The organism is Methanomicrobia archaeon, from assembly GCA_011049045.1.
Lineage (GTDB): Archaea > Halobacteriota > Syntropharchaeia > Alkanophagales > Methanospirareceae > JACGMN01.
In genome coordinates, this window is the sequence record DSCO01000060.1 from 1 (window position 1) to 83,478 (window position 83,478).

76 protein-coding genes, 2 tRNA genes and 2 pseudogenes are annotated in these 83,478 nt (G+C 55.6%); 58 read left to right on the top strand and 22 right to left on the bottom strand.

Annotated features, from left to right (window positions below; translation table 11 throughout):
* The first annotated feature begins 676 nt into the window (after positions 1–676).
* A pseudogene (locus ENN68_08355) lies at positions 677–859 on the top strand (endoglucanase).
* Positions 860–1,426: 567 nt separating this feature from the next.
* On the opposite strand, the gene ENN68_08360 reads toward ENN68_08355, so the two are convergent.
* The 4 genes from ENN68_08360 to ENN68_08375 all read right to left on the bottom strand — a co-directional run bounded on the left by ENN68_08360 (position 1,427) and on the right by ENN68_08375 (position 6,719).
* Positions 1,427–2,728 (bottom strand): amino acid permease, encoded by a 1,302-nt coding sequence (locus tag ENN68_08360; GenBank protein ID HDS46078.1) that lies wholly within the window; start codon positions 2,726–2,728, stop codon positions 1,427–1,429.
* Positions 2,729–2,870: 142 nt separating this feature from the next.
* A complete protein-coding gene (locus tag ENN68_08365) occupies positions 2,871–3,923 on the bottom strand; it encodes a radical SAM protein (GenBank protein ID HDS46079.1) in 1,053 nt (350 codons plus the stop codon).
* A 59-nt stretch (positions 3,924–3,982) separates the two neighbouring features.
* A complete protein-coding gene (gene pscS / locus ENN68_08370; protein HDS46080.1) occupies positions 3,983–5,338 on the bottom strand; it encodes an O-phospho-L-seryl-tRNA:Cys-tRNA synthase in 1,356 nt (451 codons plus the stop codon).
* 109 nt (positions 5,339–5,447) lie between these two features.
* Positions 5,448–6,719: a GntP family permease gene (locus ENN68_08375; GenBank protein ID HDS46081.1), complete on the bottom strand. Its 1,272-nt coding sequence runs from the start codon at positions 6,717–6,719 to the stop codon at positions 5,448–5,450.
* A gap of 135 nt (positions 6,720–6,854) precedes the next feature.
* Here ENN68_08375 and ENN68_08380 point away from each other — a divergent pair, with 135 nt between their 5' ends.
* The gene (locus ENN68_08380; GenBank protein ID HDS46082.1) at positions 6,855–7,139 is read left to right on the top strand and encodes a DUF3795 domain-containing protein; all 285 of its coding nucleotides are present in this window, start codon (positions 6,855–6,857) and stop codon (positions 7,137–7,139) included.
* A 117-nt stretch (positions 7,140–7,256) separates the two neighbouring features.
* Here ENN68_08380 and ENN68_08385 read toward each other — a convergent pair whose 3' ends face one another.
* Together ENN68_08385 and rnhC are read right to left on the bottom strand one after the other, a co-directional pair.
* On the bottom strand, positions 7,257–7,445 hold the full coding sequence (locus ENN68_08385; protein HDS46083.1) for a hypothetical protein: 189 nt from the start codon (positions 7,443–7,445) through the stop codon (positions 7,257–7,259).
* A gap of 445 nt (positions 7,446–7,890) precedes the next feature.
* Complete coding sequence (gene rnhC / locus ENN68_08390) at positions 7,891–8,829, bottom strand: ribonuclease HIII (GenBank protein ID HDS46084.1); 939 nt, start codon at positions 8,827–8,829, stop codon at positions 7,891–7,893.
* 420 nt (positions 8,830–9,249) lie between these two features.
* Between rnhC and ilvB the strand changes: the two genes are divergently transcribed.
* The 4 genes from ilvB (at position 9,250) to ENN68_08410 (ending at position 13,345) form a co-directional block, all read left to right on the top strand.
* Positions 9,250–11,043, top strand: coding sequence for a biosynthetic-type acetolactate synthase large subunit (gene ilvB, locus ENN68_08395; GenBank protein ID HDS46085.1), 1,794 nt, complete (start codon positions 9,250–9,252; stop codon positions 11,041–11,043).
* Entirely contained in the window at positions 11,040–11,534 is a 495-nt protein-coding gene (gene ilvN, locus ENN68_08400) for an acetolactate synthase small subunit (protein HDS46086.1), read from the top strand. The genes ilvB and ilvN overlap by 4 nt, the downstream gene beginning before the upstream one ends.
* Positions 11,535–11,703: 169 nt before the next feature.
* Positions 11,704–12,708, top strand: coding sequence for a ketol-acid reductoisomerase (ilvC, locus tag ENN68_08405; protein HDS46087.1), 1,005 nt, complete (start codon positions 11,704–11,706; stop codon positions 12,706–12,708).
* 13 nt (positions 12,709–12,721) lie between these two features.
* Entirely contained in the window at positions 12,722–13,345 is a 624-nt protein-coding gene (locus tag ENN68_08410) for an FAA hydrolase family protein (GenBank protein HDS46088.1), read from the top strand.
* Positions 13,346–13,757: 412 nt separating this feature from the next.
* On the opposite strand, the pseudogene ENN68_08415 reads toward ENN68_08410, so the two are convergent.
* The 3 genes and pseudogenes from ENN68_08415 to ENN68_08425 all read right to left on the bottom strand — a co-directional run bounded on the left by ENN68_08415 (position 13,758) and on the right by ENN68_08425 (position 16,852).
* A pseudogene (locus ENN68_08415) lies at positions 13,758–15,272 on the bottom strand (IS1182 family transposase).
* A 438-nt stretch (positions 15,273–15,710) separates the two neighbouring features.
* The gene (locus ENN68_08420) at positions 15,711–16,145 is read right to left on the bottom strand and encodes a hypothetical protein (GenBank protein HDS46089.1); all 435 of its coding nucleotides are present in this window, start codon (positions 16,143–16,145) and stop codon (positions 15,711–15,713) included.
* Positions 16,142–16,852 (bottom strand): hypothetical protein, encoded by a 711-nt coding sequence (locus tag ENN68_08425; protein ID HDS46090.1) that lies wholly within the window; start codon positions 16,850–16,852, stop codon positions 16,142–16,144. Before ENN68_08425 ends, ENN68_08420 begins: the two co-directional genes overlap by 4 nt.
* Before the next feature lie 366 nt (positions 16,853–17,218).
* On the opposite strand from ENN68_08425, the gene ENN68_08430 reads away from it, so the two are divergent.
* The 6 genes from ENN68_08430 to ENN68_08455 all read left to right on the top strand — a co-directional run bounded on the left by ENN68_08430 (position 17,219) and on the right by ENN68_08455 (position 21,910).
* The gene (locus tag ENN68_08430) at positions 17,219–18,001 is read left to right on the top strand and encodes an alpha/beta hydrolase (GenBank protein ID HDS46091.1); all 783 of its coding nucleotides are present in this window, start codon (positions 17,219–17,221) and stop codon (positions 17,999–18,001) included.
* 137 nt (positions 18,002–18,138) lie between these two features.
* Positions 18,139–18,639, top strand: coding sequence for a GyrI-like domain-containing protein (locus ENN68_08435; protein HDS46092.1), 501 nt, complete (start codon positions 18,139–18,141; stop codon positions 18,637–18,639).
* 22 nt (positions 18,640–18,661) lie between these two features.
* Positions 18,662–19,612: a hypothetical protein gene (locus ENN68_08440; GenBank protein HDS46093.1), complete on the top strand. Its 951-nt coding sequence runs from the start codon at positions 18,662–18,664 to the stop codon at positions 19,610–19,612.
* An 880-nt stretch (positions 19,613–20,492) separates the two neighbouring features.
* Positions 20,493–20,957 (top strand): hypothetical protein, encoded by a 465-nt coding sequence (locus ENN68_08445; protein ID HDS46094.1) that lies wholly within the window; start codon positions 20,493–20,495, stop codon positions 20,955–20,957.
* Positions 20,954–21,367, top strand: a complete 414-nt coding sequence (locus ENN68_08450; GenBank protein HDS46095.1) for a hypothetical protein — start codon at positions 20,954–20,956, stop codon at positions 21,365–21,367. The genes ENN68_08445 and ENN68_08450 overlap by 4 nt, the downstream gene beginning before the upstream one ends.
* Before the next feature lie 66 nt (positions 21,368–21,433).
* The gene (locus ENN68_08455) at positions 21,434–21,910 is read left to right on the top strand and encodes a pyridoxamine 5'-phosphate oxidase family protein (protein HDS46096.1); all 477 of its coding nucleotides are present in this window, start codon (positions 21,434–21,436) and stop codon (positions 21,908–21,910) included.
* A 112-nt stretch (positions 21,911–22,022) separates the two neighbouring features.
* Here ENN68_08455 and ENN68_08460 read toward each other — a convergent pair whose 3' ends face one another.
* On the bottom strand, positions 22,023–22,355 hold the full coding sequence (locus ENN68_08460) for a hypothetical protein (GenBank protein ID HDS46097.1): 333 nt from the start codon (positions 22,353–22,355) through the stop codon (positions 22,023–22,025).
* An 88-nt stretch (positions 22,356–22,443) separates the two neighbouring features.
* Here ENN68_08460 and lysA point away from each other — a divergent pair, with 88 nt between their 5' ends.
* Positions 22,444–23,721, top strand: a complete 1,278-nt coding sequence (gene lysA / locus ENN68_08465) for a diaminopimelate decarboxylase (GenBank protein HDS46098.1) — start codon at positions 22,444–22,446, stop codon at positions 23,719–23,721.
* Positions 23,722–24,042: 321 nt separating this feature from the next.
* On the opposite strand, the gene ENN68_08470 is transcribed toward lysA, so the two are convergent.
* The 5 genes from ENN68_08470 to ENN68_08490 all read right to left on the bottom strand — a co-directional run bounded on the left by ENN68_08470 (position 24,043) and on the right by ENN68_08490 (position 28,829).
* Complete coding sequence (locus ENN68_08470) at positions 24,043–25,272, bottom strand: methanogenesis marker 15 protein (protein ID HDS46099.1); 1,230 nt, start codon at positions 25,270–25,272, stop codon at positions 24,043–24,045.
* A gap of 6 nt (positions 25,273–25,278) precedes the next feature.
* Positions 25,279–25,737, bottom strand: coding sequence for a methanogenesis marker 5 protein (locus tag ENN68_08475; GenBank protein ID HDS46100.1), 459 nt, complete (start codon positions 25,735–25,737; stop codon positions 25,279–25,281).
* A 154-nt stretch (positions 25,738–25,891) separates the two neighbouring features.
* Positions 25,892–26,632 carry a DNA repair and recombination protein RadB gene (radB, locus tag ENN68_08480; protein HDS46101.1) on the bottom strand — a complete coding sequence of 247 codons (741 nt, stop codon included), beginning with the start codon at positions 26,630–26,632 and terminating at the stop codon, positions 25,892–25,894.
* 58 nt (positions 26,633–26,690) lie between these two features.
* Positions 26,691–27,953: a hypothetical protein gene (locus ENN68_08485; protein ID HDS46102.1), complete on the bottom strand. Its 1,263-nt coding sequence runs from the start codon at positions 27,951–27,953 to the stop codon at positions 26,691–26,693.
* Between the two features lie 18 nt (positions 27,954–27,971).
* Positions 27,972–28,829: an aspartate dehydrogenase gene (locus ENN68_08490; GenBank protein ID HDS46103.1), complete on the bottom strand. Its 858-nt coding sequence runs from the start codon at positions 28,827–28,829 to the stop codon at positions 27,972–27,974.
* A 93-nt stretch (positions 28,830–28,922) separates the two neighbouring features.
* Here ENN68_08490 and nadC point away from each other — a divergent pair, with 93 nt between their 5' ends.
* Positions 28,923–29,786: a carboxylating nicotinate-nucleotide diphosphorylase gene (gene nadC / locus ENN68_08495; GenBank protein HDS46104.1), complete on the top strand. Its 864-nt coding sequence runs from the start codon at positions 28,923–28,925 to the stop codon at positions 29,784–29,786.
* Here nadC and ENN68_08500 read toward each other — a convergent pair.
* Complete coding sequence (locus ENN68_08500) at positions 29,773–30,138, bottom strand: Hsp20/alpha crystallin family protein (GenBank protein HDS46105.1); 366 nt, start codon at positions 30,136–30,138, stop codon at positions 29,773–29,775. The genes nadC and ENN68_08500 overlap by 14 nt on opposite strands.
* Positions 30,139–30,162: 24 nt before the next feature.
* Entirely contained in the window at positions 30,163–30,924 is a 762-nt protein-coding gene (locus ENN68_08505; GenBank protein ID HDS46106.1) for a proteasome assembly chaperone family protein, read from the bottom strand.
* Positions 30,925–31,263: 339 nt separating this feature from the next.
* Between ENN68_08505 and ENN68_08510 the strand changes: the two genes are divergently transcribed.
* From ENN68_08510 to ENN68_08555, 10 genes are all read left to right on the top strand, one after another.
* Positions 31,264–32,799 (top strand): methanogenesis marker 3 protein, encoded by a 1,536-nt coding sequence (locus ENN68_08510; protein HDS46107.1) that lies wholly within the window; start codon positions 31,264–31,266, stop codon positions 32,797–32,799.
* A gap of 92 nt (positions 32,800–32,891) precedes the next feature.
* The gene (locus ENN68_08515; GenBank protein HDS46108.1) at positions 32,892–34,673 is read left to right on the top strand and encodes an adenosylcobalamin-dependent ribonucleoside-diphosphate reductase; all 1,782 of its coding nucleotides are present in this window, start codon (positions 32,892–32,894) and stop codon (positions 34,671–34,673) included.
* Positions 34,674–34,818: 145 nt separating this feature from the next.
* Complete coding sequence (locus ENN68_08520) at positions 34,819–36,336, top strand: preprotein translocase subunit SecD (GenBank protein HDS46109.1); 1,518 nt, start codon at positions 34,819–34,821, stop codon at positions 36,334–36,336.
* A gap of 243 nt (positions 36,337–36,579) precedes the next feature.
* The gene (locus tag ENN68_08525) at positions 36,580–37,485 is read left to right on the top strand and encodes a hypothetical protein (protein HDS46110.1); all 906 of its coding nucleotides are present in this window, start codon (positions 36,580–36,582) and stop codon (positions 37,483–37,485) included.
* A 37-nt stretch (positions 37,486–37,522) separates the two neighbouring features.
* On the top strand, positions 37,523–38,212 hold the full coding sequence (locus ENN68_08530) for a PRC-barrel domain containing protein (GenBank protein ID HDS46111.1): 690 nt from the start codon (positions 37,523–37,525) through the stop codon (positions 38,210–38,212).
* A 79-nt stretch (positions 38,213–38,291) separates the two neighbouring features.
* A complete protein-coding gene (locus ENN68_08535; protein HDS46112.1) occupies positions 38,292–39,446 on the top strand; it encodes a cell division protein in 1,155 nt (384 codons plus the stop codon).
* Positions 39,447–39,453: 7 nt separating this feature from the next.
* Positions 39,454–40,299 (top strand): hypothetical protein, encoded by an 846-nt coding sequence (locus ENN68_08540; GenBank protein ID HDS46113.1) that lies wholly within the window; start codon positions 39,454–39,456, stop codon positions 40,297–40,299.
* Between the two features lie 157 nt (positions 40,300–40,456).
* Positions 40,457–40,636 (top strand): hypothetical protein, encoded by a 180-nt coding sequence (locus ENN68_08545; protein ID HDS46114.1) that lies wholly within the window; start codon positions 40,457–40,459, stop codon positions 40,634–40,636.
* A 128-nt stretch (positions 40,637–40,764) separates the two neighbouring features.
* Positions 40,765–40,850 (top strand) — tRNA-Ser (locus ENN68_08550).
* 3 nt (positions 40,851–40,853) lie between these two features.
* The gene (locus tag ENN68_08555; GenBank protein ID HDS46115.1) at positions 40,854–41,552 is read left to right on the top strand and encodes a UDP diphosphate synthase; all 699 of its coding nucleotides are present in this window, start codon (positions 40,854–40,856) and stop codon (positions 41,550–41,552) included.
* 8 nt (positions 41,553–41,560) lie between these two features.
* Here ENN68_08555 and ENN68_08560 read toward each other — a convergent pair whose 3' ends face one another.
* Together ENN68_08560 and ENN68_08565 are read right to left on the bottom strand one after the other, a co-directional pair.
* Positions 41,561–42,352 carry a hypothetical protein gene (locus tag ENN68_08560; protein ID HDS46116.1) on the bottom strand — a complete coding sequence of 264 codons (792 nt, stop codon included), beginning with the start codon at positions 42,350–42,352 and terminating at the stop codon, positions 41,561–41,563.
* Positions 42,349–42,714 carry a ribonuclease P gene (locus tag ENN68_08565; GenBank protein ID HDS46117.1) on the bottom strand — a complete coding sequence of 122 codons (366 nt, stop codon included), beginning with the start codon at positions 42,712–42,714 and terminating at the stop codon, positions 42,349–42,351. Before ENN68_08565 ends, ENN68_08560 begins: the two co-directional genes overlap by 4 nt.
* Before the next feature lie 155 nt (positions 42,715–42,869).
* Here ENN68_08565 and ENN68_08570 point away from each other — a divergent pair, with 155 nt between their 5' ends.
* From ENN68_08570 to ENN68_08705, 28 genes are all read left to right on the top strand, one after another.
* On the top strand, positions 42,870–43,346 hold the full coding sequence (locus ENN68_08570) for a pseudouridine synthase (protein ID HDS46118.1): 477 nt from the start codon (positions 42,870–42,872) through the stop codon (positions 43,344–43,346).
* Positions 43,347–43,425: 79 nt separating this feature from the next.
* Positions 43,426–43,905, top strand: coding sequence for a CinA family protein (locus tag ENN68_08575; GenBank protein ID HDS46119.1), 480 nt, complete (start codon positions 43,426–43,428; stop codon positions 43,903–43,905).
* Between the two features lie 21 nt (positions 43,906–43,926).
* Positions 43,927–44,000: transfer RNA gene (locus ENN68_08580), tRNA-Lys, on the top strand.
* Between the two features lie 28 nt (positions 44,001–44,028).
* On the top strand, positions 44,029–44,274 hold the full coding sequence (locus tag ENN68_08585; protein ID HDS46120.1) for a DNA-directed RNA polymerase subunit H: 246 nt from the start codon (positions 44,029–44,031) through the stop codon (positions 44,272–44,274).
* Between the two features lie 24 nt (positions 44,275–44,298).
* Complete coding sequence (locus ENN68_08590) at positions 44,299–47,697, top strand: DNA-directed RNA polymerase subunit B (protein HDS46121.1); 3,399 nt, start codon at positions 44,299–44,301, stop codon at positions 47,695–47,697.
* A gap of 1 nt (position 47,698) precedes the next feature.
* Positions 47,699–50,341, top strand: coding sequence for a DNA-directed RNA polymerase subunit A' (locus tag ENN68_08595; GenBank protein HDS46122.1), 2,643 nt, complete (start codon positions 47,699–47,701; stop codon positions 50,339–50,341).
* 206 nt (positions 50,342–50,547) lie between these two features.
* Positions 50,548–51,726: a DNA-directed RNA polymerase subunit A'' gene (rpoA2, locus tag ENN68_08600; GenBank protein ID HDS46123.1), complete on the top strand. Its 1,179-nt coding sequence runs from the start codon at positions 50,548–50,550 to the stop codon at positions 51,724–51,726.
* A gap of 79 nt (positions 51,727–51,805) precedes the next feature.
* On the top strand, positions 51,806–52,198 hold the full coding sequence (locus ENN68_08605) for a 50S ribosomal protein L30e (GenBank protein HDS46124.1): 393 nt from the start codon (positions 51,806–51,808) through the stop codon (positions 52,196–52,198).
* A 31-nt stretch (positions 52,199–52,229) separates the two neighbouring features.
* Positions 52,230–52,658 carry a NusA-like transcription termination signal-binding factor gene (locus ENN68_08610; GenBank protein ID HDS46125.1) on the top strand — a complete coding sequence of 143 codons (429 nt, stop codon included), beginning with the start codon at positions 52,230–52,232 and terminating at the stop codon, positions 52,656–52,658.
* Between the two features lie 77 nt (positions 52,659–52,735).
* The gene (locus tag ENN68_08615; protein HDS46126.1) at positions 52,736–53,164 is read left to right on the top strand and encodes a 30S ribosomal protein S12; all 429 of its coding nucleotides are present in this window, start codon (positions 52,736–52,738) and stop codon (positions 53,162–53,164) included.
* Between the two features lie 5 nt (positions 53,165–53,169).
* The gene (locus tag ENN68_08620) at positions 53,170–53,745 is read left to right on the top strand and encodes a 30S ribosomal protein S7 (GenBank protein ID HDS46127.1); all 576 of its coding nucleotides are present in this window, start codon (positions 53,170–53,172) and stop codon (positions 53,743–53,745) included.
* 258 nt (positions 53,746–54,003) lie between these two features.
* Positions 54,004–54,222, top strand: a complete 219-nt coding sequence (locus ENN68_08625; GenBank protein ID HDS46128.1) for a TRAM domain-containing protein — start codon at positions 54,004–54,006, stop codon at positions 54,220–54,222.
* Between the two features lie 410 nt (positions 54,223–54,632).
* Complete coding sequence (locus tag ENN68_08630) at positions 54,633–56,132, top strand: MFS transporter (protein ID HDS46129.1); 1,500 nt, start codon at positions 54,633–54,635, stop codon at positions 56,130–56,132.
* A 98-nt stretch (positions 56,133–56,230) separates the two neighbouring features.
* On the top strand, positions 56,231–57,760 hold the full coding sequence (locus ENN68_08635; protein ID HDS46130.1) for an MFS transporter: 1,530 nt from the start codon (positions 56,231–56,233) through the stop codon (positions 57,758–57,760).
* Positions 57,761–57,841: 81 nt separating this feature from the next.
* Positions 57,842–58,483, top strand: a complete 642-nt coding sequence (locus ENN68_08640; protein ID HDS46131.1) for an NAAT family transporter — start codon at positions 57,842–57,844, stop codon at positions 58,481–58,483.
* Positions 58,484–58,930: 447 nt separating this feature from the next.
* Positions 58,931–60,925, top strand: a complete 1,995-nt coding sequence (locus tag ENN68_08645) for a methyltransferase domain-containing protein (GenBank protein HDS46132.1) — start codon at positions 58,931–58,933, stop codon at positions 60,923–60,925.
* 109 nt (positions 60,926–61,034) lie between these two features.
* Complete coding sequence (locus ENN68_08650) at positions 61,035–61,253, top strand: hypothetical protein (protein HDS46133.1); 219 nt, start codon at positions 61,035–61,037, stop codon at positions 61,251–61,253.
* A 28-nt stretch (positions 61,254–61,281) separates the two neighbouring features.
* Complete coding sequence (locus ENN68_08655) at positions 61,282–62,070, top strand: class I SAM-dependent methyltransferase (protein HDS46134.1); 789 nt, start codon at positions 61,282–61,284, stop codon at positions 62,068–62,070.
* A 19-nt stretch (positions 62,071–62,089) separates the two neighbouring features.
* Entirely contained in the window at positions 62,090–63,313 is a 1,224-nt protein-coding gene (locus tag ENN68_08660; GenBank protein ID HDS46135.1) for an anion transporter, read from the top strand.
* 273 nt (positions 63,314–63,586) lie between these two features.
* Positions 63,587–65,308: an alpha-glucan family phosphorylase gene (gene glgP / locus ENN68_08665; protein HDS46136.1), complete on the top strand. Its 1,722-nt coding sequence runs from the start codon at positions 63,587–63,589 to the stop codon at positions 65,306–65,308.
* A 121-nt stretch (positions 65,309–65,429) separates the two neighbouring features.
* Positions 65,430–66,452 (top strand): hypothetical protein, encoded by a 1,023-nt coding sequence (locus tag ENN68_08670; GenBank protein ID HDS46137.1) that lies wholly within the window; start codon positions 65,430–65,432, stop codon positions 66,450–66,452.
* 1 nt (position 66,453) lies between these two features.
* Entirely contained in the window at positions 66,454–67,299 is an 846-nt protein-coding gene (locus tag ENN68_08675) for a mechanosensitive ion channel (protein HDS46138.1), read from the top strand.
* Between the two features lie 41 nt (positions 67,300–67,340).
* A complete protein-coding gene (locus tag ENN68_08680) occupies positions 67,341–68,288 on the top strand; it encodes a mechanosensitive ion channel (protein HDS46139.1) in 948 nt (315 codons plus the stop codon).
* A gap of 42 nt (positions 68,289–68,330) precedes the next feature.
* On the top strand, positions 68,331–69,077 hold the full coding sequence (locus tag ENN68_08685; protein ID HDS46140.1) for a glucose-6-phosphate isomerase: 747 nt from the start codon (positions 68,331–68,333) through the stop codon (positions 69,075–69,077).
* A gap of 12 nt (positions 69,078–69,089) precedes the next feature.
* Positions 69,090–71,165 (top strand): hypothetical protein, encoded by a 2,076-nt coding sequence (locus tag ENN68_08690; protein ID HDS46141.1) that lies wholly within the window; start codon positions 69,090–69,092, stop codon positions 71,163–71,165.
* Positions 71,166–71,291 carry a hypothetical protein gene (locus ENN68_08695; GenBank protein HDS46142.1) on the top strand — a complete coding sequence of 42 codons (126 nt, stop codon included), beginning with the start codon at positions 71,166–71,168 and terminating at the stop codon, positions 71,289–71,291.
* Positions 71,292–71,308: 17 nt separating this feature from the next.
* Positions 71,309–72,292 (top strand): aminoglycoside phosphotransferase family protein, encoded by a 984-nt coding sequence (locus ENN68_08700; GenBank protein ID HDS46143.1) that lies wholly within the window; start codon positions 71,309–71,311, stop codon positions 72,290–72,292.
* A complete protein-coding gene (locus ENN68_08705) occupies positions 72,271–72,984 on the top strand; it encodes an HAD family hydrolase (protein HDS46144.1) in 714 nt (237 codons plus the stop codon). Before ENN68_08700 ends, ENN68_08705 begins: the two co-directional genes overlap by 22 nt.
* Before the next feature lie 86 nt (positions 72,985–73,070).
* On the opposite strand, the gene ENN68_08710 is transcribed toward ENN68_08705, so the two are convergent.
* Positions 73,071–73,508, bottom strand: a complete 438-nt coding sequence (locus ENN68_08710) for a universal stress protein (GenBank protein HDS46145.1) — start codon at positions 73,506–73,508, stop codon at positions 73,071–73,073.
* A 108-nt stretch (positions 73,509–73,616) separates the two neighbouring features.
* Positions 73,617–74,783 carry a glycosyltransferase family 1 protein gene (locus tag ENN68_08715; protein ID HDS46146.1) on the bottom strand — a complete coding sequence of 389 codons (1,167 nt, stop codon included), beginning with the start codon at positions 74,781–74,783 and terminating at the stop codon, positions 73,617–73,619.
* A 117-nt stretch (positions 74,784–74,900) separates the two neighbouring features.
* Between ENN68_08715 and ENN68_08720 the strand changes: the two genes are divergently transcribed.
* Both ENN68_08720 and ENN68_08725 read left to right on the top strand, forming a co-directional pair.
* On the top strand, positions 74,901–76,865 hold the full coding sequence (locus tag ENN68_08720; protein HDS46147.1) for a glycosyltransferase: 1,965 nt from the start codon (positions 74,901–74,903) through the stop codon (positions 76,863–76,865).
* The gene (locus ENN68_08725) at positions 76,783–78,159 is read left to right on the top strand and encodes an NDP-sugar synthase (protein HDS46148.1); all 1,377 of its coding nucleotides are present in this window, start codon (positions 76,783–76,785) and stop codon (positions 78,157–78,159) included. Before ENN68_08720 ends, ENN68_08725 begins: the two co-directional genes overlap by 83 nt.
* A gap of 19 nt (positions 78,160–78,178) precedes the next feature.
* Here the strand turns inward: ENN68_08725 and ENN68_08730 are convergent, their stop codons facing one another.
* Complete coding sequence (locus tag ENN68_08730; GenBank protein HDS46149.1) at positions 78,179–79,216, bottom strand: hypothetical protein; 1,038 nt, start codon at positions 79,214–79,216, stop codon at positions 78,179–78,181.
* Positions 79,217–79,304: 88 nt separating this feature from the next.
* On the opposite strand from ENN68_08730, the gene ENN68_08735 reads away from it, so the two are divergent.
* The 4 genes from ENN68_08735 (at position 79,305) to ENN68_08750 (ending at position 83,134) form a co-directional block, all read left to right on the top strand.
* The gene (locus ENN68_08735) at positions 79,305–80,816 is read left to right on the top strand and encodes an alpha-amlyase (GenBank protein ID HDS46150.1); all 1,512 of its coding nucleotides are present in this window, start codon (positions 79,305–79,307) and stop codon (positions 80,814–80,816) included.
* Between the two features lie 97 nt (positions 80,817–80,913).
* Entirely contained in the window at positions 80,914–81,132 is a 219-nt protein-coding gene (locus tag ENN68_08740) for a hypothetical protein (GenBank protein ID HDS46151.1), read from the top strand.
* A 97-nt stretch (positions 81,133–81,229) separates the two neighbouring features.
* On the top strand, positions 81,230–82,489 hold the full coding sequence (locus ENN68_08745) for a glycosyltransferase family 1 protein (GenBank protein ID HDS46152.1): 1,260 nt from the start codon (positions 81,230–81,232) through the stop codon (positions 82,487–82,489).
* A 15-nt stretch (positions 82,490–82,504) separates the two neighbouring features.
* Positions 82,505–83,134 (top strand): hypothetical protein, encoded by a 630-nt coding sequence (locus ENN68_08750; protein ID HDS46153.1) that lies wholly within the window; start codon positions 82,505–82,507, stop codon positions 83,132–83,134.
* Positions 83,135–83,478: the final 344 nt, after the last annotated feature.

Below are 83,478 nucleotides of genomic sequence, written 5' to 3' on the forward strand. Positions count from 1 at the left end.
AAACGTTGTATTTAAATAAGCTTCTTTTCCACTCCAGTTTTGTGGGAAAAGAGAGGGGGGGGGCATTTTATGGGTATCGAAAAGCTCCAGAAAGCTTATAGGAAGGGGGAACTAAACAAATACCCGAAAGTTATATATAGCCCCTTGCCATAGAAAACTCATCGTCTAAATGTAAAAATTAGGAGGAAAAAAAGCGATGTTAAAGAAGAAGATGCTGCTACTCAGCTTTGCGCTCTTACTCGTTATTCTTGCGATAGCAGGAGCATCAGCACAGAATTCAGTGTATCTCGTCCCTCAGACCAGCAATGCCTCGTACTGCAATACCACCAGCGTGCAGATATGGGCTAATACTACCGATGCATTTGGTGGTGGGCAAATAAATTTGACCTATGACAGCAGTTGCGCAAACGTTACCAATTTCGAGTGGGGTCCGCTTTTTTCAATGTTGGCGACGTGGGATTCGAGCGTTGCGGGAAAGGAATGGCTGGTCTTCCTGACAAGCCCCCAAGTCAACGGCACGGTACTCATCGGCACGCTCACCATTCATTGCTGCAATACTGGTGATTGTGTAACCCCGTTGACCTTCTCGCCACCCAGCAAGTTGAACAATCCCGATTCCGCTATCGGCGATCTCACCGTTACCTGGATAAACGGTAGTTTCAGCTGTCTCCAGCCGCCAACACCAACACCAACGCCAACACCAACACCAACGCCAACACCAACACCAACACCAACACCAACGCCAACACCAACACCAACACCAACACCAACGCCAACGCCAACACCAACACCAACACCAACACCAACGCCAACGCCAACACCAACACCAACACCAACACCAACGCCAACACCAACACCCGCTACACCAGATCTATGCACCACTCCTGATATACCGTCACACAACTTCGGGAATGTGCCCGCGAATAAAACAAGAACCTGGGTGTTCTCTATTAAAAACTGTGGCGGCGAGACGTTGAGCTGGCACATAACAACCACTCAGCCCTGGCTAACGGTGAACCCCACAAGCGGTACCACCACGACCGAGAGTGACCCGGTGACCGTGACGATTAACACGACGGGCTTGCCCTGTGATGCTAGTTACACTGGTACAATAAACATCGATTCTAACGGCGGCGTCGCACAGGGAACGATTAGTGTCTTTGTGCCCTGCGCAGTTCCTATGGCAGTGCCTGTCGTAACGTCCCTTGGACTGGTAGCACTTCTTGGCTTGCTAGGAGTTGTAGCCGTACGGCACCTGAAAAGAAGGTCTCATTAGGACCTTCTTCCTCTTTTTTTTTCTCTCTCTCCCTCTCGTTGCTCGAAAAGATATTACAGTACCGCAGGCAACGGGTTAGAAATGTGCTCATGCGCGGATAGCATGTTCTTCAAGCAGGGTTAACAACACCTCCCGCTGGTGTCCAGCCGGTTATCTAGATCGTCCAAACGCCGCGTCCTCATTAACGTGGTATTCCAGAGCGAGGTGAACAAGTACGCCCAGAATAACGAGCACAAACCCCAGGCTGAGCACCTCGGTCGGTAAGTAGATCAGCATGAAGAGCGCGGTGAGCAGACCCAGAAACGGTAAAACCGGGAATCGGCCGATGGTGAGTGGCGTTTTGAAGCCGGTTTCCACCGGTTGCCGGTACCTGAAATAAATGACCGAGGCATTGACCATGATGAAAATGATAAAGATCGTGAAGTTCGCGAGATTGGCGATCGTCGCCAGATCACCAAGAAATACGAAGGGGATAGAAACACCGACGACTGCTATGATCGCGATCCACGGTGTCTGCAGTTTCTCCGAGGTCGAGAGGAAGATCCCGGGCAGGGCCCGGTATGCTGCGATGCCGTAGACAAGCCGCGAGCTACTGAGGAGCGTTACCAGCACGGTATTGAAGGTCGAAAAAAGGGCAATAACCGATAACACGAGTGCGAGACGATCGCCGTACACACGCTGTGCGATAAGTGCAAGTGGCGCCTCCGCCTGTGCTAATTCCTGCCATGAAACAACGCTCAACGCGGCAATCACCACAAGGACATAAATCACGGTGGTCATACTGATGGCGAGCAGAATAGCCCGCGGCATATTCTTCTCCGGCTCTTTCGTTTCTTCTGCCAGCCGCGCAATGTTCTCAAAGCCGATATAACTGAAGAAAATCAATACACCCGCTTCTATAACGCCGTTCAGACCCCGTGCCAGCTCGAGATAGTCGATTGTGTTGAGATACGGCACGCCGATGAAGATGATAATGAGCAAACCGCTCGCTTCGATCAGGGTGAAGAGAATGGTGATGAACGCCGTCTCTTTTATTCCCGCAATGAGAATGACACCGCAGACGAGCAGCGTCGCGACCGCGATCACCGGAATGGTGGTCTGAAAAAGGGCGGAGAAGTACTTCGCGAAACCAACCGCAACGGTCGCAGCCGCAATGATGCTGCCCACGATGATCAACCAGCCGGTAAGCCCTGCTAAGGTATCACCAAAGGATCTCTCGATATACACGTATTCCGCTCCTGCTTCGGGGAACCGGGAAGACAGCTCGGCATAGCTTAATCCGGTTAATGCAGCAACGATACCAGCAAGCAGTACCGAGAGCCACAAACCATTACCACTGAGCCCTGCCGCCGCCCCGATAATCACATAGATACCGGCGCCGAGAATGACCCCGATACCCATCACCGTTATCTGCCAGAGCCCCAGAGCACGTTTCAACACGTCTCTTCTCACTCCTCGCTGTTACCTGTGGTTGCGGTGAATCATAATGGTTTCTGGTAAATGAGCATTTCTTCACGGAGCTGTTGTCCACATGCTGAAACGGCGAAAAGCTCACGGGCCCGCGGTCTGCTACCGGCAGGGTCTGGTGAGCAGATTACAGCACCCCGAGCAACTGCTGGTTTCCGATATTCACGTTATTCAGGTATCGTTTGGCCGTCTCGTAGCAGCGTTTCACCTGCTCACGCGGCGTGATCGGCAGATCGCGCATACAGAAATCGGGATGGAAGACGAGTAACGAATACGGTATCTCAGGGTTCAGGTCCGCAATGAACTTCGCGATCTGCTCTATCTCCTGCTCGTCGACATAAAAGGGTACGAGCAGCGTCGTCGCGGTAAGCACCGGGGGTTCGGAATGCTCGAAATACCGGTGTGCGATCCGCTCGAAGTTCTCGTACGCGCGCTGGTTGGAAACGCCGCACAGTGCTAGGCCCAGATGCGGGTTAAAGGCTTTGAGGTCGAACTTGACGATCCCGCCGCTGGTGACTGAGAGCTCAGCCGCACGTTTCACTAACGTTCTATTGCCGCAACCGTTCCATTCCCAGCAGATTCGCACGGTTCGCTTCGCCAGAACAGCCTCAGAAGCGCGCAGTGCAAACGGGAGCTGCGGCTCGGGACTGCCACCGAAATAACAGATGCAGTGGACATCGTCACGCCGGGTCACGCCGGCAACGAACTGATTGACACTCACAGGCTTGATCGCCTGGAACTCCTTGTGCGATGCGTTCTGACAGAAGAGGCAGTTGAAGTTGCACCCGTAGCTGAAGACTGCCACGTTCACCTTATCGTATTGCGCGGAGCCGGGGCAGAACCATGCCGCGCAGCAGTTCGTTGGCAACGGATCGATATACGAATACAGGATCGCATGGTCGTGGGGCGCTGCGGATCTCAGTTTACCGTCCACGTTCGTTCGCAGCCCGCAGTAGCCCCACGCACCCTCTGGTATCACGCACTCGTTCGCGCAGGTGGTGCAGCGTATCCCACCTTCGCTTCGCGGTGGCTCAACCGGAAGGCGGTACTGCGCTCTGATGCGCGCATGTACGCTCCTGACGAGCTCTAACGCTTCTGCTCGGCCGCTGCGAAGGCAGTCGACGCAGACCTGCAACGCGGCTGATACATGCTCCTTACCGCAGAGGATGCAGTTTCGCATTGCTGATCCTTTTCAGTGTCGGCTTTACCAAACGTAAGTCTTACGTCAGATCGTCTCGATCAGTGTATTTTCAGCCCGTAATTTTCCGCGATCTCCAGAAACGCCGCGCTCAGGTACTTCACACGCGCCCAGCTCAGCCCGTACGTGTTCAGTTTCCACACGCGTGTCGAGCCCGCGAACTCGCCCACGATCTTCCGCTTCTTTAAGTCCTCACTGAGGAAGTAGCCCCGGCGTTTATGCGTCTTCGCGATCTGATCGAAGCTCGCACGCGTGTCCACCCGCGAGAGTGTGTGCCTGCGCGGGTATTCACTCATGATCCTGTTCCCGTCGATGCGGAGGAACTCGCGAGCAAAGTAATTCGACTTCGCCACTTCATCGTCCCAGTGCTGCACCCGCTCCTTCACGGCCGGGAATGAGGCCATCATTGAGAGAACCGTCGCGCCCATCAAGGTGCACCCGAGCAGCTCAGGCTCCTTGTGCTCGAAGCGCCTCCCGGTGCGGTCGCCCATGATACCGCTGCCTCTGAACACTCTGGACGACCATGCCGCGGTCGTCGCGAGGATGCCGGAGGGCGCAACGGCAGCCATGCCCTTGTGCCCCGAACCGACGAGGAAATCTGCGCCGATCTCCTTACCGTTAACGGGCATCATCCCCACGGCATACGCGCCGTTACAGAGGAACGGGATGCCGTAATCCTGTGCTACCGTGCCAACGCCCGCGACATCGTGCACGTTACCGTAACTGTAATCCACGAGCTCGATGATAATCAGCTTTGGCAGCTTCCCCGTCTCGCTCTTCACCACGTCGATCGCTTCCGCGACCGCCTCGCCGGTGATAACGTGCTCCTCACCGGACGTAGCCTCGCGTATAACGCCACCGGCGAGTTCAACAGCCAGGAATTCCGTGTAGTGCGCCAGATCCGAGACGATGACGACGTCGCCACGCGCCACCAGTGAGGACGTAACAGCCTGAAAGCCGCGACGCGCACCAGGCAGTACGCGCACCTCGTCCATGCCCACGAACTCAGCCAATTCGGCGTGAAATTCCGCGATCGGCGGCTGCGTTATCTCATCCAGTCGGCCCGTCAGGCACCGGTCACAGACCGAATAGCCATCACCATAGGCAATGAGCGCCTTGCGCGCGTCCACCGTCAACCGTCCACCGGCCTGGATGGGATTGATATTGATGTATTCCTCTTCCCGTGTCCGCAATTCGAGATCGGGCGTAACCTGCTTGATCGGAATGCCGTTGCCCGCCTTCAACTCCTGTATGAGCTGCTCGAGGTGCGCAATGCGGGCTGAAACGTGCGCTTCCTCCTGCTCGTCAAGGCCAGCCGGTACGGTGTGCCGGTAAAGCTCACGCAACTCTTCAAGCGCGAACAACGCCTCATAGATCTTTCGTACTCGGATATCCATTCCACCGACACTCTGTGTGTGAACTTTTCCTCAGTGTCCTTAATTAGCTTCTTAGGAGCAGAGCTAGGTAAAGATTCTTACGATCAGCGCTGATGGCACGTTCATAACGTTACACCGCAAACATGCCCGAGAAATGCAGGAGCAGCGTTATGCCCAGAGCGATCACCCCGAGCACCATCCCGCCCAACGTATAGCACCGATAGCCAGCCGCTGGCGTGAGCTCCGCAAGCTCCACCACCGTCCAGAAGTACGCGTCATTCGCGTGCGAGATCATGAACGTGCCTGAGGCCAGAGCGAATAGCACGAGCAGAGGGTGCAGGCCCAGGGACGGTAAAATCGGCGCCAGAAGGCCAGGGACAACGATGAACGTGACGAGCCGCGAGCCCTGCACGGTCTGGATCGCGACGGCGAGCAGGAAGGGGATGAAGAGCGCGGGCAGTCCTGACTTGATAACCACCGCGCTGAGCTCCAGACCAACGCCGGTCATTCCCAGGACCGCGCCAAGCGCACCGCCTGCGCAGAGCACCATGAGGATCCCGCCACCCCGTCGTACCGCTTCCCCGGTCCAGAGGTTGCGGTTCTCCTGCCCCAAACGGCTCGTGGTAAGAAAGGCGAGTGCAACGCCGATCAAGAGCGCGATGTTCGGATCACCCACGTAGTCCAGCACGGGGCGGGGCACGAGAAGCTGCGCGAAGATGAGCACTACGGGCACGAGGATGGGCGGATAGGCGCGTAATCTGCTCGCGCGCGCTCTGACCGTGCCAACCGTGCTCACGGGAATCGCTCCGACCCTGCAGAACCGCTGCGCGTACCAGTAGCCGACCAGTGATGTGGGAATCGCGATCATGACACCGAGCAGCACGATCTCCGGGCCAACCACCCCAAGTTCGGTCGCGGCAGAATACACGCCTGGTGCGGGATAGATGAGCTCGTAGGAGGCGAGTGTGCCCAGGCTCAGCGAGGTCGCGACCACGCCCACGGGTATCTTCTGCCTGAGGGCTATTTCACGTGCGATGGGAATCAGGATAATATAGGCGAGGATGCAGCACATCACCGGCAATGCCACGAGGAACCCGAGCATATTCAGGGCAAGGACCGGTCTCTTCGTGAGCCGGATGATATCATCGGCAATCACCGTTGTTCCGCCGATACCCTCCAAAATCGTGCCGATGATGCTGCCGCAGACGATGATGATCCCCAGCTGATAGAGCACCCGGCTCATGCCCGTCAAGAGCGATTCCAGGCCCGCAAACGGCCGCCCTGCCGCGATCGCCACGAAGATCGAGACGCCCAGCAAACTCAGAAAGGGATGGATACGCAATATCGTGGTGAGCACCAGGATCAGAGCCAGGGCGAGCAGGAAAATGATGAGCGGGGACATACTCGTTCGATACGGTATCTTCAGCCGTTGCGCTATTCTGCATTTAGGTACGCGCCCTGCGTTAATAACGTTCACCCTCGGGTGTCCTTTAATAGTTCTCGTTTTGATAGTAGAAGTACAGGAGGTGAGTGGCAAATGCCAAGTGCATGCGGGTTAGCGTGCGAAGTTTGCGGCCTGCGGGAGCAAGGATTCTGCCCCCTCGACGGCTGTGTACCGGGGACCGATCACGCAGCTCAGGAGAAGCTGGAAAAGTTCACCGTCGCGGTTGGCCATCCCTGCTTCATTCTTGAGTGCGCGATCAAGAACCATGTGGATCATTGCACGCGCTGCCCCGAATTCCCCTGCCCGATCCATTACCAGCAGGGGCTCTACAGCGAGAAACTCCTCGACATGATTAAAGGCATACGCGGGAAGAAGTAGTTCGCTCTTCGCGAATAGATGCGCCCGTCAATACCTTCCGGGTTTGAGTGAGAGCAGCTTGTCTGCTGGTAGTGATATGCCCTGCTCATGGGCGATCATCCGATTGCCCGATCGAGACTACATCCCTATGTAGTTGAGCAATCCATAGACCAGAAAGGCGGGCCATACGATCGCCTTCAAAAATCCGAGCACGCCCATCCAGAACGTTGTTGCCGTTCCGATAAAATGCACTGCCGCTCCGATAAACCCGAGGAAATAGAAAGCACCTGCCGGACCACTTCCCTGCATTTTTTGTTCTTTGTGCATGTGTTAGAGTGAATAGGAACCTGTAATTAAGCTTTTCGGTCATTGATTGCCGGTGCGAGCAGTCTTACTACTCAGTGCCGTTTGCACCTGACGGAACTCTGCGGGCGGACATTTTCGGGTCATAGTTCACAACGAGTACTATTTTTCTATCCTCCAAACCCGATTTGCTTGTTCGCTCTTGTCTTCACAATGAAATGTTCCAGTCTCTTTTTAAATTACTCAGGCCGTTTTCGGGCTCGTCGATATAAGCAAGCAATGCCTATCCTTCTGTAAGCATGCGAAAAAGGGTGGTAATTTTCCCCTGCCACCTCATCGTCTTTTGGTGCTTCTATACTATCAGGCGGGGAAACAAACGGTTCTTTGAGGATTTTTTTAGCACTTCGTGCAGTGAAGTGAAGGATGCAGCAGGTTCTCGGTGAGCAGCCGGTCTTGAGGTTGTTCATGTTCACCAATCGGTCTTGAGATCTTCGCTCACGCGGGGGACCAATCCACCGGTAATTTCTCGCGTTATGGAGAAATGAACTTTAGCGACATCCAGCAGGGCATCCACACCGTATTCTTTTACAAACTGCGTGCCAAATGTCACGACATTCGAGGACCCTTTCGGAAATAACGTGTCATACCGCTCACCCAGCTCACGTAATTTACCAACAAATGTATCGCGTGCCAGTATAGAAGCGGCAGCAACAGCTCGATCACGCTCGGCTTTTGGCAGTTGAACCAACTCTATTTCTCTTCCGTTCCTCATCAACGCAGTTTCAATGTAACGTTTATCTCCAAACTGGTCAGCGATTGCCACTTTGCAGTCCGTTCCGGCACGCAATATATTTTCTATCGCCCTTGCATGTGCCCATCCCAGAATCTTGTTTAAATTACCCACTTTTTGGTATAAGATATTGTACTTTGCGGGGCTGATCCAGATGACTGCATAGTCCTCTTTGCTTAGCAATCGCTTGATTTCAAAAGCGAGATTCGAAATGGTTGTCTCAGCAAGCGTTTTAGAATCTCTGACCCCGCGTATTGATAACTCCTTTTCCGTTTCTGCTGTGATCAGAACACCTGCGACCACTAACGGCCCAAAGTAATCACCTTTTCCCGCTTCATCGGTGCCTATTCTGGTACCTGAAACAGGTATAGGCGGATATTCCTTCTCTTTTTCCGCCCGGTCAACAGAGCCTATTGATAACAGGAACTCCGTTAGTTCCTGGATCCCCGCTTTGTTGCTGCCGCCGAATACGATTTTACCGCTACTATACAGGTTAACGACAAGGGTATCGTTTCGTGCCAAAAAGTCCTGATTGGGTCGCGGTTCGAATGAGAACCCGGCGGTCTCTAAATACTGCCGCAGTTTATGCTTCTGTTCTTCGGTCACGTGGAAGGTCATAGGACCACCCTTTAGACAGAGTTAGCCGTTTAAATAGCCGTTGTCGTCGCTTATGCTTTGTGCACACCGTCTTAGATTAGATAGACTCTTCTGGACGGATCGCTTGTCTCCTCGATTTCCCGTCCCGTCATTCGGGGATATCCCCTGCTCGCCTTATCCCACAACCGGCCCAGCAGACGTTACCAACACGGTCCTTGATACAACTACTCTCTTTTGGATCGCAATGACCTTATGAACTCGTTCATTTTCCTTCCGTACGTAGGTGGGAGAATGCAGCGGACAGTAGCGGCCGCTTTGAAGAATTCCTCGCGCGAGTTCGCCGCGTAGGTTGTCTGCTTTTATAATGGGCACCGACATACTATTACTAGCTCCATCACCAATAATTCTCACAGCAGAGAATCCCGGGAGTGAAAAGTGACAATGACAAAAGAGAAGCTGAGCGGTGCGGAGATCGTCGTGGCAGAATTGAAGACTGAGGGTGTTGAGGTCGCCTTTGGAATCCCGGGCGGCGTTCTCCTGGACTTATACGAGGTACTGTATTCAGAGGACTCGATACGGCACATTCTCATGCGGCACGAGCAGTGCGCAGCCCACGCGGCTGACGGCTATGCACGTGTCTCCGGCAAGACCGGTGTCTGCATCGCGACCTCAGGTCCAGGCGCCACGAACCTGGTAACGGGACTGGCGAACGCGAGTATGGACTCTGCACCGGTCGTGGCCCTCACCGGCCAGGTGCCGACCGCAGCGATCGGCAGCAACGCCTTCCAGGAGGCCAGCACCTTCACCATCACCATGCCGGTGACGAAGCATAACTTCCTCGTGAAACGCACGGCTGATCTCCCGAAAGTCATCCATAACGCCTTTCATATCGCCAATACCGGTCGAAAAGGCGTCGTCCTGATCGATCTCCCCAAGGACGTGCTGGCAACAAGAATCGAGACCGTGCTGCACCCGAAAGAGACGTTCGCGGGCTATAAGCCGAATATCAAGCCGAATCGGGTGCAGATAAAGAAAGCGGTCGAGGCGTTGCTCAATGCAGAACGCCCGCTCATCCTGGCTGGTGGCGGGGTTATCAGCGCGGATGCAAGCGAAGAGCTCAGGTACCTCGCGGAATTCCTCGGGGCTCCGGTGGTCACCACGCTCCTCGGCAAAGGCGCTTTCCCCGAGTCGCACCCGTTCTCTCTGGGGATGGCCGGCATGCACGGTCGCATCTACGCCAATCGCGCCATCAACGAATGCGACGCGCTGCTCGCCGTTGGCACTCGGTTCAGCGACCGGTTAACCGGCTGGCTCCTGGACCAATTCGCGCCCGAAGCGACCTTGATCCACGTGGACATCGACGCTGCCGAGATCAACAAGAATATCCCGGTTGATATCCCGATCCAGGGCGATGCGAAGCTCGCACTTACCGAGCTCATGCTCTGGTTGGAGCGCCGTAAAAACGCGTCTGCGAGCGATACCGTCTGGACGCAGCGGATAAAGGAGATGCACGCGGCCTGTGAGGATTGCATCAATGACGTCTGGCGGGAAGGCACCTCGCTCTCTGATCGGTTCATCAAGGAGCTGAATCGCATCCTCGATGACGATGTCATCGTCACGACCGAGGTGGGACAGTGCCAGATGTATGCGGCACATTATTACATGACCCAAAAGCCGCGCATGTTCATCTCATCAGGCGGGCTGGGCACGATGGGATTCGGATTCCCTGCGGCGATCGGGGCAAAGGTCGCGGCACCGGACACCAGGGTCGTGGATATCGCGGGTGATGGCAGTTTTCTCATGACCTGTCAGGATCTGGCCACCTGCGTCGAGAACGATATACCCGTCGTGGTCTGCATCTTCCACAACCGGTATCTCGGTATGGTACGCCAGTGGCAGGAGCTCTTCTTCAGGAAGAAATATTCACATACCGGGCTGGGCATCACGCCCGATTTCGTGAAGCTGGCCGAGGCGTTTGGTGCCTACGGCGAGCGGGTGGAGAAGCCGGAAGATCTACGGAACGCCCTCCACAACGCCTTCGAATCGGGTAAGCCCGCAGTGATCGACATGATCGTGGGGAACGAGGACAAGGTACTGCCGATGATCCCGCCCGGTGGCGGGTTGATCGGTATGATCGGCACGGAGCACTGCACCCCGCTCCCAACACCGGTACGACGGTCCGCCGAGGTGACCAGAGCGGCAGGACTCGTGGAACTGGCAGGAGCAGAAGAATGACCACACACATCATTTCGCTACTGGTTGAGGATCACCCGGGCGTGCTCACCCGGATGTCCGGCATGTTCACCATGCGCGGCATCAATATCATCTCGCTCACCGTCTCGCCCTGCGAGAAGGAAGGGCAGTCACGAATGACCGTCGTCATTGACGGGTCAGAAAGCGTTCTGGAGCAGGTGCGGAAGCAGCTCAGCAATCTGATCGAGGTGATTAAGGTCGCGGATCTTGTCAGGGCCAGGGCGATCATCCGGGATCTGTGCCTCATGAAGGTCCACATCAAGGACCCCACTGCGCGATCAGAGGTCATGCAGCTCGCGGAATCCTATGGCGCGAAGATCGCCGATGCGACCCTGGATTCCGTGATCCTTGAGCTGACTGAGGAGCCGGGCACGATCGACCGGTTTGTGGAGCTGATGCGGCATTTCGGGGTCAAACAGCTCTTCAGGACCGGGGTCACGGCTATTGGCCTGGGCTCGAGTGCGGAACGGTAGGCACACTCGTGGGAAGGACGGGAACACCAGGAGACCTGGAGTGCAATGCGACCGGAGTGATCAGGTGCACTAGGTTTCCGCTATCAACGGTAGGTAACGGAACCGGAAAGCTATATATGCGATAAGTTCGGTTTCTTTCTGTAACCACTACATGGAGGAGGAAGAGTGCATGACATTGAACGTATTACATGACGAGGACGTTGACGATAGCATCTTGAGGGATAAGACCGTTGCGGTTATCGGGTATGGTTCACAGGGCGATGCGCAGGCGAACTGCCTGCGGGATTCCGGTGTGAACGTGATTATCGGTGAGACAGAGGTATTGGGCGGTCAGCCGAACCGGAGCTGGCAGAAGGCAAAGGCTGATGGGTTTGCGGTCATGCCGATCGACGCGGCGGCGACAAAGGCCGACATCGTCCATATTCTGCTGCCGGACGAGGTGCAGCCGATGGTCTATGAGCACCAGATCGCGCCGCAATTGCAGGCCGGTAAGGCGCTTTGCTTCTCACACGGGTTCAATATCTGCTTCAAACGCATCGTTCCGCCTGAAAACGTGGACGTGATCATGGTCGCCCCGAAGGCGCCGGGTACTGAGGAGCGCGTGGCGTACCTGGCGGGCTTCGGCGTTCCCGGGCTCGTGGCCGTGAAGCAAAACCCTTCGGGCCAGGCACGCGAGCTAGCGCTTGCCATGACGAAGGCGATGCACTGGACCAAGGCGGGTATCTTGGAGTGCACCTTCGAGCAGGAAACTTACGAAGATCTCTTCGGCGAGCAGTGCGTTCTCTGCGGCGGTCTGGTAGAGCTGATGAAGAACGGCTTCGAGGTCCTGGTGGAAGCGGGCTATCCACCGGAGATGGCGTATTTCGAATGCGTGCACGAGATGAAGTTAATCGTTGATCTGGTCTGGCAGGGTGGTATCAAGCGCATGGCCGAGGTCATCTCGAACACCGCGGAATACGGCATGTGGGCTGTCGGACACACGATCATTGGGCCCGAAGTAAAGGCGAAGATGCAGGAGGCCCTGAAGCGGGTCGAGAACGGCGAGTTCGCTCAGGAATGGGTGGAGGAGTATAAGAGAGGTATTCCTTTCCTGAAGGCGAGCCGTGAGAACATCGGGAAGCACCAGATAGAGACCGTGGGCGAGGAGATCAGGCAACTGTTCAAGAAGCCGTAAGCTCCGCCTTCAGATGCCCCTCGCCTTCTTGCCGCATCAGCCGACGAAGGTCGTGCTGGTCGGGCTCAATTACCGGGATCACGCACGGGAGCTGAAGATGCCGATCCCGGACGAGCCAATAATATTCTTGAAGCCGCCAACAGCACTGATCGGACCCGAGGAGTTCATCGTCTACCCGGCGCAGTCAACGCGGGTGGATTACGAGGCTGAGCTGGCAGTAGTGATGAAGAGCACGTGCAGGAACGTCGAGCCTGATGCGGTGATGGACTTCGTCGAGGGGTTCACCTGCTTGAACGACGTCACGGCGCGTGACCTGCAGCGTAAGGACGTGCAGTGGACACGGGCGAAGAGCTTCGATACCTTCTGCCCCGTGGGCCCGCGGGTCAGTAGCAACATCGATCCGAACAACCTTCGGATACAGAGCTACCTGAATGGCGAGCTGAGGCAGGATTCCACTACCACAAATTTCATCTTTACCACCGAGGAGCTGGTCTCGTTCATCTCCAACGTGATGACGCTACAAAAAGGGGACCTCATAGCAACCGGAACGCCGAGCGGGATCGGGGCACTGCAGCGTGGAGATACGATTGAGATTGTACTAGAGGGCGTGGGAACGCTGCGGAATTACGTGCGATGAGATAACCTTGGAGAACCTATACCTGACGATCCTGAACAATAGTTGCTGTAAGCCAACGAACTTAGGTCGAAGCGGCTCAGACCGTTTCACACTGAGATAGATAGATAGATATAACGCCATCCTCTTTGGTTCGGTTAATACGTTCATCAGAGGTCTTTGCCGGGGTATGACAGCCGGGAAGCTCAATCACGTCGGAAATGAGGTAGCCATGCCATCTTCGCCCCCTTCAACAATCACCGTAAATTTTTCGGCCATAAACAGGCTGTCCCGCAACTTACTCTTGAGAACACACTCGCAATTTACGGGCACACGATAATCCTATGAATCCACACACCTTAGATGACCAAGTGACGATTGACGCACCGATGTTTTTTACCGACACTGAAACACACCTCATTTTTCCCAGGTCTGGTATGCTCTTCCCTAATCTACCCCACAGCACCTTCAGGTTATGGGCCGTGCACACCAGATTATACTCGATTCGCACACCTCCGGTGCCCCTTGTCAGGAACCCGCGGAACTTCATATTGTGCTTGATATTACCGAACGGCCACTCGACCGTCTCTTTTCGTTTCCCGTACTCCTCTTTACCTTCGGCCGTACGCATCTTCGCGGCCATACGCCGCCGTTCCGCCTCGTACTCATCGCTCAAGATGACTCGGTGCTGGTTTTTCCTCGCACAGTCCCGCCTGAACGGGCAGTCGCGGCAGTTCGCGCCGTAATACACGTACACCCGTTTGCCCTTATACTCGTACTCGCCCGTTCTGCTGAGGAACTCGCCATTGGGACAGCGAAACTGGTCTTTCTCCACATCATAGGCGAATTTATCCTTCGCATACGGACCTCCCTCAACCTTCTTGCGCTTCTGCTCCTGCGCCTGCTTGCTGTCGGGAATATAGCCATTCAGCCCCCGTTGCTCCAGATACCGGAGGTTCTCGCCGCTGAAGTAGCCGTTGTCCGAGCTCACCTTCGTCCCTTCAGGCAAGCTACCCAGATTCTTTTCCGTCAGCTCGATCTGCGGCTGCAGCTGGTGACGGTCGGTGCAATCCGGCGTGACGTCATTGGCGAGGATTATGCCCGAATCGTGGTCCACGGTGCTCGGTCCATTGTAGGCGAGCTCCGTTCGTTGCCCGCTCTTCATAAACCGCGCCTCGGGGTCACTTAGACTGACGGCACGCTGTTCACTCTTCGTGATCTCTTCCTCTGCCTTATCGAGCTTCTCAAGGATCTTTTCCTTCTGGCGCTCATCGCCGAGCTCGTACTGCTCGATCAGCTGCTTCGCTGCACGCTTCAAGCTCTTGCCCGAAGCTTCTTTATACTCCTCGATCTTCCTCCGGATCTTCTCCCGTGTATCGAGCTCGGGCGGAAGTTCATCGCCACGCTTATCACCATAAAGCTGATCCTCCTCTTCATCGACCGCAATCCCGCGTTCGAGCATCTTCCTGATCTCTTCGAGCTCAGCCTTACTCAGCGTAAACTTCTTCGAGGCGTTGGCTTTGAGCTTCGTCCCGTCCGTCGAGATATGCCCCCGGGTCACGATGCCCGCAGCTTTGGCGACCACGACGGTCTTCTTAAAGGTCTCTTCAAGCAGCCCTTTGCATTCCCTTTTAAAATTGCAGATCGTCCTGAAATCAGGCTTATCATTACCTGCAAGATACATATAGACGACATTCTCTCGAGCAAGCTTTGCTAAGTTCCGCGAAGACCAGACGGCAATAACAGAAGCCATGATCACTAATCTCAGCAATACCCGGCGTGAATATGCTGGATTGCCAGGTGTGAATTTGTACCTCTCTTCCGTTTCACTCATATCCATGCTATTCACAACGTCAGCAACAAAATGACAGATATGGTCTTCAGGTATGAGCTCTAGCAATGACACTGGCAGTAGCCATGTCTGCCCCATTTTATCATCTCGCACCGTCATTTCTATCAATAATCCGATCGTATACTACTATTATTAAAATCTCTATAAAAGCTTTTCGGTTGATGTTATATTATATTTGAACTGCTCTACACTATTCTATACTATTGTCTCTCAATTCAGAATAGATGAGCAAAAAAGAGCTGGGAACTCAGAGAAAGGATTATTTTGACTGGGCGCGATGGCCTTTTTGAGGAAAACAATCACTTTAGGGGTGATGAAGAATTGTTGGACCGCCTGTAAAAAGTACTGGACGAGCGAGACAGAGATAAAGATCACTCTAACGCTCTAACGTGGAATGGATGCTCAGGGTCATCGAACGCCTTCGCTACTTTGAAGAGCTAGTTCGCCCGTGCAATCGTCATGCTCGATCACAGCAGGCACCGTACCCGCATGTGCGTGCTTGCTATCGGGAAGTTGGCCCGGTCCCGCAAGCCTGATCTACGATAGATTCGCCGGTACAATCCCGTAACAAGACCATAGCACCACTTTCATGAGCGCGCCGATCAGGATCGAGTACGTTACATTGACCATCGTGCCCGCGAGATAAAAGAGGGTATTCGTACTTATGTCCTCTCTCCGGACGACCGTTTTGGCCGCAAAAATCAGGGCTAGAGCGGTGTACGCATCCAGGAGCATGAAGGTAAGGATTAAGAAGTTCTCGCATTTGCCCACGACCGCGCCGGTATCGAGCGCCTTCTGAGAGACACCGAATTTGCCTGCTGCCGCACTGGCAGAGTCAGATCCACCGGCTCTGGACTCGTCCCTTGTGATCAGCGATAAAACAACCCACACCACACGACCACTGGTTAACAGCAGAACCAGATAACCGGTAACAAGGATCAGTGCTAACCAGAGCATGTTACTACTGGTCATGGTGAGTGCTCCGCGAATTCTGAGTGCCGCATCCGAGCCGCATAGTGCTTGAGTGCGTAATCCAATTTCTCTTCAATAATTTCCAGCTCTTTCCACATGGTTCGGGCAAGCGTTTTAGAAACAGCCTGTTGTGATATCCCCAGATCTGCTGCTATCTCTGCTTGCAGTTTGTGTTTCCTGTATTCTTCAACTATCTGGAACTGCCGCGGGCTCCAGGTGTTCTTCGTTATCAAAATGAGATTAATCAAGCCAAATAGCGAAGCGTCAAGTACCTCGTCCTGTACGGACATATCAAACAGAAGCTTTGACTTTTTCAGTGAAAGTAACATCTCAGATGCTTTATGGAAAGCAGGGCCATCCATTATAGAGACATCCCGGGTTTTAAGCCCAGTATCAACGTAGTCATACACGAGCACAAATCGCGCTGCGTTCGGATATAATCGCGCTAATAGGGTGGTAATTAGTCTGTAGCTATCCGTGATAGTGGCCAGTGCACAACCAAATTCATCCACTCCTTTCAAAATCTTGAATCCCGCGTATATATCCGGATACCTCTCATTAACCTCCCGACCCGCTTCCAATAAGGTCCGCTGAAAGGCCGCTCTGTTCGTGATCGTTCGTGAGGCGACCACGTCACCGAGCAGCACAACCAGCTTCCGCCTGCCCGTATTCGCGCCCGGGCCCCTCTCCGCCATGGTAACAACCATGTATGTTGTAACTATATAAAACAATTGTATACGTTTGTACCATCGCGGGGTTGTTGTGGCGCTCTACCGCGGTGCTTGTCCGAATGAGAGTACCGGCGCAGAAGGCTTTTTTTAAAAAAAAAGCATCATGTCGCTTATTGCGGTTAATGCCGCGATAACCCGTTACGCACGCACGGCTGCTATTAGCGCTTTGATCGTCTTACCACAGTCTCATATCGCCGGATTCTCGCATCCGCTCAGGTTTGGCGATGCTTACTCGAATTAACTAACGCTCAGCGCGGTAACAGGTTAACTTGTGAGTTTTAAGCTAGTGGAACGGTGAGATCAGTGAGTATCGCACCAAAATGCCACTCAGGAGAAACACCCATGGATAATACCCGTACTTATGGTGCGCCGCCCTTCACGGTTGCGGTCGTTCATGGCGGGCCCGGCGCACCGGGTGAGATGGCCCCGGTCGCGCGCACACTTGCGCCCCACGTGGGAGTGCTCGAGCCGCTGCAAACGGCATGCACACTCGACGGGCAAGTCCAGGAATTACAGGCGAGCCTGCAGCATACCGCTGACCTGCCCGTCACCCTGATCGGCTGGTCCTGGGGCGCGTGGCTCAGCTTCATGCTCGCCGCGCGTCATCCCGAATCGGTGAAGAAGCTCATACTCGTTGGTTGCGGGCCCTTTGAAACGGGGTATGCCGCACATATCACAGGCGTCCGGTTACGCCGGCTCAGTGCAGCAGAACGCGCGGACGTGCTCGCGCTCTCCGCAGCTCTGGGCGATCCTGCCGTCGCGGATAAGAGTATGATCATGGCTCGAGTGGGCACCATACTGGCAAAGGCGGACGCTTATGACCCGTTGCTCCATGAACGCGAGTATCTCGAATGCCAGTACCGGATTCACCAGCGCGTCTGGGCTGAGGCTGACGCGTTCAGACGTAGCGGGGAGCTGCTCGCACTCGGCACGAGAATCACCTGCCCGGTCGTTGCTCTACACGGCGACTTTGATCCCCATCCGGCCGAAGGGGTCAAGGAGCCACTTGCGCGGGTGCTCGCCGATTTCCAGTTCGTGCTGCTGCAGCATTGCGGGCATTGCCCCTGGATCGAGCGGCGCGCAAAAGATCGGTTCTTCCAGATCATCAAGGAAGAGCTGGAATGAAGTCGTGCCACCAAAGCGTGCGTGCACGAACGTTTTTTCTCAGGTACCGTACGGAGCGCAGAAAAGAGTGCACCCCAACGCTTTTATAGCTGGCCTCTGTATCAATTCGTACAGTACAGGTGTGGTGCTCCTGCAAAATGGTATCAAAAGATTCATTCACCGTGGATATAAAACTGGTTCCGGAACTGCAGGTAGCGTATATCCCCCACGGTGGCCCGTACAAGGGCGATACTGGGCTCTTCGAACGGCTCTTCGAACGGCTCTTCGCCTGGGCTGGTGCACGCAACCTCCTTCAACCCGAGACGAAGGCACTGGCGGTCTATTACGCTGATCCGGAGGTCACCGATGAGAGCCAGCTCAGCATGAGCGTCTGCATAACCGTGCCTGAGGGCACGGAAGCCGGAGACAGCGTGGACGTGATGACCCTGCCGGACGGGACATACGCTATTGCTCATTTCGAGATCGATCAAGACGAATACGAAGCTGCGTGGAACGCGCTTTACGGTCTTTGGCTGCCAGAAAGTGGCTATCAGCCCGATAATTACCGCGCTCCATTTGAGCTGTATCTCAACGATCCCCGTGAACATCCGCAACACAAGCACATCGTTGATATCTACCTGCCGCTGGAATCGCGCTAGCTCGTCCTGATAGGGGCTCAAGTTGCCCTACCATGATCTGGCTGGCAGCGCTGACGGCCTGGTACTCTTGAGACGCCATGATGAGCTGATCAAAAGTTTTAAATACCTCTACTTCTACCCCTTACATACCCGAAAGGGATGGTTTCGTGCTGAAATAATGAAGCCGCTGTGTGTGGTTGGCCGGCGTGTAGCGAAGTTATCCTGGCTGCTGAAGGCAGCGAGCGACGATTCTCGTTTCAGGTTCGGGGCACTTATTTATATACCTGATAGTACCAGCACAAAGGAGCTGGATGGAAGGAAAGAAAAAATGAACGGAAAAAGAACGCCTAAAAAAGTGGGTGGTTTGATCTCAATGGCGATTGTACTGCTGTCCATCCTTACAGCAACCGTATGGATAACGCCAGTCGGCGCGGCGACGGTGACCAGGCATCTTCCGATTTCGGTGGCGCCAAATGAGCAGTTCACGGTGACCTTGACTCAGACCGGATTTCTGTTTGATACTGGTTTGGTCTGGGAAGTGCTCCCCGAGGGGTTCGAGTACATTAACGGCACTTACACCGGTAATGCTTTGGATTGGGTTGTTACCTACGATCCCACAACGCGAACGCTCCGAGTGGGGTTTCGTGGGGAAAACTATATCTCATATGGTGCCAAAGCAAGTCCGTATGCACAAACTGCGGTGTTTGGTGGGACCTATAGCTATTTTGATAATGGGACAGTGGAAGGTAATGTTACCGGAAAAGCGACGGTAACTGTAACAGGAACACCAACACCGACTCCAACTCCTGGAGTTCCTCGATGGGATATTAACGAAGACTGTACGGTAAACTACATAGATTTAGCTATCTTATCAGCGCATTGGAATGAGACAACAACAGCATTATATCCCAGGTACGATATCAATGCGGACGGAATGGTAAACTACATAGATCTAACAATCCTTTCGGCGCATTGGAACGAGTCAACTTGTTAGGTATGAGGACAGAAACCGGAGCAGGCAAGGTATACCCGAAATATAATAATCGCCGTAGTTAGTGGGGTCTATCCTTCTATTCTCGATGCTATTTTATGCAATAACGACACTAGTGTTAGCAATTCACCACCAATCGCCCGTGTTTCACCCGCTTTTACAGTGCGTGTGATGATCATGATCTAACTGCTTATAGTCCCCGGTAGTCAGATCGCAGGATGCACGGATGAGTCCTGAAACGATCCGTTGCGGCTGTCGAGCCTGTTGGGAGGATAAAAAAGCCCCGGCCTGCACTATGAGCTTTAGGTATCTTTCTCCCAGGCCCCGCCTTCTTCCGTCGCTTCTTCTACCCCCGGCTGCGGGCGGCAACACCGCCGTAAGGGTAGATTGGAAGAAATGGGTATTTAAAACTTTCGGTTGCGCGCGGCTGTAAAGTTAATGGGTGCTGCGCGTGAATTTACAAAATTGTGCCAGCAGTGAGCTTCGTTAGGGTAACCAGACCGAAAATGATTAGTATATTGAGAGCGGATAAGTTATTATGGTCCAATCATTCTTATCCGCCCTCAAAAACAGTATACGTCTCATCCAACTTAAACTTACCGATTTTGGGGATGAACCTCCGAACGTCGATAAAGTGCTCACTAAGCAATTTATAAAGCGGGATCAATCGCGTCATGTCACGAATGAGCTGGTTCTCCTCGCAGATAACCATTTCGAACTGCTTCATCCTGTCTGCCCCCTTTGTGGCACAGATCGAGTGACAAAGCAGGAGTTCCGACGGCGAACGCCGATATTGGGGCCCTTTGGGCTTCAAAAGCTTTATTTAAGGCGCTATTGGTGCGCCGTTTGCGATAAGAAGTTCACTACTCCGCTCTCTGCTGTGGTGGCCCCGTCTCATCGGTACGCATCAGTGTTCAAGGACGCTGCTATAAAGATGGTACAGACGGGCTATCGCCCGCTCCGAAAGCTGCGGGATGATCTCCGCACCGCTTTTGGCATCGCGCCCTCGCACCAGTCGATCCTGAAGTGGCTGGCAGTGGACGAAGAAAAGGGGATTAAAAATGCTTCATTTCAGTACTCGGGCTATTATTGCTACGATGAGCAGCATATTGAGCTGGCAGCTCGGAAGCGGTATCGCTTGACGCTCTTCGATTCGAGCTTGAATATCCCGGTCGCTGAGGAAATAGCCGCGGATTGTGGCTATAAAACGGTTTACAACTTCTTAAAGGGTTCCTTGCAGGGAAGACCCCTCTTGCGATTACAACGGACCATAAACGGGAGTACAAGGGCGTACTTGATGAACTGGGCGCTCCGCACCAGTTGTGCCTCTTCCATCTCTTCAAGATGATCGGGGACAGGGTCTACAGGGCACTTCAGTCTAAACGATACTCGTACCGGGAAAAAATCAAGCTTTGCATCTATTTCACGGCGATCAAGGACATATTCCGAACGGACGATCCGCAGGTCGCGCAAGAACGGCTAGAACGGCTCCTGGATGATTATAACAACGTCCCTCGTGTCCTACGGGGCTTTGTCACGGGCAAGCTACTGCCCGATTTTGAACGGCTTACGCTCTTCATGCGAGACGGTTTCGTCTCGAAGACGACTAATCCTGTCGAGAACTATTACCGCCAGACTGATCCTGAGAGCACGAAAAGGCGGTACAAAACGAATCGCGGCGTACTCTCCTATCTCGCACAGAAAATGGCGTACTGGACGGCTAAATTCGGGCAGCTACCGCAACCCCCAACATGTTGACAGCCCCAACAAAGCGGAAAATATATGTGTCCGGGTATCATACCTTATGCTCGGTGGTCCCGGTCCATGAAGCTCGTTAAGATACCGCGCATGGAAAAGGAGGAGTATGATCAGCTCATAGCCGAGAGCTACGTCAGCCGTATCGCCTTCTTCGGTGAGCAGTACCCGTATATCGCCCCCTTCCTCTACGTCTTCGACGGCCGCTACATGTATTTCCTCTCCACGAAATATGGCTACAAGATCCGGCATTTTCAGCGTGATCCGCACGTATCGGTCGAAGTGGAGCGCTACAGCCCCGACCTCTCTTCGTACACCTTCGTGACGCTCTCCGGCAGGCTCGTGGAGGTCGTGGCGGCAGACGAAAAGGTGGCCGTTCGCCAGAGGTTCGTGCGGTTGATCAAAGATAAAAAGCTCTCGAACCGTGTCCTCGCCGCGCTCGGGCATTCGCCCGACGAACCGCTCGAGAACCTCATTACAGAGGAGCGGAGCCTTGTCTGGAAACTCACGGACGTTAACGAGATCGTTGCGCTGAAGAACGTCTGATTGCCCGTCTTCACTACTCACGCTACTTGCTGCTCATTCCGCTCGATCCGCCGTCAGAGGTGCTCACCGGACGGAGGTGGATGCGTAGTAGTGCGAGAAAATCGTTATCGCGTCACTTCTCGATGAACGTCTTCCTCACCAGCGTTTCCAGATCTTCCATACGATTAAGCTGCAGGCTCTTCTCCGTGCCGTCGCGCCTGACCGTGAGATGCAGCCCGGTAATCTCGCCCGTGATGCCGAACAAACCTTTTATAATGCCCGCAAATACGTTTTGAAGACGCTCATCGCTCATCGAGACGTAGCCCATGTTCTTCGGTCGAACCACGATCGCGGTCTCGCCTTTCCGTACCGTGATCTTCCGTATCTCCACACCCCACCATAATTTGATGTTGATCTCTATCTCCTCTTCATCCTTGTATCTGCATTCCTCGCGCATTTTTGCCATCTCGATCACCCTGTTTAATGTTCCGCGCGGATTAAAGAGAAACGTTTTATCCGAGAACCAGCTACCTAAGTTCGGTGGGTGAGCACGCATGGCGGTACTCCAGGAAGGAACGGAGCACTTGAGCTTCGGCGGCGCGGACGTTGTGGAGCTGGCACAGCGCTACGGCACGCCGCTGTACGTCACGGATGAATCGGTAATAAGGGCCAATTTCCGTCAGTATAAAGAAGCGTTTGCGACGGTCGATACCGCTATATATTTCGCGGTAAAGGCCAACGGAAACCTGACGATCCTGCGTATCCTGGCGCAGGAGGGCGCGGGGGCTGATGTCTTCTCAGGTGGCGAGCTCGAGCTGGTCAAAGCTGCGGGTATACCGCTCGATAACGTGCTCTTCAACGGCAACGCGAAGAGCGAAGCTGAACTGCGCGCGGCGGTCGAGTTGGACGTTACCGTCTCGGTGGATTCGCGTGAGGAATTGCAGACCGTATCAGCCATAGCGAGCGAACAGGGCAAAGAAGCGGGGATCTCACTGCGCGTGAACCCGGATGTCTCACCCGACGTGAACCCGAAGATCGCGACCGGGTTGCGCACCGCGAAGTTCGGGATACCGTATGAGCAGATCGTGCCCACTTACGACGAAGCTGCGAAGTTGCCCCATATCATGATCAAGGGCATACACTGCCATATCGGCTCACAGATACTGGAGCTCAGCGTCTTCAAAGAAGCGACCGAGAAGATGATGCAGCTCGTCGCAGAGCTCTATGATCGCGGCATCGAACTCGAGTTTGTGGATCTCGGCGGCGGGCTCGGTATCGCGTACGAGAAGGCAAAGGGCACCGCGCCAACGCCGTACGACCTCGCGGCGATGATCCTGCCCACGTTCAAAGCAAAGACGCAAGCGCTGGGTATCTCACCACGGTTGATCCTGGAACCCGGGAGGTCGCTCGTCGGACCGGCCTCGATTCTGCTGACCACTGTGAATACGGTTAAGGATGCCTACAAGCATTTCGTGGCCGTTGATGCGGGCTTCAACCTCTTTGTGCGCCCCGCGATGTACGATGCGTACCACGAGGTCGTGGTCGCGAACAAAGTCAACGAGCCCGCTTCGGTCTTGAGCACGGTCGTGGGACCCATTTGTGAATCCGGCGATATCATCGCCAAAGACAGAATGCTGCCCCCGGTACGGCGCGGGGACTGCATCGCCATACTGGATACGGGCGCATACGGGTTCTCCATGAGCTCGCAGTACAACGGCCGCCCACGGTGCGCCGAAGTGCTGGTGCATGACGGCGCTATCGAGGTGATTAGGGACGGGGAGAGCTTTGAGGATATACTGCGGCATCAGAGGCTACCGAAACGGTTGCGGTGACTGATAACAGCTTTCTATTCAACAATAAATAGTGCACAAATATGGCTTGACGCGCAATACAAACCACAATTACAAGCAGACACCCGCGAGTATCCATACGCACGGCGGGTGCGTAAACGTCTCAAATACTGAGGGTTTGGGGCTTTCAGCCACGATGTATCTCTTCTTCTTCTTGAGCAGCGTGATCGAGTTGTGCCGAAGAGAGAGGGAGAGCATGATTCCCATTGCCACGCTCAAAGTAACAGTACTATCCCTTTGGTTTAACACTCATAGACAAAACGATTTTTTGATATTTTCTCCTAGAGAAAGGCACCGTTAAATCTAAACGCCCGAAACGAGCGTCGCAATACCCACCGCTCCGGCGTATTGCGAATACGGCGGCACAATGATCTCAACGCCAAGCATCTCCTCAAATTCGCGCTTCACGCCCTCGACCAGCGACACACCGCCCACAAAGATCACCGGCGGCCGCACCTCCATCTCCTGGATCATCGTCTCGTACACCTGCTCGGTCACCGAGCGGCATGCAGCCGCTGCAGCGTCTTCACGCGTCACACCCGACGCTAGCGCAACTACCAGGCTCTGGATCCCGAAGACCGTGCAGTAGCTTTGCAGCTCAAATCGATCCTGCGTCTTGGCCTTTGACTGTAGCGCCAGCTTCCCTAATTCGGACACGTCGACATCCAATCGGTGCGAAGCCACTTCTAAAAATCTGCCGGACGCGCCGCTGCAGATGCCGCCCAAATTGAAGCCCGTCACGATGCCATCACGCATGAGCATCAGTTTATTGTTCATCCCGCCGATGTCGATCACGGTCGCATCGCCTTTGTGACGCTGTGAGAGCAGCGCGGCACCCTTCGAGACCACACTCACTTCCTCTAAATTGAGTGCTGCATCGAAATGCTCGGCCAGCAGGTCTCGTCCGTGCCCGGTGACGCCGATCGCGTCCACCGCCTCTTGCCCGATGCCTGCCTCCTGTAACGCTTTCGCCAGTGCCTCAGTCGCACTCCCAATCGAATCGGTCGTCGGGAGCCATTCCTTACCCACGAGCTCGTTCTCCCGCATCACCACGACCTTCGTCGTCGATGAGCCGGAGTCGATACCCACCGTGATGCCTTCCTGCTTCTCACGCATCAAGAGCGCCTTCTTCGTGATCAGGGTCTTCAAGGCTTCCAGCCGCGAATAGAGCTCGATCTCCTTCGGCTTCTCCACGTTCGAGTACACAATGATCGGTATGTTCGTGCGTTCATGGAGGAACCGGCGCACGAGATCCTTCACGATCGTGCCCTCCGAGCACTTGAAGCAGGTGAGCAAAATCGCGCCCTTGATCGAGGTATCCCGCAATAGCGAGATGGCACGCGCGATCATCATGTTCAGGCTCGGGCTCTCGGCCTCGAAGCCCAGCTCCTCGCATGCCGCTGCCACCTGCGAAAGCTCCAGCTCCGGATACACCAGCTCGATGCCCAGACGGTTCGCAATATCGTCCAACAGCCACTGAATGCCGCTGTAGTCGGCACCGCAGGAGATCTGCGCCACTTTGACCGGCGTCATGTTCCGCTACGCCTCGTCTCGCTTCTTTTCCTCTTCTGATAAGCCCGCCAGGAACGACCTGATGGCCGCGATCATCTCATCCATCCGATCGCCGCCCTCGTACCGCACCTCCAGGGTCGGTACCCCCTGTTTCCTGATCAGGAACTTGAAGAACTCGTCAGCAACGGCACAACCCATGCAGCCATAGGTTGGTGGTGCGTCAGTAAGAATAATGGCCGCCTCGGACTGCTCTAAGAGCGGCGCAAGCAGGCCCACGCGCCCTTTCAGGCCCGCCGGCTCCTCCACTGAGACATAGCGCAGCGCGCGCTTCAAATCCGCTTCCGTGATGTTCAGTGGTGGTGCGTCTATCTCCGCGTCGCGTACATGCTCACCAACCTCCCGCATCAAGACCACCGGCTCATGTCCGCCCCGTTCCACCAAATCCGCTAAGATCAAACTGTTCGGCGGATATACCAAAATTTTCATCTTATCTCATCCTTCCTCTAGTCGCTTCCCGCACAGACCGCACTGACTAACCTAAGAGAGTGTACAGTATCAATTTACTTAATGCCTAATATAAGCTGTCGCTTCCTCTCCCGTCTCCAGCTGCTGCTGCAAGCAGGGTATCGCATACGTTACGTTATTCCCGCACGCTGCCCACCCGCTCCGGGCTATCCGCAATGCCGCTCTGCGTAATGTAAAAGGTGCATACGGTCTCCTCGGGCATTGATCGATGCTTCTTCAGGATCGCTCGCCGTTTGCCCTGCATACCCGGCACCTTCTCAAGCTGCACGATCACCTTCGCGAGATACTCAAGCGCGAATTTCGCTACCGGGCGTAATTCTCCGGTCTCCACATCCATATAGACTTGATTTGTTATGATGACTACAAGGTCGTGCCTCCGCGCGTATTCCAAGAGCGTTGCTACTTGATTTGCCAAGCTTTTCACATATGCGCTCCGTTCGTCGTCCAGCTCCAGCCGGTAGAAGAGTGTTGCCGAGTCCAAAACGATGAGCTGTACCGCACTCTTACCCGCCTTCTCCTTGATGATCTTGTCAATCTCCTTGACGCACGAGGTCTGCTGCTCGAAGGTATGGGGCTGATAGAGGATGATCCGCTCTGCGAGGGTCTCCACCGTCTCGTCCTCGTTTTTGTGCGCACTGGCGATCTGTGAAAACCGTTCAGGCGAGAGCCCTTCACTATCAATGAAGATCACACTCTGCCCATCGCGCGCGCACTCGATGGCCATCTGGAGGCAGATGTTGGTCTTACCGCTGCCCGCTTCGCCATAGAGCTGCGTGACCGTCCCCGACTCGAATCCGCCGCCGAGGAGCTCATCCATGCTCTTGCAGCCCGTGCCGTATTTCGTCGGTAATTGCATGCTCGCCAGATCCTTCAAAGGTCTTCATCCACTCTGCTACACCGGGATTCGTGTGCGCTCAACTTGCCTCCTTCAGCGCTCGCAAAATATCCCCGGTAAAGTAGATGTCGCCCCAGGGATAGATCGTCATGGCGAACGTCGAGCCCTCCTCGAGCTCCTGCACATCGCCCCGCAACTCGTATTCTTCACCACTTTCCACCTCTTTGACCACCATCGTAAAGCTCGCCGGATCCACGCGGACGATCTCAAATGCGCCCGTGATCGGATTCCCGAGCTTCTCGAGCTTCGCCCTGAGCTCCTCACCGAGTCCCTGCTCATCCGCGTACATGAGTCCCGGCGTTCGCCCATCTGCCAGCTTGCGGGAGAACAGGAACCAGTTGTGGAACTCGAAGAGCTGATCGAGTCGCAGCTTCTCCTGCCCTTTTGCTTCACAGTATTCATCCTCAGCCTTCTCCAGCTCCGTCCGCATCCGTCTATCCGCGAACTCACGAACCTCATCGAGCAGCCACACCGATTCCCAGTACTCACGCGCCTTCCGCGCCTCTTCTCCCTCCAGATGCATCATCCGCTCCACCCGGGTGATGCGCTCCTTGATGATATCGCCGAGCGATTCGCCGGTCGTGCCGATACGCTCGCAAACCTCCAGACTCTCTTTAAACGCAGCACCTGCTTCGGGATATCGCCCACGCCGCTCCAGGAAGTCGCCATAGTTCGCCCAGACCAGCTCATCGTCCGTTTCGTTCAGGAACCGCTTGTACTCCGTTTCGATTTCTGCCCATCGCTCGTCCTTCTCGTACAGCCCCACGAGCAGGGAATGAGCGGCTAAATCTGATGGTTCTTCCTCAAGGATCGCGGTAAGCAGGTACTCCCCGCGCGCGTTATCACGCGCAAAGAGGCGCTCTTTCAGATGGCGCTCGATGCTTGGATCACCCAGGAATTCGAGAAACGCAACGGGAAACCCCTCAGCTTCCCGGACCTCCTCGGCCAGCCAGAGTGCACAGATCGCTTCAAAATCCGTTAAAAGCCATAGGTCGTCCTGGTTGAGCGGCTGCAGCGCGCGCTCCTCGGCATCCGTGGCATCCCGTATGATCGCAAACTCGCTCTCTGCTAAGCCCGCCTCTTCGTCCACGGTCTTCAGTCCGTGCTTCCGTACGTACTTGAGGTATGTGCGGCGCACATTGTCCGCCTCGCGGCGGCTGATCCGCTGCTCATCCACATCCCGGTACGCCCGCTGCGTCTCTATCAGGAGCTTCACCGCCTCCGTAACAAGGTCATCGCCCTCGAGGCCCAGAAAGGCCGCTATCACTTCCTCTGTGCTCATCATATTCTCTTCCCGTTCCTACGTTCCCACCCGTATCGGGTAAGCTATGCGTTTCAGCGTTGCGATCGCGGAGAGCGCCGCTAAATAGCTTGTCCGGGGATTCGACTTTGACGGGAAGTTCCGCACCCGCACCAGGAGCTGCCCAAATTCACCCCGCGCTTCTATTTCGTGTCGGTTCTCCTTTGCCTCCGGATCTGCCACGATCTGTACCATCGTTGCCTCAGGACCGATACCTGCAAGGCTCAACGAGGCCGCAACATTCACGTTTTCCGGGAAATGTGCGACTGCTTCTCGCGCAGAGCCGATGAACAATGTCCGCGCCTGTTGTAGCCCGTGAAGCTCGATTCCCGCCGCTTGCACATACTCGTTCCCCGCAAAGCCGCGTGGCGGCTTGCGCGTCGTTAAGTGTACTGACTGAATACCCCCGATAGCACCGGATTTGAGCCCGTCAAGACCAGCAATAGCGCCGGAAGGAATGTAGACCTTCCCCCCACCGTGCTTTGCGAGTTGCTCAATCTCCTCATACAGGCCCGGATCGCAGATCAGGGCACCGACGCTCATGATCATGACATCTTTACCCGCACCCAGCGCCGGGAGCAGGCATTCTCGCACGGCATTCTGCGAAGCGCACTCGATGACCAGATCAACCTCATCTAAAATCGCCGCCAGATCTGAGCTGTCAGTCCTCGTAAGCGCTGGCTTCCTTCGCAGTAACTCGCAGAGCTGGTCGATACGCTCCGGATGAGCATCGATCAACCATTTGAGCTCCATATTCAGGTCCAGCGCACGGCCGGCGAACTCGTCCCTGTCTATTGCCACGCAGATCTCCGTGCCGATCGCACCGCAGCCCACCACACCCACACGTATTCGTGTCATCTTCTACCCTGCTCTCTTAGAGAGGATCGTTAAAAACGAGCGATTTGTGCTTAACCTTTCTTAACTGAAGAAGATAAGTTTTATGATGTGCCCATGCTGCTGAAGGAGATAGAGCACTTCCTCGAGGAAGATTGCGCGCACGAGGATTACGAACTCATCGTGCCCGTAACAACCACCTGCAACGCGGAGATCACGGTGAAGGAGGAGGGCATCCTCGCGGGTTTAGAAGAGGTCCTGCAGATATTCGATTACGCAGGTCTCGAGTATTCCTCTGAATTCCACGATGGTGATCCTCTGAAGGCTGAGGACGTCGTGGTGAGGCTGTATGGCTCCGCAGCGAAGATCTTAAAGGTCGAGCGGCTTGTCCTCAATATCCTCGGCCGGATGAGCGGTATCGCGACGCTCGTGCGCGAATACGTCGAGGAGGCGCAGAGGGGAAGTTCGCACGTCGTTGTCGCGGGAACCAGGAAAACGACGCCGGGCTTCAGGAAATATGAGAAACGAGCCATTATGCTCGGTGGTGGTGATCCGCACCGCTTTGGACTCGCCGACGCGGTGATAATCAAGGACAATCACCTCGCGCTCATGGGTCTGGAGCAGGCGATAAAAAAGGCCAGGAGCGCGATCAGTTTCACCCGCAAGATCGAAATAGAGGTGGAGACCATCGAGGACGCGCTCCGCGCGGCTAAATTGGGCGCCGACATCATAATGCTCGATAACATGAGCCCCGCAAAGGTGCGCGAGTGCCTGCAGCTGCTCAATACCGCGGGACTTCGTGATCGGCTCCTCATCGAGGCCTCGGGAGGGATAACCCAGGAGAACGTACGTGAGTACGCGGCAACGGGCGTTGATGTCGTTTCAGTCGGGCGATTGACGTATGCTGCGCGATCCTTGGGCTTCTCGCTGCACGTGAGTGAGGACAGGACCGAAACTAAGCCATCTGTTACACCAGCGTGATCGACACTTTTTGCCTGATCTTAGGCAGCGCGATCCTGAGAACACCGTTCTTCAAGGTCGCCTCCGCCTGCTCAGGCTCGATTGACTCGGGCAATCGAATCTGCTTCTTAAATGCATGGAACGCGATCTTCTTCTGAACTACGCCCCAGTGCTCCCAGCAGACTGCGTTGCTCATCCGCGCGGTTACCTCTAACGTGTCCCTCGTCGTATGGACTTCGACGTCCTCCTTCTTTACACGCGGCAGGTCAAAGGTTACCAGAATCATATCCTCAAGATCTTCTACCTCGTATAACGGCTCTAAATTGCCATTATAGCCCCACATCGCCTTCAATAAACCTCTTTCCATTCCCATTTCGCTACCTTCTCACCCCTCGCTTCACCGATACATAATGGGCATATCCTGCTCCATACCTTTCTGCATCTCTTGCGCTGACTGTGTAGTCTGTTGCATGAGATCTCGCGCTCTGAGTTTTATCTCCTCTGCGTTCTCCAGGAGTTCAGCGACATCCACATCGAGTGTCGTGACAAACTTCTCAACGACCTCGATCGCCGCCGCCGCCGCGCCCGGATCAGGGTAGACCGGATAGCACTGTGCGAGCACGGAAATCGCGCTGATCCGCCGCTTCGCGCACTCGCGCAGCATCATTGCGTATGTCCCGGCGATGAATCCCTCCTCAAGAAGGTCCAGCTGCTTCTCCTGCAACGCGGCCACTGCGCTTGCGCTATTACCAACGCCGAAGACCTCAGGTTTCTCGATATCCATGCGGTTCTTCATAGGAAGCCCCTTGATCGAGATGATTGGCTGCTCCACCTCCAGCTTCTTGAACCAATCACCCAACGCGGTCGTCAAGGGGTAAACCGCTTTGGGCGGCACCGCTACCTCCGATAAGATCACCACAGTGCGGCCCTCGGCATCACTGTAAATTCTGAACGGATTCCCCAATCGCCCGCTATGGATGACCATAACCGGTGGAAACAACTCCGATTCGATGTGCCCGATCTCGCGATAATCCAGCTTCTCCACGATGAACGAAGCTGCAATCGTCCCTACCAGGCCCACATCTGGCAAGCCCTCCAGCACGATCGGATTATTATATACCGTCCCTTCCTCCTCCACTATACGCACGACTTCTTCCATTGCTCCGAGTACGCTCCAAGTACTTACTATACTTAGTTATAGCTCCGCCATAGGATAAAAAACCCTCTCGTTCTTACTTACACCCCGCGTGCTTCGCCGAGTCCATGGACGCACCCTCCGTTCGAACGGCGGTTTGGGCCTGTACTGGCGGTAACGAGGACGGTAAGAAGGGGGGCTGTAAAGTTACCGGGTGCTGGCAGCAAAGGTGACTCGAAACGTATCCCGCAGCGTGGAAAATAGGGCTCGTGATGGCTGATTTAGATCACTAACCCCCAACAATCTGACAGCCGCGTAAAAAGAATAAACTTTAAAAGCCCGCCGAGTCCTAACAATAGTGTTATGAATATCCTCTTTAACGGTGAGCCCCGAACGGTCAAAAGCACGCAATTAGGTGCGATTCTGAATGAACTCGGCGGTGCGTACCGGCCCGGTTGCGTCTGCGCGGTCATCTCTGAGAAGAAGGGTGGCGAATTGAGGAATGAGTTCGCGCTGAAGACCGAGAGCGGTGAGGCGAGAATAAAGATCGCCACAGAGCAGGAGACCGAAGCGATCCCGCTCTTTCACGAGATCTATTCGCAGTTCCAGGACGAGCAGGGTAGAATTGCGTGGGTGACTGAGGATATCACCGCAATTGGACCACTCAAGACCAACCTCGCGGTCGATAAGCGGGAGCACACGTACAGGAAATGGGAGGTGTTCTTCGGCCTCGGTGGTTTTGATCCCGGCTTGACCTACCTCATGATCAGCAAGCGCGAGCATACCGCGGCCTATGGCACGGGCGAAGCGTGTCTCATCGGGAAATTGACACGCGGGCGAAGCATGATCATGAATTTGGAAGAGAATGAGTGTATAGCCGAGATAACACCGCTGGTAACGCAGGCGGAACGGATTGGGTTTGTCACCACAGATCTGGAAACCGAGATCGAGGAGGGTCAGGAGATTTATACCTATATAACCGTAAAACTCTTTCCCGAGGCACCGATGTCCTGTGAGCACTTCTTATCGCTCACCCGGGACGACCTGCTCCAGATCGACGACTGGACACACACTTTTATCGCCTCCGGCGTCTTGAAGGGCTTGAACCTGCCTGTCGAGAGCGTGGAATACCGCTCAGCACACTACCTCTCGGTGCGCAATAGTGGCACGGATAAGGGGAAGGTCTATGTCTATAAAGACAGTCGGCTGCCCAATCCGTCCCATAACGTCTTCGGGGTGGTGACAGAGGGAAGCGACCTGATAGGCGCAGCGCAAATGGGCGACACGATCTTCACGGTCACCGAGCCGCGATGGATGATGGTCGTGGGGAAGACCCAGAAGGTGGCAGAGGAGTTCTTTGAGCAGGCGGATATCGAGCAGGTGCGCGAGGGCAATCAAGCAGATGACGCGGTGGTGGTCGATCAATTGCCCGCATTGACCATGGAGATCATGGAGCGGGGGACGGTGAGAACGTTAGGTGTTGACCGTGAGGCCGTGCTCACCGTGAAGCTCTTTGAAGATCTGGCGCCAAAGACCGCCTGGTATTTCAAGAAGGTTACCGGATTGATTACCCGACCGATCGGCCGGTTGAAGGTCTATTTCAGCATACCTGGTCTCGTGCTCTTCCAGGGCAATGCTGATGAAGCAGGGACGCTCGTGCCCGAGAATCTCCCCACCAAAGGCACGAAACAGGGCTTCCTTGGCGTTACCAACATGTCGCGACAGAATCGGGGCATGATGGGCATTCGGCTGGAGGACAGCACCACCTATGGACCTACGGGCGAGACCCCTGACGGTGCTAATATCGTCCTTTCGATCTCTGATCTTACGCCGGAAACGCTGTCCTTTCTCAGCAAGCTCAAGGAAGGCGATGTCATTTACGTGAAGGAACAGCGGTGACGTAACCGCACGTACTTATTCGATCTTCTCAAAGCACCGCAATTCAGGGCCACGCTGGAATAGGAGAGCACGGAGAAGCAGAGGGGCGTGTTATGGACAGTGAAACAAAACTCACGCTTTCGGTTAACGCCCAGGAGGTGTTGAAGCGGCGCTACCTGCTCAAGAACGAGCGCGGCGAGGTGATCGAGACCCCGCTTCAGATGTTCGAGCGCGTGGCACATGCCGTTGCACAAGCCGAAGTCGCGTATGGCAAGAGCAGCGAGGAGGTGCGCGCCTTCGAACGTGAGTGCTTCAGGCTCATGCGAGATCTCGAATTCCTTCCCAACAGCCCCACGCTCATGAATGCCGGTACTGAGCTCGGACAACTTGCCGCGTGCTTCGTTCTGCCCGTCGAGGATTCTATGGAGGGTATCTTTGGCGCGGTAAAGAACATGGCCGTGATCCACCAGAGCGGAGGCGGGACGGGCTTCTCATTCTCCCGACTCAGGCCTCAGGGTGATATGGTAAGATCGACCGGGGGTGTCGCCTCGGGGCCGGTATCCTTTATGCGTGTCTTCGACGTCGCTACCGGCGTGATTAAGCAGGGCGGCAAGCGCCGCGGTGCGAATATGGGCATTCTGAGCGTTAACCATCCGGATATCATGGCGTTTATACGGGCAAAAGAGCGCGGCGAGTTCGTTAACTTTAATACCGCAGTTGCCGTAACTGACGAGTTCATGCAGGCGGTCGAGCGCGGCGAGAGCTATGCGCTCATCAATCCACGCACGAATCAGGCGGTGCGGGAACTAAGCGCTCGCGAGGTCTTCGACGAGCTCGTTTCCTCTGCCTGGAAGCTTGGCGACCCCGGCATCATCTTCATCGATGAGATCAACCGACACAACGCACTCCCGGCTCTCGGCGAGATAGAGGCTACCAATCCCTGTTCCGAACAGCCGCTCCTCCCGTACGAATCCTGTAATTTGGGCTCCATAAACCTCGCCAAATTCGGCGTCCAGAAGCGCGGTGAGGTTGAGTGGGAACGGCTGCGTGAAACGATCTGGACCTGCGTTCGATTTCTGGACGACGTTATCGATGTGAACCGGTATCCGATGCCCGAGATCGAGCGGATAACGAAAGGAAACCGAAAGATCGGGCTCGGCATCATGGGCTTCGCCGAGCTGCTCATACAGCTTGAGATCGCTTATAATTCTTCAGAAGCGCTTGCGTTCGCTGAACAGCTGATGAAATTCGTCACCGACGAAGCACGATGCTGTTCACAATCGCTTGGACGCGAAAAAGGATCTTTTCCTAATTTTGAGCGCAGTGTGTGGTCTGCCGCCGATGCGATGCGGAATGCGACGGTGACCACCATCGCGCCCACGGGCACGATAAGCATCATTGCAGGCTGCTCGAGCGGAATCGAGCCGCTCTTTGCCGTTGCCTTTATGCGCAAGGTCATGGGCGGCATGCTCGAGATAAACCGGCTCTTTGAAACACGAGCGAAGGAGGCGGGGTTTTACCACAAGGGCTTGATAGCGGAGATCGTAAAACGGGGCTCGATACAGCAGATCGCGAGCATTCCACCGGCAATCAAGCGGATCTTTGTGACCGCACTTGATCTTGAGCCGGCGTGGCACGTGCGCATCCAGGCAGCATTTCAGAGATACACCGACAACGCCGTCTCAAAGACCGTCAACCTCCCCGCTGACGCGTCTCCCGAGGATGTCCGGGCGGTCTTCCTGCTTGCCTACCAGCTCAAGTGCAAGGGCATTACGGTGTACCGCTACGGTTGTAAGGAGGATATCCTCTCGCTGGCGATCCCCCGGCTGATGCTCGACGAATTCGTTTCCGCAGATTCGGAGTTCGCGGGCGAGTGCCGGATTTGTTCGGTATGACTAACCCGATGGTCGACTTCTGGTCCGAGATCCCGCAGGTGCCGCCGGCGGCGAAGAACAGAGAAATCCACGAATTTATATATCGTTGGGCCTTCTGCATAGTAGTATAAACCCGGGGGAAGCGAGGGAGAGAAGAGCGTTCGAAATGACGACAAAGGGTGTGCTTACGGACGTGCGAGTGCTTGCGCTGCTAGTCTTCCTGTGTGCCGCGCTCATTGCTATTTACGTGTATCCTCCACCACCCGCTGACGCGGGAATTGATGGGAATTTAAAGTATGGCCTGGATTTGGTCGGTGGTTCCTGGCTGCAGTTACAGTTGAAAGGGGCTGTCGTGGGTATTGAGGCCCCGGTCCCGGGTGACGCTGTCGCCGCGTTCCTCGAAGAGCAGTTGAACGCGGAAGTGATTTACTTCAAGCTCGAGGACGTGACCGTCTATGAGATCCGGAAGAGCGTGACGAAAGAGGATTTATCGGCTATCTTGACCGAGATCGGTGGCAGTATCGCGAAACGGCCCGATGGCACTGACTTTTACGAATCGGGCGTAACAACCGAGACGAGGGATGAGACGAAACGTATCATCGAGATCAAGCTCAATCTGCTGGGACTGGCCGATATACAGATACGAACGGTAGGGAACGAGTTCATTCTCGTGGATCTCGCCGGGGTGGACATTGGAACCGCGAAGAGCATCGTCGGCAAGCCCGGGAAGTTCGAGATCAGGATGCAGACGAACGGGACTGGCGGCGATGTCGCACAGTGGATGACGCTGGGAGAGGTCGAGAACATCACGGCGCATGTCATCTTCGGGAGCAAGGGTATAGAAGCACAGAGTGTGGGCGCGGTTCCGATACGGGAGGACGTGTACTCTCCGTGGGGCGCTACGTTCACCCTGACCGAGGATGGTGCAATCGCGTTGCGTGACGCTGCGCTGGCATACGGTGCCACAACTAACCCCGCGAATCACGAGGTAGCGATGCTGCTCGATGATGTGGTGATCTACAGTGCACAGCTCTCGACGGAGCTGGCACGGGACATAGAAAAGTACCCGGTGTATCGCCTGCGGGCAGAGACGGGCCTGGGAGATGATGGCTTTGAGCGTGCGAAAACGCTCATCGTGCACCTGAAAGCGGGCGTGTTACCGGTGAACGTGGAGATCATCGGCTCTGGTGAGGTGTCTGCCTATTTGGGCGCGAAATTCAAGCAGGAGGCACTGATCGCGGGCCTTGTCGCACTGTTCTTTGTGGTTATCGTCGTCTTCCTCAGGTACCGGGAGAGGAAGATCGTGCTCCCCGTGTTCTTCACGCTCCTGAGTGAATTGATCTTGATACTTGGCTTCGCCGCGGTAATCAACTGGCAACTCGATCTCCCCAGCATTGCCGGTATCATCGCGGTGATCGGTACTGGCGTAGATCAGCTCGTTATCATCACCGATGAGATACTCGCGGGCGGCCGATCCTCAACGAGTATGTATCGTAAACGTGTCTCCTTCGCCTTCGGGATCATTTTCGTCTCGGCCTTTACCACTATTGTGGCCATGTTTGCGCTCGCCTTGATGGCGCTGGGCACCTTACGCGGCTTTGCTATTATCACCATCATCGGCCTGGTGATCGGGATCTTACTGACCCGGCCCGCATATGCTCGGATAGTCGAGGAGATCGTCTGACGCGTCCTTTAGCGGTTGGCGGAAACGATATTATACCACGCCAGTGTGAGTGTCCCCTCAAAGTATATATAGTGCATAAGAAATAATCTAAGTTAATCCGAAAACGAGAATCCACAAAGCGGGGGACGATATAGCCGGGCCTACGCCCTCATTGCGGATCAAGAGTGCGCATTACCCTCAGAACACGGTAACGAGCACGGACCGATGGATACGAGTGCACCCTTCGGGGGACGGGAGTGACAAATGGCAGAGCGATTCAATGAGAAGGCAAACACGCTGGCTCAGGAATATTGGCGATTAAAAGAGATAGCCGCCAATACCGCGAGTAGTAACCGGCTCGTGGAGATAGAGCGGCTCTTAGAGAAGGGCATCGGGGGGAAGCTGAAGGATCAGCTGGAGGCGGAGGCGAAGCAGCTGAGAAAAGAGGAAGCGGACCGTGGCGGCGCCTCCCTGCGGCTGAGTGAGGTGAAGAAGGAACTATTAGAGCTCACTGCGGATCTGGCACCCAATTTAGACCTCATTGAAGACAACTTCTTCCCCTACGATAGCGATCACGAGCCGATCGGCGAGCAGTTCTTCGCGGCCTTGACCGATCTCTTTTTTGGCGCGCCCACACCCAGCATCCCCTTCAAGGTTGCTACGCTCTCAAAAGAGGGGATACGCGTGAACGCTACTGCGGAGAGCTCGTCATTGGAGATACTGAGCTACATCATCATGATACTCCAGGAGAGCGCGAAGAAGCGACTCGGTATGCAGAATACGATCGACAATTGCTGCGCACTGCTCAGGCAGAATGATTTCGCATTTATCGTTTTGAAAACCTTACTCAACGCAGGGAAACGATTGGGTGTAAAGGAGATAAGGGAGATCTCGCACCGCGAAGATAAGGCGTACACAGAACTTGTAAGAAGCGATCTCTACGACAAAGAGTTGATCAACGGTGTAGCCTTTCTCATGAGCGCAGAATGGGGCTACAGCATGATCAAGGAATATGATGGCAAATACGAGCCCACAGACTTCGGTGAATGGGTGTGGCGGATCTGTAATGCAGAACTCAGCAGGGAGGAAGGGGCGGGTAAGGGGAGACGCACGGGCGTCTCGAATTCGAGCCTCCACCTTCAGAAAATTCTAACGTTTTTAAGAAAGTGAGGGGGAATAGAAAGAGGGGATGTGGTGACGGCATACGGTGAAAGAAGAGAAAGAAAAAGTGGTTAGCCACCTGCGATCGAAATTATTCCCGTGGAACTTCATCTTAGAGGCCGTTGAGGGAGAGGCGGTTAGGCATTTTGTACCCTATGCCATCCAGATGTGTGAGGCAAAGGGGATCGAGCGGGGTTCGGTCGAGAGCGAGGCGGCACGGGAGGTGATTACCCGAGAGATAAAAGAGGCGGTGGATGATTACCTCTTCGATCCCGATGATGTGGAGATTGCACGGATGCACGGGCGATTTGCTGAGCAGTATCCGTTCGCCTTCTCGCAGAGCCTGGCCTTTGTCATTCTCCATCGACTCGGGCTCAACTTGGAAGATATCGTGGATGTGCGCGGTGTGAGCGACCTCCTTGGCGAGGATCTGCGCGAGATCAGAAAACGTGAGGATATGGTGCGGGACATCATTGCCAAGAATGGCCGCAGAGCGATCAAGATGTACGCGCGCACTATCATGGACAAGAAGGTGATCACGGCCGGGGGGGATTGGATCGGCACCGTAGCTGACCTCATCTTCACGAGCGAGAATGGCAAGGTCGAGAGCCTGGTCGTCGCCCATCTGCGCGGATCCGGCTTGAAAACGAGCCGGGTTCCCATGAAAGACGTCCGTCTCAACATGTACAGCAAGAACATCGTCTTAAAATCCTCTGATTACCGAAAAGGCGGGTGATGAGGTAGCAGGAGCGCAAATTATATATAGTATGAGCGTATTGGCACAATACGGGGCATAAAAGGAGAGGGGGAATAAGATGCGGGTATTCGTGATAGGATATGGACAGGCCGGGGGGAGAATTGCGGATGCGTTTATCGAGTATGCGAAGAAGACCGGGCAGCATTTCGTCGCGCGTGCAATCGCGATCAACACCGCGCGAGCCGATTTGATCGGGCTGAAGAACATCCCTATGGAGGACCGGATTATGGTCGGCGAGTCCCTGACAAGAGGTCACGGGATCGGCGCAGATAATGAGATGGGTGCACGAGTGGCTACAGATGAGATCTATACGATCCAGAGTGAGATCGACAAACGAGGAACCCACCATGTTGATGCTTTCTTGATCGTTGCTGGTTTGGGCGGTGGAACTGGTTCAGGAGGTGCGCCGGTACTGGCACGGCGGTTAAAGAAGTTGTACGAGGAGCCCGTGTACGGGCTGGGCGTATTGCCCGCGAAGGATGAAGGGAGTTTATTTTCCTTGAATGCCGCACGGAGCTTGATGACCTTTGTGAATGAGGTGGATAATCTGTTCATCTTTGATAACGACGCCTGGAAGAAGGGTGGAGAAAGCGTTAAGGAAGCCTTCGTTGACATTAATGACGAAATCGTACGCCGGTTCGGCATCCTCTTCGGCGCGGGCGAAGCGAACGAGGTGGGGCAGATGGTCGTCGATGCGGCTGAAGTGATCAATACGCTGAAGGGCGGCGGGGTCTCTACCATTGGCTACGCATCGGAGCAGATCGAGAGCGACGGCGGCTTCCTCAAGAAATTCACCAGCAAGAAGAAAACGATGGATAATCTCGATTCCGTTACCCGGATCTCCTCGTTGGTACGGCGTGCGATCGCCGGTCGATTGACGATCCCCTGTGACGTCTCAACCGCGGAGCGGGCATTGATCATTGCAGCTGGGCCGCCGAAAGAGCTGAGCAGAAAGGGCATCGAGAAGGCCAAGGTTCGCGTCGAGGAGATAATTCGCGGGAAAGAGGTTCGAGGCGGTGATTTCCCGCTGGTGAAGGGGCAGCATGTCTCCACCATCGTGCTCTTCTCCGGCGTCTCAGACGTCCCGCGGATCAAGGAGCTGCATGAGATCGGGATAGAAGCGCAAGAGACCATGAAGGAAGTATCGAGCGAGAAAGAGAAGGACTATCAGAAGCTGCTGGGTGGGAACGACGCGATCAAGCCGCTGTTCTGAGGTGATTATGGTGAAATTCAACTACCGCCTGATCGTGAGCCTCGTGCTCGTAAGCCTGCTGTGTGCAACCTCGTTCAGCGTCATCGGCTGGGCTGCAGATGAAACGCCCTTCATGAAGGTGACACCCACGGATATGCGGTTCGATGACGTGGGCGGACCCGAGCTGGTGAACGGTGGCAGTGAGGTCTCCATTAAGCTGGTGATGACGAACGTGAGCAAGGAGTTCGAGCGATCAACGCTCACGTTCCACTCCGAGTTGGAGAATGCCGTCGGTAGTATCAGTGGCGAGGGTTTGGTAGAGCAGGCGCTTAAATCCGGGAGCTCGTATACCCTGGAGCACAAGAAGCTTACGGGGGACGTGGTGGTCACCTGGTCGGGCGGAGCGCCGGACGTGGGTAAGCGCGAATCCTTCGTGTTCTTAGATATCACCCAGAAAACCTCTGAGGGCACGTATACCGTTTCTCATATCATCAAGGATGTTTCCTCTCAGACCATCGAGGATGCGATTGCCGCATTCGATACCGCGAGTAAGGCGATTGCAAAGGCCAATACCGCGATCGCGGACGCTGAGCAGCGCGGTCTGGACGTGAGGGAGGCGGAGACCCGCCGCGATCTGGCAAATGAGTACCTGAGCAACGCGCAACGGTTCTACGGCGAAGGCAGGGCTGAGGATGCGTTAGAAGAGGCCGAAAAAGCGGTCAAAACGGCACACGAGGCAGAAGCCAAGGCGGGCGCTGCGGTCAGTGGAAGAGCCTATCTCAATTATGGTGTCATCGCCGCGGTGATCATCGTTGCGGCGGTCGTCTTTGTGCTGCTCTTGCAGCAGCGGAATCGTAGGAGAGGCGTTTATTAATTAGCCGCCCGCCAACTCGCTACGTGCGAAGCATCAGGTGGGGTGCGGATGCAGCGAGGGGACTATCATCCGAACGCGTACCTGGAGCGGAGGAGGAACGTGATCGGGGGGGCTCGAGGCGCGAACACGGATACTCAATACGCTCGATGATCGAGGTATGCTCACGGTGAATGAGCTTGCGGTACGGGCAGTTTTGAGTCCTTCGGTCTCCCGACACCATCTGCGCCTGCTGGAGGCCGAGCGGATCGTGAAGCGGCGCGGGAAACGGCCGTATACGTGGCGCATAACTGGCAAAGGCCAGAAACGACTGATCCCGGCAAACCGGCAGATATCATGAGAGCACCAGGCGCTCTTTCGAGCGTTTTACGCGTTCCGCGGTGCTGCTCTACATAAAGCTTTAATTCCCGTGGACATCATGTATTACTATCCGTGGCGGGAGCGTAGCGAACGTAACGCACCCCTGTGGTCGGGATAGCCAAGTGGTCTAAGGCGGCAGGTTGCTAACCTGCTTCCCCTTACGGGGATCGAGGGTTCGAATCCCTCTCCCGGCGCTTATGATTAATCCCGTCACGATTCTGTATGAGGCGGTTTTACAGCGAGATGTGGTGCGATCGCCTATCCCGTTGAAGCATATCCTCCTCGTGCTCGACGAGACAGACATCCTCTCCAATCCTCGAGGCCTGGAGCTGTTTCGGCATTTTGTTCAGTGGTGCCATGAGCTGAACATCGACACGATTAGTGCGTATATCAGCGTTATTCGCGCGGGTATGGAAAAAGAGGAGATCGGGACCGCACGTGATCGTCTGGCAAACGAGTTACAGGATCTACTCCGCGACAGTACTGTAGCACTGACCATCTACGGTGCGCGTACCGGTGTAGAAGCGGAGACCACGGAAGCCTCGACCTACCTCCAGGAGTCGAGCACGAACGGACGCCGGGTAATCATCTCGCTGGGATTTACAGGGCGCAGCGAGCTGACAAAGGCTGCACGCGAGCTTGCCGCGCAGGTGAAAGCCGGGAAACTGGCACCGGACGAGATCGATGAGCGGCTGATCGAGTCGGAATTGCTCTTTAAGTCAGAGCCCGATCTCGTCATCCGGTCCGGTTCCACACAATTGATGGATTTCCTTATCTGGCAATCGGTCTATACTGAATTTTACTTCACCGATATGAACTGGGTGCACTTCAGGAAGATTGATCTTTTGCGCGCGGTGCGAGATTTCCAGTTACGCGAGCGGCGGTTTGGACGGTGATTTCCTGGCTATTCGACCACCACCATCTTCCGCATCCAAATACTCACCGCTTTGCGCGCCTGCTCGGGATTGGCAAAGTTCTTCTCGAGCTCGGGATCGGCGGGCATGCCGATGAACGGGTTGATGGTTCGGTTCGCTACCTCAAGGATCCAGATCTGCGCGTTACGCACATCATGCTCTCGAACGAAGGAAATAAAGGGCGCCGGGGTCTTCTCCGTGGGAACCACCATCACCATCTCAGCCGCCGCTTCTCCTTCCGGTAGGCCGGGATGCATATCCATAAACGGTGGCACGAACTTGATCGATGAGAAGATAGAGAGGCGGAGCCTATACTGTCGGGCGCCCTCTGACTTCTCTGCATACACCGCGAGAGTGCTGGTTTCAGCCGCCGCTGGCTCGCTCCGTATCACATAGCCGCACCGCTCCAGGAACTCCTGAAGCACGTCTCGCAACGTACTTAATGGACTTCGCAGTTTGGTCCAGCGGAGAAATGCCGACTCCAATTCCACCGCGAGGTAGCCATGGACGGGCAAGCAGTAAAAGACCTCGCCCTGATAGTTGATCTTCGTGCGCAGATCGGGTGAGAAGACGGATACTTTCTCGGTGCTCGTAATGCTCGTGAAGATCTGTGCCTCTACAGTGCCCCCGAGATCTCGTTCCAGCCTCGCTCGTTCAGCAGTGCTCAGCGCGTGTAAGCAGTCCTGTATCTTCAGCTTGAGCTCGCCTTCTGAGAGCACTTTGTGCTTATTAATGTAGACGGAAAGGCGCTTGAAAATCTGTAACAGCGGTTCCTGGTTCATCGGTCGTCACTGGTGAACTCCTTTGGCTCGATGCCCGCTCGTCTCGACGACGGCGCACGCGGCGTTTTATACGGTCGTCGCATCTGCACGCCACACCGCAAGCAGGTGGTCGTCAGGTACTCGCCCCGGAGCCGCACCCGTGCGGTCTTGCCCGGTATGAGCAGCCGGTGACAGCGCTTACAGAGCCGCATCTTCAGATGCTGCGGGATGCGCACCCGGTACCGCATCCCTAGTGCGCGTGCGAGCTGGGTATAGCGATCACTCCGCTGCTCCTGCCCCGCTTTTGCCGCGGTCTCCGCGAGCTCAAAGAGGCGCTCGATTCGCTCCACTGCAAGGTCTGCGATTTGTCTCTTCAGTCTCATGCACCACTACCTGCCTGCAACAGTCTTAACTTAGTAAAGCACTGTTAAATAGCACCATCTGATTGCAAACCCCCTGAGCGGCGATCAGAACGAACTGGCTTCAAGCAGCGTTCGCACCTGAAACGGCGACCAAAAGAGGGCAAAGAAAGGATACCATGGATGAGAATGACCGGTTAGCGTATCTGAAGAAGGCACGGGTAATCGCCGACTATCAATTCGGACGCGGAGCGGGAACTGCCCTGTTCCCCCCTACCGTTGAATTCATCTTCTCGCGGACGCGCCGTATAGCGCAGATAAAAGACGGGCAGCGGCGCATAGCCACGCTCCGCAGTCTTGATGGCCTCTTCACTCTGGGCCGCGAAGGCGCGAAGCGGCTCCATCAGGTGCTCCCCTATCCACAGCTTCGCGTGGTGATGAACAAAGAGAGCAGCGGGTTCGTCCAGACCGGCGGAACCGCCTTTTGTAAGCATGTCGTGGATGCAGATCCACAGATACGCGCCTATGACGAGGTGCTTGTGGTCGACGAGCAGGACCGATTACTGGCCACCGGGCGGGCAATGCTCACGCGTGAGGAGATGCGCTGCTTCCAGCACGGCGTTGCCGTCAAGGTGCGTTACGGTACGACGAAATGATCGCGCTGAGCTTGCACCTATCCGTAAATTCTTCCGAGTTACTGCATTTTTATAGAGGGGTGAACGAATAACATAGGGGATGTTAGCGGAAGAGATCGGCTCGGCTTTACGGGGCAGTGGTCGCACCCTTGCCACCGCGGAGTCGTGCACCGGTGGGTTGGTGGGCGATCGGATAACCATGGTCTCCGGCAGCTCGGAGTATTACAAAGGCGGCGTCGTTGCGTACGCGAATGACGTGAAGGCGGAGGTCTTACAGGTTGCACGTACGTTACTGGCGGAGAAAGGCGCGGTAAGCGCGGAATGCGCCGTAGCGATGGCACAGGGTGTAAGAAAGCTGCTCAAGAGCGATATTGGCATTTCGACTACCGGTATTGCCGGTCCTACGGGCGGGACGCCTGAGAAGCCCGTTGGATTAGTTTATATAGCATTGGCAACAAAAGATTACGTAGCTCACGAAAAGCATATCTTCCACAGAGATAGGGAGGGAAACAAGCGAGAGGCGGCTGATGCCGTTCTGCAATTGCTGCTGAAATATATCTCTCAGAGAGCAATAATGTAAGGTGAAGTACGAGAGGTAGAAGGGCTCGTAGCTCAGAAAGGTAGAGCAGCGGGCTTTTAACCCGTCGGTCGCGGGTTCAAATCCCGTCGAGCCCGTCAGTCATCCATACGCTGAACTGAATGTATGAAGAGGGGAAAGGTATCCATTCTTGAACATGAGTTGGTGCCCAGACATGAGGTTCTGGGTGAGGACGAAGTAGCAGAGCTTTTAAGAACCTATAAGATACAAAAGGAGCAACTGCCGAAGATCAAAGCTACTGATCCCGTGATCAAAGAGCTCAAGGAAGCGGCTGTTGGTGATATCATTCGGGTACGGCGAGTAAGTAAAACAGCGGGTAAATCGGTATCGTATCGTCTGGTTATTGAGTAATGAAGGTGGGAAGTGGGAGTGTGTATGTTGGATAAGAGCGTTTTATCAAAGGCTTATTTAAAGCGGAAAAAGATCGCACAACATCAGGTTGATTCCTTCAACTATTTCCTCAATGAGGGCATGCACCGCGTTATTGAGGAGCAGCCGTTCGTCGAGACCTCGATCAGTGGCGAAGACGACCTGGGAAAGTATTCGGTGGGCGTGCGATTTGGGAAGATCAGTGTCGGGCTCCCGAAATCACGTGAGGCGGACGGCTCCTCTGAAGAGATTTTCCCCTCTCAAGCGCGGCTCCGCAATCTTAAGTATGCCGCTCCGGTCTATCTGGAGATGCAGCTCATGCGGAAATACGAGCATGATGAGCTGGGTGTTAATGAGGAGAGCGAGCTGGAGACGGTGGAAATTGGCGAGATGCCGATCATGGTGAAGTCAGCGAAGTGCAATGTCTCCCGCGAGGTGCGTGAGGAGAAGTTGGATCGGAAAATTTCTGACCAGGAGTACGAGGAATGGCTGAGGCACGAGGCAGGAGAAGATCCGCTCGATCCCGGCGGCTATTTCATCGTTAACGGATCCGAGCACGTGATCATCACGCTCGAAGATCTCGCACCGAACCGCATCTTCGTCAATTTCGAGGAGAAGTACGGGAGTAAAAGCGAGGTCTCAAAGCTCTTCTCGCTCAAGCAGGGCTTTCGGGTGCCAATTCGCGTGGAGATCAGTAAGAAGGACATAGTGGAGGTCTCCTTCCCCGCGGTGGGCAAGAAGATCGAGTTCGTGACCTTGATGCGCGCTCTGGGGCTCGAGGACGACGCCGCCATTGTCAAAGCGGTCTCAGACGAACCCGAGATCCAGGAGCATGTCCGGGGCAACCTCCACGAGAGTAAGGTACGCACACAGGAGGAAGCAATCGAGAAACTGGGCCGTATGATCGCACCGACCCAGGCAAAGGAGTATCGCGAGAAGCGCGTCAATTACATCCTCGACCGCTATTTCTTCCCGCATCTCGCTGATAAGATCGCCAAGGCCCATTTCCTGGGTCGCATGGCAGAGTCCTGTTACGAGCTCTCGCTGGGGAAGCGCGGCGAGGATGATAAAGATCATTACGCGAACAAGCGCTTGAAGCTTGCCGGTGATTTGATGGAAGATCTCTTCCGGGTCTCGTTCACCAAGCTCATGCGCGATATGCGGTATCAGCTAGAACGGGCGCATATGCGTGCACGCGAGCTGAAGATATCCACGGCGATTCGGTCCGATGTGCTCACAGAACGGATCACACATGCGCTCGCGACCGGTAACTGGGTAGGAGGCCGCGCCGGTGTATCTCAACTGCTGGAGCGGAGCAACTTCGTCGCGACAGCGAGCCACTTGCGCCGGATCATCTCGCCGCTCTCTCGGTCTCAGCCCCATTTCGAGGCCCGTGACCTTCATCCCACGCAATGGGGGAAGATCTGCCCGAGTGAGACGCCAGAAGGGCCCAATTGTGGCCTGGTCAAGAACTTCTCGCAGATGGTCGAGATCTCGGTGGGTGAGGATGAAGAGCACTTCAAAGAACTTCTCTCTACGCTCGGGATCGTTCCGCCATCACGCTCATCAGAGCTCAGTGCGGAGAAGCTCATCCGCATCTTCGTCAACGGCGATTTCATCGGGTTTAGCAGATCGCCCGAACAATTCGTCGCAGAGGTGCGGCAGAGGCGCCGGGCTGGAGAGTTCTCCGACCAACTTAACATCGCTTACTATGCTGGCCGGCGTGATATTCTCATCAATTCTGATGGTGGTCGAGCACGCAGACCTGTTATCGTCGTTCAGAACGGCAAGGCGCTGGTCACTGAGTCGCACATCGCGAAACTGCGAACCGAGGAGATCAACTTCGATGACCTCGTCAAAACCGGGGTAATCGAGTATCTCGATGCGGAAGAGGAGGAGAACGCGCTGATCGCGGTGGAGGAGTCGGACCTGGATAAGGCGGATGGCAAGGACTACACGCATCTGGAGATCGACCCCTCATTGATCCTGGGCGTGGTTGCGGGACTTATCCCCTTCCCCGATCACAATTCGTCTCCCCGGAACACGATGGGCGCAGCGATGCTGAAGCAGTCGCTGAGCCTTCCAACGGCGAATTATAAGTCGCGAACCGACACGCGGACACATGTACTGCAATATCCGCAGAAGCCGATCGTGAAGACGCGCACAGCAGACCTTATCCAGCACGAGAAGCGGCCTGCGGGCCAGAATTTCGTGCTCGCAGTCCTGAGCTATGAAGGATACAACATGGAAGATGCGTTGATCCTGAATCGCGCGGCCATCGATCGCGGATTGGGACGGAGCCACTTCTTCCGCACGTATGAAGGTGAGGAGATCCGGTATCCGGGTGGTGAAGAAGACCGATTTGAGATCCCTGATATGGAGATCGTCGGTGTGCGAAGCCACGATGCATATAAACAGCTCGACGAGGACGGCATTATCAACGCGGAGACCGAGGTGGCCCCGAACGATGTGCTCCTCGGGAAGACGAGTCCGCCACGGTTCTTGGAAGAGACGACCGAGCTGCTGAGCCCCCTGGAACGTCGCGACACCTCGATCTGCACTCGCCCCAATGAGCAGGGGGTGGTCAGTTCAGTGGTGCTCATGGAATCGAGCAGCAATCGGCGACTGGCAAAGGTCACCGTCCGCGATCAGAAGATCCCGGAGATCGGTGACAAGTTCGCATCACGACACGGCCAGAAGGGCGTGGTGGGGCTCATCGTGCCCCCCGAGGACCTGCCCTTTACGGCCGAAGGTCTCGTACCTGATTTGATTATCAATCCGCACGCGATCCCGTCACGAATGACCGTAGGCCACGTTTTGGAGATGATCGGCGGTAAAGCAGGCGCGTTGGACGGGCGCTATATCGATGCCACGGTCTTCTATGGTGAGCATGAGGACGAGTTGCGAGCGGCACTGGGCCGCGTGGGCTTCTCCAGCACCGGGCGAGAGACGATGTGGGACGGCATGACCGGCGAGAAGATCGAGGCTGAAGTCTTTATCGGTATTGCTTATTATCAAAAGTTGTATCATATCGTCTCTGCGAAGATGCATGCACGCGCACGCGGACCGGTGCAGATACTGACCAGGCAGCCAACAGAGGGGAAAGCGAGAGAAGGCGGGCTTCGGTTCGGCGAGATGGAGCGCGATGTTCTCATCGGATACGGTGCGGCGATCTCACTCAAGGACCGGCTCCTGGACGAGTCTGACAAGGTGGTCGAGCTCGTTTGCGGGAACTGCGGGATGATCGCCTCCACGGACAATAAGACCGGCTCGGTCTTTTGCCCCAACTGCGGCGCCGACACCGACATCTACCCCGTGGAGATGAGCTATGCCTTTAAGCTCCTGCTGGATGAGATGAAAGCGCTCTGTATAGCGCCGCGATTACAATTGGAAGAGGCCGTCTGAGATGAGAACGAAACGGATAAAAGGGATTAAATTCGGCTTGCTCTCTGCGAAAGAGATACGCAAGATGAGCGCATCGCGGATCATTACACCGGATACGTACGGCGAGGACGGGTTTCCGATCGAGCGCGGGCTGGTGAATCAGCATATCGGCGTCATCGATCCCGGACTGCGCTGCAAGACCTGTGGTGGTCGGATGGGCGAGTGCCCCGGTCATTTCGGACATATCGATCTCGAAGCCCCGGTTATCCATATCGGCTACGCGAAGTTGATCTACAAGATCTTAACGGCGACCTGCCGAAGTTGCGGCCACGTGATGCTCGATGATGAAGGCCGCGAACGGTTCATGGAGGAGATCGAGAGACAGCGAGCAAAGCATGCGGATATTAACGACGTGGTGAAGCAGGTCTTCAAAGAGGCGGCGAAGCACAGCGTTTGCATCTATTGCGACGAGCCACAGCAGCGCATTAAATACGAAAAGCCCACCACCTACATCGAGGTTGATGAGGCGGAGAAAGAGCGGCGATTGATGCCGACCGATGTGCGGGAGCGCCTTGAGCGCATACCTGATGAGGACGTGCCGCTCTTCGGGATGGATTCCAGGAACGCGCGCCCCGAGTGGATGGTTCTCACCGTGCTGCCAGTTCCGCCGGTGACTGCGAGGCCGTCTATTACGCTGGAGAGCGGGCAGCGGAGTGAAGATGACCTCACGCATAAGCTCGTCGACATCCTCCGGATCAATCAGCGGTTCATGGAGAATCGCGATGCAGGAGCACCGCAATTGATTATCGAAGACCTGTGGGAGCTGCTTCAGTATCATGTGAACACCTATTTCGATAATGATATCCCGGGCGTGCCGCCTGCGCGACACCGGAGCGGACGGCCACTGAAGACCATCGCGCAACGATTGAAGGGAAAAGAGGGCAGATTCAGGGGCTCGCTATCCGGTAAGCGCGTGAATTTCTCTGCTCGTACGGTCATCTCTCCCAATCCCGATATCGAGATCGACGAGGTCGGTGTGCCTGAAGCGATCGCAAGGGAGTTGACCGTTACGGTCAATGTGACCGAGCGGAACCTCGAGGTGATGCGCGAGACCGTGCGCCGGGGTAAGCGACATCCGGGTGTGAACTACGTGCGACGCAGTGACGGCCGGAAGGTGAAGGTGACCGAGAGCAATTTCGAGACGCTGGCCGACGAGCTGGACCTCGGCTGGAAGGTTGAGCGACACCTGAGGAACGGCGACATCGTGCTCTTCAACCGTCAGCCGTCCCTCCACCGATTGAGCATCATGGCGCACTATGTCAAGGTCATGCCCGGACGGACCTTCCGATTGAATCCCGCCGTCTGCCCGCCGTATAATGCAGACTATGACGGCGACGAGATGAATCTGCATGTGCTTCAGTCGGAAGAGGCGCGTGCGGAGGCGAAGATTCTTATGGCCGTGCAGCGCAATATCATCTCGCCTCGATTTGGCCGACCGATCATTGGAAACATTCATGATTACATCACCGGGTTGTTCATTCTCACCCGGGGCGAGAAGCGATTTACAAAGGAAAAAGTACTCAATATCGTATACAAAATCGCGCTTGATGCGTTGGGTGCGCCTGCAGGTCTTGATGAAACGCTGCAAACCCCCTACTGGACCGGGAAACAGATCTTCAGTCTGATCCTGCCGTCGGGTATGCATTTGGAATTCCGAAGCAAGACATGCCAGAAATGCCCCGAATGCCAGGAGGAGAACTGTCCATACGATGCTTATGTCAAGATAGCAGATGGAAAGCTGGTCTGCGGCGTGATCGACGAGAAGGCCGTGGGCTCCTTTAAGGGGGTCATCATCGAGCGGATCTTCCGGCAGTACGGAGAGGTGGTCACCAAGGTATTTATCCAGGACGCCGCTCGGCTCGCGATCAATTATATCAAGCACACGGGGTTCAGCTTCGGCATCAGTGACGAGGACATCCCCCGGGAGGGTAAGGAAGAGATCAGAATAGAGGCGATCCGAGAAGCTGAGAAGAAGGTCGAAGCTCTGATACGGGCGTACAACGGTGGAGAACTGGAGGCGTTACCGGGCAGAACGCTCGAGGAGACGCTGGAACTCCTCATCATGCAGGAGCTTGGCCGTGCTCGTGATGACTCAGGTATGATTGCGGAGCGCTATCTCGGCATCGAGAACCCAGGTGTGCTCATGGCCAAGTCTGGTGCACGCGGGTCCATGCTCAATCTCACGCAAATGGCGGCCTGCGTCGGTCAGCAATCGGTGCGAGGCGAGCGGATAAAGCGCGGCTACCAGGGGCGAACGTTGCCCTATTATAAACCGGGCGATCGCAGTGCCGATGCGCACGGCTTCGTGCGCGCATCTTTTAAAGAGGGGCTTTCTCCCACGGAATATTTCTTCCATGCCGTTGGCGGCCGTGAAGCGCTTGTTGACACTGCGGTCCGTACCTCTCAGAGCGGGTACTTCCAGCGACGACTCATTAATGCCCTGCAGGATCTCGAGGTGAAGAATGACGGGACCGTTCGGGAGACGAAGGGCACCGTCGTGCAGTTTAAATACGGTGATGACGGCATCGACCCCTCAAATGGCGAGTTGGCAAAGGTGGTTGATATCGATAAAGTGATTAAGGATGTTATCGAGACGGAGGCGTAGGATGTACCGGGTGGCGAAGCGTAAGGGGAGTGAACTGCATGCCGGGAGATAGCGGAGAAAGAGCTGAAGCGTTGGAGAAGGCCGGTGTCGATGCGGAGTTGGCGAGGCAGTTGAACGAGGATTTCTCGACCACTGAGCTCTCCCTGTCGTTTGAAGAGCTCCTGGAGGAAGAGATCGACACGACCGTTGCAGAAGATATCGTTATGATGCTGGGACGGAATCTGGAAGGCGAGATAAAGCTCAGCGATATTGAACTCAAAGTGAACCGAAGCGGGCTTCCGGAGAATATTAAGCTCGAGCTGAAAGGGAAATTGAAGGCGGTGCGAACGAAGCTGACCGCTGAGAAACTGGATGCTATCATACGCGAGATTGTTGCGGGCTACGAGCGGTCGAAAGTAGAGCCGCGGGAGGCGGTCGGCATCGTTGCTGCACAATCCATCGGCGAACCAGGCACGCAGATGACCATGCGTACGTTTCACTACGCTGGTGTCGGCGCCATTTATATTACGTTAGGGCTACCTCGGATCATCGAGATCGTGGATGCGCGAAAGAAGCTTTCTACACCCACCATGACAATCCGACTGCTCGATGAGTATGCAACGACCAAGAGCCGGGCGGAAGAGGTGGCGGGGATGATACAGGAGACATACATCAGCGATCTCGGTAAAATCCGCTCATCTATGGAAACGATGACCGTATGGGTTGAACTCAATCCCCGGGAACTGGAGAAGCGATACGTCTCGAGAGCGGACGTGATCGAGAAGATCAAGGAGATCAGCCAGGAGATGCTCGTGGACGAGATGGATGACGGACAACTGCGCATCTATACGGGCTGTGACACGTTCCATGAACTCTCGAAGCTGGAGAAGACTGTTGCGAGCAAACTGGTGCGGGGGATCGTCGGGATACAGCGGGTGCTGGTACGACGGGCACCCAGCGGCGAGTACGTGCTCTACACCGTGGGGTCGGAGCTGAAACGTTTGCGGAACCAGAAGGTAGAAGGGGTGGATTTCACCCGGACCACGACGAATAACATCGCAGAGATCGAGGAGGTGCTCGGTATAGAAGCAGCCCGGAACGCGATCATAGAGGAGATGTTGAACACTCTGAATGAGCAAGGTCTGGATGTGGATCCGCGCCACATCATGCTGATCGCCGATGCGATGACCATGGACGGCACGGTGAAACAGATCGGCCGGCACGGCATCGCGGGCGAGAAGGCCTCAGTGCTCTCGCGTGCTGCTTTTGAGGTCACGGTCGACAACCTCCTGGAGGCCGCTATTCACGGTGAGACGGACGAGCTGAAAGGAGTCACGGAGAACGTGATTGTCGGACAGCCGATCAAATTGGGGACCGGTGCGGTCGAACTGGTGGCGGGAAGGTAAGGAAAAGCTGACGCTCCCAGGTCTACGTAAGTAAGAATGAAACACAGAAGAAGGGGAGAGAAGAGGGGCGAGAGAGACGATGGCAAAGGCAAAGCGAAAGGCTGAGCGAAGCTCGATCGAGCTTTCAGATGTGCATAGGGAATTGCAGAAGGTATTACATCAGGGTACGGTACTGCTGGGCTCAAAGGAGACGGTACAAGCGGTCCTGAATGATGAGGCGCGGGTCGTTATCCACGCGTCCAATTGCCCTGAGCAGGTAAAGCAGGTCTTTACAGACGCGGTGATAAATGGTGACGAGGAGCTCATCGTGTATGAGTATCCTGCGAACAGTCTCGAGCTTGGACTCGCCTGCGGGAAGCCGTATTCAGTCGCTTCACTCTGTATCACCGATCCCGGCGATTCCGCTATTGTGCGTGTTCTCACACCGGAAGAACAACCAAAAGAGAAAACCTTGAATATCGACACACGATAAGAGAGAAAAAACAACAACCAGGTGAGTGAAACTGACCGTAAAGCTGGATACTGAGGGGATAAGGTGTATCGGAATCTTCGAGCAATCGACCGGTGCAGGCGTGATGGACTGTCTCGTGGACACGGAGGCGAATAAGGTGATCATGGTGGTGAAGAAGGGCGACATGGGCCTGGCAATCGGGAAGAACGGTGTGAACATCAATAAGGTGAAGAAACTACTCAATAAGGAGATCGAGGTCGTGGAACATTCACCGGACGCGAGGGAGTTCATCGAGAATTTGCTGCGGCCCGCGTACGTGAAGAGCGTCGAGCTGCTGAATAGGAACGATAAGCTCTGTGCTTACGTCGAGGTGCTCACGAAGCACAAGGGCATCGCCATCGGCCGTGATGGCGAGCGGATCAAGAAGGTGAAGATGCTGGTGAAACGGAACCAGGGCATCGATAACGTGATCATCAAATAGTCCGTGCAGACTTACCGTTCTAAAACGTTTTATCTAGAAAACGTAAAGGATAGTACAGTTCTTAAGGAGTGAAAGCGATGGGAAGAGGCATGTACGCAGCGAGGAAGATGCAAAAGCGGAGGAAAGTGATGCGGCGGAAGAGCCCGGACTACGCGCGGAAGGTCTTGAAGACCGCGAAGAAGAGTGATCCATTGGAAGGCGCACACATGTCACGGGCGATCGTCCTGGAGAAGGTGGGGATAGAAGCGAAGCAGCCGAATTCAGCGATTCGGAAGTGCGTGCGCGTGCAGCTCATTAAGAACGGGAAGCAGGTAACTGCTTTTGCGCCGGGCGACGGCGCGATCAAGTTCATTGACGAGCACGACGAGGTGCTGATCGAGGGCATTGGCGGCCGTAAGGGGCGGTCGTACGGCGATCTCTCAGGCGTGCGCTTCAAGGTCGTGGCGGTTAACGACATCTCGCTCCTGGAACTGGTGCATGGGCGTAAGGAGAAGATGCTGAGGTGATCGAGATGGGAGCCGATATATTGTTTGGCAAGATCTTTAATAAGTGGGACCCGGCGGATGTGACGATCACGGACATCGCTATCGAGCGGCACATCAGCCTCTCTCCCGTGTCGGCACTGCATTCCGGCGGTGCGCATGCAAGCCAGCAATTCGAGGAATCGAAGGTTTGTGTCGTGGAACGCCTGATCAACAAGATCATGCGGTCCGAGCGCAACACCGGGAAGAAGCTGATGGCCTACCGGATCGTGAATACCGCGTTTGATCTTGTTCATGAGGCCACAGGTCAGAATCCGCTCCAGGTGCTTGTGGATGCGATTCAGAATGCCGGCCCGCGCGAGGAGACGATTCGACTGCGGTTCGGTGGTATTCTCGTGCCCAAAGCCGTGGATATGTCCTCGCAACGGCGGGTAGATCAAGCGCTCATGTTCATTACCCAGGGCGCCGAGAAATGCGCCTTCAAGAACAAGAAGCGGATCGAGCGATGCCTCGCGGACGAACTTATCGCAGCATCACGGAACGCGAAGTGCTTCTCGGTGAGTAAGAGGGAGGAGAAGGAGCGAATCGCACGAGCCGCACGGTAGCACGATAGCGCTCATTTTTGCTTGCGACTATGTTCTGTGCGGATTTTCACGATTATCCCTGCCCCGGGCGGCACGCGGCATCGGGGGCTGTGTGTGCTCTCCGGAACCGCGGTGTTTATATACCGACGAATTACAGGTGTAATCACGTGGTGTAAGGTGCTGCAGCGGTTTGGCGTGAGTGTGAGCGGTAACGACGTGCGAATGTACACTACGGACGACCAGAAATTGAAAGAAGGAGAAATGGAGGTTTTGTAGCGTATGGACTATAGTGGCGAGAGGCGGGGATTTACCGCCCCTATAACCGTTGGCGAGACCTACGACGTTACGATCGAGGACGTCGGACGTGAAGGAGACGGCATCGCTCGTATAGAGGGATTTGTGGTCTTCGTGCCCAACACGCAGAAAGGGGATACGGTAAAAATCCGTGTGACCAAGGTATCGAGACGGGTTGCTTTTGGCGAAGTAGTTACTGAATGAGTGGCTGCCTGCACGAATATTATCGTAGAGCGTCCAAAGGAAAAGCTATAGTCGCTCTATAGCTTTCTTTTATTTTTATCAGACAGACCGTGAGCAGCAGCTCGATGTGGAGCAGGAACGCTTTTTGCGTCTGCGTTGCGTCACCAGGTATTTTCGGGGGGTACTAAGCTAAGCTCGGCTAAGCACAGGAACGGAGTGACGCTTAGCGGACTGCAGCGGGTGTAATTGGTGTCCCATTTTTGTCGTACGAGCAGCGGCCATTGCCGTGCTGAACTGAGGACCAACCCCCGGGCGTTCTCCGCAGGTGCCAGCTTCACGACGAAATAGGCGTTGGGATTTAGATAGATCGATAGCAGGACAACATATACTTTGCCCCCTACGCACTATCACTAAGCTGACATGAGGCGCTTATGAGATTCGCGGTAAAAGAGCAGCTCACTGAGGAAGAGATCCAATCCGGACTGCGCACCGTCATCAAGGACGGCCTGGCGGCGCAAACGATGATCACGTTGACCGGCGGAGCATTTTTAGTTGCATTCGCACTGCTCCTCGGTGCTTCTAACTTCATTATCGGGCTCGTCGCTGCAATCCCACCGCTTGCGCAATTGATGCAAATCCCCGCGGTCTATCTTGTCGAGAAGTATCGGGCACGACGTGCAATTTGCTTCTACGCGATCATCGCAAGTCGCGGTTTCTGGATACTCATCGCCGTTATACCGTTCCTCTTCGGCCTTACCGGGGTCCTCCCCGTTCTTATCGTCGCGCTCGTGCTCTACGCGGCGTTTGGCGCGGTGAGCAGCAGCAGCTGGAACTCCTGGATGCGCGACCTCGTGCCACAGGACCAATTGGGTGTGTTCTTCTCGAAACGCATGAGTTTAACACTCGGGGTGGGTATACCGCTCAGCCTCGCTGCAGGCTTCTTCATCGATTACTGGACACGGCTCTACCCCACGCAGGCGATCTACAGTTACTCAATTCTCTTCCTGCTCGGCTTCGTCGCGGGCATGCTCGATGCCTATTACGTCTCGACCATTCCGGAGCCACAAATGACACGTCCACCCCGCCAGCCTCGGTTCTTAGTCGTGCTCTCAAAGCCCTTCAGGGATGCGAATTTCAAGAATCTCATGCTGTTTCTGTGCTCCTGGAACTTCGCCGTTAACCTTGCCGCACCCTTCTTCACGGTTTACCTGCTGAAACGACTGGAGTTTGAGATCTCGTTCATTATCGCCCTGCTCGTTCTGAGCCAGCTGATGAACATCGCCTTCTTACGACTCTGGGGCCGATTCTCAGATCGCTACAGTAACAAATCAGTGCTCGGCGTCAGTGGTCCGCTCTTCATACTCTGCATCCTCGCCTGGACCTTCACGACCCTGCCCGAGCAGTATGTCCTCACCATACCGCTCCTTGTGCTCATCCATATCTTCATGGGCATCTCCACCGCGGGCGTGACACTGTCCACGGGTAATATCGGGCTTAAACTGGCGCCGAAGGGTGAGGCAACCGCGTATCTGGCAGCCAATAGCTTTGTCAATTCCCTGGCGGCCGGTATTGCACCGATCGTTGGCGGGCTCTTCGCAGACTTCTTTGTCAATCGCGAGCTCTCATGGACGCTTAGATGGTTCAGTCCCGGCGGCGAACTGGTGATTCAAACGTTGAACTTCCGTGAATGGGATTTCTTCTTCTTCCTTGCATTTCTCATTGGCACGTACTCCATCCACCGTTTGGCACTGGTTAAAGAGGTGGGCGAGGTGGAGGAGAAGATCGTTATTCGAGAATTGATTGCTGAGGTCAAGAGACCACTGCGGAATTTCTCCACCGCGGGCGGACTGCGCCACATGCTCCAGTTCCCCTTCTCACTCATGCGAACAACGGTAGCGAAGACGAAACCGAAGAACCCGCGGAGGCCGTAAAATGGAGCAGGGTGGTAAAATGGAGTGGGTAGTATAGTGCGGCGAATCCGAGTTTATATACTCCACTCGACTTACTCTATCAGCTAAGACGAGCGACCATGCTATTTGCAGTTAAAGACCGATTAACGGATGGAGAGATCGAATCAGGGCTCAGAAGCGTTATCAAAGATGGGCTCACCACGCAGGCGATGGTGACGCTGACCGGCGGCGCCTTCCTGGTCGCGTTTGCGCTGAAGCTCGGCGCTTCCAACCTGGTGATCGGACTCCTGGCAGCTATCCCGCCGCTCGCGCAGTTGATGCAGATACCCGCGGTCTTTCTGGTGGAACGTTATCGCGTGAGACGGGCGATTTGTGCCGCGGCCACCGCGGTGAGCAGGTCGTTCTGGTTGCTCATTGCGCTTATTCCGTTCCTCTTCACTACGCAGATCGGATTGCTCGTGCTCCTCCTTGGACTCCTGCTCTACGCCTCGTTCGGCGCGATAGGGAGCAGCAGCTGGAACTCCTGGATGCACGATCTCGTGCCACAGGACCGTCTGGGGTCCTTCTTCTCGAAACGCATGAGCCTGGCTACCGGCATAGGCATCCCGCTCAGTCTTGCCGCGGGCCTCTTCATCGACTACGGCCGGACCGTTTTCGGCCAGAACGAGTTATACAGCTATTCAACGCTCTTCTTCCTTGGATTCCTCGCCGGCATGCTCGGCGTGTACTTCATCTCCACCGTACCGGAGCCGCGCATGCTGAGTCCGGTAGAAGCGGAGCCCTCGTTCCTGAAGACGCTCTTGAGCCCTCTGCGCGATTGTAACTTCAAAAAACTGATATGGTTCCTGTGCTCCTGGAACTTTGCCGTTAACCTCGCGGCACCCTTTTTTACCGTTTATATGCTTAATCGCCTGGGATTGCAGATCTCGGTAGTCATCGCGCTCTTGATTGTGAGTCAGCTTATGAATCTCGCGTTCTTACGACTCTGGGGCAACTTTGCCGATCGCTTCAGCAACAAATCGGTACTCGGCGTCAGTGGTCCGCTCTTTATGCTCTGCATCCTCGCCTGGACCTTCACGACCCTGCCCGAGCCGTATGTCCTGACCATGCCGCTCCTCGTGCTCATCCATATCTTCATGGGCATTTCCACCGCCGGGGTAACGCTCGCCTCCGGGAATATCGGGCTGAAACTGGCACCAAAAGGGCAGGCGACCGCGTATCTCGCGGCCAGTACACTCGGTAACTCACTGGCTGCCGGGATTGCCCCGATCATCGGTGGCTCCTTTGCGGACTTCTTCGTGGGCCGCGAGCTCGCCTGGACCCTGACGTATACCGCGCCAACGGGCAAACTGGTGATTCCCACCCTGGACTTTCAGCAGTGGGATTTCTTCTTCTTCTTCGCCTTCTTGCTCGGCTTATACTCAATACATCGCCTCGCGCTCGTCAAAGAGTCGGGGTATGTGAAGGAGGACATAGTGGTGCGCGAGCTGATAACGGCGGTCAAGCGGCCGTTACGGAATTTCTCCACTGCCGGTGGGCTCCGCTTTATGATTCAGTTCCCGCTCTCTCTTGCCCGAACGACCGTTGGTAAAGCGGTAGAGCGGAAGAATCATCGAAATCGAAATGGCAACGCGCGCACCCGGCCGTGACAGAGCGGACAGCGTGAGGTGATGGGCCGCGCTCTTGAGCACAATATTTTTTTTTCTACCGAACGGAATACATAGAATAGTATGGAAACACTGGCCTTCTTTATCTATGCCTTCACCTCCTTCTTCATCATCGTCAATCCCATCGGTGGGCTCATCACCTTTATCTCGTTAACCGCACGAGTGAGTGCGGCCGAACGCCTGGTGATCGCCAAACGCGCGGTGACCGTCGCCTGTGTTCTGGCCATCTTCTTCGCATTCGCCGGCGAGTTGATCTTGCGGATCTTCGGTGTGACCGTGGATTCCTTACGGGTGGCAGGTGGCGTCTTACTCTTCATCGTCGCGATCGACATGGTCCTGGCGAGAATCTCGCGAGAGAGTATGACCGAGGAGGAGATTCGGGATGCCGCGCGGCGCGATGACATCGCGATCTTTCCGATCGCCACGCCCCTGCTCACCGGCCCGGGCGCCATAACGACCGTCATTGTCATCATTCGAACCGGTCATACGCTGGACTTGAAGTTCATCGCGATCGGTGCCATCATTCTCACCTTTGTGTTCTCCTACCTTATCTTCCGATACGCCGGTCAGATCTATAAGCTTCTGGGCGTGACGGGCTCGTTGGTGATCACGCGGGTAATGGGCCTGTTGCTGGGCGCGATCGCGGTCAACTTTATAGCAACGGGAATCTGGAACCTCTACCGGTCGCTGCTGGCGGCCGCATAGCCCGGGTAGCGCGGCGTTTTGTTGGTGGACAGCTCACGGTCAGGCCACCGGGAACTTCAGCACACCGTCCCCACTCGTGATCCGAGCACGCCGCTCCTCGAGATCCCGCAGTGTAGTGTGATGATGACCACACGAAAGAGAGAGGTGTACGCACGAGGGCCGATGTCAAAACCCTCGATCTTGGGCTTGTGTGGCGTTAACGGTGCTCGATGCAGTACTACGTTACCGGTCGCTCATCCGATCTCCACCAGGGACTTTGCGCAGTCCCTTGCACAACCCCGAACCACCCGTCGCAACGGCACTCGAATAACGTTCTTTTTTAGCTATAAACCCGTTTTAACCGCTTTTCCCGGATGGTCCTGAAGGAGTAGAGCAGTACTGGGGCGGGCAGTGTCGAAAATGATATATATAGCGATAACAGAAAGAAAGCTATCGTATTCACCGGATATGAATAAAGGAGAAGCGGGCATAAAAGAAAAGGCGATTTCACGGCAGAGGAAAGCACGAGAAAAGAAGACACTGGGCCCCGTAGCGAATTTGGAGGCTCATGTGAGTCCTGATTGGTGGCGGCACCTCTTCAATTCGCTCTACTTGAAGACCGATGCGGACGTCGTTGATGATCCACGCGTCACCGGAAAGGAAGTCGAATTCGTTTCAGACCTGCTCCGGCTTGCACCTGACGAGCGGATCCTGGATCTCTGCTGTGGTCAGGGCCGGCATTCATTGGAGCTGGCTCGGCGCGGGTACCGGAACGTTGAGGGACTTGATCGCTCACATTTCCTCATTCACCGAGCACGAACGCAGGCGAGGAAGGCGGGTCTCTCATTGCGGTTCCGCGAGGGTGATGCGCGACGACTCCCGTATGCTTCGGATTCTTTTGATGCGGTGATGCTGTTGGGCAACAGTTTCGGGTACTTTGAGACGGTCCACGACGACCTACGGGTATTGAAGGAGATCTTCAGGGTGTTGAAGCCCTGGGGGCGGTTCCTTATTGATGTGGCGGATGGTGCGTATCTCCGTGAGCACTTCCAGCCGCGATCCTGGGAATGGATCGATAAGAACCTCTTCGTCTGTCGTGAACGCTCGCTCACACTGGATGACCAGCGCTTGATCTCACGAGAGGTGGTGACGCACGTGAACAAAGGCGTGATTGTTGACCAACTCTATGCAGAGCGGCTCTACACACGGGAGAGCCTCAATGAGCTCTTGAAGAGCGCAGGCTTCAGTGATATCCGATTCCATGGTGAGTTCCTCTCCGATTCCGACCGAAATCAGGATCTCGGGATGATGGAGCGGCGCATCATCGTCACTGCCGCGGTTAGAAAGGAGTGGGCCGCGGTGAAGAAGAGAACGCGCCGTGGGATCAGGCATGTGGTGGTCGTCATGGGCGATCCCAGCAAGCCGGACACGGTCAAGCCCTGCTGTGTCTTCGATGACGATGATCTCTACACCATCGATCAATTAAAAGGTTCCTTACGGGAATTGAAGGATTTCCGGTTCAGTTATCTCGCCAATCATAACATGCTCATCCAGGATTTGATAAAGCATGAAGCGAAGCTGGATTTCGTCCTCAATCTCTGCGACGAAGGATTTGAGAACGATGCGAAGAAGGAGCTGCACGTTCCCGCGCTCCTTGAGTTGCTCGGTATTCCGTATACCGGCTCGGGGCCGCAGTGTCTCGCGTTCTGCTTTGATAAATCACTGGTACGTGGAATCGCGCAGGAGATGGGCATCCCGGTGCCCAAAGCGCTCTTCATCAAGCCTGAGGACACGACCTTCGAGTTGCACGTCGACTTTCCCGTACTCGTCAAGCCGAACTTCGGCGACTCCAGCTTCGGCATTACGCAGCGGAATGTATGTTATGATCCGGAAGAGCTGACGAATGCGATTGCCGAGATCCGCGAGCGGTTCGGCTATGAGAAGCCGATCCTTGTGGAGGAGTTTCTCACCGGTCAAGACTTGAGCATGGGTATCATCGGCAATCCGCCCGAATCGTACACCGTGCTCCCCATCATCGAGGAAGATTACTCGGCACTCCCGGAAGGCCTGCCCCGGATCTGTGGCTATGAGGCGAAATGGCTGCCCGAGTCGCCCTACTGGAAAATCCGCTCGATTCCCGCAGAGCTCCCGGAAGAGGTTGAACGTAGGCTCGTGGAATGGTCAGTGAAGCTCTTTGAGCGATTGGAATGCCGCGATTATGCGCGCTTCGACTGGCGCCTCAATGCGCAGGGCAATCCCAAGCTTTTGGAAGTGAATCCCAATCCCGGCTGGTGCTGGGACGGGCATCTGGCGAAGATGAGCGCGATTGCCGGTATGAGCTATGCAGCAATGCTGGAAGCAATCCTGAAAGCAGCAGAAGCGCGCATATTCCAGCATAAGGATGAGAAGATGGCGCTGAGCGCCCCCGCGCCTCAGGATGTAGAATGCGTCGATGGTCTCTGACTCGCCATGTCGTCGCCCATTTACGAAACGACGTGATTTGTGCCGCTACCTATTTAAATCCGGGTAGGATATGGTATACAACTCACATCCCGGAGGATGATTGGGTCAGATGGCGGAAGAGCTAAAGGGAAATACAAAGAAGGTATACGAATCGATGCAGCAGCTGGGTATGAAGAGCGAAGAGAAGGCGAAAGGTCTGGAAGATATTGTGCGTGAGGCCAGGCTCCCGAAGGGTGCGGTTGCTAATAGCATTACCGAATTAACGCAGAAGAAGCTGGCGAAGCGGAGAGCGGGCGATAAGACCGCGAAGTATTTCCTGCTCAGATGATGATCGGGATGAGTGGGGGCGGATTACCATGGAGAAGAAGTTATACTATCTTCCCGTCTATTACGATATTGCATTTTCCTACGATCTCACCGGGGAGTTGCACTTTTTTACCGCGTGCTTCGAGGCATACGCGGACATTACGGTGCGCAGAATCCTGGAGCCCGCCTGTGGGAGTGGTCGTCTGTTACTGCCACTGGCGGCGCATGGCTATCATATCCTCGGCTATGATATCAGTGAGGAGATGGTCGCGTACACGCGTGACAAGATCGAGCAAGCGGGTCTCAACGGTCACGCCGAGGTGGTTGTCGGCGATATGCGAACGCGGAAATTTAAGGATACGTTCGATGCCGCACTCAATCTCCTGAATACCATCGGCTACCTCATCTCGGATGCGGACATTAAAAAACATTTCAAAGCGGTCTCGCACTCGCTCCGACGCGGCGGGATCTATATCGTAGAACTCGCCTGCGCACCCTTGAATCCGAAAACGGAGGAGCAGCCGGATGATACCTGGGTCGCCGAACGAGACGGCGTGACGGTGCAGACAACCTGGCGCACTGAGCGCTATGATTACGTACGCAAGCGGAAATACAACATCTGCAAGATGAGCGTCGTGGACAGGCCCCGGGAGAAGAAGTTCATGTTCATCGAGCCGCACATCCTGCGATTGTGGTTCGCCGAGGACGTGAAGCAGTTGAGTGCCGCGGGTGGCTTTGTCCTGAAGGCGATTTATAATCCGGGCTTTGACCGCTTACCGCTCGATGCGCCCCTTACTGGTGAGCTGGGCAATCTTTACTTCATTCTGAAGAAGGAATGAATGAGGGCGGGTTCAGGATATGCTCGCACTCCTTACGCTCGGTGCAGTCTTTATCCTGATTGCGATACGGCGGATCGGCTCCTTCAGCCTGCAGATCTGGCAGATTATGCTCCTGGGAGCGGTCATGGTGCTCATCACCGGGCAGATCTCACCTGCTGATGCGCTGCGGGCTGTTAATCTCGAGATCATCTTGTTTTTATTCGGCGTCTTCACGATCGGCCAGGCCCTGGAAGAGAGTGGCTATCTCTCGCAGCTCGCCGCGGCACTCTTTGGGCGAGCAAAATCGGTGGATCAACTCGTTCTTGCGATTCTTCTCGGGTTCGGGTTGCTCTCCACACTGCTCATGAACGATACGATGGCGATAATAGGAACCCCGGTCGTTCTGTTGCTTGCGCGGCAGCATGGCCTGGCGGCGAAGCCGCTCCTCATGACCCTCGCGTTTGCGATTACCATTGGTAGCGTGATGAGCCCGATCGGCAATCCCCAGAATCTCCTGATCGCCGTTACGCTCACCAATCCGTTCATCACCTTCTTCAGGCATCTCGCAGTCCCGACCCTCATCAATCTACTCGTGGCGTATCTCGTCCTGAAATACGCCTTTCGTACCGAGTTAGCGGGAAGACCGCTGCTTATAAGTTCCCCGGACGTTATTAAGGATTACAAACTCGCCCGGTTAGCTCAAGTCTCACTCGCGCTCATGCTGATCCTGATCGCCGCGAAAATAGCCCTGGGGTTTACCCACCTGCCGATCGATCTCCGGCTGACCGATATCGCCCTGATTGCTGCTGTGCCCGTGCTCCTGAGTGAGAAACGCGTGAAGCTCATCCGGGAGATCGACTGGTACACGCTCATCTTCTTTATTGCGCTCTTCATTTTGATGCAAAGTGTCTGGGACAGCGGCGTCTTTCAATCGCTCCTTGCCCACTTCCAACTCGACATCACGACCCCACCCGTAATCATGACGATAAGCGTCCTCCTCTCGCAGCTGATCTCGAACGTACCCCTCGTAGCGCTCTATCTCCCCCTGCTGATCCACGCGGGAGCGACACCTGAAGGGCTCTTAGCTCTGGCCGCGGGCAGCACCATCGCGGGTAACCTGCTCATTCTGGGTGCTGCGTCCAATGTCATCATTATCCAGCATGCAGAGCGGAGCGGAGAAACGCTATCCTTCGTCGAATTTGCAAAGGTCGGCATACCACTCGCGAGTGTTAATATTCTCGTCTATGCTCTAGTTCTCTTGTGATAAGAACGCTTTCCGCACCGTAAATAGCGGACGGGCGTGCATCATGGCGAACGGGGATACAATTAGGCGCGATATACCGGCTGTGCGATCGGCCGTCCTTTTTGGGGCAGGTTCCTGGCTAGCTGATTCCTTCGGCTTCCAGCTTCCGCCACCATCTGCTCTGCTCGTTTCTTCATCAGCTCCCTTCTGGCCATGGGGGTTTGCCGCACCGATCCCTTAGGCTTTACTTATGACCCTGCATATATCTATAGATGGAAAAGGAGAACGATTGAGATGGTTCGCGGTAACCGTTCATTATTAGAAGGATATTTCCACATCGCGTTCTTCAGCATGGAGATCGGCGTCAATCCAAAGATACCAACGTACAGCGGCGGGCTGGGTATACTGGCCGGCGACATCCTCAGATCGTGCGCCGATCTGAACGTCCCGATCGTCGCTATGACGCTCGCCAGTAACAAAGGGCATATCGCCCAGAAATTGGATGCCAAGGGTAATCAGACCGAGTTCTTCAAAGGTTGGCGGATCGATGACTTCGCCACGCTCAAACCGGGGAAGATATGCGTGCCCATCGAGGGCCGGGACGTCAGTGTGCAGGCATGGGAGTATAAGCTGACGGGCCGGGAGGGGCATCAACTTCCCGTCTACTTCCTGGATACCAACCTCTACGAGAATACCGAGGCGGACCGGGAGATCACCTCGTACCTGTACGGTGGCGATGAGCGCTACCGGCTGGCGCAGGAGATCGTGCTCGGCATCGGTGGGGTACGGATGCTCGATGCACTGGGGCAGCATAATATCAGCAAATATCACCTGAATGAAGGCCATTCGGCGCTCGCCGTTCTGGAGTTGTCGAAGAAGACGAAACAGGAGCATCCGCAGTATACGCATGAGCAGCTGCTCGAGGCCATACGCGATAGATGCGTTTTTACCACACACACGCCCGTGCCCGCGGGCCACGATAAGTTCGCCGCTTCGCTGGTCGAGCAACTCCTGGGCACCTATTGCGATGCGGTAGGGCTGAAGTATATCTGTAACGGGAGCCCGCTCAATATGACCTTGCTCGCGCTGGAGCACAGCGGGTATATTAACGGCGTGGCCAAACGGCACGAGGAGATCTCACGTGATATGTTCCCGGGCTATCCCATCGATTCGATCACGAACGGTGTGCACCACGTCTTCTGGACTGCGGAACCGTTCAGGACGCTGTATGATAGTCACATCAGCGGATGGCGCAAGGACCCTTTCAACCTGCGCTATGTGGTCCAAATCCCTCTGGAGGAGATACGGGAGGCGCATCGCGCGGCAAAGAAGCGCTTGATCGATTTCGTCAACGCACGGCACGATGCGGGCATGACCTATGATGCCTGCACCCTGGGCTTTGCGCGGCGAATGACGCGGTATAAACGCCCGCATCTCCTGTTCACCAATACCCGGTGGCTCGCTGCGATCGCGAAGCAGGTCGGTCCGATTCAGGTGATCATGGCCGGGAAGGCGCATCCGAAGGATACGTTCGGCAAGGATTTGATACGGCAGATCTTCGCGGCGATCGAGGAATTGGCGGGCGAGGTGAAGATCGTGTTCCTGGAGGATTACGATATGGAGCTCGCGCTGTTGCTCACATCGGGCGTTGACATCTGGCTCAATACCCCGAAGATACCCTGCGAAGCCTCAGGCACGAGCGGTATGAAGGCGTGCCTCAACGGCATTCCGAGCCTGAGTGTGCTCGACGGGTGGTGGGTTGAAGGCTGCGTCGAGGATGTCACCGGCTGGGCGATCGAGACGAAGGTAGCGAATGTCTGCGAGCTGCAGATGGATGACGCGGAAGAGGCTGAAAGCCTGTACAGGAAGCTGGAAGAGGTGGTCATACCCCTCTATTATGCTCAAGAGCGCGACGGCTGGGCTCAGATCATGCGCTACGCCATCGCTTTCAACGGCTCGTTCTTCAACTCGCATCGCATGGTGCAGCAGTATCTCCTCAATGCGTATTTCGCCTAGTCTCGCGATAGGATCATGCTCGCCTGCCGCCATTACGCTTAAAAGCATGCTCGGCCTTTAGGTACTACACAAAGATCGCGAGGTTGGATATTTGATCCGATCTCTCCTAAGAGGTGCCGCGATGGGAGAGGAAGAGCAGCAGGAGCCCGTCGGGATCATCGGGTTTCAGAACGAGCTGGCGAATATCAGAGCAGCTCTTGCTGGGTTCGACTCGGGAGAGAAAGCAGACGTCGCGATCATCGCGGAGCCCTTTGCGGGGAGAACAAAACTCATCCATGCAATCGAGCAGATAGCCGACCGCGAGGTAGTAACAAACTCGTTCTCAGCGCTCATCACCGATCAGGATGAGATCACACTCCCCGAGGGCGCCGGTGGGATTGTGCTCTGTGATAACTGCCATTTCCTCTACCGTCGCACCATTGGCGGCTTCCGGTACCTCGACGCGTTCCTTGCCGCGGTCGCCGCATCAGAGCACCTGGTGATCACGACGTGGAACATTTACTCATGGCGCTATCTTGATGAAGTGCGCGCGATCAGCAAATACTTCACGAACGTGATCGCGCTCTCACCATTCTCGTCCACGGAACTCAAGGAGCTGATCCTGGTGGGCTACGCGGAGAACGAGCTCAAATTCGAGGATGACCGTACACCTGAGAAGAAGCGGATCATTACCCAGCATCCCCTCGCGTTCACGATGCGAGATAAAACCCTGACCATCCCCTTTTTCTCTATCGATTTCGCTCGCATCAAGGCCCTATTCTCGCGTAAAGCGGAGACGAAAAAGGCGGAAGACATCATCTTTGAGAAGATCAACCGGATCGCGAACGGGAATCCCGGGGTGGCGAAATTGTTATGGGAGCAGAGTCTGCAGTATCCCACGATCAAGCCGAGTTACGTCAAAGAGTGCCCTTTTAAAGTTGAGCTGGATTATCCGGAGAGCTTTCTCCTTTATCTGATTCTCTCAATGGAGGCGCTCACCGAGCCTGAACTGCGTGAGATCAGCGGTGAGCTGGAGGTGGAGACGATGCTGCATCGCTTGCTGTATCAGCGGCTGATCGTTGAGGACATGGGCTCTTACCAGCTCAATCCGGAAGCTTTGAGCTGCATCGTGAGCGCGCTGACGAGGACGGGGGTGATCTGGTAGGATGGCAGATACCAGTCTGGTGGATGTGCCGCTCAAGACCATTGATCAGAGTACGATCCTGACCGTGATTCTGATCATTCTGATTGCGTACTTCATCACCCGTGAAATCGGGATCCTTCTCACCTGGATCGCGGAACGTGCAGGTGTACGGCGAATAACCGTGAAGATGCTCCTACCGCTCCTGAAATTCAGCATCTATGGCGTTGCCACGTACTTCATCCTGGCCTCAATTCTGCAACTCACGTCAACCCAGCTGGTAGCGTTCTCCGGGGTGCTTGGTGCCGTCCTGGGCTTTGGACTCAAGGATCTCTTCGCCGACATCATTGGCGGGCTCGTCATCTCCGTTGAGAAACCGTACCAGATTGGGGACAAGGTGCATTTCGGGGGGTATTACGGCGAGGTGACGGACATCGGGATCCGTGCGACGCGCCTCGTAACGCCCGACGATAATCTCGTCTCCGTCCCCAATTATCTCATCTTCACCCAGGCCGTCGCGAGTGCCAGCTCGGGGACGCCGAAGATGATGGTGGTTATCGACCTCTTCATTGACCCCGATTCTGATGCCGCCACCAGCATGGCGATTCTGAAAGAGGCTGCGGTCACCTCGCGGTACGTGTATGTCTCCCGGAAACATCCGTACACGGTATTATTGAAGGATTTCCCCTACTACCGGCGGCTCCGTGCCCGGGCCTATGTCCTGGATCTCCGGTATGAGTTCGAGTTCGAGTCCGAGGTCACGCGGCGCGCATGGTGTGCATTTGAGAAGCGGGACATACAACCGCCGCGAGCACCGATCATGGGCGAGCAGCAGACGGGCAAGCCTGACGCTGGTTCCGGGACTGCATAACGCATCCAAACAAAACGAACAAAAGAGAGACGAGACCACCGATGATCAAAGAACTCATTACACTCGGCATGCTGCTCCTCATCACCGGCGTGCTCTGGTTTCTGCAGCTCCTGTATCCTTCGTTCTATCTCCAACGGGCGTTCATCAGCTTCCTTGTTATCACGCTCACGTATTTCATCTTCAAGGTGGCGATTGAACCCACGGTCGTGCGACAAATAACGGAAGCGAAGGCGCGCTATTCGTTCAAAAAAGCCATATCCATACTCTACCTGTTCATTCTGCTCGCCGTGCTCATTCGCATCTGGATCGAGCAGACAGAGACGCTCCTGGTCTCTTACGGGCTGCTCGCTGCGGGGATCGCCATCGCGCTTCAGGACTTCTTCAGAAACTTCGTGGGCGGTGTGATCATCTTCACCACGGGCATCTATCGGGTCGGCGACCGCATCGAGTTGCAGCAGAAATACGGGGACGTGGTCGATATCGGGATCCTCTACACCACGCTGCTGGAATTGAAGGAATGGGTCGCGGGCGATCAGGCCACCGGGCGCCTGACACTCATACCGAACGGTTTCGTACTCTCGAGCGTCATCAACAATTACACGAAGGATAACACCTTCATCTGGGACGAGCTTGAGCTCCCCCTGACCTACGACAGTGACTGGCGGGAAGCTCTGACCACAATTCGGCGCATCGTGGGTGAAGAGACGCATGCGATGGCTTCCCGGGCAGAGGACGAGATTTTAAAGCTCAAGGATAAATATTATCTGACGATCCGGGCGGTAGAGCCGGAGATCTATCTGACGCTGACGGATAACTGGATCACGTTCCATATCCGGTTCGTCACGGACGTGCGGCAGAGACGGCAGGTACGGAGCACAATCGGTCAGCTATTGCTCGATGAGCTCGAACGGTCCGATAAGATCAGGCTTGCCTCAGCCACGGTCGATATCGTGGGCTTTCCGGAGGTGCGTCTGAGGCAGCGCGGATGAAATAATTAACTGAAGGAACCGAACGAAAGAGGATAACGGGAAATGAAAGAAAGCTGGGACGAGTTCACGTTCGGAGACCGAACGTTTACCCCCGTTGTGCGAACGCTGGGCGAGCTGCAGGAGGTCCTTTATGATCAGGGGTTCTTAGTGACGGCGAGTATGGAGATGGTGCCGCTCTACTATATGTTCCGGGAGGTCGCGAAGAACGATGCGGATGCGCAGCAGATAGCAGCGCTCGGGCTGCGGTATGATATCACGATCATCCCTCCGATGAAGTTGGGCCTTGAATTTGTAAAGACTGCGGGCCATTACCATCCCTGCGTGCCTGGTTCGAAGTTGACCTATCCCGAGATCTACGAGGTACTCGAGGGTGAGGCGCATTACCTCCTGCAGAAGCGTGAAATGGCAGAGAGTGGCGGTGAAGCGATAACAGACGTCATGGTGATACAGGCGCGCCGTGGTGATAAGGTCATTATCCCGCCCAATTACGGACACGTGACCATCAATCCCTCGAAGACGACTCTGAAGATGGCGAACTGGGTGGCGCGGTCGTTCTCTTCGATCTACGAGCCGTATAAGGAACGCGGCGGCGCTGCGTACTTCGAGCTGACGTCCAGGAAGTTCGTAAGGAACGATCGTTACGAAGCCGTGCCGGCGATCAGGTTTCTACGGCCGGCCGCAACATGGCTCGAGGAGGTGGGGTTGAGTACCGTGATCCCGATGTACGAGCTGCTGCGTGAGCCCGCGAAGCTGGAGTTCCTGCTCAAGCCTGAGGTGTGGTTTCGGTGAGTGAGTAAGTGCATGAATGAGCATACCATGCAAGATCCGCGTTTCTGCGTTACACTCCCACCTGAAGAGGATCCGGATCCGGCACGTACCCGGCACGTCATACTCAAACGACCGCACGCCTCATGGTCACAGTCCGTCTTCTCGGTCAACCTTGGTGACAAGATCGTCCCCAATCGCGATTATCCCTATGAAGGGCTGTCTGTCCTGCTTGACGGCGAGAATTATCATTTCCTGGACGGGCTCGCGATGGGCGTGAAGCTGGGAGGCGATTATCTGAAGCTCACGGCCACCGAAGTGACTGTGTCGCCCTGGCGGGCCTCATTCACCTACAGAACCGAAGCTGGGCACCAGTATCTTCGCGCACACTACTACCTGCCGAGCCCAGGCTCGGCGCAGGACGGTATAATTGCGTGCGTATCGGTGGAAAGCAACGCGTCGAAGGTAGTGATCGAGCCGCTGGTGGACATACGGCACATGTACGAGCCTTCGCGTCCTGAAGAGCATGTCTGCAGAGCGTTACCAAACGGCCTGCTGATCGAGCGAGCCGCGAAGTATATGGCCATCACCACGCCAAACGCCTGCACCGTACAGACGGGGCACCGTTCGATCGAATGGTGGTACAAGCTCGGCTCGGGGTTCCGCGAGCCGACCGAAAGGGGCGTGGCGTTCAGGGGAGAGCGAAGAGTACTCCTCTCTCCCGGTGAACTGGAGTTATTTCTGGACGATACTGGTACCGCGTTACTTGTTATCTCCTGCTGCGGCTCGGAGTCTGGACTGAGGCAACGGTATAACGCGGCATTGGCGTGGCAGGCCGACGAAGCCGCAGAGCAGCAGCGAGCAGAGCAGATCGTACGCGCGCTCGATCATGCGGGCGCCTACCCTGCCGTTAGGTTCAGAGCGCTCGCGCTCGCTAACTTCGGGATGTACGTGAATGACGCTTTCTTCTACGAGGCCGGTGATTTCTGGTTCCGGACTCCCTGGTTCCGAGACATCTTCGAGGGGATCTTTAACAACATCGAGTTCCTCACGCGCATCGGGCAGGCCGGAGCAATCAAGACCATGATACTCCGGGCGTTCGCGTGCCAGGACGAATTCGGTCGAATTCCCAACCGGTTTCCGGCACGGCAAGGTGAGAAGGTCGACTTTAACAGCGCGGACGCCACCTTGCTCGCCTTCATCGCCGCGGGAGCACTCTTATCACGGAGCTGGGACGCCGAATTTGCCTCTGCGGTGCTGCACCGAGCCGAGTTCACCATCTCACGGTTCTTAACGAATGATCAGGCCCGATTAAACGGTCCGCCCGTGCTCCATCCAAACGGGCTCCTTTCGGTCGTGCCCTGGCATTCGTGGACCGATTCGAGTCGTATGACGGAGTTCAAGGGGCGGAAACAGGCCGTCTCGGTTCGTATACCTGATTCGTGGCTTGCCGATCTGGAAGACGAAACGGCGGTGAACAAACCGCTCTATTATCTGCCGGAGATCAACGCCCAGTGGATCACGATGCTGCGTTACTGCGTGACGATCGCCCATAAGACCGGAACTGATCCCGGGGCATGGTTACTGCACCGGGAACAAGCGAAGGCTGCCTATAAAACGGTATTCTGGGACCCGGCCACGCATTTCCTGCACAACGTGGTCACGATACAAGCTAAGAAGGACAAAACGCCGGGCTCACCTGCGGTCGTTGCCATGGCATTGCTGCTGGACGAGGCGATCTTCTCACCGCACGAGGTGGTTCAGTTCATCGCGGTGGCGAAGGCGCACCTGCTCGTCGAGCGGCAGGGCCGTCCGTTTGGTATCCTGGTAAAGCATTCGCCGAAACGGACCTACTACGGCGATGAGGAATACCACGAGGCGGTGATCTGGCCGCGTGATACGCCATACCTCATACGGCTGCTGCAATGGTGCGGCGAGTCGGAGCGTGAAACGGTATCGGGGCTGCTGCAGAGCAACCTGGCGCATCAAATGGACGAGGGGTTTGTCTTTTACACTAGCGAACTCTTCAGTCCCGATGAGGGCGCGATGACGCCGGTGAAGAACCCGATCCAGTTCTGGTCGCAGTGGGTTGACCCGTTTCTGGAGCGATGAATCACCGCATCCTGGGGAAAGTACGTGCGGTACGGTACGGTGCAGCACGGCACGGTACGGTACGGTGATTGGTCAGAATCCGGCGCGCCCGTGCGAAGATTATATGTGCTGAGGCATCAGTATTAAGTGGAGTTTTTCTAACTATGCCACAATGTAACACGGAAGCGCTTCATCGCTATCTGGTCAGTGAGATCTTTCCCCAGATCGCGCCGCCGCCCTATGGGCATATAGAAATCCAGCGGCTCATAAAAGAGAAGCCCGTCTACCTCTTCCACGAACGGAAGCGCGGGATTCGAGTCATCGGAAAGTTCTTCGAATCCGATCATGTCCCCCGTCAGGAGGCGTGGCGGTACGCGAAACAGAGCTATGCGAACTTGAAGCACGTGCGTGAGGACTTCGGCATGGATAATGGTCGGTATCGAGTCGTCGCGCCACTGGGCCTGAAGCGGGAGCTCGCAGCGCTGCTCGTAACGGAGCTGGCACCGGGTAAGCTCCTCGACCATTATATTGCCCGGGCCTGCTATGATGGACAGTCCGACCGGCTCTTCGAGAAGCTGAGCTGCCTGGCCGGGTTCTTCACGACGCTCCACCGGACGAGTGAGACGCAGAGACACGTATCGCCGGCGCTCGCCCAGCAGTATCTTGACAAGGTGCTGAAGTCATTACAGCACGGTCCGCTCAGGCCGTCCGATAGAGATACGATCAAGAAGCACGCAGCGCGGTGGTGGACGGCGAGCGAGATTTTCACCGATCACGAGGTGACCGTGCACGGTGACGCAACGCCCACAAACTTCTTCTTCCACCATCAGGAGGTCGTTGGCATCGACCTGGAGAAGCTGAAACCTGCCGATCGCTGCTGGGATCTGGGGTTCTTCGCGGCCGAATTGAAGCATCACTTTATGTGGCGTCTCGGCGACCGCTGGGCGGCTGAGCCGTTCATCGGCCATTTCCTCTGGGTCTACGCCGTTACCCTTGGTGACCCGCAATTTTTCTACACGATTACGCGAAAGCTACCACTTTATATGTCCCTGGGCCTATTGAGAATAGCGAGAAATACCTGGCTGGACGAGCCGTACCGCTCCTCGCTCTTACAGGAGGCAAGACGATGCCTAAAATACGGGCTGTGATCTTCGATTGTTACGGAACCCTGGTGGATATAAAAACAAACGAGGATAAGGATGAGGTTTTTAACTATGTTTCCCTCTACCTCCAGTATTACGGCGGAACGATTGATGCGGAGAAATTGAAGTATACCTATGAGCTAGAGAAGGACCAGCTCCTGAGGGACAGTGACGAGCGCTATCCAGAAGTGGATCTAGAGCAGGTGTTTGAGCGTATACTGCTCAAGGAGGGTATGTACTGTCCCTTCCTTGCGGAGTCCTGCTGCAAGCTCCAGCGGCTCATCAGCCGCGAGCGTTTCCAGCTTTTTCCCGATACGCTGCCGGTGTTACGGGAAATGAGACGCGCGGGCTATCCCATGGCGCTCGTCTCCGATGCGCAGCGTGTCTTCTGCTGGGAAGAAGGGCGGATCCTGGGGATCAGCCAGTTCTTTGACCACATGATCGTCTCGACCGATTTCGGTTTTAAGAAGCCGGACCTCCGGCTCTTCAACGTGGTCTGCGACCTCCTGAACATCCCGCCTGCAGAGGCCGTGTATGTCGGTGACAACTACGAGCGAGACATCAAAGGCCCGAAGGATGTTGGTATGCCGGTAATAATCGTCGACCGTAATGCGGGAAAGGAGCACAAGGGCATCGAGCCGGACGCGTATGTCAATGATCTCTGGGAAGCCTGGAACTGGATAAGGAACTCAGGATAAATAAGTATGAACGCTGCTCTTGTTGTTCTCCGCTAGCTAATCGCGGACATATTACTGCAGCCCCCGTGCTCGGTATTCTGGGTCATCTAACGCACGAGCAGCACCGAACAGGGCGCATAACGAACGACGTTCTCCGCAACGCTCCCCATGAGCAGGCGATCGAGTCCCGTCCGCCCTTTACTCCCGATGACGATCAGATCATCCTCGCGCGCTGCCTTGATGATCTCGTCAGCCGGGTGCCCGTCAACGATCCGCTTGAATACCTTCACACCCAGCTGCTCACCGAGCTCTTCGAGTTCATCGAGATATGACCGCCCCTGCTTTTCTATAAGATCGTGCAGCTGCTCATAGGGCAGCCTGTCAGGGAATCCATAGAGTGCGGGCAATCCGGGGATAGCGATGACATGCATCGCAATGATGTCGACCCCCGTGGCGTGCGCGAGTGCGACCGCCTTATGAGCCGCTCTGTTCGCCACCGCCGAGCCATCCGTGGGCACGAGAATCCGCTCAAATTCCTTGGCCATTTCTATCTCCTCCGTTCACGCTTTCGACCCTGTCTTTTACTCTCCCGCTCTGCGTATTTAAATACTCGACACGGCTGCTGCGCTGCATGCTGGGGATGCTCCGTTACGTTACACCCGAACCGTCTTATAGACGCTTATGGTGCTGTCCGCGATACGGTCCCAGTCATACTTCTCGGCGACCAATCGCGAGCCGGCCTTGGCCATTCGCTTCGCCTCACGAGGATTGGCAAAGAGATACCTGATACACCACGCGATCGATTCGGGCGAGAGGTACGCCTTGATACCCGTCTCATAATTGGCGATCAGATGTACCGCTTCCGTGCCGACGATCGGCTTCGCGGCGTCCCACGCCTCCAGAATAACGATACAAAACGGTTCATTACGGCTCGGGACACAGACGATGTCGCAGGCGTTCAGCCACGCGGTCGCGACCTCGTCGGGCGCGTAACCGAGGAGTCGACAGGCATCACTCACACCCAGGTGTGCCGCGCGCCGCTCGCACGTGCGTCGCAGCTCACCCTCGCCAATGAAGACGAACTTAACGTCCCACCGCGTTGCCAGGACGCGGGGTATCGCCTCGAGCAGCAGATCCGGGCCTTTCTGATGACTCATACGCCCGATAAAGAGCACCACGGGCGCCAGCGGGTGGATACCATACTGCTGCTTGATCGCGCCGGGATCGAGTGCCCGTCGTATCTTCCCCGGCCGTATCCCGTTGGGGATCAAACTAATCTTGTAGTCGGGGATCTGGTAAAGGAACTGGATCTCGCTCTTCAGGTTCGGCGAGGTGACGATCACCGCGGCCGACTCATACCCGCCGAGCCATTCACGATGAGCGATCTCGCGGAATTCCCACCAGCCTCCGAATACATTACCGTTCCGGCCCCACTCGGTGCTGTGAAAGGTGAGCACGTAGGGCACGCCGTGTTTCCCCTTCAACTCGTTCAAAGCGAGCACGGGATGCCAATCGTGGCCGTGAAGAACATCAAAACGCCCGAAAAGGTGCTGCACCGCGTCGAACCGGGACACCATTGCCGCACACATACGATCCATCTGTGCGACAACGCCCCCGGATTGATCATGCGGGCAGCGCTGGTAATGCACACCGTTGATCTCGTCGTACTCGCACCGCCCTCCGATTCGGGTGAAGACGTGCACTTCGTGCCCCCGGGCTGCCAGTGATTCCGCAAGCTCGGAGACATGCGGTGCTATACCTCCAACCCGCACCGAATGGAGGCTCTCCCAGGAGAACATCCCGATACGCAGCGATTCCATGTCTACTAGAGTGACTCAGAGCACCCGCCGCACCTTTGGGAGCGAACTAGGTAAATGGTAAAAAATACGTGCCTAAGTTATAAATACTTGAAACGGGAGTTTTAAAAAGGATAGTACATGACCACCACAACGCGCCACGGGACTGATGGTTTACTGGTAGTGGAAGTATCTAATGAGGTCTGTAACAAAGTAGGCGGGATTTACGGGGTGCTCGCATCGAAAGCGGACGTGATGCAGGAACAATTCCCGAACTATCTCACTATTGGCCTGTACAATCATGCGACCTCGCCGCCCGATCTCGAGGAGCTGCAACCGCCCGTCGAGCTGGAAGAGATCTTTAACCGCTTTGCAACCGAAGGAATCCATGCTTACTATGGGCGGTGGAAGGGTGGACGGAGCGTGCCCTGTATCCTCCTGGACGCGCACGAGTATATGAGCCGAACGGCCACGGATGAGAGCTACAACCGGCAGATCCTGGGCATCGAGTCAAACGACCACAATCGGAATGACACCATGACGCACCTGATAAAGCGGCGTAATTGGGAGCTCTTCCAGATAGATAGTTATACGAGCGATTATTTTTATGACGAGGCGATAACGTGGTCAGAAATGGCAGGGCGGCTGATTGAGCTGCTCATGGGCACCTCACTGTATCGAGATAAGCAGGTGGTGGTCATCGCGCACGAATGGCTCTCTGCTAGTGTCATCCTCAGGAAGAAGGTGTTTAATCTGCCCTATCGTACCATATTCGTCACGCATGCGACCACGCACGGCCGGGTAGATAGTGCCCGAGGCGAGAGTGTGGCCCTGAAGATACGCGCGGAGTCCAGAGAGCGCGCACAGGAGACGACCGTGAGCGCGTACGAACAAGGCGTGCAGGCGACGCATTTCACGGAAGTTGCCGCCGCGGAGATCTGTGACCTCTTCGCCACGGTCTCGCACTCAGTGGCAGACGAAGCGGCGTTCTATCTTGGTAAAGCGCCGGAGATCGTTCTGACCAACGGTATTCGACTGTCCGACGGGCGGGACTTCAATGATATTCGGCAGGTTCATGCGGTGCATAAGAAGACCATCCATGAATTCATGCGGGTGATGCTCTCGCCACACTACACGATCGGGAAACAGGAGAGCTTGATCGTGATGACCTCGGGTCGGTACGAGTTCGTGAACAAGGGCTTTGACCTCTTCATCAGCGCTATGGCGAAGTTGAATGAGGCGCTTCGCGATCGTGTGGACACGAGGCAGGTCTATGCTTTTATGCTCGTGCCCACGCGGACGAAAGGGCTCAACGAAGCGGTGCTGCGTACGAAGACGCAGTATCCCCGGATCAGGAGCATGCTCGATCCGGTTTCCGACTATCTGACCGAGTTGCTGACGCAGGCGGTTTCACAGAACGAGCGGAGAATCCTGAATACGAGTTTGACCGAGCTGATCAGTCAGAATGTAACGATGGCCGAGATCATGAACGATGCTTTTGAGATCGCTGAGATCCGGACAAGGAGCGAGTATCCGCCCCTGGCAACGCATGACTACGCATACGACAAGGATCCCATTCTGGATCTCTGCTGGCAGCTGGGCTTGCGGAACCGGGAGGAGGATCGGGTGAAGATGATAATTGTCCCGTCGTATCTCAGCGCGAACCAGTTGCCATTGTACCTGAACTATTTCGACTTCGTGAACGGCTGCGACATTGGTATCTTCCCCAGCCGCTACGAGCCCTTTGGCTTGACCCCGATCGAAGCGGCCGCGCAGGGCTGCGTTGCAGTAACGAGCGAGCTCTCTGGTCTGGGCGAGGAGCTAAAATCCATGGGTCGCGGTGATGAGAAGGATGGTATCTACGTGCTCCCCCTGCTGAATAGAAGCGATGATGAGATTACCGAGCAGTTGAAGGACTACCTCTTGATGGCGCGGGATCTGGAGTATGAGGAGCTTGTGGCGTTGAAACGGCGAGCATATCAGTTGGCCGAGAGCTTCTCCTGGTCCAATAAGATCGAGAATTATGTTGACGCGGTCGAGAATGTGGCGTATAAACAGACCAGGCTCGGCCAGCTCGAAGGGCTCATACCCCATGACAGCCTTTAACGGGAGTATGAACATCGCGGAGCTGCGCTGCTTTATTCCGGTCGGCGGCCAGGCCAAGCGGCTACGGCCGCTGACAAATGACATCTCGAAGCCCTGCGTCAGGTTCCTGAATCGCCCGTTGCTGGAGTTCCCCATGGCATCGCTCGCGGAGCAGGGCGTGCGGAACTTCATCTTCGGCGAAGGCGGGTACACGAACTACACGAACCTCTTCGATCAGTACGGCGAGGGCATCGGGTTCTCTGCCAAGTATCAGATCCAACCGCGGGTGCACATCAAACACCAGCCCAATCTGGATGACCTGGGCAGCGCGGATTCCTACCGGCTCAATGTCGAGTACTACGACGTCCATGCCCCGGTGCTCGTTATTCAGGGCGATAACCTCTTTGAACTTGAGCTCCGCGATTTCATCCGTACGCACGAAGAGCATGGCGCGATGATGACCATTGCGCTCACGCGAGTCGAGCAGGTGGAGCAATACGGGATCGCGGATCTGGGGCCGGATATGCGTATCAAGCGGTTCATTGAGAAGCCCGCGGCAGCAGAAGCGCCGAGCAAGCTCGCCAACGCGGGCATCTATCTCCTCTCGCCTGAAGTTCGGGAGATCGTGGCCGGTGAGGAGATCAGACGTCTCCGAGAAGCTCGAGGCCGGCTCGATTTCGGGTTCGATTTCATCCCGTACCTCGTGGATAACGGCTATCCGGTCTACGGGTACGAGCTGGCCGTCTGGTACGATGTGGGTAGTCCGGAGCGCTATCTGAAGGCGATGCACGACGTGCTCCATGGCGCGCTCAATATCCGCGTTCTGGAGCCGAAGATCGCGCCCGATCGAAACGTCTGGGTGCAGGGTTACAGCGAGGATTCGATCAAGCGTCGTGAAGCGATCGTACGGCAATACCAGGAGCGGAAGTTATCGATCGAAGGCGCAGCTCTTATCGGGCGGCACACGCGAATCGGCGATTTCTGCACCATTGCGGATGCGAACATCGACAATTTCTGTATACTGGGCGAATCCGTGCGAGTGGAACGGTCCGCGATCATGGACGCAGCTCGCATAGGGAATAACGTGCGTATTACTGAGAGCATTATAGGTCGGAAAGTGGTGGTGGATTCGACGCCGGAACAGCCCACGACCATCGAGTCGGACTCGGTGATCGGCAGTGCGGTCACCATCGGCGCTGGCTGCTCGCTCATCCAAACCAGAGTCAACCCGGGATTGACGATCCCCACGGGTTTGCGGTACTCCGGCGCCTTTCTCGTCACGGCCGAGGATGTCGTTGCGCTCGCGCAGCGCTGAGCCACCGTGTAGACCTGAGTTAGTACTGCAAGATCGCGTCCGCGAGTTTGAAGGGGTCAGAGGCGATAACGGCGGCTGCGTAGAGCTCCATAGCACCAATATCCGTATGGCGGTCCGTCAGCGAGCCGCGATCTACGAGCCGGACGATGTGCCGGCCGTCCATCATGAAGATCGCGAGGTTGAACGACTGCACCCCGAGCTCGAAATAGCGCTGGAGCACGGTATAAAGTGTCTCTGCCAGCTCATCACTCCGTGCCGCGCTGCTCACGATGACGAGCTCTTTCTCCTTTACCGGAGTCAGGTAGCAGAGAATCGTTTCGCGCCCCTCCTGTCGGGCCAGTCCTAATTGCTCGTGCACCCGGATCAGATCCGCGAGATAATCGCCGTTGAACGCGCGGTTATAGGTCGTGATCGCCTCTTCGAGCGCGGCTAATCGCCCGTAACGCTCGCTCGTCGCTGTGAGCTGCATATGACCGTGAATGATGGAGGCGCCGCTTCTCCAGAGGCAGTTCCAGAGGAAGAACTTGTGGAGCGCGGAACTGCCATGATCGCGGACGACCGTTTCGAACCACCGCTCTGCGGTGCTCAGATAATCCGCGAGCCATTCCTTCTGGATGATCAGTGGATTGTGCTCCTTGAAGATGACCAGGCTGTGAAGCGCGTCGTATTTCGCGATATTGCTCGCGGTGACGCAATAGTTGCCCGTGATCCTGCCGAACGCATCTGCAGGCGTGCTCGTCTCGGGCTGGCAGAAGAGGCAATGTTCTTTCTCTTCCAGTTCAGCCAGGTGTACCGGTGATCGTGCCTCAATCGGGCGGTCGGTCCGTAGCTGATTGAACAAGCTGTGCTCACCCGTGAACCGATTCTTGATAGAGACGATTCGTTGTGTCTCGACTCGCTCGACCGCGCCAAACCGCGTGTTCACCCACGGCATCATGTCCGCAGGAATCTTCACGGTGCCCGTTGCGAGCTCGATGCGATAAAAACGGTTGAACAACGCCTGAGCATCGTGTGGAAGCGCCGCAACGAGTTCCTCGAGGTCTGTTATCTGGCTCATGGGTCTTCACATCGGAACGAAGGTTATTTATCCATGGTGCCCTGATTATTTAAAAAATATCTTGCAAGTATCATCCGGTGTTCGTGCTATGGAGAAGAAGAAGAGCATCTGTCTCGGCTTTGAGGTGCATCAACCGTTCCGACTGCGGAACGACTATTTCTGGAGCAAGCGTATGTATAAACGCGGGCTGCGTGCAGAAGACCTCTTCTCTTACTACTTCGATGACAGGGCGAACCGTGAGATCTTTGCGAAGGTGGCGCGGAAGTGCTATCAACCCACGAATGAGCTGCTGCTGCGGCTGCTCGATGAGCACGCGGAGTTCAAAGTGGCGTTTAGCGTCACGGGCGTCTTCATCGAGCAGTGTGAAGCATACGGGTACGAAGAGCTCGTGGAGGACTTCAGAGCGCTGGCGGCGACCGGCCGCGCGGAGTTTCTGGATCAGACGTACTTTCATTCGCTCGTGGGGCTCTATGATGAGGAGGGCGAATTCATCGAGCAGATACGGCTGCACCGTGAGTTGATGCGCGATCGAATCGGCGTCATGCCCACCTTCTTCGAGAATACCGAGTTGCTCTACAATAACCGAATCGCGAAGCTCGTGGAGGACCTCGGGTACGCGGGTATCATGGCCGAGGGTGTTGCGCGTGTCCTCGATGGGCGTTCACCGAACTACGTGTATGCACCCGTTGGCTGTAAGAAGCTCAAAGTGCTCCTGCGGCACTATCAGTTGACGGACGATATCGGGTTCCGGTTCTCTTCGAAGGGCTGGGAGGAGCATCCGCTGACGGCCTCGAAGTACGCCGCCTGGCTCAAAGCGACACCGGGGCAGTGTATCACACTCTTCATGGATTACGAGACCTTCGGCGAGCATCATTGGGAGGACACCGGTATCTTCTCCTTCCTCAAGGACTTTCCGCGGCAGGTTTTAGCCTGCGGGCTGGATTTCGCCACTCCGTCCGAGATCGTTACACAGTACCCGGCGGCTGACGTCATCGACGTGCGCAACCTGGAGACGACTTCGTGGGCTGACCTGGAGCGGGACACCTCGTGCTTCATCGGGAACACGATGCAGTGGGCCTGTTTTGATTATCTGCGCTGGCTTGAGCCGTTGGTGAAGGAGTCACGAGATGCGGCCCTGGTGAAGCTGTGGCGGTATCTGGGGATCAGCGACCACCTCTATTACATGTTTACCCACGGGGGCGCATCAGGCGACGTGCACAACTATTTCTCGTATTTTGAGCGGCCCTACGACGCCTTCATTACGCTCTTCTCGGTCATTCACGATTTCGATGCTCGCTTACACGCGACGATCCACAGGGGCGAATATCCGCTCCTGTTGCCGGACGGCAGGGCGATCTGGAGTCTGAAAGGGCTCAGTGATTACCTCAGCGAACTAAGCCGCGAGGATGCGGAATCACTTCTTGAGGTCTATCTGAAGCCGGGCGAGCTTGAGCGCTGGGTTCGGACGAGCGTGGGTGACGAGGAGCTTGCGAACGAGCTTCGGGACGTGCGGTTGAGCATGGATCAGCAGGATTATGATCGGTTGGTGCTTCAAGAGCGGTTGCGGGCATGCTTGTGCACGGTGCTCCCGCGGGAATAGTAGTGCCTTGCCGCGCTCTTTGCCGCTCCACGTCGGGGGTTTCTGCATGAACCGGTAGTCCGGGATTTATATAGTCGCGATAAGAAGAGCAGATATAATGGGGGTGAGTGGTATGGTCATGAATGAAGAGATAGGACGGATCGCCGGTGAAATCTGGCAGTTGCTGACAGAGCGGGGCGAAATGAGCCTTTCGAGCGTGGTGATGGCACTGAATACATCTCAAAGCACAGCCTACATGGCCCTCGGCTGGCTCGCGCGCGAGGACAAGCTGGAATTCGTGAAGAAGCGGCGCGGAGTACTCGTACGCCTGAAATAGCAGCTCGGGCAAGCTGCAGAAGGGCCACAGAGCGCCTTCTTCGCGCGCTGGGAATGCGCATCGACCATGACCACGAGCGATCTAAAGGGTGGTACCGATGAGAATAGGGTTCTTTGTCTGGGAGTATCCGCCACACATTGTGGGTGGATTGGGGACGTACGCGGTAAATATTACACAGGCGATGGTGCGGTTGGGGCACGATGTCTCGGTCTTCACGCTGAATGACGGAACGCTGAAGACCCGTGAGACAATGCACGGCATCGATGTCAACCGGCCGATGATCGTGGATGGCGCGGGCATACTGCCCGTGTGCATGACAGAGGATCTGCGTCGTTGGGGCACGGGGATCAAATTCTTTAACGATGTGCTCATCACGAACATCCTCAGTGCGACGAAGTTCGTAAACCAGCTGATCAGGAAGGAAGGCTATGCGTTTGACCTCATCTGCGCGCATGACTGGTTGAGCGCGATGGCGGGGATCATGGCGAAGCATGAGACGGGGCTCCCGTTCGTCTTCCATATCCATTCCACCGAATGGGGTCGCGCGCTCGGCGGTGGTTCTGACACCGTGATGCACATCGAGAAGACCGCAGCGGAAGTCGCAGATCTGGTGATCACGGTCAGCTACCCGATGCAGGAGGATTTGATGCTCCATGGCATCAATTCGACGAAAGTCAAGGTCTGCTGGAACGGCATACGCACAGACCGGTACGACCCCGCAGCGGTTCCCGCAGAGGCCGTTGCTGCATTGCGCGCCAGCTACGGCATTGGCCCGGACGACCGGATGATCCTCTTCGTCGGGCGGCTGACGGCCGTGAAAGGTGTGCTGAATCTGATCAAGGCGATGCCGACCATAATCAGTAAGCATCCGGAGGCACACCTGGTGGTGCTGGGCAAGGGCGAGTTTGAGCGGACGATCACAGACCTGATCGGTGTTCTGCATCTGGAGAAGCACGTGGCGACCCGGTTCGAGTTTGTGAGTGAGGACGAGCGGATCAGGCATTATGCAGCCTGCGACCTCTTCGTCGCACCCTCGATCTACGAGCCTTTCGGAATCGTTGCTCTGGAGGCGATGGCGATGGAGAAGCCCGTCGTCGTCGGTGCGAAGGGCATCATTGGCTTCCGTGATTTTGTTGTCCCTGCGGGGCATGATCAGACCGGTGTGCATGTTGATGGCAATACCTCCGCTGATATCGCCTGGGGGATCGCGTCGCTGCTCGAGAATGAGGCCGCGGCGAAGGAGATGGGGATACGTGGGCGACGCCGTGTCCAGAAATATTTCACCTGGGATCACATCGCTGCCTCCACCATGGATCGCTATAAAGCAGTGATCCAGGAGGTACGAACGAAGCACTGAAAATACTTCAACGATGTGCTCGTTTCGAATGTGCTCAGCGCCGCGAAATTCGTGAACGACGACATCAAGAAGGATGAAAATCGATTTGAACTCATCTGCGCCCATAACTGGCAGAGTGCGCTCGCGGGAGCGACGATGATCCATCATAGCGAAGAGGCGGCCGCGAAGGTCGCAGATCGGATAATCACGGTCAGCTATCCGCTCCACGACTACCTCATCATGCACGGATGTGCTGCTGAGAAGCTGCGTGTCTGCTGGAACACGGTGGATTGTGACTACTACGATCCCGATACGGTGGATCCCAAGCGGCTGCATGAGTTCAGAGCGCGGTATGGGATCGCCCCGGGCGGTTTAAGCTGCTGTTGCTTACAGCCGCATCGGTCCAGACCAAGGACGTGCTCGACCTGTTTCTATATCATACCCGCGGGCGACGATCAGACGGGTATACTCGCGGACAGTAGCGATCCCGCGGATCTAGCCATGCACCTCCGCTCATTGCTCGATCACCCTGAGCAGGCGGAAAAACTGGGACGACGAGGCCGCATGCGCGTGAAAGCCTATCAAGCCTGGGATGAGATTGCCGCACGCACGTCTTGGATCTACGAGGAAGCACTTGCAGTTGCCAACTCGTGCCCACATATGTAAGGATTTCAGATCACCCATCGTGCCCTCGCTGCGAGAGTAAGCTAAGCGTGCGCAGCTGCTGATACGTCAGCATGGTACGCGCTGCCGATCCCAAACGGGAAAAGCAGGTCGTGGACTGGCGCTCGATCAGGGCGTGTCACGGGCTGTTCCCACACCTGCTATGGTATCCACGAATTTAGGAGCGTGGGAAGAATTAGGTGGGTAGGAAGAGCTTATTCAATACAGTAGTTCCGAACAGCCCCACTTCCGGCTTCATCCCAAAAAGAAGGATGAAGAGATGTCCCAACTCGGTGTCCCATCCTAATGATGGACTTGCAAGCTTTTCCCTGAGAAACATGCAGTGG

Coding starts and splice junctions, on each gene's coding strand:
- ENN68_08365 (HDS46079.1), bottom strand. CDS start 3,923: ATGCGAAACTGCATCCTCTGCGGTAAGGAGCATGTATCAGCCGCGTTG.
- pscS (HDS46080.1), bottom strand. CDS start 5,338: ATGGATATCCGAGTACGAAAGATCTATGAGGCGTTGTTCGCGCTTGAA.
- ENN68_08375 (HDS46081.1), bottom strand. CDS start 6,719: ATGTCCCCGCTCATCATTTTCCTGCTCGCCCTGGCTCTGATCCTGGTG.
- ENN68_08380 (HDS46082.1), top strand. CDS start 6,855: ATGCCAAGTGCATGCGGGTTAGCGTGCGAAGTTTGCGGCCTGCGGGAG.
- ENN68_08385 (HDS46083.1), bottom strand. CDS start 7,445: ATGCACAAAGAACAAAAAATGCAGGGAAGTGGTCCGGCAGGTGCTTTC.
- rnhC (HDS46084.1), bottom strand. CDS start 8,829: ATGACCTTCCACGTGACCGAAGAACAGAAGCATAAACTGCGGCAGTAT.
- ilvB (HDS46085.1), top strand. CDS start 9,250: ATGACAAAAGAGAAGCTGAGCGGTGCGGAGATCGTCGTGGCAGAATTG.
- ilvN (HDS46086.1), top strand. CDS start 11,040: ATGACCACACACATCATTTCGCTACTGGTTGAGGATCACCCGGGCGTG.
- ilvC (HDS46087.1), top strand. CDS start 11,704: ATGACATTGAACGTATTACATGACGAGGACGTTGACGATAGCATCTTG.
- ENN68_08410 (HDS46088.1), top strand. CDS start 12,722: ATGCCCCTCGCCTTCTTGCCGCATCAGCCGACGAAGGTCGTGCTGGTC.
- ENN68_08420 (HDS46089.1), bottom strand. CDS start 16,145: ATGACCAGTAGTAACATGCTCTGGTTAGCACTGATCCTTGTTACCGGT.
- ENN68_08425 (HDS46090.1), bottom strand. CDS start 16,852: ATGGTTGTTACCATGGCGGAGAGGGGCCCGGGCGCGAATACGGGCAGG.
- ENN68_08430 (HDS46091.1), top strand. CDS start 17,219: ATGGATAATACCCGTACTTATGGTGCGCCGCCCTTCACGGTTGCGGTC.
- ENN68_08435 (HDS46092.1), top strand. CDS start 18,139: ATGGTATCAAAAGATTCATTCACCGTGGATATAAAACTGGTTCCGGAA.
- ENN68_08450 (HDS46095.1), top strand. CDS start 20,954: ATGATCGGGGACAGGGTCTACAGGGCACTTCAGTCTAAACGATACTCG.
- ENN68_08455 (HDS46096.1), top strand. CDS start 21,434: ATGAAGCTCGTTAAGATACCGCGCATGGAAAAGGAGGAGTATGATCAG.
- ENN68_08460 (HDS46097.1), bottom strand. CDS start 22,355: ATGGCAAAAATGCGCGAGGAATGCAGATACAAGGATGAAGAGGAGATA.
- lysA (HDS46098.1), top strand. CDS start 22,444: ATGGCGGTACTCCAGGAAGGAACGGAGCACTTGAGCTTCGGCGGCGCG.
- ENN68_08470 (HDS46099.1), bottom strand. CDS start 25,272: ATGACGCCGGTCAAAGTGGCGCAGATCTCCTGCGGTGCCGACTACAGC.
- ENN68_08475 (HDS46100.1), bottom strand. CDS start 25,737: ATGAAAATTTTGGTATATCCGCCGAACAGTTTGATCTTAGCGGATTTG.
- radB (HDS46101.1), bottom strand. CDS start 26,632: ATGCAATTACCGACGAAATACGGCACGGGCTGCAAGAGCATGGATGAG.
- ENN68_08485 (HDS46102.1), bottom strand. CDS start 27,953: ATGAGCACAGAGGAAGTGATAGCGGCCTTTCTGGGCCTCGAGGGCGAT.
- ENN68_08490 (HDS46103.1), bottom strand. CDS start 28,829: ATGACACGAATACGTGTGGGTGTGGTGGGCTGCGGTGCGATCGGCACG.
- nadC (HDS46104.1), top strand. CDS start 28,923: ATGCTGCTGAAGGAGATAGAGCACTTCCTCGAGGAAGATTGCGCGCAC.
- ENN68_08500 (HDS46105.1), bottom strand. CDS start 30,138: ATGGGAATGGAAAGAGGTTTATTGAAGGCGATGTGGGGCTATAATGGC.
- ENN68_08505 (HDS46106.1), bottom strand. CDS start 30,924: ATGGAAGAAGTCGTGCGTATAGTGGAGGAGGAAGGGACGGTATATAAT.
- ENN68_08510 (HDS46107.1), top strand. CDS start 31,264: ATGAATATCCTCTTTAACGGTGAGCCCCGAACGGTCAAAAGCACGCAA.
- ENN68_08515 (HDS46108.1), top strand. CDS start 32,892: ATGGACAGTGAAACAAAACTCACGCTTTCGGTTAACGCCCAGGAGGTG.
- ENN68_08520 (HDS46109.1), top strand. CDS start 34,819: ATGACGACAAAGGGTGTGCTTACGGACGTGCGAGTGCTTGCGCTGCTA.
- ENN68_08525 (HDS46110.1), top strand. CDS start 36,580: ATGGCAGAGCGATTCAATGAGAAGGCAAACACGCTGGCTCAGGAATAT.
- ENN68_08535 (HDS46112.1), top strand. CDS start 38,292: ATGCGGGTATTCGTGATAGGATATGGACAGGCCGGGGGGAGAATTGCG.
- ENN68_08540 (HDS46113.1), top strand. CDS start 39,454: ATGGTGAAATTCAACTACCGCCTGATCGTGAGCCTCGTGCTCGTAAGC.
- ENN68_08545 (HDS46114.1), top strand. CDS start 40,457: ATGCTCACGGTGAATGAGCTTGCGGTACGGGCAGTTTTGAGTCCTTCG.
- ENN68_08555 (HDS46115.1), top strand. CDS start 40,854: ATGATTAATCCCGTCACGATTCTGTATGAGGCGGTTTTACAGCGAGAT.
- ENN68_08560 (HDS46116.1), bottom strand. CDS start 42,352: ATGAACCAGGAACCGCTGTTACAGATTTTCAAGCGCCTTTCCGTCTAC.
- ENN68_08565 (HDS46117.1), bottom strand. CDS start 42,714: ATGAGACTGAAGAGACAAATCGCAGACCTTGCAGTGGAGCGAATCGAG.
- ENN68_08570 (HDS46118.1), top strand. CDS start 42,870: ATGGATGAGAATGACCGGTTAGCGTATCTGAAGAAGGCACGGGTAATC.
- ENN68_08575 (HDS46119.1), top strand. CDS start 43,426: ATGTTAGCGGAAGAGATCGGCTCGGCTTTACGGGGCAGTGGTCGCACC.
- ENN68_08585 (HDS46120.1), top strand. CDS start 44,029: ATGAAGAGGGGAAAGGTATCCATTCTTGAACATGAGTTGGTGCCCAGA.
- ENN68_08590 (HDS46121.1), top strand. CDS start 44,299: ATGTTGGATAAGAGCGTTTTATCAAAGGCTTATTTAAAGCGGAAAAAG.
- ENN68_08595 (HDS46122.1), top strand. CDS start 47,699: ATGAGAACGAAACGGATAAAAGGGATTAAATTCGGCTTGCTCTCTGCG.
- rpoA2 (HDS46123.1), top strand. CDS start 50,548: ATGCTGGGACGGAATCTGGAAGGCGAGATAAAGCTCAGCGATATTGAA.
- ENN68_08605 (HDS46124.1), top strand. CDS start 51,806: ATGGCAAAGGCAAAGCGAAAGGCTGAGCGAAGCTCGATCGAGCTTTCA.
- ENN68_08615 (HDS46126.1), top strand. CDS start 52,736: ATGGGAAGAGGCATGTACGCAGCGAGGAAGATGCAAAAGCGGAGGAAA.
- ENN68_08620 (HDS46127.1), top strand. CDS start 53,170: ATGGGAGCCGATATATTGTTTGGCAAGATCTTTAATAAGTGGGACCCG.
- ENN68_08625 (HDS46128.1), top strand. CDS start 54,004: ATGGACTATAGTGGCGAGAGGCGGGGATTTACCGCCCCTATAACCGTT.
- ENN68_08630 (HDS46129.1), top strand. CDS start 54,633: ATGAGATTCGCGGTAAAAGAGCAGCTCACTGAGGAAGAGATCCAATCC.
- ENN68_08635 (HDS46130.1), top strand. CDS start 56,231: ATGCTATTTGCAGTTAAAGACCGATTAACGGATGGAGAGATCGAATCA.
- ENN68_08640 (HDS46131.1), top strand. CDS start 57,842: ATGGAAACACTGGCCTTCTTTATCTATGCCTTCACCTCCTTCTTCATC.
- ENN68_08645 (HDS46132.1), top strand. CDS start 58,931: ATGAATAAAGGAGAAGCGGGCATAAAAGAAAAGGCGATTTCACGGCAG.
- ENN68_08650 (HDS46133.1), top strand. CDS start 61,035: ATGGCGGAAGAGCTAAAGGGAAATACAAAGAAGGTATACGAATCGATG.
- ENN68_08655 (HDS46134.1), top strand. CDS start 61,282: ATGGAGAAGAAGTTATACTATCTTCCCGTCTATTACGATATTGCATTT.
- ENN68_08660 (HDS46135.1), top strand. CDS start 62,090: ATGCTCGCACTCCTTACGCTCGGTGCAGTCTTTATCCTGATTGCGATA.
- glgP (HDS46136.1), top strand. CDS start 63,587: ATGGTTCGCGGTAACCGTTCATTATTAGAAGGATATTTCCACATCGCG.
- ENN68_08670 (HDS46137.1), top strand. CDS start 65,430: ATGGGAGAGGAAGAGCAGCAGGAGCCCGTCGGGATCATCGGGTTTCAG.
- ENN68_08675 (HDS46138.1), top strand. CDS start 66,454: ATGGCAGATACCAGTCTGGTGGATGTGCCGCTCAAGACCATTGATCAG.
- ENN68_08680 (HDS46139.1), top strand. CDS start 67,341: ATGATCAAAGAACTCATTACACTCGGCATGCTGCTCCTCATCACCGGC.
- ENN68_08685 (HDS46140.1), top strand. CDS start 68,331: ATGAAAGAAAGCTGGGACGAGTTCACGTTCGGAGACCGAACGTTTACC.
- ENN68_08690 (HDS46141.1), top strand. CDS start 69,090: ATGAATGAGCATACCATGCAAGATCCGCGTTTCTGCGTTACACTCCCA.
- ENN68_08700 (HDS46143.1), top strand. CDS start 71,309: ATGCCACAATGTAACACGGAAGCGCTTCATCGCTATCTGGTCAGTGAG.
- ENN68_08705 (HDS46144.1), top strand. CDS start 72,271: ATGCCTAAAATACGGGCTGTGATCTTCGATTGTTACGGAACCCTGGTG.
- ENN68_08710 (HDS46145.1), bottom strand. CDS start 73,508: ATGGCCAAGGAATTTGAGCGGATTCTCGTGCCCACGGATGGCTCGGCG.
- ENN68_08715 (HDS46146.1), bottom strand. CDS start 74,783: ATGGAATCGCTGCGTATCGGGATGTTCTCCTGGGAGAGCCTCCATTCG.
- ENN68_08720 (HDS46147.1), top strand. CDS start 74,901: ATGACCACCACAACGCGCCACGGGACTGATGGTTTACTGGTAGTGGAA.
- ENN68_08725 (HDS46148.1), top strand. CDS start 76,783: ATGTTGACGCGGTCGAGAATGTGGCGTATAAACAGACCAGGCTCGGCC.
- ENN68_08730 (HDS46149.1), bottom strand. CDS start 79,216: ATGAGCCAGATAACAGACCTCGAGGAACTCGTTGCGGCGCTTCCACAC.
- ENN68_08735 (HDS46150.1), top strand. CDS start 79,305: ATGGAGAAGAAGAAGAGCATCTGTCTCGGCTTTGAGGTGCATCAACCG.
- ENN68_08740 (HDS46151.1), top strand. CDS start 80,914: ATGGGGGTGAGTGGTATGGTCATGAATGAAGAGATAGGACGGATCGCC.
- ENN68_08745 (HDS46152.1), top strand. CDS start 81,230: ATGAGAATAGGGTTCTTTGTCTGGGAGTATCCGCCACACATTGTGGGT.